Origin of the sequence: Pararhizobium sp. O133 (assembly GCF_051669845.1) — a bacterium.
Taxonomy (GTDB): Bacteria; Pseudomonadota; Alphaproteobacteria; order Rhizobiales; family Rhizobiaceae; genus Pararhizobium.
This window is the reverse complement of record NZ_CP196427.1, coordinates 344,151-459,493: the sequence shown is the minus strand read 5'-3', so window position 1 is coordinate 459,493 and position 115,343 is coordinate 344,151. Positions and strand designations below refer to the sequence as shown.

General features: G+C 61.3%; 98 protein-coding genes and 4 pseudogenes (2 of these 102 cut by a window edge). 52 read left to right on the top strand and 50 right to left on the bottom strand.

From position 1 onward, the window contains the following. The 5 genes from ACST81_RS24525 to ACST81_RS24505 all read left to right on the top strand — a co-directional run. A protein-coding gene (locus ACST81_RS24525; protein ID WP_438754081.1) for an ABC transporter substrate-binding protein crosses the window boundary here: on the top strand, positions 1-1,026 show its 3' portion. Its footprint begins 213 nt before the window's first position; only the last 1,026 of its 1,239 coding nucleotides appear in the window; its start codon lies off the left edge, out of view; the stop codon is at positions 1,024-1,026. Positions 1,027-1,102: 76 nt separating this feature from the next. Beyond that, a complete protein-coding gene (locus tag ACST81_RS24520; RefSeq protein ID WP_438754079.1) occupies positions 1,103-2,020 on the top strand; it encodes a carbohydrate ABC transporter permease in 918 nt (305 codons plus the stop codon). Between the two features lie 11 nt (positions 2,021-2,031). Further along, positions 2,032-2,895: a carbohydrate ABC transporter permease gene (locus tag ACST81_RS24515; protein ID WP_438754630.1), complete on the top strand. Its 864-nt coding sequence runs from the start codon at positions 2,032-2,034 to the stop codon at positions 2,893-2,895. Positions 2,896-2,918: 23 nt separating this feature from the next. Continuing rightward, positions 2,919-4,847, top strand: a complete 1,929-nt coding sequence (locus ACST81_RS24510) for a glycoside hydrolase family 127 protein (protein ID WP_438754078.1) — start codon at positions 2,919-2,921, stop codon at positions 4,845-4,847. Between the two features lie 4 nt (positions 4,848-4,851). Continuing rightward, positions 4,852-5,925, top strand: coding sequence for an ABC transporter ATP-binding protein (locus ACST81_RS24505; protein WP_438754076.1), 1,074 nt, complete (start codon positions 4,852-4,854; stop codon positions 5,923-5,925). 13 nt (positions 5,926-5,938) lie between these two features. Here ACST81_RS24505 and ACST81_RS24500 read toward each other — a convergent pair whose 3' ends face one another. The 4 genes from ACST81_RS24500 to ACST81_RS24485 all read right to left on the bottom strand — a co-directional run bounded on the left by ACST81_RS24500 (position 5,939) and on the right by ACST81_RS24485 (position 11,922). Then, on the bottom strand, positions 5,939-9,082 hold the full coding sequence (locus tag ACST81_RS24500; protein ID WP_438754074.1) for an efflux RND transporter permease subunit: 3,144 nt from the start codon (positions 9,080-9,082) through the stop codon (positions 5,939-5,941). A 31-nt stretch (positions 9,083-9,113) separates the two neighbouring features. After that, on the bottom strand, positions 9,114-10,265 hold the full coding sequence (locus tag ACST81_RS24495; RefSeq protein ID WP_438754072.1) for an efflux RND transporter periplasmic adaptor subunit: 1,152 nt from the start codon (positions 10,263-10,265) through the stop codon (positions 9,114-9,116). 49 nt (positions 10,266-10,314) lie between these two features. Then, entirely contained in the window at positions 10,315-10,917 is a 603-nt protein-coding gene (locus ACST81_RS24490) for a TetR family transcriptional regulator (protein ID WP_438754070.1), read from the bottom strand. Between the two features lie 99 nt (positions 10,918-11,016). Further along, entirely contained in the window at positions 11,017-11,922 is a 906-nt protein-coding gene (locus ACST81_RS24485; protein WP_438754068.1) for a LysR family transcriptional regulator, read from the bottom strand. A gap of 120 nt (positions 11,923-12,042) precedes the next feature. Here ACST81_RS24485 and ACST81_RS24480 point away from each other — a divergent pair, with 120 nt between their 5' ends. From ACST81_RS24480 to ACST81_RS24470, 3 genes are all read left to right on the top strand, one after another. Further along, entirely contained in the window at positions 12,043-12,660 is a 618-nt protein-coding gene (locus ACST81_RS24480; RefSeq protein WP_438754066.1) for a glutathione S-transferase family protein, read from the top strand. Between the two features lie 53 nt (positions 12,661-12,713). Further along, complete coding sequence (locus tag ACST81_RS24475) at positions 12,714-14,783, top strand: 2Fe-2S iron-sulfur cluster-binding protein (RefSeq protein ID WP_438754064.1); 2,070 nt, start codon at positions 12,714-12,716, stop codon at positions 14,781-14,783. 98 nt (positions 14,784-14,881) lie between these two features. Further along, a complete protein-coding gene (locus ACST81_RS24470; protein WP_438754062.1) occupies positions 14,882-15,319 on the top strand; it encodes a low affinity iron permease family protein in 438 nt (145 codons plus the stop codon). Positions 15,320-15,345: 26 nt separating this feature from the next. Here ACST81_RS24470 and ACST81_RS24465 read toward each other — a convergent pair whose 3' ends face one another. After that, complete coding sequence (locus tag ACST81_RS24465; protein ID WP_438754060.1) at positions 15,346-15,756, bottom strand: DUF4112 domain-containing protein; 411 nt, start codon at positions 15,754-15,756, stop codon at positions 15,346-15,348. A 171-nt stretch (positions 15,757-15,927) separates the two neighbouring features. Between ACST81_RS24465 and ACST81_RS24460 the strand changes: the two genes are divergently transcribed. Continuing rightward, on the top strand, positions 15,928-16,674 hold the full coding sequence (locus ACST81_RS24460) for a DUF2161 domain-containing phosphodiesterase (RefSeq protein ID WP_438754058.1): 747 nt from the start codon (positions 15,928-15,930) through the stop codon (positions 16,672-16,674). Here the strand turns inward: ACST81_RS24460 and ACST81_RS24455 are convergent. The 9 genes from ACST81_RS24455 to ACST81_RS24415 all read right to left on the bottom strand — a co-directional run bounded on the left by ACST81_RS24455 (position 16,634) and on the right by ACST81_RS24415 (position 27,875). After that, positions 16,634-17,779: a serine hydrolase domain-containing protein gene (locus ACST81_RS24455; protein ID WP_438754055.1), complete on the bottom strand. Its 1,146-nt coding sequence runs from the start codon at positions 17,777-17,779 to the stop codon at positions 16,634-16,636. The two genes, ACST81_RS24460 and ACST81_RS24455, sit on opposite strands and share 41 nt — an antisense overlap. Positions 17,780-17,781: 2 nt before the next feature. Beyond that, the gene (locus tag ACST81_RS24450) at positions 17,782-17,931 is read right to left on the bottom strand and encodes a hypothetical protein (protein ID WP_438754054.1); all 150 of its coding nucleotides are present in this window, start codon (positions 17,929-17,931) and stop codon (positions 17,782-17,784) included. 2 nt (positions 17,932-17,933) lie between these two features. Beyond that, the gene (locus ACST81_RS24445; RefSeq protein WP_438754052.1) at positions 17,934-18,965 is read right to left on the bottom strand and encodes a histone deacetylase family protein; all 1,032 of its coding nucleotides are present in this window, start codon (positions 18,963-18,965) and stop codon (positions 17,934-17,936) included. A 56-nt stretch (positions 18,966-19,021) separates the two neighbouring features. Continuing rightward, a complete protein-coding gene (locus ACST81_RS24440) occupies positions 19,022-20,056 on the bottom strand; it encodes an ABC transporter substrate-binding protein (protein WP_438754050.1) in 1,035 nt (344 codons plus the stop codon). Between the two features lie 22 nt (positions 20,057-20,078). Further along, positions 20,079-20,879 (bottom strand): ABC transporter permease, encoded by an 801-nt coding sequence (locus ACST81_RS24435; protein WP_438754048.1) that lies wholly within the window; start codon positions 20,877-20,879, stop codon positions 20,079-20,081. Further along, entirely contained in the window at positions 20,872-21,792 is a 921-nt protein-coding gene (locus ACST81_RS24430) for an ABC transporter permease (protein WP_438754046.1), read from the bottom strand. Before ACST81_RS24430 ends, ACST81_RS24435 begins: the two co-directional genes overlap by 8 nt. 1 nt (position 21,793) lies before the next feature. Further along, on the bottom strand, positions 21,794-22,903 hold the full coding sequence (locus tag ACST81_RS24425; RefSeq protein ID WP_438754044.1) for an ABC transporter ATP-binding protein: 1,110 nt from the start codon (positions 22,901-22,903) through the stop codon (positions 21,794-21,796). A 106-nt stretch (positions 22,904-23,009) separates the two neighbouring features. Continuing rightward, positions 23,010-24,680, bottom strand: a complete 1,671-nt coding sequence (locus tag ACST81_RS24420) for an amidohydrolase (RefSeq protein ID WP_438754043.1) — start codon at positions 24,678-24,680, stop codon at positions 23,010-23,012. An 81-nt stretch (positions 24,681-24,761) separates the two neighbouring features. Continuing rightward, the gene (locus ACST81_RS24415; protein ID WP_438754041.1) at positions 24,762-27,875 is read right to left on the bottom strand and encodes an aminotransferase family protein; all 3,114 of its coding nucleotides are present in this window, start codon (positions 27,873-27,875) and stop codon (positions 24,762-24,764) included. Positions 27,876-28,118: 243 nt separating this feature from the next. Between ACST81_RS24415 and ACST81_RS24410 the strand changes: the two genes are divergently transcribed. The 5 genes from ACST81_RS24410 to ACST81_RS24390 all read left to right on the top strand — a co-directional run bounded on the left by ACST81_RS24410 (position 28,119) and on the right by ACST81_RS24390 (position 34,111). After that, positions 28,119-29,177 carry a LacI family DNA-binding transcriptional regulator gene (locus ACST81_RS24410; protein WP_438754039.1) on the top strand — a complete coding sequence of 353 codons (1,059 nt, stop codon included), beginning with the start codon at positions 28,119-28,121 and terminating at the stop codon, positions 29,175-29,177. Positions 29,178-29,397: 220 nt separating this feature from the next. Beyond that, the gene (locus ACST81_RS24405; protein WP_438754037.1) at positions 29,398-30,522 is read left to right on the top strand and encodes a sugar ABC transporter substrate-binding protein; all 1,125 of its coding nucleotides are present in this window, start codon (positions 29,398-29,400) and stop codon (positions 30,520-30,522) included. Between the two features lie 81 nt (positions 30,523-30,603). Further along, positions 30,604-32,154, top strand: coding sequence for a sugar ABC transporter ATP-binding protein (locus tag ACST81_RS24400; RefSeq protein WP_438754035.1), 1,551 nt, complete (start codon positions 30,604-30,606; stop codon positions 32,152-32,154). Continuing rightward, entirely contained in the window at positions 32,151-33,131 is a 981-nt protein-coding gene (locus ACST81_RS24395; protein WP_438754033.1) for an ABC transporter permease, read from the top strand. The genes ACST81_RS24400 and ACST81_RS24395 overlap by 4 nt, the downstream gene beginning before the upstream one ends. Then, positions 33,128-34,111 (top strand): ABC transporter permease, encoded by a 984-nt coding sequence (locus ACST81_RS24390; protein ID WP_438754032.1) that lies wholly within the window; start codon positions 33,128-33,130, stop codon positions 34,109-34,111. The genes ACST81_RS24395 and ACST81_RS24390 overlap by 4 nt, the downstream gene beginning before the upstream one ends. A 15-nt stretch (positions 34,112-34,126) precedes the next feature. Here the strand turns inward: ACST81_RS24390 and ACST81_RS24385 are convergent, their stop codons facing one another. After that, a complete protein-coding gene (locus ACST81_RS24385) occupies positions 34,127-35,131 on the bottom strand; it encodes a LacI family DNA-binding transcriptional regulator (protein WP_438754030.1) in 1,005 nt (334 codons plus the stop codon). Between the two features lie 194 nt (positions 35,132-35,325). Here ACST81_RS24385 and ACST81_RS24380 point away from each other — a divergent pair, with 194 nt between their 5' ends. From ACST81_RS24380 to ACST81_RS24365, 4 genes are all read left to right on the top strand, one after another. Beyond that, a complete protein-coding gene (locus tag ACST81_RS24380) occupies positions 35,326-36,354 on the top strand; it encodes an ABC transporter substrate-binding protein (protein ID WP_438754028.1) in 1,029 nt (342 codons plus the stop codon). A gap of 155 nt (positions 36,355-36,509) precedes the next feature. Next, positions 36,510-38,741 carry an ABC transporter permease gene (locus tag ACST81_RS24375; protein WP_438754026.1) on the top strand — a complete coding sequence of 744 codons (2,232 nt, stop codon included), beginning with the start codon at positions 36,510-36,512 and terminating at the stop codon, positions 38,739-38,741. After that, complete coding sequence (locus tag ACST81_RS24370) at positions 38,738-39,799, top strand: ABC transporter ATP-binding protein (RefSeq protein ID WP_438754024.1); 1,062 nt, start codon at positions 38,738-38,740, stop codon at positions 39,797-39,799. The genes ACST81_RS24375 and ACST81_RS24370 overlap by 4 nt, the downstream gene beginning before the upstream one ends. A 31-nt stretch (positions 39,800-39,830) precedes the next feature. Beyond that, positions 39,831-40,640, top strand: coding sequence for an inositol monophosphatase family protein (locus tag ACST81_RS24365; protein ID WP_438754022.1), 810 nt, complete (start codon positions 39,831-39,833; stop codon positions 40,638-40,640). Between the two features lie 181 nt (positions 40,641-40,821). On the opposite strand, the gene ACST81_RS24360 is transcribed toward ACST81_RS24365, so the two are convergent. Further along, positions 40,822-41,448 carry a DUF922 domain-containing Zn-dependent protease gene (locus ACST81_RS24360; protein WP_438754021.1) on the bottom strand — a complete coding sequence of 209 codons (627 nt, stop codon included), beginning with the start codon at positions 41,446-41,448 and terminating at the stop codon, positions 40,822-40,824. Positions 41,449-41,943: 495 nt separating this feature from the next. On the opposite strand from ACST81_RS24360, the gene ACST81_RS24355 reads away from it, so the two are divergent. Continuing rightward, on the top strand, positions 41,944-44,973 hold the full coding sequence (locus tag ACST81_RS24355) for a calcium-binding protein (protein ID WP_438754020.1): 3,030 nt from the start codon (positions 41,944-41,946) through the stop codon (positions 44,971-44,973). Between the two features lie 65 nt (positions 44,974-45,038). Here ACST81_RS24355 and ACST81_RS24350 read toward each other — a convergent pair whose 3' ends face one another. Then, positions 45,039-45,929 carry a LysR family transcriptional regulator gene (locus ACST81_RS24350; RefSeq protein ID WP_438754018.1) on the bottom strand — a complete coding sequence of 297 codons (891 nt, stop codon included), beginning with the start codon at positions 45,927-45,929 and terminating at the stop codon, positions 45,039-45,041. A gap of 162 nt (positions 45,930-46,091) precedes the next feature. Between ACST81_RS24350 and ACST81_RS24345 the strand changes: the two genes are divergently transcribed. Then, positions 46,092-46,985 carry a DMT family transporter gene (locus tag ACST81_RS24345; protein ID WP_438754017.1) on the top strand — a complete coding sequence of 298 codons (894 nt, stop codon included), beginning with the start codon at positions 46,092-46,094 and terminating at the stop codon, positions 46,983-46,985. Between the two features lie 106 nt (positions 46,986-47,091). Further along, complete coding sequence (locus tag ACST81_RS24340; RefSeq protein WP_438754015.1) at positions 47,092-47,607, top strand: acyl-CoA thioesterase; 516 nt, start codon at positions 47,092-47,094, stop codon at positions 47,605-47,607. A gap of 272 nt (positions 47,608-47,879) precedes the next feature. Here ACST81_RS24340 and ACST81_RS24335 read toward each other — a convergent pair whose 3' ends face one another. Beyond that, positions 47,880-50,369 (bottom strand): DNA translocase FtsK, encoded by a 2,490-nt coding sequence (locus ACST81_RS24335; protein ID WP_438754014.1) that lies wholly within the window; start codon positions 50,367-50,369, stop codon positions 47,880-47,882. A gap of 309 nt (positions 50,370-50,678) precedes the next feature. Further along, a complete protein-coding gene (locus ACST81_RS24330; RefSeq protein ID WP_438754013.1) occupies positions 50,679-50,945 on the bottom strand; it encodes a WGR domain-containing protein in 267 nt (88 codons plus the stop codon). A gap of 452 nt (positions 50,946-51,397) precedes the next feature. Between ACST81_RS24330 and repA the strand changes: the two genes are divergently transcribed. The 5 genes from repA (at position 51,398) to ACST81_RS24305 (ending at position 57,150) form a co-directional block, all read left to right on the top strand. Further along, entirely contained in the window at positions 51,398-52,609 is a 1,212-nt protein-coding gene (repA, locus tag ACST81_RS24325; protein WP_438754011.1) for a plasmid partitioning protein RepA, read from the top strand. Further along, positions 52,609-53,655, top strand: coding sequence for a plasmid partitioning protein RepB (gene repB / locus ACST81_RS24320; RefSeq protein ID WP_438754010.1), 1,047 nt, complete (start codon positions 52,609-52,611; stop codon positions 53,653-53,655). The genes repA and repB overlap by 1 nt, the downstream gene beginning before the upstream one ends. A gap of 236 nt (positions 53,656-53,891) precedes the next feature. Then, positions 53,892-55,154, top strand: coding sequence for a plasmid replication protein RepC (repC, locus tag ACST81_RS24315; protein WP_438754008.1), 1,263 nt, complete (start codon positions 53,892-53,894; stop codon positions 55,152-55,154). A 770-nt stretch (positions 55,155-55,924) separates the two neighbouring features. Further along, positions 55,925-56,269 carry a hypothetical protein gene (locus ACST81_RS24310; RefSeq protein ID WP_438754006.1) on the top strand — a complete coding sequence of 115 codons (345 nt, stop codon included), beginning with the start codon at positions 55,925-55,927 and terminating at the stop codon, positions 56,267-56,269. Between the two features lie 383 nt (positions 56,270-56,652). After that, positions 56,653-57,150 (top strand): NUDIX hydrolase, encoded by a 498-nt coding sequence (locus ACST81_RS24305; protein ID WP_438754004.1) that lies wholly within the window; start codon positions 56,653-56,655, stop codon positions 57,148-57,150. A 359-nt stretch (positions 57,151-57,509) separates the two neighbouring features. On the opposite strand, the pseudogene ACST81_RS24300 reads toward ACST81_RS24305, so the two are convergent. Next, positions 57,510-58,536: pseudogene (locus tag ACST81_RS24300) on the bottom strand (tyrosine-type recombinase/integrase). Positions 58,537-58,582: 46 nt separating this feature from the next. Next, positions 58,583-58,783: pseudogene (locus ACST81_RS24295) on the bottom strand (PIN domain-containing protein); the annotation flags it as partial. 260 nt (positions 58,784-59,043) lie between these two features. On the opposite strand from ACST81_RS24295, the gene ACST81_RS24290 reads away from it, so the two are divergent. The 3 genes and pseudogenes from ACST81_RS24290 to ACST81_RS24280 all read left to right on the top strand — a co-directional run. After that, a complete protein-coding gene (locus ACST81_RS24290; protein ID WP_438754002.1) occupies positions 59,044-60,003 on the top strand; it encodes a DUF1403 family protein in 960 nt (319 codons plus the stop codon). Positions 60,004-60,005: 2 nt separating this feature from the next. Then, a complete protein-coding gene (gene scpB / locus ACST81_RS24285; protein ID WP_438754000.1) occupies positions 60,006-60,695 on the top strand; it encodes an SMC-Scp complex subunit ScpB in 690 nt (229 codons plus the stop codon). 30 nt (positions 60,696-60,725) lie between these two features. After that, a pseudogene (locus tag ACST81_RS24280) lies at positions 60,726-60,830 on the top strand (IS5/IS1182 family transposase); the annotation flags it as partial. 14 nt (positions 60,831-60,844) lie between these two features. Here the strand turns inward: ACST81_RS24280 and ACST81_RS24275 are convergent. Together ACST81_RS24275 and ACST81_RS24270 are read right to left on the bottom strand one after the other, a co-directional pair. Continuing rightward, entirely contained in the window at positions 60,845-62,119 is a 1,275-nt protein-coding gene (locus ACST81_RS24275; protein WP_438753998.1) for a glycerate kinase type-2 family protein, read from the bottom strand. Between the two features lie 14 nt (positions 62,120-62,133). Continuing rightward, a complete protein-coding gene (locus ACST81_RS24270) occupies positions 62,134-63,723 on the bottom strand; it encodes a GMC family oxidoreductase (RefSeq protein ID WP_438753996.1) in 1,590 nt (529 codons plus the stop codon). A 226-nt stretch (positions 63,724-63,949) separates the two neighbouring features. On the opposite strand from ACST81_RS24270, the gene ACST81_RS24265 reads away from it, so the two are divergent. From ACST81_RS24265 to ACST81_RS24250, 4 genes are all read left to right on the top strand, one after another. Continuing rightward, positions 63,950-65,032, top strand: coding sequence for a sugar ABC transporter substrate-binding protein (locus tag ACST81_RS24265; RefSeq protein WP_438753995.1), 1,083 nt, complete (start codon positions 63,950-63,952; stop codon positions 65,030-65,032). Between the two features lie 159 nt (positions 65,033-65,191). Next, positions 65,192-66,175 carry an ABC transporter permease gene (locus ACST81_RS24260; protein ID WP_438754628.1) on the top strand — a complete coding sequence of 328 codons (984 nt, stop codon included), beginning with the start codon at positions 65,192-65,194 and terminating at the stop codon, positions 66,173-66,175. Positions 66,176-66,181: 6 nt separating this feature from the next. Beyond that, positions 66,182-67,684, top strand: coding sequence for a sugar ABC transporter ATP-binding protein (locus ACST81_RS24255; RefSeq protein ID WP_438753993.1), 1,503 nt, complete (start codon positions 66,182-66,184; stop codon positions 67,682-67,684). Between the two features lie 10 nt (positions 67,685-67,694). Then, the gene (locus tag ACST81_RS24250) at positions 67,695-68,654 is read left to right on the top strand and encodes an ABC transporter permease (RefSeq protein ID WP_438753992.1); all 960 of its coding nucleotides are present in this window, start codon (positions 67,695-67,697) and stop codon (positions 68,652-68,654) included. Positions 68,655-68,734: 80 nt separating this feature from the next. Here ACST81_RS24250 and gloA (ACST81_RS24245) read toward each other — a convergent pair whose 3' ends face one another. Beyond that, positions 68,735-69,148, bottom strand: coding sequence for a lactoylglutathione lyase (gene gloA / locus ACST81_RS24245; RefSeq protein WP_438753990.1), 414 nt, complete (start codon positions 69,146-69,148; stop codon positions 68,735-68,737). Positions 69,149-69,309: 161 nt separating this feature from the next. On the opposite strand from gloA (ACST81_RS24245), the gene ACST81_RS24240 reads away from it, so the two are divergent. The 4 genes from ACST81_RS24240 to ACST81_RS24225 are packed head-to-tail and all read left to right on the top strand — an operon-like array spanning position 69,310 to position 73,162. After that, positions 69,310-70,764, top strand: coding sequence for an FAD-binding oxidoreductase (locus ACST81_RS24240; RefSeq protein WP_438753988.1), 1,455 nt, complete (start codon positions 69,310-69,312; stop codon positions 70,762-70,764). Further along, positions 70,761-71,543, top strand: coding sequence for a FadR/GntR family transcriptional regulator (locus tag ACST81_RS24235; RefSeq protein WP_438753986.1), 783 nt, complete (start codon positions 70,761-70,763; stop codon positions 71,541-71,543). The genes ACST81_RS24240 and ACST81_RS24235 overlap by 4 nt, the downstream gene beginning before the upstream one ends. Then, positions 71,540-72,283 (top strand): SDR family oxidoreductase, encoded by a 744-nt coding sequence (locus tag ACST81_RS24230; protein ID WP_438753984.1) that lies wholly within the window; start codon positions 71,540-71,542, stop codon positions 72,281-72,283. The genes ACST81_RS24235 and ACST81_RS24230 overlap by 4 nt, the downstream gene beginning before the upstream one ends. A gap of 30 nt (positions 72,284-72,313) precedes the next feature. After that, positions 72,314-73,162: a fumarylacetoacetate hydrolase family protein gene (locus tag ACST81_RS24225; protein WP_438753982.1), complete on the top strand. Its 849-nt coding sequence runs from the start codon at positions 72,314-72,316 to the stop codon at positions 73,160-73,162. Between the two features lie 161 nt (positions 73,163-73,323). Here the strand turns inward: ACST81_RS24225 and larB are convergent, their stop codons facing one another. The 4 genes from larB to ACST81_RS24205 are packed head-to-tail and all read right to left on the bottom strand — an operon-like array spanning position 73,324 to position 77,060. After that, entirely contained in the window at positions 73,324-74,001 is a 678-nt protein-coding gene (larB, locus tag ACST81_RS24220) for a nickel pincer cofactor biosynthesis protein LarB (protein WP_438753981.1), read from the bottom strand. Further along, positions 73,998-74,795 (bottom strand): adenine nucleotide alpha hydrolase, encoded by a 798-nt coding sequence (locus ACST81_RS24215; protein WP_438753979.1) that lies wholly within the window; start codon positions 74,793-74,795, stop codon positions 73,998-74,000. The genes larB and ACST81_RS24215 overlap by 4 nt, the downstream gene beginning before the upstream one ends. Continuing rightward, positions 74,792-76,066 carry a LarC family nickel insertion protein gene (locus tag ACST81_RS24210; protein WP_438753977.1) on the bottom strand — a complete coding sequence of 425 codons (1,275 nt, stop codon included), beginning with the start codon at positions 76,064-76,066 and terminating at the stop codon, positions 74,792-74,794. The genes ACST81_RS24215 and ACST81_RS24210 overlap by 4 nt, the downstream gene beginning before the upstream one ends. 16 nt (positions 76,067-76,082) lie before the next feature. Further along, positions 76,083-77,060 carry an NAD(P)-dependent oxidoreductase gene (locus ACST81_RS24205; RefSeq protein ID WP_438754626.1) on the bottom strand — a complete coding sequence of 326 codons (978 nt, stop codon included), beginning with the start codon at positions 77,058-77,060 and terminating at the stop codon, positions 76,083-76,085. A 56-nt stretch (positions 77,061-77,116) separates the two neighbouring features. Between ACST81_RS24205 and ACST81_RS24200 the strand changes: the two genes are divergently transcribed. Then, positions 77,117-77,869, top strand: a complete 753-nt coding sequence (locus ACST81_RS24200) for a FadR/GntR family transcriptional regulator (protein ID WP_438753976.1) — start codon at positions 77,117-77,119, stop codon at positions 77,867-77,869. 4 nt (positions 77,870-77,873) lie between these two features. Here the strand turns inward: ACST81_RS24200 and larA are convergent, their stop codons facing one another. The 6 genes from larA to ACST81_RS24170 all read right to left on the bottom strand — a co-directional run bounded on the left by larA (position 77,874) and on the right by ACST81_RS24170 (position 83,872). After that, on the bottom strand, positions 77,874-79,166 hold the full coding sequence (gene larA, locus ACST81_RS24195) for a nickel-dependent lactate racemase (protein WP_438753975.1): 1,293 nt from the start codon (positions 79,164-79,166) through the stop codon (positions 77,874-77,876). After that, positions 79,166-79,894: an ABC transporter ATP-binding protein gene (locus tag ACST81_RS24190; protein ID WP_438753973.1), complete on the bottom strand. Its 729-nt coding sequence runs from the start codon at positions 79,892-79,894 to the stop codon at positions 79,166-79,168. Before ACST81_RS24190 ends, larA begins: the two co-directional genes overlap by 1 nt. Further along, on the bottom strand, positions 79,891-80,616 hold the full coding sequence (locus ACST81_RS24185; protein WP_438753972.1) for an ABC transporter ATP-binding protein: 726 nt from the start codon (positions 80,614-80,616) through the stop codon (positions 79,891-79,893). Before ACST81_RS24185 ends, ACST81_RS24190 begins: the two co-directional genes overlap by 4 nt. After that, positions 80,613-81,614, bottom strand: coding sequence for a branched-chain amino acid ABC transporter permease (locus ACST81_RS24180; protein WP_438753971.1), 1,002 nt, complete (start codon positions 81,612-81,614; stop codon positions 80,613-80,615). The genes ACST81_RS24185 and ACST81_RS24180 overlap by 4 nt, the downstream gene beginning before the upstream one ends. 33 nt (positions 81,615-81,647) lie before the next feature. Beyond that, entirely contained in the window at positions 81,648-82,517 is an 870-nt protein-coding gene (locus ACST81_RS24175) for a branched-chain amino acid ABC transporter permease (RefSeq protein WP_438753969.1), read from the bottom strand. 137 nt (positions 82,518-82,654) lie between these two features. After that, a complete protein-coding gene (locus tag ACST81_RS24170) occupies positions 82,655-83,872 on the bottom strand; it encodes an ABC transporter substrate-binding protein (RefSeq protein WP_438753967.1) in 1,218 nt (405 codons plus the stop codon). A 149-nt stretch (positions 83,873-84,021) separates the two neighbouring features. On the opposite strand from ACST81_RS24170, the gene ACST81_RS24165 reads away from it, so the two are divergent. The 3 genes from ACST81_RS24165 to ACST81_RS24155 are packed head-to-tail and all read left to right on the top strand — an operon-like array spanning position 84,022 to position 86,902. Then, on the top strand, positions 84,022-85,008 hold the full coding sequence (locus ACST81_RS24165; RefSeq protein WP_438753965.1) for an aldo/keto reductase: 987 nt from the start codon (positions 84,022-84,024) through the stop codon (positions 85,006-85,008). A gap of 39 nt (positions 85,009-85,047) precedes the next feature. Next, positions 85,048-85,920 carry an amidohydrolase family protein gene (locus ACST81_RS24160; protein ID WP_438753963.1) on the top strand — a complete coding sequence of 291 codons (873 nt, stop codon included), beginning with the start codon at positions 85,048-85,050 and terminating at the stop codon, positions 85,918-85,920. A 4-nt stretch (positions 85,921-85,924) separates the two neighbouring features. Then, complete coding sequence (locus ACST81_RS24155) at positions 85,925-86,902, top strand: aldo/keto reductase (RefSeq protein WP_438753961.1); 978 nt, start codon at positions 85,925-85,927, stop codon at positions 86,900-86,902. A 58-nt stretch (positions 86,903-86,960) separates the two neighbouring features. On the opposite strand, the gene ACST81_RS24150 is transcribed toward ACST81_RS24155, so the two are convergent. Next, positions 86,961-88,001, bottom strand: a complete 1,041-nt coding sequence (locus ACST81_RS24150) for an aldo/keto reductase (protein WP_438753959.1) — start codon at positions 87,999-88,001, stop codon at positions 86,961-86,963. Positions 88,002-88,230: 229 nt separating this feature from the next. Here ACST81_RS24150 and kduI point away from each other — a divergent pair, with 229 nt between their 5' ends. The 3 genes and pseudogenes from kduI to denD all read left to right on the top strand — a co-directional run bounded on the left by kduI (position 88,231) and on the right by denD (position 90,895). After that, complete coding sequence (gene kduI, locus ACST81_RS24145; RefSeq protein ID WP_438753957.1) at positions 88,231-89,067, top strand: 5-dehydro-4-deoxy-D-glucuronate isomerase; 837 nt, start codon at positions 88,231-88,233, stop codon at positions 89,065-89,067. 5 nt (positions 89,068-89,072) lie between these two features. Beyond that, positions 89,073-89,827, top strand: a pseudogene (gene kduD, locus ACST81_RS24140) (2-dehydro-3-deoxy-D-gluconate 5-dehydrogenase KduD). 81 nt (positions 89,828-89,908) lie between these two features. Next, on the top strand, positions 89,909-90,895 hold the full coding sequence (gene denD, locus ACST81_RS24135; protein ID WP_438753955.1) for a D-erythronate dehydrogenase: 987 nt from the start codon (positions 89,909-89,911) through the stop codon (positions 90,893-90,895). 246 nt (positions 90,896-91,141) lie between these two features. Here the strand turns inward: denD and ACST81_RS24130 are convergent, their stop codons facing one another. The 8 genes from ACST81_RS24130 to ACST81_RS24095 all read right to left on the bottom strand — a co-directional run bounded on the left by ACST81_RS24130 (position 91,142) and on the right by ACST81_RS24095 (position 99,975). Then, positions 91,142-92,440, bottom strand: coding sequence for a glycerate kinase type-2 family protein (locus tag ACST81_RS24130; RefSeq protein WP_438753954.1), 1,299 nt, complete (start codon positions 92,438-92,440; stop codon positions 91,142-91,144). Beyond that, positions 92,412-93,494, bottom strand: a complete 1,083-nt coding sequence (locus ACST81_RS24125) for an ABC transporter ATP-binding protein (protein WP_438753952.1) — start codon at positions 93,492-93,494, stop codon at positions 92,412-92,414. Before ACST81_RS24125 ends, ACST81_RS24130 begins: the two co-directional genes overlap by 29 nt. A 29-nt stretch (positions 93,495-93,523) precedes the next feature. Next, on the bottom strand, positions 93,524-94,351 hold the full coding sequence (locus ACST81_RS24120) for a carbohydrate ABC transporter permease (RefSeq protein ID WP_438753950.1): 828 nt from the start codon (positions 94,349-94,351) through the stop codon (positions 93,524-93,526). A gap of 3 nt (positions 94,352-94,354) precedes the next feature. Further along, positions 94,355-95,215: a carbohydrate ABC transporter permease gene (locus ACST81_RS24115; RefSeq protein WP_438753948.1), complete on the bottom strand. Its 861-nt coding sequence runs from the start codon at positions 95,213-95,215 to the stop codon at positions 94,355-94,357. A 79-nt stretch (positions 95,216-95,294) separates the two neighbouring features. Next, on the bottom strand, positions 95,295-96,545 hold the full coding sequence (locus tag ACST81_RS24110; protein ID WP_438753946.1) for an ABC transporter substrate-binding protein: 1,251 nt from the start codon (positions 96,543-96,545) through the stop codon (positions 95,295-95,297). Positions 96,546-96,585: 40 nt separating this feature from the next. Then, entirely contained in the window at positions 96,586-97,734 is a 1,149-nt protein-coding gene (locus tag ACST81_RS24105) for a mannonate dehydratase (protein ID WP_438753944.1), read from the bottom strand. A gap of 220 nt (positions 97,735-97,954) precedes the next feature. Then, positions 97,955-99,151 carry a mandelate racemase/muconate lactonizing enzyme family protein gene (locus ACST81_RS24100; protein WP_438753942.1) on the bottom strand — a complete coding sequence of 399 codons (1,197 nt, stop codon included), beginning with the start codon at positions 99,149-99,151 and terminating at the stop codon, positions 97,955-97,957. A gap of 35 nt (positions 99,152-99,186) precedes the next feature. Further along, entirely contained in the window at positions 99,187-99,975 is a 789-nt protein-coding gene (locus tag ACST81_RS24095) for an IclR family transcriptional regulator (RefSeq protein ID WP_438753941.1), read from the bottom strand. A 310-nt stretch (positions 99,976-100,285) separates the two neighbouring features. Between ACST81_RS24095 and ACST81_RS24090 the strand changes: the two genes are divergently transcribed. From ACST81_RS24090 to ACST81_RS24080, 3 genes are all read left to right on the top strand, one after another. After that, positions 100,286-101,026, top strand: coding sequence for a ribonuclease activity regulator RraA (locus ACST81_RS24090; RefSeq protein WP_438753939.1), 741 nt, complete (start codon positions 100,286-100,288; stop codon positions 101,024-101,026). Positions 101,027-101,036: 10 nt separating this feature from the next. Then, positions 101,037-101,933 carry an SMP-30/gluconolactonase/LRE family protein gene (locus tag ACST81_RS24085; RefSeq protein ID WP_438753937.1) on the top strand — a complete coding sequence of 299 codons (897 nt, stop codon included), beginning with the start codon at positions 101,037-101,039 and terminating at the stop codon, positions 101,931-101,933. A gap of 84 nt (positions 101,934-102,017) precedes the next feature. Continuing rightward, complete coding sequence (locus ACST81_RS24080; protein ID WP_438751402.1) at positions 102,018-103,388, top strand: IS1182 family transposase; 1,371 nt, start codon at positions 102,018-102,020, stop codon at positions 103,386-103,388. Between the two features lie 215 nt (positions 103,389-103,603). Here ACST81_RS24080 and ACST81_RS24075 read toward each other — a convergent pair whose 3' ends face one another. Then, complete coding sequence (locus tag ACST81_RS24075; protein ID WP_438753935.1) at positions 103,604-104,584, bottom strand: aldo/keto reductase; 981 nt, start codon at positions 104,582-104,584, stop codon at positions 103,604-103,606. A gap of 15 nt (positions 104,585-104,599) precedes the next feature. Further along, positions 104,600-105,016 carry a lactoylglutathione lyase gene (gloA, locus tag ACST81_RS24070; RefSeq protein WP_438753933.1) on the bottom strand — a complete coding sequence of 139 codons (417 nt, stop codon included), beginning with the start codon at positions 105,014-105,016 and terminating at the stop codon, positions 104,600-104,602. A gap of 166 nt (positions 105,017-105,182) precedes the next feature. On the opposite strand from gloA (ACST81_RS24070), the gene ACST81_RS24065 reads away from it, so the two are divergent. Next, positions 105,183-105,965, top strand: a complete 783-nt coding sequence (locus ACST81_RS24065) for an SDR family oxidoreductase (protein WP_438753931.1) — start codon at positions 105,183-105,185, stop codon at positions 105,963-105,965. 26 nt (positions 105,966-105,991) lie between these two features. Here ACST81_RS24065 and ACST81_RS24060 read toward each other — a convergent pair whose 3' ends face one another. From ACST81_RS24060 to ACST81_RS24040, 5 genes are all read right to left on the bottom strand, one after another. Beyond that, positions 105,992-107,077 (bottom strand): ABC transporter ATP-binding protein, encoded by a 1,086-nt coding sequence (locus ACST81_RS24060; protein WP_438753929.1) that lies wholly within the window; start codon positions 107,075-107,077, stop codon positions 105,992-105,994. Between the two features lie 6 nt (positions 107,078-107,083). After that, positions 107,084-108,043: a carbohydrate ABC transporter permease gene (locus ACST81_RS24055; protein WP_438753928.1), complete on the bottom strand. Its 960-nt coding sequence runs from the start codon at positions 108,041-108,043 to the stop codon at positions 107,084-107,086. Then, positions 108,006-108,887: a carbohydrate ABC transporter permease gene (locus tag ACST81_RS24050; RefSeq protein WP_438753926.1), complete on the bottom strand. Its 882-nt coding sequence runs from the start codon at positions 108,885-108,887 to the stop codon at positions 108,006-108,008. Before ACST81_RS24050 ends, ACST81_RS24055 begins: the two co-directional genes overlap by 38 nt. Positions 108,888-108,961: 74 nt before the next feature. After that, a complete protein-coding gene (locus ACST81_RS24045; protein WP_438753924.1) occupies positions 108,962-110,203 on the bottom strand; it encodes an ABC transporter substrate-binding protein in 1,242 nt (413 codons plus the stop codon). 371 nt (positions 110,204-110,574) lie between these two features. Then, positions 110,575-111,603 (bottom strand): LacI family DNA-binding transcriptional regulator, encoded by a 1,029-nt coding sequence (locus tag ACST81_RS24040; RefSeq protein WP_438753922.1) that lies wholly within the window; start codon positions 111,601-111,603, stop codon positions 110,575-110,577. Between the two features lie 184 nt (positions 111,604-111,787). On the opposite strand from ACST81_RS24040, the gene ACST81_RS24035 reads away from it, so the two are divergent. The 4 genes in view from ACST81_RS24035 to ACST81_RS24020 are tightly spaced (at most 57 nt apart) and all read left to right on the top strand, a layout consistent with a single transcriptional unit that may run on beyond the window. Continuing rightward, positions 111,788-112,201, top strand: a complete 414-nt coding sequence (locus ACST81_RS24035; protein WP_438753921.1) for a Rieske (2Fe-2S) protein — start codon at positions 111,788-111,790, stop codon at positions 112,199-112,201. A gap of 57 nt (positions 112,202-112,258) precedes the next feature. Then, entirely contained in the window at positions 112,259-113,323 is a 1,065-nt protein-coding gene (locus ACST81_RS24030) for an amidohydrolase family protein (RefSeq protein WP_438753919.1), read from the top strand. Continuing rightward, entirely contained in the window at positions 113,320-114,432 is a 1,113-nt protein-coding gene (locus ACST81_RS24025) for an amidohydrolase family protein (RefSeq protein WP_438753917.1), read from the top strand. Before ACST81_RS24030 ends, ACST81_RS24025 begins: the two co-directional genes overlap by 4 nt. 13 nt (positions 114,433-114,445) lie before the next feature. After that, positions 114,446-115,343: the 5' portion of a dihydroxyacetone kinase subunit DhaK gene (locus ACST81_RS24020; protein ID WP_438753915.1), read on the top strand. It continues 101 nt past the right edge of the window; 898 of the gene's 999 nt are visible here — the first part of the coding sequence; it begins with the start codon at positions 114,446-114,448; its stop codon lies off the right edge, out of view.

Sequence of the window (115,343 nt, the reverse complement as noted above, 5' to 3'; positions counted from 1 at the left end):
GCCGGTGGACAGGCGCCCGACGCGCTGTCGATGGACCTGATCTACAATCCGGCCTTCGCAGCGGCCGGCCAGCTCGAGGATCTGACGGACTGGGCAAAGTCCCTGCCCTATTTCAATTCGCTGTCGCCATCGCATGTGAAGCTCGGCACCTATCAGGACCGCATCTACGGCCTGCCGCTCTCGGTCGAGACATCCGTCTTCGCCTGGAACAAGGACCTCTACAAAAAAGCTGGCATCGATCCGGAAAAGGCCCCCACGACCTGGGATGAAATCACCGCCAATGCAGAGAAGATCCGCGCGCTCGGTGACGACAATTACGGATTTTACTTTTCCGGCGGCGGTTGCGGCGGCTGCATGATCTTCACCTTCACCCCGCTCGTCTGGGGTTCAGGTGCAGACATCCTGTCGGCCGACAGCAAGACGGCGACACTCGATACGCCGGAAATGCGCAAGGCGATCGATATCTATCGCAACATGGTCAAGAAGGACCTCGTTCCTGCCAGCGCCGCCAGCGACAATGGTGCGAACTTCCTGTCCTTCACCAATGGCAAGATCGGCCAGCAGAGCCTCGGCGCCTTTGCCATCGGCTCGTTGGTGACGGAACATCCGGACATCAACTTCGGCGTGACGCTCATTCCCGGCGCGACAGGCGGAACATCCTCCTTTGCCGGCGGCGACAATTTCGTCATCACCAAGGGCACGCCGAAAATGGCTGCCGTGAAGGAATTCCTCGAATATATCTATTCCGAGGACGGCCAGAAGATCATGGCGAAATACGGTAGCCTGCCGACCCGCGGCGACATCGCCGACAAGGTGCTGGAAGGTCTCGATCCACGCCTGCAGGTTGGCATTCAGGCCATCGCGGTCGCCAAGACGCCCTATACGCTGCAGTTCAATGATCTGATCAACAGCGCCAATGGCCCCTGGGCGAGCTTCACCAATGCCGCGATCTTCGGCGATGACGTCGATGGCGCATTCTCGAATGCCCAGGGCGAAATGCAGTCGATCATCGACAGCGGCCAGTAATCTCCCCCGGCTGCTGTGGCCGGGAGGAAAAGCCGCCTCCCGGTCAAGTTCCTGAATTTCATGCGGAGCATTCCTGATGACCGGTTCCGGTTCGGAGACCCTGTCGCCTCGGCGTAAAAGACGGCGCAGATCGGGTTGGCGCGGCCTTGTCTATATCGCGCCGGCGATGGCACTCGTCATCCTGTTCTTCGTCATGCCGGTGATCTTCACCGGCTGGATGAGCCTGCACAACTGGCCGCTGATGGGTGGCACGCGCTGGATCGGCTTCAAGAACTATGTCCGCATGTTCCATGATGCCCGCTTCGTCTCGGCCCTGCAGTTCACCGCTTATTATACCGTGATCGTCACGATCGCGATCTTCGCCGTCGCCTTTCCGCTGGCGATCTTCGTCGAGAAACAGCGGCGCTTCGTCAGCGCCTACCGCACCATCATCTTCCTGCCCGTCGTCGTCGGCCTTGCCACGGCCTCGCTGCTCTGGGTCTGGCTTGCCAATGTCGACAGCGGCTTCATCGGTCCGGCGCTGAAAGCGCTCGGATGGGTGGACAAGAGCCCGAACCTGCTGGCCACATTCGACAGCGCCTTTCTCACCATCATCGTCATGGTCGTCTGGAAAATCGCCGGCTTCACGATGATCATCCTGCTGACCGGATTGCAGGCCATCCCCTCGGAACTGACGGAGGCCGCCCGCATCGATGGCGCCGGACGCTGGCAGCGCTTTCGCCACCTGACGCTGCCGCTGATGCGCAAGACGATCGCGCTGGCGCTGATCATTTCCGTCACCGGTTCGATCCTCGCCTTCGACCAGTTCTACATCATGACCTCGGGCGGGCCGCAGAACCGGATGATCTCGGTGGTCTACTACATCTTCAACCAGTCCTTCGTGTCCTTCAACCTCGGTTATGGCGCCGCCCTTTCGATTGCCCTTCTCGCGATCCTGGTCGTGATCAGCGTCGTCCAGCTCTGGCTGCTGCGTGTCGGGGAGGAACGGCCATGAACGCCGCCACCATGAGCCTTTCGAAAAAGCGTCGTGCCGCCAGAGCTTTCCGGGCCAACAGTGCCTATCATGCGACGGGCATCGCCATCTGCCTATTCTTCCTGGCGCCCTTCGTCATCACCTTTCTGGCCTCATTCCGACATGGGACGGAAGCCCGCCTGCCGCCGCTGCCACCCTGGCCGACCTCGGGCATCAGCGTCGATTCCTACCTGTCACTCAATACGTTCGGCTCGGGCATCTGGCAGCACACGATCAATTCGCTGCTGGTATCTCTCGCGACGGTCGTGTTGACCGTCGCCGTCAGCCTGCTCGCCGGTTATGGCTTCTCGCGTTACCGGTTTCCGCTGAAGAACGTGCTGTTCGTGCTTGTTATCGCCACGCTGATGATCCCGTTCCAGTCGATTCTGACGCCGCTGTTCATCATTCTGGCCAAGCTGGGGCTCAACAATTCGCTGCTCGGGCTGACGCTGGTCTATGTGACGCTGCAGCTGCCATTCTCGGTCTTCATGATGCGCAACGCCTTCGACGCCGTGCCGAAGGAGATCGAGGAAGCGGCCCGCATAGACGGTGCGCGGGACCTCCGGTTGCTGGTGCGCGTGCTCTTGCCGCTGGTGCTGCCGGGCGTCGCGACCGTGGCGATCTTTGCCTTCCTCAACGCCTGGAACGAGTTTCTTGCCGCCCTGATCCTGTTGTCCAGCAACGACAAATACACGCTGCCCGTCCTGATGATGGCGGTGCGCGCCGGTCGTCTCGGCGCGGTCAACTGGGGGGCGGTGCAGGCCGGCGTCGCCGTCATGACGGTGCCCTGCCTGATCGTCTTCCTGCTGCTGCAACGCTACTACATGCGCGGGCTGATGGCCGGCGCGGTGAAATGATCTCAAAGAAAACGGATGAAGCCATGAACACGATGAAAAGAGACCGCCAGTTCCGCCCCCTGCCCGTGCCGAGCGTCGATATCCAAGGCCTGTTCGGTGATCGGCAGGAAGCGATCTGCGACACCACGGCTGAAACGCTGCTCGACCGCTGCGTCGAGGCCGGCATGGTCGATGCGATCGACGTGAGCAAGCCCGGCCCCGGCATCGTCATCCCGATCCAGCCTTGGGGCGGCACGACGCAGATGTTCTGGGATTCGGATCTCGGCAAGTCGATCGAGACGGTGGCCTATTCGCTCTATCGTCGGGCCAATCCGAAGCTTGAAGCACGCGTCGATGAAATCATCGACATGTACGAGAAGATGCAGGACGCGGACGGCTATCTCAATGCCTGGTTCCAGCGCGTGCAGCCGGAGCGGCGCTGGACCAACCTGCGCGACCATCACGAACTCTATTGCGCCGGCCATCTGATCGAGGGCGCCGTCGCCTATTTCCAGGCAACCGGAAAGCGCAAGCTGCTCGATATCATGTGCCGCTATTCCGACTATCTGATCAAGGTATTCGGCCGTGGTGAAGGCCAGCTTCGCGGCTATTGCGGTCACGAGGAGGTCGAACTGGCGCTGGTGCGTCTCGCCCGCGTCACCGGCCAGAAGAAATATCTCGATCTCGCCAAATTCTTCATCGACGAGCGCGGCACCGAGCCGCACTTCTTCACCGGTGAAGCGATCCGCGATCATCGTTCGGCTGAGGATTTCCACCAGAAGACCTATGAATATGGCCAGGCTCATGAGCCAGTGCGCGATCAGAAAAAGGTCGTCGGCCACGCCGTGCGCGCCATGTATCTCTATTCCGGCATGGCCGACATCGCCACCGAGTACAATGATGACAGCCTGACGCAGGCGCTGGAAACGCTGTGGGACGACCTGACGACCAAGCAGATGTATGTGACCGGCGGCATCGGCCCGGCGGCTTCGAACGAGGGTTTCACCGATTACTACGACCTGCCGAACGAAAGCGCCTATGCCGAGACCTGCGCATCCGTCGGCCTGGTCTTCTGGGCCAATCGCATGCTCGGGCGCGGCCCTAACCGCCGCTATGCCGACATCATGGAGCAGGCGCTCTATAACGGCGCCATGTCGGGCCTGTCGCTCGATGGCAAGACGTTCTTCTACGAGAACCCGCTGGAAAGCGGCGGCAAGCATCATCGCTGGGTCTGGCATCATTGCCCCTGCTGCCCGCCCAACATCGCCCGTCTTCTCGCCTCCATCGGCTCCTACATGTATGCCGTGTCCGAGGATGAGATTGCCGTGCATCTCTACGGCGAGAGCAAGGCGCGCTTCGATATCGGCGGCACGGCAATCGAGTTGCAGCAGAAGACCGACTATCCGTGGAACGGTGCGATCCGTTTCGATGTGCAGACCGACAAGACAGGCCGCTTCGCCATCTCGCTGCGCATTCCCGAATGGGCCGATGGCTCGACCTTGAAGGTCAACCGAAAGGCGGTTGATTTAGCCTCGGTGACGATCGATGGCTATGCCCGGATCGAGCGGGACTGGGCGAGCGGCGATCATATCGACCTCGATATTCCGCTTAGCCCCCGCGCGCTATTCGCCAACCCGCTGGTACGACAGGATGCCGGTCGCGCGGCCCTGATGCGCGGCCCGCTCGTCTACTGTGTCGAGGCGACCGACAATGGCAAGCAATTGAACGCGATCGAATTGACTGGTAACCTTGCTGCGGCAAAGACGACCGAGATCGCCGAGCTGCGCGGCGCAGTGGCGATCGATATCCCGGTCAAGCGCGATGAACCCGACTGGGGCACCGCATTGTATCGCACGACACCGCCAAGCACGAAAAAGGGAACGGCGCGTTTCGTACCCTATCCTTTTTGGGACAACCGGGAGCCCGGCGAAATGCTCGTCTGGGTCAGAGCGGGTGAACTGAACGGTGAATAAGACCATGTCCGATACCGGTGTTGTTCTCACCGACATCCGCAAGAACTTCGGCAGTCTCGAGGTAATCCACGGCATCGACCTGAAGATCACGGAGGGTTCCTTCGTGGTTTTTGTCGGACCGTCCGGCTGCGGCAAGTCGACTCTGCTTCGGATGATCGCCGGACTGGAAGAGGTGACCGACGGCGAAATCGAGATCAAGGGCCGCAATGTCACCGATCTCGATCCGTCGGATCGCGGCATCGCCATGGTCTTCCAGTCCTATGCGCTCTATCCGCATATGAGCGTGCGGGAAAACCTGGCGTTCGGGCTGAAGATGGCGCGCACACCGGAGACGGAGATCGAGGCCCGCGTGAAAGCGGCCTCGGCGATCCTGAAGATTGATCCGTTGCTCGAGCGCCGGCCCGGCCAGCTCTCGGGCGGCCAGCGCCAGCGCGTGGCGATCGGGCGGGCCATCGTGCGCAAGCCGGATGTCTTCCTGTTCGATGAGCCGCTATCGAACCTTGACGCGGAACTGCGCGTCTCCATGCGCATCGAGATCGCACGGCTCCACCGCGAGCTCGGCAATACGATGATTTACGTCACCCATGACCAGACGGAAGCGATGACGCTGGCCGACATGATCGTCGTGCTGCGCGACGGCCGCATCGAACAGACGGGCAGTCCGCGCGAAATCTATGAAAATCCCGCCAATCTGTTCGTCGCCGGCTTCATCGGCTCGCCGCGCATGAACCTGCTCAACGCGCAGTGGAGCGGCAACGGCAAGGTGCGGCTCGGCGAGACCGAAATGAGCGTTCCGGTTACGGCAGAGACCCTACATCCAGGCGAAGCCGTCAGCTTCGGTATCCGCCCGGAGCATCTGGTCGTCAGCGGAAGCGCCGCCGAAGGGCTGGATGCCAAGGTGGATTTCTTCGAATATCTCGGCGGCACGCAATACCTGTACTGCCAGTTGGCCGATGGTCAGCCAATCACGGCGGAACATCGCGGCGCCGAGCCGATCGAGGCCGGCAGCACGGTGCGGCTGTCCTCCGAGATAGCCAAACGGCGCCTCTTCGATCACGAAGGGCGCCGCGTCACCTGATATATGGTGCCTTCTATTCGGCGGCGATTGCCGTCGGATAGTGGGGTTCGTCTTCCACCTCCTCCGAGGCTTCTTCCGGCGCACGGTCGGTCTTCTTTGGCTCCTTGCCGAAGAACAGGGCGTAGCCTGCCGGCAGCACGACGATGGTCAGCACCGTGGCGACGACAATGCCACCCATCATCGCGTAGGCGAGCGGACCCCAGAAGACGCCGCGCGAGATCGGGATCAGCGCCAGGACCGCCGTCAGCGCGGTGAGAACGATCGGCCGGAAACGGCGCACGGCCGAGCCGACGATCGCCTCCGTCCGGTCCATGCCGGCGGCGATATCCTGGTCGATCTGGTCGACGAGGATGATCGAGTTTCGCATGATGATGCCCAGCAGCGCGATGACGCCGAGGATCGCCACGAAGCCGAACGGCGCGCCGCTGATGAGAAGGGCTGCGGCGGCACCTATAATCCCGAGCGGGCCGGTTGCCAGCACCAGCATGGCCTTGCCGAAATGCTGCAACTGGATCATCAGCAGCACAACGATGACGGCGAGCATGATCGGCGCCTTGTCGGCGATCGACTGCTGGCTTTCGGCCGCATCCTCGGCGCCGCCCTGGATCTCGACCTTGTAGCCGGGAGCGAGGCTGTCGCGCAGCGGCTGCATGTCCGCATACATCTTCATCGCCACATCGTTCGGCTGGACGCCATCCGGCAACGTGCCGCGCACGGTGATCGTCGGCAGGCGGTCGCGGCGCCATTCGACGCCCTGCTCAAGAACCGGAACCACCTTGGCAACCTGCGACAGCGGCACCGAAGCGCCGAAATCCGTCGGTACATAGATCGAATCCACCGAGGACAGCAGGTGACGGCTTGCATCCGGCTCGCGGGCGACGATCGAAACCGTTTCCTCGCCATCGCGGAAATCGTCGAGCGGCGCACCGGACATAGAGGCTTGCAGGATCTGGCGGATACGCTGGGACGAGACGCCGAGCGCGCGGGCGCGGTCCTGATCGATGACCAGCTTCATGGCGGTCACCGGCTCCAGCCAGTCGTCGTGCAGCGCACCGATCTCAGAGTTCTCGGCGAATTTCGCCTTCACCTGGTCGGCGATGCGGCGGACCTCGGTGCGATCCGGTCCCATGATGCGCATCTGCACGGGCCAGCCGGTCGGGGGCCCAAGGAACAGACGATCGACCTTGCCGCGAACGGTCGGGAAATCCTGGGCAAGGATCGTGCGCAGCTTGACGATCAGCCGCTCCCGGGCTGGTTCGTCATTGGCCATGACCAGAAGCTGGGCGAAGTTCGGATTGCGCAGCTGCTGGTCGAGCGGCAGGAAAAAGCGAGGCGCGCCCTCGCCGATATAGGTGGCGATGAACTTCTTGTCCTTGTCGTCCATCATCTTCGCTTCCAGCGCCTTGGCTTGGCTCTCGACCTCCTTGATGCTGGTGCCTTCCGGCAGCCAGAGATCGACAAGGATTTCCGGACGCGAGGACTGCGGGAAGAAGTTCTTCGGGATGAACTGGAATGCCCACAGGCTGGCTCCGAAGACCGCAAACGTCATGGTGAGCACGATAATGCGGTGGCGCACCGCCCAGCTGACCGTGCTGCGCAGGCGGCGGTAGAAACGGGTGTCGAAGACGTCGTGGTGCTCGCCGGCATGCTTGCGCTGCTTCAGGATCATGTAGCCGAGCCAGGGCGTGAAATAGACGGCGACGAACCAGGAGACGACCAGCGCGATGCCGACGACGTAGAACAACGAGCGCACATATTCGCCGGCGGTCGAGGCGGCAAAGCCGACGGGAATGAAGCCGGCCGTGGTGATCAGCGTGCCGGTCAGCATGGGGAACGCCGTCGATTTGTAGGCAAAACTGGCCGCGTCGAGTTTGACCAGCCCCTCCTCCAGCTTTCGTTCCATCAGCTCGACGACGATCATCGCATCATCGACGAGCAGTCCGAGCGCGATGATCAGCGCGCCGAGCGAGATGCGCTGCAGGTCGATGCCGAGTTCGTACATGATGGCGAAAGTGGCGGCCAGCACGAGCGGGATAGCGATCGCGATCACCAGGCCCGAACGCCAGCCGATCGACAGGAAGGAAACGACGAGCACGATGACCAGCGCTTCGCCGAGCGCATGCATGAACTCGCTGACGGCGTCGGTGACGACTTCCGGCTGGTTAGCGATCTGGTCGACCGCGACACCGTAGGGCAGCGCCGCTTCAAAACGTTGATAGGTCTCTTCCACAGCGGCACCGACATCGGTGACCTTGAAGCCCTTGGCCATGACGACACCGAGCTGGACGCTGTCATGTCCGTTGTAGCGGTATTTCCGCTGGAATGGGTCTTCGAGACCCGACGAGACGGTGGCGATGTCACCTAGTCGCGTCACCTGGCCACCGGCGCGCAGCCGCAGCTCGCGGATGTCCTCCGCCTTGGTCACGCTGCCCTCGACGGAAATGCGCACCGAGCGCAGGCCGGTATCGACCGAGCCGGCGGGATCGACATTGTTCTGGCCCTTCAGCGCGTTCTGGACGTCGACGAGGGTCAGGTTACGTTCCGACAGCGCCTTGGAGGAGATGTCGATATAGATCTTTTCCGGCTGGTCGCCGATGATCACGGCCTTCTCGACACCGGGCGTGGTCAAGAGCATGTCGCGTGCCTGGATGGCGAAGCGCTTCAGTTCCGGATAGCTGTAACCGTTGCCGCTCAGCGAATGCAGTGTGATGAAGGTGTCACCGAATTCATCGTTGAAATAGGGGGCGAGCAGGCCCTGCGGCAGTTCGTTGGCGATATCGCCGACTTTTTTGCGCACCTGGTAGAAGGCATCGGCAACCTCTTCCGCATTGGTGTCGCCCTTGACCTGCAAAGTGATGATGGCACTGCCGGCGCGGGTGTAGGAGCGGACGAAATCCAGGTGCGGCGTTTCCTGCAGCTTGCGCTCGATCTTGTTGACGACCTGGTCTTCCATCTCCTGGATCGAGGCGCCGGGCCAGATCGCCTGCACGACCATGACGCGGAAGGTGAAATCCGGGTCTTCCTTCTGGCCCATGCGCATCAGGCCGAGCACGCCGGTGATGAGGATCAGCCCGAAGAGGAAGCGCGCGATGCTCGGATGCGCGATCGCCCAGCGCGACAGGTTGAAGGATTGTTTTTGATCGGTGGTGGAGGTCATCGGCGTGGTTCCGCGTTCGATGGATTTGGGTTCAGCGCAGGCGTTGGTCGCTGCCCTGCATATCGTCGGCCGATGCCGACTGCTGCTCGGCCGCTGCATCGAGCTTGACCTCGAGGCCTTCGGTCATGAACTGCGTCCCGGCGGACACGACGAGATCGCCGGGCTTGAGGCCATCTGAAATCCGAACACCATCACCGGTGAAGTCGCCGACCGTGACCGGGCGGGCGTGAACCGTTGCGGCGGAGCGATCGACCGTCCAGACGATCGGTTGCTTGTCCTTTTGCGTGAGCGCGGTCAGCGGAATGGAGACGGCCTGCTCGGCGTTGAGGGCGGTGGCCTCGATCGTGGCGGTCATGCCGAGCAGAACGTTCGGATCGTTCGGCAGGCTGACACGCACGGCAAATGTGCGCGATTGCGGATCGGCGCTGCCGGCGACCTCGCGCACCTTGCCCTGCAGCATCAGCGCGTCGTCGGACCAGAAGCCGGCCTTGACCGTCTTGCCCGGCTTGAACTGGGCGATGTCCGTTTCCGGCACCGCGATCAGCACTTCCTTTTCGCCATCGACCGCCACCGTCACGACCGGGGTTCCGGAGCCGACGACCTGTCCGACATCGGCGCTGACGGCGGTGACGATGCCATTCTGGTCCGATCTCAAGTCGGCATAGCTGACCTGGTTCTTGGCCTGATCCAGTGTCGACTTGGCGGAATCGCGGGTGGCGATGGCCTGGTTGTAGCTCAATACGGCCTGTTCCAGCTGTGATTTCGGCGCAACCTGCTTGGCATAGAGCTGTTCGGCGCGATTGCGGGCCAGTTCGGCCGTCTCGACCTGCCGTTCGGCTGCATCGAGGCTGGCTTGGGCGCTGCGCACGGAAAGCAGATAATCGGCGGGATCGACGCGGGCGAGCAGATCGCCGGCCTTGACCCGCTGGCCGATATCCACCAGCCGCTCGATGATCTTGCCGTTGATGCGGAAGCCAAGGTTCATCTCGGTGCGGGCGCGCACCGAACCGGAATAGTCGAGCGTGCGCGTCTCGTCCGCCTTGGCGATCTCTACCGTCTTGACGGGACGGATGACCTCGACGGTTTCGACCTTTTCCTCGGAGCATCCGCTGAGCACCAGAGCGGCGGCGGTCAGAAGGACGGCGGGGGAAAAGCGGACAAGGGTATGGCTGGGCGAAGGCATTTCGCGCTCCTGGCAATGACTGAAGAATGTGGGTGAGGCCTTGGCGGCGTTATCCGAGGGCCTTGAGGGCGAACGCGATGAGTTCTTCCGGCGTGGCCCTGTTCGGTTTGGAGAGACATTGCGCCACCATCTGCGGGTGGCACATGTTCACCGTCGCGGCACAGAAACATCGGGCGGCGACGGCGGAATCCTGCTGAGCGAATTCGCCGGCGGCGATGCCCTGCTTGATGATCGTCTCGACCACGTCGTTCATGCGATCGATGTGCTTCTCGATGACATGCCAATCACGTTCGATGGCGACGATGACCATTTCATGCACCTTTTCATGATCGAGCATGGCGGTCACGATTAGTTGGTGCTGGGCATGCAGGTATTGGCTCAGGCGATCGGCGGCGCTGATCGGCAGGCGGGATATTTCCAGAGCCTGTTGATAGCTGGTGGCAAGCATGCGGTCGCAGATAGCCTGGTGGATCTCGGTCTTGGAGGCGAAAAAGCGATAGATATTGGCCGGCGACATGCCGAGGTCGCGGGCAATGTCGGCGACATTGGTTTTCGAATAGCCGTAGTGTCGAAACAGCGCCTCGGCGGCGTCGAGGATCCGCGTGATGTTTTCCTGACGCGTCGCATCAAGGATTTCTGCATTTTCGACCATGACACCAGCCTTTCGATTTACGACTGACGATTTTTGAATTTCGTCATTCGTAAATCGAAAGGCCTGTCCTGTCAACTGCGGCAGTGTGGCTTTGTTCCATCATGCGGCAGCTTGAACGTGTCGGTCGGCCCGCAAGTGCTCCACGAGATGATCGACGAAAGCGCGGGTCTTGGCCGAAATATGCCGGCCTTCGGCATGCATGACATGGATCGGGATGGCCGTTTCCTCGTGGTCGGCAAGGACGATCTGCAGCCGGCCTTCGCTGATGGCCGGCGCCACCTGGTAGGACAGCGCGCTGGCCACGCCCCAACCGCTGACTGCTGCCGAAATGGCCGCCTCGCCTGTATTGCAGAACAGGCGAGGTTGGAGGGAAAAGCCGGCTCTCGGGTTCTGGCCGAACCGCCAGTCGATCGGCGCGGACGATCCGGTGCTGGCGATGACGGTGTGATCGATCAGATCCGCCGGGACTTTCGGGATGGAATGTCGTTCGAAATAGGACGGTGCGCCGCAGATCACCCGCCGGACACTGCCGACGCGGATGGCGCTATAACCGGAATCCGGCAGGTGGCCGATGCGCAGGGCAACATCAATGCCTTCATCCAGCAGGTTCACCACCCGGTCGAGCAGGAGGGCGCGGCCAGTGACGGCGGGATACTGCGTCAGGAACGATGTCAGGATCGGCATGACGTACATTTGTCCGAAGAGCACCGGCGCGGTTACCGTCAGCAGACCGGAGGGTTTGGCATGCGAGCCGCCGGCGGAGGCTTCCGCCTCGCTGATATCGGTCAGGATGCGGCGGCAGTCCTCGATATAGCGGCTACCCGGCGCCGTTGGTTTTACCGATCGGGTCGAGCGCAGGAACAGACGGGCGCCCGTCAGGTCCTCCAGATAGGCGATCGCCCGGGTCACGGCCGGCGGACTCATGTTCAGGTCGCGGGCGGCACGGGCGAAATTGCCGCTGTCGGCGACTTTCACCAGAACCCGCATGGCTTGAAGACGGTCCATCGGCGTTTCCTCGATTATTCCTCAAAACGGAATGATGTCTTGTCTTTTATCATGCTTCAGTTCGAGCAGGGAAAGAAAGATAGTTGCCCTCGACAACCTGCAACCTTCGGAGACCATGCCATGAAGCTCTACCATCATCCCCTGTCCGGCCACGCCCATCGTGCCCGGCTGTTTCTGTCGCTGCTCGGCGTTGACGCCGAACTCGTCGAGGTGAACCTGGCTGCCGGCGCGCACAAGGCGCCGGATTTCCTCAAGCTCAATCCGTTCGGCCAGGTTCCGGTGCTCGATGACGACGGCACGATCATCAACGATTCCAATGCCATCCTCGTCTATCTCGCCAAGAAGCAAGGCGTGACGAACTGGCTGCCGGAGGACGCGAAGGGTGCTGCCGCCGTGCAGCGCTGGCTCTCCGTCGCCGCCGGCGAGATCGCCTATGGACCCTGCGCAGCCCGGCTGATCACAGTCTTCAATGCGCCATTCAATGCGAACGAAGTGATCGCCCGCGCCCATGTCATCCTCGGACGCATCGAAAAGGCGCTCGCCGAGCGCCAGTGGATTGCCGCCGACCACCCGACCATCGCCGATGTCGCGCTCTACAGCTACATCGCCCGCGCGCCGGAAGGAAATGTCGACCGGGCGGCCTATTCCAACGTGACCGTCTGGCTGCGGCGTGTCGAGGCACTGCCCGGCTTCGTTGCCTTCCAGAAGACCGAAATTGGTATTCCCGAAGTTGCCTGACCCATCCGGGGGCGGCGACCGGCCGCTCTCCTTCTCCCGAAAGGATCCTCGTCATGTTGACCGTCAGCACTGCAAATGCTTCCTCTTCCCCTTGGCATGCCGGGGAAATCGAGCTTCAGCGCAAGGTTGGCGTCGCAGAGCGGATGGACGAGATCGGCCGGCGCGTGCTGCGCGATCACCTGATCGACCAGCACCGTGCCTTCTATCCGCAGCTTCCCTTCGTCGTGCTCGGTTCGGTCGATACGGAAGGCAATGCCTGGGCGACGTTGCGCGCGGCAAAGCCCGGCTTTCTCGCCAGCCCCGATCCCTACACGCTGAGCGTCGGCCTTGAACGTGAAACAGCCGACCCCGCCGATGCCGGCATGGATGACGGTCAGCCGGTCGGCATGCTCGGTATCGAGCTGCACACGCGTCGGCGCAATCGCCTGAACGGCACGATCATCCGCACAGACTCCGGCTCCTTCGATGTTCGTGTCGGCCAATCCTACGGCAATTGCCCGCAATATATCCGGCTGCGCGATTTCGAGTTTGCCCGCAATCCGTCGATCCAGACGGATGTGAAGCCGATTGTTGGCGGTAACCTCGATGAACGCGCCCGCCAGATGATCGCGGCTGCCGACACGGCCTTCGTCGCTTCCTATGTCGATCGCGAAACGGGTGAACGGCAGGTCGATGCGTCGCATCGCGGCGGCAAGCCGGGCTTCATCCGGGTGGACGAAAACGGCGTGCTCACCATCCCCGATTTTGCCGGCAATCTCTTTTTCAACACGCTGGGAAACATCCTTGCCAACGGCAAGGCGGGACTGGTCTTTGCCGATTTCGAGACCGGCGAACTGCTGCAGCTTTCCGGCGATGCGGAAGTCGTGCTGGATTCGCCGGAGATCGCCGCTTTCCAAGGTGCCGAACGGTTCTGGCGTTTTACGCCACGGCATGTCGTGCGCCGTCCCGAGGCCCTTGCTTTGCGCTGGGCATCGCGCCGTGATGGACAATCGCCCAATTCACTGATGACCGGCAGCTGGGATGACGCGGCCACCCGCATCAAGGCGCAGGAAACCGCCGCTGCCTGGAGGCCGTTCCGCGTGGCGCGGATCGTCCAGGAAAGTGCGACGGTCCGCTCGTTCCATCTCGACCCGGCCGATGGCCTCGGCCTGCTGCCGCACGTTGCAGGGCAGCACCTGCCGATCCGGGTGACGCCGGCGGGAAGCGACACCCCGGTCACGCGCACCTATACGCTGTCGGCTGCGCCTTCGGACGGCATCTACCGGATCAGCGTCAAGCGTGAAGGGCTGGTGTCCCAGCACCTGCATGATACTTTGAAGAAGGGCGATATCATCGAGGCTCGCAAGCCTGCCGGCCTTTTCACCATCGATCCGACCGAGGCCCGGCCGGCCGTCCTGCTTGCCGCCGGCATCGGTGTGACTCCTATATTGTCGATGCTGCGTCACATCGTCTACGAGGGCCTGCGGAAGCGGCGGATGCGCCCGACCTGGCTGTTCGTGTCGGCACGGACCAAGCAAGACCGCGCCTTCGATCGGGAGATCGCCGATCTGGTGTCTGCCGCCGGCGGCGTTGTGCGATTGATCCGCGTGCTGAGCGATGTCACCGGCGCTTCGGCCGGTGAACACTATGATGTCCAAGGTCGGATCGATACGGCGTTGCTCGGCAAGGTCCTGCCGTTCAACGATTATGATTTTTATCTCTGCGGCCCGCCGCCCTTCATGCAGTCGCTCTACGACGGCCTGCGTGGCCTCAATATCGCCGATGGACGCCTCCATGCGGAAACCTTCGGACCGGCCTCGCTGACCCGGACGCCGGACGCGGCGAAGGCAGCCGAACCGCTGGCAAGCGCTTCGGCAATCCCGGTCGCCGTCCAGTTCGTGCAATCGGCCAAGGAGGCTCGCTGGAATCCGGGGTCCGGCAGCTTGCTGGAACTGGCGGAGGCACGCGGGCTTGCGCCGGAATTCAGCTGTCGTCTGGGAACGTGCGGTAGTTGCCGCACCAAGGTCGTCTCGGGCTCCGTCACCTATGCCAAGCGTCCGTCCGCCCCGATCGCGGAAGGCGAAGCGCTGATCTGCTGTGCCGTTCCGGCCAAAGGGACGGGCAGTCTCCAGCTTGATCTCTGACGACCCGGCCCGACTTTCTTTTTCTAATGCGTGCCGACATCGGAACTTCCCGGTCACCGGAAGATTTTCCAGACCGTAGATACGTTGGAGAAAGTGCCATGTCCGCGGAACCCAGTTTCTTCTCGAAATTTTCCGGCGCTGTTGCGGATATTGCCGGGAAGCCGGCGACGTTCGTAGTGGCCGTCGCCGGGATCGTGACATGGGCGGTGACCGGCCCGCTCTTCGGCTTTTCGGAAACCTGGCAACTCGTGGTCAACACCGGGACGACGATCATCACGTTCCTGATGGTCTTCGTGCTACAAAACTCCCAGAACCGCGACGGCAAGGCCGTGCAGGCGAAACTCGACGAATTGATTCTGACAAGCCATGCGGAAAACCGCTTCATGGGCATCGAGCATCTCGATGAACAGGAGTTGAAGCGTCTAACGCGACTTTTGAAGGAGGCGGCCGAAGGCGAGCCGGAACATGGACCGGAGGGCAAGGTGGATCACCTCATTGGCGATCGGCAGGCGAAACTCGAGGAAAAGCCTGATTGATTATGGAAAAGGCGATCCGAAAACCGTCAGCCCAGATCCGTGCGGTCCATCTCGAAGTGGTCGAGGATCAGTTGGATGTTTCGTTTGTGCGACTTGAAATAGACGTCGAAAACGTCACCCGCCACCGGGATCGCGCCAACGACGGCATCCAGGCCGAGATTGTAGACCATGCGGATCAGCTTGTGGCGCGGCACGCCTAGCCTGCGGGCTTCGTTGACGATGACGAGGCCGATCAGGGCGCCACTTGCATCGCCGACCACCGGCAGGAGCCCGAGCACGGAATCGGCGCCGAAGCGAATATTCGTGCCGGGAACCCTGAGCGCCGTATCCATCAGCCGCGCCGCCACGTTCAGCCGGCGCAACCGCCTCAACCGCTCCGCCTTGCCAAGCGTCTCGGGTTCAGTCCTGAAACTCGATGTGCGCGCGCCGCTGATCATTCACTGTCCTTTCCAGTCCGCTCGATATCCGGGACAACGATGAGGCGGTGCGACGGGTTCCAGTCCACATGACGGCGGCTGTTTTCGCTTGGTTCCAAAATTCGCGAGACTTCGTTGATCTCGGCGGCAAATCGCGGCAAGACCGTAACCGACGTGTGATGAGGACATGATTTGGAGACCACGCTCTATCAGCCGATCAAGGCCTTTCTCGAAGCGGCCGGCTATGCTGTCAAGGGCGAGATTGCCGGCTGCGATCTCGTTGGCCTGAGCCCGGACGAGCCGCCGGTCGTGGTGATCTGCGAGTTGAAGCTCAGTTTCAATCTCGAACTCATCCTGCAGGCGGTCGACCGGGCAGCCGCGAGCGACGAGGTGTGGATTGCTGCCCGGGTGTCGGCAAAGGGCAAGGGCCGCGAGAGCGACCGCCGTTACCGCGATCTCTGCCGGCGGCTCGGTTTTGGCATGCTCTCGGTTTCCGACAATGGCACGGTCGACGTTCTGGTCAGTCCGATTGCCTTGATGCCCCGCAAGAACAACCGAAAGCGCTCGCGCCTCGTCACCGAGCACAAGCGTCGCAAGGGGGATCCGACGGCGGGTGGCAGCACACGTTCGCCGATCATGACGGCCTATCGCCAGCAGGCGCTCGCCTGCGCGGCGGCACTCCAGGCGGGACCACTGCGGCCGCGCGACCTGAAGGCCATCGCGCCGGCGGCGGCGACCATCCTGCGCGGTAATGTCTATGGCTGGTTCGAGAACATTGAGCGCGGCATCTATGGCCTGACGGCAACGGGGATCGAGGCGCTGGTCCGCTGGCCGATCGCGCCGCCAGAAGCCAGCCCCGAGGATGCCGCCGGAGCGGGCACCATTGCATCCGAACCGGTTAAAGGTCGGCGCTCGAAATCCGCCGCAGCACACCGATGATCGCCTGGTCGAGGACGGCGTCGATGGGCACGGCCTGTGACGACAGCTTGACGATGACGGTCCGGCTTGCCGGGTCGACCCAGACCCACTGGCCGTGAATACCGATCGCAGCCAGTTCCCCTTGCCCGGTCTCATACCAGTAATTGCGGTAACTGCCGTTTTCGAAGAGGGCCGACTGGTCGCCGATCTTCCAGGCATCACGATTGCCGCCGGTCCACAGGTCGGCGATCCAGGATGGAGGGATGAGGCCTGCCCCCTCCTTTCGCACCAGTTCGCCGGTCAATGCCAGATCACGTGCCGTCACTGACATGCCGCCGGCGGCGCGCGCATTGCCGATGCGATCGACCGTGATCATCGCGTCGGATTTCGCGCCGATAGGCCTCCAGAGATACTCGCTGAACAACGCCGCGAGGCGTTTGCCGGCCGCCTGTTCCAACACCATGCCGGCGAGATCGGTGTTGGGGGAGCGATAGGCATGCTTCTCGCCATGCGTCCCTGTCCCCTTGCCGATGCCGCAGACGAAGGTCTTGAGGTCGGGTGCAGGATTGTGTGGTTTCGGCGGGTTCCAGCCCGTCGCGCGCCTATAGCGGTCGAAGGCGCCGGATGTATCGAGATAGTCCTCGACGAAATCGACACTGATTTCCATGTCGAACAGTTGCTGCACGGTTGCGTCCGCGTAAGCCGATCCGGCGATCTCCGGCACATAATCGCCGACCAGTTTATCGAAGGACAAGAGCCCCTTGCCGGCGAGAATGCCGGCCAGCAAGGCCGTGAGCGATTTCGAGATCGAGAAGATGATGTGGGCCTGCGCCGGATCGGAATGTTTGGCCGACCATTCAGCGACGATCGCTCCGTCGCGCATCACGACCAGTTCGTCGGTTTCGCTTGCCGTCAGGAAATCCGCAAGCGACATCGACGCCCCGTCGGCGCCGGTGACTTCGAGCCCGGCCAACGAGCCAAGCGCCAAGGCCGGCGGTTCAGTCTGCGGGTGTGCCCGGATGACGGCCGATGGCACGATCTCGCTGACATTCTGGAAGGCCCAACGGGAAAAGGGCGACAGGCGCCAGTTGGCAAGCGTCACGTCGGCGCGGGTAAAATCCGTCATGCTCATTCTCCCCTGTCCGCCGTAGCCACTATGACATTGGCGCCCAGCGCCGCCCGCCGGATCAGGCGGGACGCAGTCGCGAGATTGTCGTCGAGGTTATCCGTGCAGGAGAACTGGACGACGTCGAGCGTCATGGTTGGAGCCGCGGCCACGATCACGCGCCCTCGAAGCCGGTGAGCACGCTGACTGCATTCACCCCGATCTCCGCCACTGCGTAACCGCCTTCCATGACGAACAGCGTCGGCAGGTTCAATTGCGCGATGCGTTCGCCAATCTTCGGGAAATCCTCGGTCTTCAGCTTGAACTTGCTGATCGGATCCTTCTCGAACGTATCGACGCCGAGCGAGACGACGACGACATCGGGATTGTAGGCGACGAGCTTGCCGCAGGCATCTTCCAGCGACTGGCTCCAGCGCTCCCATTCGGTGCCGAAGCGCATGGGATAGTTGAGATTGTAGCCGGTACCCTCCCCCGTGCCGCGTTCGTCGGCATGGCCGAGGAAATAGGGGTATTCCTGCATCGGATCGGCATGCAGGTTGATGACCTGAACATCGGCACGGGAATAGAAGATCTCCTGCGTACCGTTGCCGTGATGATAATCGACGTCGAGGATTGAGACGCGCTTGGCGCCGTTGTCGCGCAGCCATTGTGCGGCGACGGCGGCGTTGTTGATATAACAATAGCCGCCCATGAAGCCGGCGCCGGCATGGTGACCCGGCGGACGGCAGAGCGCGAAGGCGGCATGCTCGCCGCCCTGCACGAGGGCTGCCGCCGTCAGTGCCACATCATGCGAGGACTTGATCGCATCCCAGGAGCCTTCGACGATGCCGCAGCCAGCATCGAAGGAATAATAGCCGAGCAATCCGTCGATGAATTCCGGCGGCACGTCACCGCGCAGGCCCCGCGTCGGCCAGGTGAAAGGCAGCGCCGTGCTCGAGCGTCCCTCGGCGGTCCAGCGCGACCAGATGGTCGGCAGGAAATCGAGGTAATCCTGGCGGTGGACGCGGGCTGCGGTGCCGAGGTCATAGTCCTGCGGCGCAAGGATCGGCCCGAGGCCGACTGTCTTGATCCGCCCGGAGACATATTCGGCGCGCGAGGTGAGTTCATAACCTGGAACGATGGCTCCGGCGACAAGCTCAAGCTGGTTGGCATGGCCCAGATGGCGGGGTGAAAAGACTGTTTTCATGAAAATATCCGTCGGCGGGAACGCACCCCGCCGGATGGCGGGGTGCGAAAAGAGGGTTACTTCTGCAGTTCGGTCCAGATCTTGGTGTAGAGTTCCTGGACTTCCGGCGGGCAGGTCATTGAGGGAACACCCTTCGAGGCGAACTCGACCGGCACCTTGATTTCCGGCGCGTCCTTCATGTCGGCGGGCATGAAGGCGTCGGAGCCGGCAATGCCGTTGGCATAGCGGTGGAAGCCGGAATTCATTCCGGCGTTTTCAGGATCCATCATGAAGTTCTGGAAGAGCTTGGCGTTCTCGACGTTCTTGGCGTCTTTCAGGACGGCCAGATTGTCGCTCCAATCGACGAAGCCTTCTTTCGGATAGCCATACTTGATTGCCGGATTGGCAAGTCGCTGGCGGAAGGCCGAGCCGTTCCAGTCGCTGGACGCGGCGAAGTCGCCCGAGCCCATCTTCTCGATCGTGCCATATTCCATCGCCACCCAGTTCGGCTTGGCGTTGACCAGCGTGTCGCGCACCTTCTTCAGGATCGTCAGGTCGCCGGTGCATTTCGTGCCGCCATTATAGAGCACGGCGGCATCGATGACGTCGTTCATTTCCGGAACGACGTTGACCTTGCCCTTCAGTTCATCCGGCGTATCGAAGATGATGCCCCAGGTGTTGATGTCGCCCTTGTAGACATCGGTGTTGACGACCGTTCCGACCGTGCCCATCGCCCACGGAACTGTATATTTGCGGTCGGGGTCGAATTCCGGATTGGCCCATTCCGGCGCGATGTTCTTGAAGTTCTCCATCTTGGACGGATCGGTTTCCAGGAGCAGGCCTTCCGAGATCCAGATCGGGATATAGTTCTGCGACGGCACGACCATATCGAAGCCGGAGCCACCCTGACGGGCCTTGGCGAGCGCCGTGTCGTTGGAATCGTAATCGGTGATCGTCACCTTGACCTTGTACTTGTCCTCGAACTTCTTGATCATGTCGGGGCTGGTATAGTTGCCCCAGTTGTAGATGTTGAGTTCGCCCTCGGCATGGGCGAGACCGGTCGATGCGAGCAGTGCTGCCGTTACGGCCAGAGCCGCTGTGATGCGCTTCATTGTTCTGTTCCCTTCCTTCTTGTTAGACACGTTTTCTGTTGACGACGAAGAAGACGGTGACGACGCAGATCGACAGCAGCAGGAAGAGTGTCGAGATCGCGTTCATTTCCGGTGTAATGGCGCGCCGAAGCTGGCCGAGCATGTAGGTCGGCAGGGTGTCCTGACCGGCCGATTTCACGAATTCCGTGATGACGACATCATCAAGCGAGATCACGAAGGCGAGCATGAATCCTGCGAGGATGCCCGGCCAGAGCAGTGGCAGGGTGACATAGCGGAAGGCCTTCCATGGCGTGGCGTAGAGGTCGGCGGCCGCTTTTTCCAGCGTCAGGTCCATGTTTTCAAGACGCGCCCGGATCGGCAGGTAAGCGAAGGGAATGCAGAAGGCCGTATGGGCGGCAATGAGATAACCAAGGCCGGAATAGCCGGTCCAGGTCTTGATCCTGGCAAAGAAGATCAGGAGCGCCACGGCGGTGACGATTTCCGGGATCATCAAGGGCTGGTTGATGAAGGCGTATTTCAGCGTCAGCCCGCGGTACGGCTCGGTGCGGGTGGTCGCCAGCGCCGCCATGGTGGCCGCGATCGTCGCGATGACCGCCGCGGTCATGGCGATCTGCAGGGACCGCAAGGATGCGTCGATGACGTGCTGGTTCTCGAACGCTTTTTCGAACCAGCGCAACGAAACGCCGTCGAACGAGGCAAGGGATTGCCCTGCGTTGAACGAGTAGAAGACGAGGACGCCGATCGGCAGGTAGAGCGCGAAGAAACAGATCATCGCGATTGCCGTGAAGCCGCGCTGGCGCCGGATGGAGAATGTCCTAGCCATGACGGCTCCCTTGCGATCCGGCATTGCGGACATAAGCGAGCAGCGCGACCATCACGATCAGCATCAGCGTGATCGACAGCGCCGAGCCGAGCGGCCAGTTTCGCCCCTGCCCGAACTGCAGTTCAATCAGGTTGCCCAGCATCATGTTCTTGCCGCCGCCCAGTATGCTCGGCGTGACATAGGCGCCGAGCGCCGGAATGAAGACGAGGATCGAGCCGGCGATGATGCCGGGCTTGACCAGCGGGATGATGATCTTGCGAAGCACCCGGAACGGCGTGGCATAGAGATCGTAGCCGGCTTCGACGAGGCGGAAATCCAGCTTTTCCATGCTGGCATAAAGCGGCAGAACCATCAGCGGCAGGTAGACATAGACCATGCCGGTCAGGATTGCGCCGTCGGTGAACAGCATCTGGATCGGCCGTGCGATCAGGCCGGCTTTCAAGAGCAGGCCGTTGATCAGGCCTTCGTTGCGGATGACCTCGAGAATGGCGAAGGTACGGATCAGAAGGTTGGTCCAGAACGGAATGGTGATCAGGAACAGCCAGAGTTCGCGTGTCCGCTCCGGCCGCGTCGCGATGAAATAGGCTGTCGGGAAACCGACGATCAGCGTCAGGATGGTGGTAACCAGCGACAGCATGGCGGAGCGCGTGAAGATCGTGACATGCGCGTCGGCGAGCGAGAGCGTGCCGTCGAAAATATCCTTTTCCAGCACGACGCTGATCCATCCATCCAGCGAAGGCAGCCATTGCACGTCGCCATAGGGACCGGGCGTGAGGAAGGAATAGACCAGAACGATCAGAAGTGGGCCGGTGGCGGCAAGAAGGATGATCAGCAGGGCGGGAAGCGAAAGCAGCCACCGTTTCCGGATATCCCTGCTCTTCTCCGCCTCGATCGTGCCCGCCGCATCGCTCATCTCAGTTCCTCAACACCCGGGCGGCATTGGCTTCGATGGTGATGCCGACCCTGTCACCCTCGGCGAACCGCGCTCTCTGCAGCGGCTTGTTCTGCTCGCGCAGCGTGAACGTGGTCTCGTTGTCGGACAGGCGCACATGGTAATGGGTATCGGTGCCGAAATAGACGATGGTTACCAGCGTGCCGTTCATTTGGCAGACGCCCGATTGGTCGGGTGGGCAGAGGCTTGCATGTTCCGGCCGGAGTACTACCGTCACCTCGCCATCGGCCTTGAAATCCTTTGGCATGGTGGCGGAGATGGTGCCGGCCATCGGCGTTTCGACCGAAGCGATGCCGTCGGTGACCGATGTGACCCGGCCCTTGAGGAAATTGGTTTCGCCGATGAAATCGGCAACGAAGCGATCGGCAGGCGCATCGTAGATTTCGCGCGGATTGCCGACCTGCAGGATTTTGCCGGACGACATGACGGCGATGCGATCAGACATGGTCAGCGCTTCCTCCTGGTCATGAGTGACGAAGATGAAGGTGATGCCGGTTTCCGCCTGCAGGCGCTTCAGCTCGATCTGCATATCCTTGCGCAGCTTGTAGTCGAGCGCGGACAGCGGTTCGTCGAGCAGCAGCACCTTCGGCTGGGGCGCCAGGGCGCGAGCGAGCGCCACGCGCTGCTGCTGGCCGCCGGAAATCTGGCTGGTGCGGCGGCCGGCAAGAGCTTCCATGCGCACCAGCTTCAGCATGGCCGCGACACGATCCCTGACCTCCTGCTTCGGGCGGCCGAGCATGGTCAGTCCGAAACCGATATTTTCCGCGACCGTCATGTGCGGAAACAGCGCATAGCTCTGGAACACCGTGTTGACCGGCCGCTTGAACGGTGGCATGGCGGCAATGTTTTCGCCGTTCAGCATGATATCGCCTGTGGTCGGAAATTCGAAGCCGGCGATCAGCCTGAGCAGCGTGGTCTTGCCGCATCCCGACGGCCCGAGCAGCGTGAAGAACTCATTCTGCCGGATGGAAACGGACGTGTTGTCGACGGCGGCGAAGGCAAATTCGCCGAAACCGAATACTTTGGAAACATTGCGAATTTCGACCGCGTTCAATTCCGCCATATGCGGCATACCCGACCCTGATGAAGCTGCTGTTCCCGCCTTTTGGCTTTGTTCTAGGTGAACACAGCGCCCGAGTGTTGACAATACGATTCCGTTTTTCTGGGCAAAATATTTATCAGGAGGAAAAACTTATCCGTCCTCCGCAGATCGTCGTGACCGCCTTTAGCGTGCTCAACTCATCCGCCGGTACGGCCTCGATATCCCCGTTTAGGATGACGATATCGGCGAGATAGCCGCTCTTGATCCGCCCCTTCCGATCCTCCTTGAACTCGGCATAGGCGCCTTCCACGCAATAGGCGTAAAGTGCCTCGCCGATCGAGAAGGATTGGTCGGGATCGCTGTCCGCCCAGCGCTTGCGCGTCACCGCCGCCTCGATGCCAACAAGCGGATCGATCGGCGAGACCGGCCAGTCGGAAGCAAAGCAAATCCGCGCGCCGGCGTTCTTCAGCGTGCGCCAGGCATAGCTCAGCGGCCAACGGTTGCGGCCGATGCGAGAAACGGTCGGTTCCAGCGGCACGCCGGCGCAGCCTGGCGGATGCGGCGGCTGCATCGAGGCGATGACGCCGAGTTCGGAGAAGCGCGGAATGTCGTCGGGATGGACGACCTCGATATGTTCGATCCGGTGGCGGCTGTCGCGAGCGCCGTTGATCTCCCGCGCCGCCTGATAACCGTCGAGCACAGCCCGCACGGCGCCATCGCCTATGGCGTGGACGGCGACCTGCAGGCCGCGCCGGTCGGCCTCGACCGCCACGGCTTTAAAACTTTCCGGCGTGAACAGGCCTTCACCGCAATCGCCCGGCTTGTCCGCATAGGGTTCGACCATGACGGCAGTCCAGCTGTCGAGCACGCCGTCGTAGAAGACCTTGACGACGCCGGAGGACAGCCAGTCGCTGTCATAGCGGCGGGCAAGGTCGGAGGCCTTTTCGAGCATGTCGAGCGACATGAAATTCTTGAAATGGAAGGGGATGACGACGCGGCATGGCAAGCATCCGTCCTCCTTCTCGATCGCCGCCAACAGTTGCAATTGGTAGAGATTGCCATCCATGTTCTGGATGGTGGTGATGCCGTGCGAGGCGCAATAGGCAAGGCCGCGCCGCATCACCGCGATATCCTGCGCCCATTCGGCTTCCGTCGGGTATGGATCGGGCTCGCCGCCGGTGGCTAGTCCCAGCCGGTAGCGATCGAAACCGCCGGCCGCCTGGAGCGGCGTGAAAGCCTCCATTTCCCGCAACTCCCCGGTCGCCAGGCCATCCTCGTCCATCACCACCTCGTTGCCCGGTCCGAGCGTGGCACCGTGCAGCATGCCGACCAGATCGAGCGCGGCGGTATTGGCCCAGGCGGTGTGATGATCGGGGGCGAAGAGAACCAGAGGCTGATGCGCCAGGATCGCATCGAGGTGATGACGCGTCAGGCGATCGGCGTCTCCGAGGATTGTATAGTCGGCGCCTTGCGCGAAGAGAACCTTTTCACCGGACCGCGTCTCCGCATAAGCCTGCACGGCTTCGGTCAGCGCCGCAAGCCCGCTCACCCCGGCCAGTTGCAGATGGACGAGTTCGGCGGCGCCGGAAAACAGGTGCATGTGGTTTTCGGAAAAGCCGGGAAGAACCGTTCCGCCCGCCGCATCGAGCACCTGCGTCTCCGGCCCGGAAAATTGCTGGAGTTCTGCGCTGCTGCCCACAGCGATAATTCGGCCGCCAGCGAGCGCCACGGCCTCCGCGGTCGGATTGTTCTCGTCCAGCGTTAGAACCCGGGCGTTGGTGATGATGATATCGGCCGTCTGCGTCATGCGGTTATCCATTCATTGCCGGGTGGGTGGCGGTCGAGAGGTCAACGTTGGAGCATTTCCGTAATCGAAGCAGTCGTTTGGCTACCAGCCGTCCGAAAGCACCCGCTCCAGCATGTCGGCGAAGAAGTCTGCACTCTCCCGCGACAGGCAGAGCGGCGGCTTGATCTTCAGCACGTTCAGGGAATCGCCGGTCGGTTGCATGATGACGCCGAGTTCGAGCAGACGGTCGCAAATGGCGGCGGTTTCCTCGGTCGCCGGCGCCAGCGTCTCGCGGTCGCGCACGAACTCCAGGCCGAGATAGAGCCCCATACCGTGTACTGCGCCAACCAGCGGAAAACGCTGGCCGAGTGCTTCCAGCCGGCGCTTCAAATGATCGCCGACGACGCGGGCGTTCTCCTGAAGTCCCTCGTCGCGCATGATGTCGAGCACGGTCATGCCGACCACCGAACTCACCGGACTGCCGCCGGCCGAGGAGAAGAAATATCCTTCCTTCTCCAGCGCATCGGCGATCGCCCTGGTGGTGATGACGGCGCCGAGCGGATGGCCGTTGCCCATGCCCTTGGCGATGGTGATGATATCGGGAACCACGCCCTGTTGCTCAAAACCCCAGAAATGATGACCGAGGCGGCCATAGCCGACCTGCACCTCATCGGCGATGCAGACGCCGCCACGGGCGCGAACCATCGCATAGATTTCCTGGAGATAACCGGGCGGCAGCGGAATGCCGCCCGCATTGCCGTAGACGCATTCGCAGATGAAGCCGGCGAGCCCTTGCCCTTGCCCATCCAACTCGTCCAGTGTCGGCAAGGCGGCCGCAATATAATCGGCTGTCGAGTCCTCGCCGCGAAATGGGCCGCGATAGATGTTTGGCGACATGACCGGATGCACCCAATTCGGTCGCGTGGTCAGTGCTTGCGGGTTATCGGCAATGGATGTCGACACCGCATCGCTGGCGACCGACCAGCCGTGGTAGCCTTCGAGCAGGCAGAGCATGTTGCGCGCACCGCTTGCCGCCCAGGCGAGCCGCAAGGCCAAGTCGTTGGCTTCCGATCCGCTGTTGACCAGAAATACTGTGTCCAGCCCTTCCGGCGCAAGGTTCGCCAGCCGCTCGGAAAAGGCCGCGACAGAGGCATAGTGAAAGCGGGAATTGGTGTTCAGCCGCTGCCATTGCCGGTGGACGGCGTCGGCGAGACGCGGATCGGCATGGCCGAGAATGGTGACGTTGTTGACCATATCGAGATAGCTGCGCCCCTCGACATCGACCATATGCTCGCGAAAGCCGCGCTCGATCTGCGGCGGGGTCTGGTAATAATTCTTCTGCGGCCGGGCGAAATGACGCTGGCGGCGGGCGAGAAGTGCCGAACTCTCCGGGGCCGGAGCGTCGCAATCGAAACCCAGCAAGGCGGCCGGCGACGGGCACAGCACCGTCCAGGCGGCGGCGTGATCCGGCCGCACGAAGGGCGGCGGGGCGATCTCGGCGTCGCGGCAGAGCTGAACCCGCAGGGCTCCGTTGCCGATGGTTTCGGCGATCGTGGCGCCGGTTGCGACGGACTTCCCCTCTTCCGCTGAAGTATGTGGAACAGTCCCCTCCCCAACCTCTCCCCACAAGGGGGAGGGGCTTGACCTGCCGCTCTCTCCGTCCTCTGAAACGAGAGCTGGCGGCTGGGTCTCTCCCCCCTTGTGGGGGAGATGGCCGACAGGCCAGAGGGGGACTATTTCGTCATGCGATAGTCCCGCCTTTTCGACAGAGATTGCCGCACTGCTCAGATGCAACACAGTGTCCGCTCCGACGAGAACGAGGCCATCGGCCGTTCGTTTCACCATGCCGGCGAACGGAGCCGCAATCCTTGTGCCGGCCGGCGGGCGCAGTTCGACATGGAGCGCGCATGTCGGTGCCGGTTTCGGCGATCGCAGGATGGTGCGGGTGAGGCGATATTCGCCGTAGCGGGTTGCCGTGATCGCATTGTCGGCGGCGGCCTGTCGCAGAATCGTCTGTTCCTGCTCCTGCGCCGGCCAAGGCGCACCATCGAAGACGGAGCTCTGGCTATGGAGGGCAACAAGGGCCACGCGAGATGGGTCTACGTCCGGCAGTAGCGGTCCGCATGCGGGCAACGCGTTCTGCTGCAGCGCATGGCTTGTGGCCTGCAGGATGGCGGTCTCCATTAGGGCAAAGGGCACGGATGTGGCTACGTCGAAAATCAGCCGCTCATGGTCGATATTTTCGCTGATATAGCCGTTGTCCGGGTCGAGCGCGAGCTGCTGTTCGCTGCTCGCCACCAGCACCGCCGCCCGCGCCACGATCAGCGGCCAGAGCGCTTGCAATTCCGCGGTGTTCAACGGGAAAATGGCGTCGAACGCGACGACCGCCGGCAGGATGATGAAGGGATCACCGTCGACGTGATGCAGCAGCGACGCACAGGTGACGGCGAGATCCGCCACCAGCCAGCCGTGAAGAATGTCGCCGAAATCGATGACGCCGTCCGGGATCAGCCGGCCACTTGTGTCCGCCCGGCTGACGACATTGTCGTCGGTGACATCATGATGGATCGCCTGCAGCCGCAGAGACGGTTTCAGCGGCTCTATACGCTTCAGCGCCGCCTCCATCGCCTCCCCGATCCGCCCTTTCCTGTCCTCATCCGATATCGAGGACAAGAGATGATCGACGACCGGTCCGGCATGCCGTAGGTCCCATTGGATGGTGCGGGCAAGGCCAGGATGGGTGAAATCGGAGAGCGCCAGCGCAAGCCGGCCACCGATCGCGCCGAGGGCGGCAACCGTTTGGGAAGGCAGATGTTTCCGCCGCGTCAGCGGTTCGCCGTCGATATAGTCAAGCAAACGAATGTGGTAGTCCTGACCGCGCACGGCGGCGAACACGATGTCATCGCCATTGGTGGCTGCGATGACCTTTGGCACGCGGGGGTTTCCGGGCTTTCCGGCAATATGACGCAAGGCGGCGTTCTGGGCTTCGAGTTCGCTTGTTCCGTAGTCCGCCCGACAGATTTTCAGCACGAAACGGCCGTCACTGGACTCGATCCGGTAGTTGCGATCCTGCTGGCTGCCCAGCTCGATGATGGATCCGGCAAGACCGTAATAGGTCGCAAACAGCGCGCGGGCATCCTCGATGGTGACGTCCGGCCGTGACAGTTCGGCCCGCCGCAAAAATCCATTATCCAATCGTTCATCCCCCGGAATCATGCGGGCTGAGATTGGCACACCGGGCCGCGAAGGCGAACCGCAAATCGGCGAAAGCCACCTTCGATTTTTCCGTGGCCTCCAGGCACGGCATTGCGGAAGTGAACCCGGCTATTGAATATTGCTGACAATGCATAGTATGAGCCTGACATGTGCCCGCGCCTCAAACCAGTGGATTTGATAGCGAAACGGGTGGTCCGGGGGCCACGACGATCCCGCGAAGGCGCCCGGCCGGAGTTCAAGATCATGGATACGGCAGACGTAAAGAACAGAGCGCGGCGCAGCAGCGGCCGCCCGACACTTGCCGATGTGGCACGCCGCGCCGGTGTCGGCACGATCACCGTTTCCCGTGCCCTGCGCGCCCCGGAACGGGTTTCCGCCGAGCTTCGCGAACGGATTTTCTCGGCCATCGATGCGCTCGGCTATGTGCTCAACCCCAATGCCAGTGCACTCGCCTCGGCGCGCGCCGATGTCATCGGTGTGCTGGTGCCATCGCTCACAAACAATGTCTTTTCGGAAGTGCTGAGGGGAATTCACGATGGCCTGCGCGACAGCCGGCTGCAGATCCAGTTCGGCAATACGCACTATTCCGTCGTCGAGGAGGAAAGGCTGGTGCGGATGTTCTTGAGCCAGCATCCTTCCGGCCTGATCGTGTCGGGTATCGACCAGGCGCCGGCAACCCGCGCCCTGCTTGAAAAGGCCGGCTGCCCGGTGGTGCAGATCATGGAGGTCGGCCCCGATCCCGTCGACATGATGGTCGGCTTTTCCCATTTCGAGGGCGGCCGGACCGTGACGCAGCATCTGCTGGACGCCGGTTGCCGGCGGATCGGTTTTCTCGGCGCCCGCATGGACCCGCGCTCGCATCGTCGTCTGTCCGGATACCAGTCGGTGATGGAGGCCGCCGGCTGTTTCGACCCGGCGCTTGTCACGACGACGACGATGCCCTCAAGTGTCTCGATGGGTGGCGACCTCTTCCAAACGGCCTTTGCCAAGACCCCGGACCTCGACGCCCTCGTCTGCAACAATGACGATCTGGCGATGGGCGTTCTCTTCGCCTGCCATCGCGCCGGGTTGGACGTGCCGAGGCGCATCAGTCTTGCCGGTTTCAATGATCTGGAAATGATGTCCGTGGCCTTTCCGTCGATCACCAGCGTTCGGACGCCGCGCTACGAAATTGGTCTTCAGGCTATCGGCATGGTGCAGGCCGCAATGGTAGGCGAAAGGCCGGACGAGTCGATCGTCGATCTCGGTTTCGAGCTGAAAATCCGCGAGAGTACGAAACGCGAAGGTGCGCCGAACTCCTAACAAAGCATGTTGTCATATGGCTGCTTTACAATCCCGATTGGTAGCGCTACCATTCTTGGCGTGACGCTCGGGGAGGAGCCCGTTTGACGTCATCGGACTCGTGCATCGACATGCTTGCCGAACCGGCAACCGACTGCAGCCATCCGCCTGCAAAAGGTCGTCGACGTTCCCAACGCCTGTCGCGGCCAGTCCAGAAATGGCAACACGTGGGAGGAATTCGATGTTCAAGACATTTGTCGGCGGCATTCTTGCTGCCGCTACACTTACGCTGTCCTGCGCGACCGCGATGGCCGACCCGGAAACGGTCAGCGGCCCCGCCGCCCAGGCGGACTGCTTCGCCCCCTGGGCGGCCGATACCAAGTTCTTCAAGTTCCCGAAAAAGGATGGTCCGTTCCGGATCGCGCTTGCCAATGGCTATATCGCCAATACCTGGCGCATCCAGATGATCCAGACCGCCAAGGCCTATGCCGCGCAACCGGACGTGGCCGCCAAGCTCAAGGAATTCAAGGTCGTCTCGACGGGGGAAGATGTTCCGGCGCAGATCTCCGCGATCAACAATTTCATCGATTCCGGCTATGACGCCATCGTCGTCAACGCGCAGAACCCGACGGCCTTCGGGCCGGTGATCAAGCGCGCCAAGGAAGCCGGCGTCATCCTCGTCGCCTTCGACAACATTCTTGACACGCAGGATGCGATCAACGTCAATGTCGACCAGAAGGGTCTCGGTGTGCTCTGGGCGAACTGGCTGGCGGGTCATCTGCCGGAGGGCGGCAAGATCCTCGAAGTGCGCGGCGTTGCCGGTACTTCGGTCGATACCGATCGCCACAACGGCATCCACGAAACCTTCGATGCGACCGGTAAGAAGTGGGAGGTCGTCGAAGTTCTCGGCAAGTGGGATGATCCAACGGCGCAGAAGGCGACAGCCGATGCCATCGCCGTCCACAAGAAGTTCGACGGCATCACCGCGCAGGGTGGCGACACCGGCGTCGTGCAGGCAATGATCGATGCCGGCCATGCGTTCGTGCCCTTCGGCGGCGAAACGGAGAACGGGTTCCGCAAGTTCTGCTCCAAGCATGCAGCCGACGGCCTGAAATGCTCGTCGGCAGGCACAGGTCCTGCGCAGGTGGCCGTCGCCATCAAGACGGCGATCGCAGCGCTTGAAGGCGAGGTCGTTCCGCAATCGGTCAAGCTGCCGCTGGCGATCGTCGAGGACCCGAATTTCAAGGAAGGCCAGGATTTCTATCCCGACCAGTCCGACAACTTTTTCGTCGGCAATTCCTTCCCCACCTGCGGCATCAATTTTACCGCGCAGGAAATCATGGGGCAGACGCAGGCGGACAAATAAGATCGGGCCGGAATCCGCATCGCCTGAGAGCGTGTCGCGCACTGAGAGCGCGACACGTGAAAACCCGACCTGAGGACCTTCATGACCATATCAGACCCACAGGCGGCCCAGCCGCTTTTCCGGATGGACGGCGTGTCGAAGCGGTATGGCGGCGTCCGCGCGCTGGAAAATGCCGAACTGACGGTGGAGGCTGGCCGCATTCATGCCATTCTCGGCGAAAACGGCGCCGGCAAATCCACCCTGATCAAGATCATGGCCGGCGTCGTTGCGCCGGATGAAGGCCGCATGCTCTTGGAGGGGCGACCCGTCAGTTTCCGGTCGCCCGCCGAGGCATCGGCCGCCGGGGTCACCTGCGTGTTCCAGGAACTGTCGCTGATCCCCGATCTCAGCGTCGCCGACAATATCAGCATCTCCAACCCGCCGCGCCGCTTCGGCCTGATCGATCGGCCGGCCCAGCGCCGCATCGCCGAGGAAGCACTGGCCCGAGCGGGCGCCGATGACGTGCATCCTCGTGCCCTGGTCAAGGACCTGCCCCTGTCGCGCCGGCAATTGGTCGAGATCGCCAAGGCGCTGGCTTGGAAGCCACGAATCCTGATCCTCGACGAGGGCACGTCCGCCCTCACCGCAGCCGATGTCGCCAAGGTGTTTTCCGTGTTGAAGCGACTGCGTTCCGAAGGCTTGGCGCTGCTCTACATTTCCCATCGCATGCACGAGATCGCCGAACTCGCCGACCAGTGCACCGTGTTCCGCAACGGTCGCAATGTCCTGAGCTTTGCCGCCGGCACGCGCAGCGACGGCGAGATCGTCGAGATGATGATCGGCCGCGAATATTCGAGCGCCTTTCCGGCGAAGCCGGACCGGCGGGTCGATGCAAGGCCACCGGCGCTCGAATGCCGGAACCTCGGCTGGACCGACAGCCTGCGTGATATTTCGTTCACCGTCGGCAAGGGAGAGGTCGTCGGCCTTGGCGGCCTCGACGGGCAGGGACAGCGTGAATTGCTGCTCGCCTTGTTCGGCGTGTTGCGCGGCACGACAGGGTCGGTTCTGGTGGATGGGAAACCTGTTCCGCTGGAGAGCCCGGCAGCGGCGAGCACGGAGGAGGTCGGCATGGCGCTGATTCCCGAGGACCGCAAGACCGAGGGACTGATGCTGCCGATGACAGTGCGGGAGAACCTGTCCTTCGCGGTTCTCGACCGCATTTCCAGCGGCGGTGTCATCGATCGCGATAAAGAAACGCGGCTGATCGACGAGATGGTCAAGCTGCTCGCGATCAAGAGTGATGGCATCAATGTCCCGGTCGGGGCGCTGTCCGGCGGCAACCAGCAGAAGGTGGTCATCGCCAAATGGCTGATGCGCCAGCCGCGGATCATTTTGCTCAACGATCCGACGCGTGGCATCGATGTCGGTACCAAGCATGAGCTTTACCAGTTGCTGCGCCGCCTTGCCGATGCGGGCGCAGCCATCCTGTTCTATTCGACCGATTATGATGAACTGATCGGCTGCTGCGATCGCGTATTGGTCCTTTATGATGGCAGCATCGTGCGGGAACTGGCGGGCGACGGCATCACCCAGCATGCGCTGATCGCCAGCGCGCTCAATGTCGAGAGCAAGACAATGGAGACAGCGGCATGAACGAATGGCGCTACGGACTGAACGAACAGCGCGGCACGCTGATGGCAGTCGGCATTTTCCTGTTCATGTTCGTCATCTATGTCTCCAACCATCCGGCCGGGCTGACGGCCAACGTCGTCCAGACGGCGGCCAACAAGGGCGTTCTGCTTGCCTTCGTCGCCATGGCGCAGACCCTGGTGGTGATCACCGCTGGGATCGATCTTTCGGTCGGCATGATCTTCATCCTGACCAACGCGCTCGCCTCCTGGCTGGTGGTGGGCACGCCGCTCGAAACAGCCTTCGGCGTTGTTGCGGTGCTTGCAACCGGCCTTGCCTGCGGTGCCTTGAACGGGCTGATCGTCATCTACGGCCGGCTGCAGCCGATCGTCGCGACCATCGCCACCGGCGCGGTGTTCTTCGGCATCGCGCTTCTATTGCGACCCTTTCCGGGCGGCTCGGTGAACGAAGATCTCGCCGACATGATGACCGGGCGGATGTTCGGGTTGATCCCGTCGAGCCTCGTTGCACTGGTCGTCGTCGTTCTCGTCATCTGGGTGCCGTTCAGTCGGTCCGTCCTGGGGCGGGCGGCCTATGCGTCGGGCTCCTCGGAGGTCGCCGCCTATATGTCCGGCGTTCCCATCCGCCGCGCCAAATTCATGGCCTATACGCTTTCGGGCCTTCTTGCCTCGATCGGCGGACTGTTTCTCACCTTCTTCACCTATACCGGCGAGGCGGCGCTCGCCAGCGGCAACGCCTATACGCTGTTTTCGATCGCCTCGGTCGTGCTGGGCGGTGTTTCGCTGTTCGGCGGCAGGGGCAGCGCCGTCGGAGCGATCTTCGGCGCGCTGGCGTTTCGCACGATCGGCGACCTGCTGTTCGTCTTCGACTTCGACCCGCTCTGGCAACCTCTGTTCCAGGGCGTGGTATTGCTGGTCGCCGTCAGCCTTGGAGCGTTCGGATTGTTCCGCGTCCGCAATCGCCTGGAGTGGTTCGGATGAGCGACACGACACGGGAACAGCCGATGACCCCACCGAAACTGCTACGACGCCTGGACCCGGCCATAACAACGGCATTTGCCTGCATCATTCTTCTTCTCGTGATCGGCAGCTTCTATTCGACGAGTTTCCTGTCGCCGGAATATCTGCTGCAGCAATTGAAGGTCGCTTCCTTCCTTGGCGTCATCGCCACGGGCATGATGATCGTCATCCTGCTTGGCCAGATCGATCTTTCGGTTCCGTGGTCGGTGGCCGTCGGCGGCATGATGGCCTGTGCGGCTGCGGCCTATGGCCCTGCGGGCGAAATTCTCGCCATTCCCTTCGGCATCCTTTGCGGCATGGCGATCGGGCTCGCAAACGGGATCGGCGTCGCCTATCTGCGCATCCCCTCAATGATCATCACGCTCGCAACCAACGCCGTCGCGCAGGGGCTGATGGTGGTCTATACCGGCGGCTTCTCGCCGCAGGATTCCGCCACGTCGGCCATGCGTTATCTGGCGACCGGTTTTCTCCTGCCGGGCGTGCCTAATGCCGTATTGATCTGGGCGATCGTCGGCGCCGCCGCCGTCTTTGTCCTCACCCGTACGACCTTCGGCCGCTCCGTCTATGGCATCGGCAACCGCGAGCGGGCGGCCTATCTTTCCGGCATCAACACCCGCCGGATCGTGCTGATCGCCTTCGTCGCTTCCGGCGCGCTCAGCGCCTTCGGCGGCGCGCTGCTGGCCGGTTATGCCTCGAAGGCGGCGCAATCGATGGGTGACACCTACCTGCTGCCTTCAATTGCTGCTGTCGTTCTCGGCGGCACGTCGATCCTTGGCGGCCGGGGCTCCTATCTCGGCACCGTCGCCGGCGTCATCCTCATCACGCTGCTCCAGTCGATCCTGTCCGTCATGCAGATGCCGGAAGCCGGGCGGCAGATCATCTACGGCGCCGTCATCATCGCCATGCTGCTGCTCTATGGCCGCAGTCCGGCCAATCGTTGAGAAAGCCGCCACACGTCAGCCGCCCCGGATCGATGTTCGCCAGACGAGGTCGGCATGCAGGCGCAGCGACCGGCTTTCCGGTGCAGCTCCATCCTCGACCAGCCAGGAAACCGCTTCGCGGGCGATCGTATCAACCGGCTGCGCGAACGTCGTCAACTGATAGGATAACCAGGAAGCCTGCTCGATATCGTCGAACCCGGCCACGCAGACCTGGTCTGGGATGGACATGGAAAACTGGTGGCGCGCTGCGTCCATGAAGCCGCAGGCAAGCAGATCGGTGGCGCAGAAGACAGCGTCTGGCCGCTCCTTGCGCGTCAGAAGCTGTTGGGCGACGATCCGGCCGGCTTCGTAGCCGGTATGGCCGAAACGCTCCACCACAACCTCCATGCCGTGTGCCGCGGCGGCCGCGACGAAACCGCGCTCGCGTGCCATCAGGCTGGGCGTTCCGGCTTGAGAATTGGCAAAAGCCAGCCGCTTGCAGCCGGCGCGCACGAAGGCGGTGGCGATGCGCGCTGCCGCTTCCGTGTCGTCGAGGTTGATCCGCAACGGTCCTTCCCGGTCATCGTCGCGGTTGATCAGCACCAGCCGCTGCCCGTTCTTCAGACAGAGGTCGGTGATCGATCTGTCCGGCAGGCCGGAGAGGATGATCGAGGCATCGGCCCGGTAGCGGATCGCCTGCCGCAGCGCCAGATCGACGCTGCCGTCCGAGCGGTCCGTGTTGATCAGCATCGCCACCTTGCCGGAATTCTGCAATTGCTGCGTCAGGGCGCGGATCAGCGACGAGCGGTAGGGCGTGCCAATCTCCGAAACGATGAGGCAGACGATACCGCTCTCGTTGCGCATCAGGCCGCGCGCCAAGTGATTGACGTGATAGCCGAGTGCCTCGGCCGCATCGAGAACCTTTTGGCGCGTCTTCGGTGAAACGCTGGCTCCAGAGGTAAATGTTCGAGAAACGGCGGAACGGGAAACGCCTGCCTTTTCCGCCACTTCCTGCGCGCTGACAAACAATTTCTGGGACACGCTGCTCTCCACTGTCAGCCGGCAATCTGCACAATTTTGCAATGGCGTGCAAGGGGCCATCAATCTGCACGGGTAATCCGATGTGACAGTTTTGTGAAGATTTAGTTTGACAGCCGGTTTCTGCTCATGCAGCATTTGCACACGCTTGCAAAAGCGAGCAGCGTGGAGGCGCTGCTTCAACAGGAGGAAGTTTCATGGGTTCAGCATATATTGCCGCGGCGGCGCTTGCCGCCGGTGTCACGCTCACCGCGTTCGGCGCACAGGCGGCGGGTGATCTCAATCTGATCTGCTCGGCCGACGTCGTCATCTGCGAGCAGATGAAGGGCGATTTCGAGAAAGCCAACGATATCAAGGTCAACATGGTGCGCCTGTCGTCGGGCGAGACCTATGCCAAGATCCGCGCGGAAGCCCGCAATCCGAAGACCGACATCTGGTGGGCGGGCACCGGCGACCCGCATCTGCAGGCCGCATCTGAAGGCCTGACGCTGGAATATAAGTCTCCGCTTCTGGACCAGTTGCAGGATTGGGCGAAGAATCAGGCGGAAAGCGCCGGTTACAAGACCGTCGGCGTTTATGCCGGTGCGCTCGGCTGGGGTTACAACACCGAGATTTTCGCTTCAAAGGGGTTCAAGGAGCCCAAATGCTGGGCCGACCTGCTCGATCCGGCCTTCAAGGGCGAAATCCAGATCGCCAATCCGAACTCCTCCGGAACGGCCTATACGGCGCTTGCCTCTCTCGTCCAGATCATGGGCGAAGACCAGGCGTTCGATTATCTGAAGAAGCTCAACGCCAATATCTCGCAATATACCAAATCCGGTTCGGCGCCGGTGAAAGCGGCGGCGCGTGGCGAAACCGCCATCGGTATCGTCTTCATGCATGATGCGGTCGCCCAGACGGCGGAAGGCTTCCCGGTCAAGTCGGTCGCGCCCTGCGAGGGCACGGGTTACGAGATCGGCTCGATGTCGATCGTCAAGGGCGCCAAGAACCTCGACAATGCGAAGATCTGGTACGATTGGGCGCTGAAGCCGGAGGTACAGTCGCGCATGAAGGATGCCAAGTCGTTCCAGCTTCCCTCCAACAAGTCGGCCGAGATTCCGGAGGAAGCGCCGAAGTTCGAGGACATCAAGCTGATCGACTATGACTTCAAGACCTATGGCGACCCGGCCAAGCGCAAGGAACTGCTTGAGCGCTGGGACCGTGAAGTCGGCGCAAGCGCCAATTAAAGGCCTTTGAGGCGGGACCGGGACGCAGCCGCGATACCCGGTCGATCCGCCAGCCTCTCCCGGCCCGGAAACCGCTCCCATGTTCCTCCACAGGCGGGAAGTGGTTTCCGGCCACCCATTCCAAATCGACGTCATGAAAAGGCGCGGGGATCGTCATGGACAATCGCAACCGCAGACTGGATATTGCCCTTGGGCTCGGCATCGCCGCGTTGCTCATTCTTCCCTGGTACAGGATCGAGGGCGGGTTTCTCGGTTTCGGCTGGCTTGCCGGCTTTCCGGGTGAGGCCGCCGTTGCCCCCGGCATTCTCCAGATCTTCGGGTTTGGCCGTTTGTGGCTTGCGATTGCCGCGATACTTCTTGGCGTCGCCGTCGCCGCGCGGTTTGTCAGCGACCCGATGCGGCGGGGAACGCTGCTCGCCTGGGCAGGCGCCGCGGGTATCCTGTTCCTGACCCTGCAGGGTCTCGCCATCGGCTTTTCCGGCTGGACCTGGACGATCAGCGAGACCCTGTTCGGCGCGCTTGCCGACGGCCAGCCGTCGATGGGTGCAGGGGCGATCCTGCTGTCGCTTGTGTTCGTTCTCCTTTTTTCCTTCGGGCTTGCCGAGCGCGGGGTGATGAAAGGCGATGCCTTCGTCGTCGCCTCGATCGCCGTCCTGGTCTTTCTCGTCGCCATCTTCGTGTTCTATCCGGTCGGCTCGATGCTGATCGGCGCCTTTCAGGATTTCGACGGCTCGTTCAATCCGGACGGTTTTACCCGCAACATCCAGGACAACTCGATCTGGAGCCTCGGATGCGTGATTGGCGGCGAACGGTGCGGCGTCGCCTGGCGCACGCTGTGGCTGGCGCTGATGACGGCCGGCGGATCGACCATCATGGGGCTCGCCTTCGCGCTGGTCGCTACGCGCACCCGCTTCCCGTTCAAGAAAGGCCTGCGGCTCTTGACCGTATTGCCGATCATCACGCCGCCCTTCGTCATCGGCTTGGCCCTTACGCTTCTCTTCGGCCGCGCTGGCGTCATTACCGAAGGGCTTTCCAGCCTGTTCGGCATCGAACCCGGCCGCTGGCTCTATGGCCTGACCGGTATCTGGATCGCGCAGGTCCTGTCTTTCACGCCGATCTCCTTCCTCGTCCTCATCGGCGTCGTCGAAGGCGTCAGCCCGTCGATGGAAGAGGCGTCGCAGACCCTGCGCGCCGATCGCTGGCGTACCTTCTGGCGCGTATCGCTGCCGTTGATGAAGCCGGGCATCGCCAACGCCTTCCTGATCGGCTTCATCGAAAGCATGGCCGATTTCGGCAATCCGCTGGTGCTCGGCGGCAGCCACGGCGTCCTGTCGACGGAAATCTTCTTTGCCGTCGTCGGCTCGCAGAACGATCCGTCGCGTGCAGCCGTGCTCGCCATTATCCTGCTCTGCTTCACGCTGACCGCCTTCCTTGCTCAACGATACTGGCTCGCGGGCAAGAATTTTGCCACCGTTACCGGCAAGGGCGACAGCGGCGCACATATCGCGCTGCCGAAGCCGCTATCCATCGGCGTGCATGCCCTGGTCGTTCCGTGGATGCTGTTCACGATCGTGATCTACGGCATGATCCTGTTCGGCGGCTTCGTGAAGACCTGGGGCCTCGACAATTCGCTGACACTGGACCACTACGAACGGGCCTTCTCGGTCGAGTTCCGCGATGGCGTCATCGCCTGGACCGGCGTTGCCTGGAATTCGTTCTGGACGACGATGGAGATCGCGCTGATTTCCGCGCCGCTGACAGCTGCCGTGGGCTTGCTCACCGCCTACCTGATCGTTCGCCAGAAGTTCGCCGGCCGCAATGTCTTCGAATTCGCGCTGATGATGAGCTTTGCGATCCCCGGCACGGTCATCGGCATCAGTTACATCATGGCCTTCAACCTGCCGCCCTTGGAAATGACCGGCACGGCGCTGATCCTGATTGCCTGCTTCGTCTTCCGCAACATGCCGGTCGGTGTGCGCGGCGGGGTGGCGGCGATGAGCCAGCTCGACAAGAGCCTGGACGAGGCCTCGCTGACGCTGCGCGCCACCTCGTTCCGGACGATCCGCAAGGTCATCCTGCCGCTGCTGCGCCCGGCGATCACGGCGGCGCTGGTCTATTCGTTCGTGCGCGCCATCACCTCGATCAGCGCCGTCATCTTCCTCGTCAGCGCCGAATACAACATGGCGACCTCCTACATTGTCGGTCTCGTCGAGAACGGCGAATACGGTGTGGCGATCGCTTATTCCTCCATGTTGATCGTCGTGATGGTCGCCATCATCACGGGCTTCCAGTTTCTTGTCGGCGAGCGCAGGCTGCGGCGCGAAAACCGCGTCGCCGGCGTGACTGCCGCCCCATCAATTCCTCTCGCCCAGGAGAAAACCGCATGATCAACACACGCGCCGGCTCCGTCGTCTTTCAGAACATCAGGAAGCAGTTCGGCAGTTTTACTGCCATCCACGATCTGTCGCTGACCATCGAGCCCGGCCAACTAGTCACGCTGCTCGGCCCTTCCGGCTGCGGCAAGACGACGACCCTGCGCATGCTGGCCGGCCTCGAACATCCGACAGGCGGCAAGATCCTGATCGGCGGCAAGGACGTCACCATGCTGCCGGCCAACGAGCGCGATGTCTCGATGGTGTTCCAGTCCTACGCGCTGTTTCCGCACATGACCTCGCTCGACAATGTCGCCTATGGGCTGGAATCGTCGGGGCTCAAGAAGAAGGAAGCGCGCGAACGGGCGGAGGAAGGGCTGAAGCTCGTCGGTCTTGCTGGCATGGGCCAAAGACTGCCGGCCGAGCTTTCCGGCGGCCAGCAGCAACGCGTCGCCGTGGCCCGCGCGCTCGTGCTCGAACCGCAAGTGCTGCTGCTCGACGAACCGCTGTCCAATCTCGATGCGCGCCTGCGCCGTCAAGTGCGCACCGAAATCCGCGAGTTGCAGCAGCGGCTCGGCTTTACCGCCGTCTACGTCACCCATGACCAGGACGAGGCGCTCGCCGTTTCCGACCGCATCGTCATCATGAAGGATGGCGCCATCGCCCAGGAAGGATCGCCGCGAGACCTCTATGAGGCACCCGCCTCCGCCTTCATTGCCGACTTCATGGGCGAGGCCAATGTCGTGCCCTGCGATGTCATCGGCATCGAGGGCGCGGACGCCATCATCCGCGTCGGCGCGCTCGAGCACCGCGTCCCGAGCCGCAATGCGAGGCCGGGCCAGGCGGCGCTCGCGGTCCGGCCGAACTCAATCACACTGGAACCGGCTGAGAACGCGGCCTTTCCGGGCAAGATTACCCATGCCGCCTATCTTGGCGACCATGTGGAATACGAGGTAGAGACCAGCACGGGCCGGTTGTTCGTCGTCGATCCCGCTGTCGAGCGCGCACTGGCGCCGGCAACGCCCGTCGCCGTCGGCTTCAAGGGACGCGGCATCGCCATCATCAATGGCTGAAGCCCTAAAGGATCAGAGAAGGACCACATCCATGACATCGCAGATTACCGGGCAGATTTCCGGGCTCGACGCGCGTTTCGCGCTGGCGCAGGCCATCGCCAGGGAAGCGGGCGCCGTTGCGCTCGATTATTTCAACAAGCGTGAAACACTGGTGATCGAAACCAAGCGCGACCCGCAGGACGTCGTCTCCATCGCCGACCGCGAGGTCGAGACGCTGATCCGCGCCCGCGTTGCCGAAGCCGATCCGAGTGACGGATTTCTCGGCGAGGAATACGGCCTGATCGAGGGAACCTCAGGCTATACCTGGGTGGTCGATCCCATCGACGGCACCAGCCCCTTCGTCAACGGCATGCCGAACTGGTGCGTCTCCATCGCCGTGCTTCACAATAGCGAGCCGGTGATCGGCGTGATCCACGCGCCGTGCCATGACGAACTCTATTCCTCCGCTTCCGGAAGGGGAGCGACGCTGAACGGCAAGGTCCTGAGCCTCGACCCCTCGCGCACAATCCGCAACGCCGTCACCGGCATCGGCGCCAACAACTATGTGACGCCGGCTTTCGTGGCGCGCATGGTCGAGAACCTGTTGGAGGCCGGCGGCAATTTCATCCGCAACGGTTCCGGCGCTCTCATGCTCGCCTATGTCGCCGCCGGTCGCCTCGTCGGTTACTACGAACCCTACATGCATGCCTGGGACTGCCTTGCCGGCTATTGCCTCGTGAAGGAAGCCGGCGGCTGGTACCACCCCTTCCCCGTCGATGGCGACCGCCTGACCAAGGGCGCGCCCGTGCTGGCCGCCGCGCCCGGCGCCCGTGACGACCTGGCGAAGATCGCCGGGCTGTAAGGCCCGGTCAGAACAAGACCACCACGACCAAGACGGCGATCCCCGTCGCCGACATGGCGCATTAAGAGCGGCTGACGCACAAGCTGTTCCTTGACCGTGACAATGTCCGGAAATTTCAAGACCTCATCGTCATGGACAATGTCATATCGACCCTGTCGGTGCCGCTCTGAGGCTGCGGGAGTCAACCGCCATTCATCAGATTGAGGATCAACTGGTGAACGTTACCACCATTGCTGAGTTCGACGCTGTCGAAATCCCGGCTCTTCTGCCTTTGTTCCCGCGAGAGGGCGCCGAGCCGCGTCGTCAGTTCGGTCCTGATCTTGCGGCAACCGGGATCGTCGGGCACGTGCAGGCCGACCGACATGACCTCGATCGCCTCGACCATGTCCTTGATGTGATCGCCATGCACGCGCTCATGGGCCTGGACGCCGGCGATGAAGGTCTGCCACTTGGCAGCGGTGGAGGAAGGCAGCTTGCCCGTCGGCTTCGGGAGCGTATAGGTGATGATCAGCTTGGGCTTGTTCGTAACGATCGTGCAACCGCCGCCCTGCGGTTCGTACTTGCGCGTCCAGGTCAGCTTGAAACTGGTGTGCGCGATGGCACGAACAAGTCCGGTCCCCGGCCCGCGTTCACCTATCGAGGTATAGAGTTCGGCACCGGTTTTCCCCTGAATGGAATAGGTCTGCACTTTCTCGACAGCCTGCCACTCGGCATGGGCTGAAAACGGGAGAATCAGGAGGCTGCAGAGCAGGATGGACACTCGGGCGGCAGTTTTCACGCAAACCTCAATCGACAATGTGGGCTTCATCGGTTGAAGGCGGTCTATCACGGTTTCGACGGCGTGCGATATCCCTGATGGAGAAGGCGGCGATACCGTAAGCCCCTTGCAGCCGCCACGCCGGTCTGTCAGGAACTGTTGATCTGTCTGGGAGAATTGAGTGAGCGTCGTTCACGACGCCCTGGCCGACCTCGCAAATCATACTCTGGTCCTGTCTTAATCTTGGATATTACACTTCCTTCGTTGTCGCCTTTGCCATTCCGCATATCACTGGCGCGACCCTGATCTTCGCCTGACTTCTACCGAAATACCGTCTGCCTCCGGCAGCTAAAATGAAACGCGCAGTTACCGTAGAAACAGGATCACGTCTCGCCGTGTGAGCAGATGCGGTCACGACGGGTTGCAATCCGTCACAGAACCGCGGCGGCCTGACCTCCAAGGTTCACACAGCACCTCTTGCGTCGGTTCGCGATGCGGTCGGCACGGGAAGGCTGTTTTCCGAAACACAGGCTATGGGTGAGCAAATTGGCTACAAAATACGGAACACAGGCATCGGAGACGCTGACTGGCACTCTCGATCAGGATTACATTTACGGCTTGGGCGGCAATGACAAGATTTACGGACTTTTCGCCCGCGATTCGCTGTCGGGTGACGAAGGCAACGACACGCTGAGCGGCAGCTTCCAGGACGATACCCTCTCGGGCGGTCTCGGCGCCGATACGCTCTCCGGCGGCCAGGGCGATGACGTTCTCACGGGCGGCGCAGGCGCCGATACCATGCGTGGGGGATCGGGTGATGACACCTTCACCGAGACGGCGCTGGGCAACTGGAAGGGCGACGTCATCGATGGCGGTCTTGGGATCGACACGGTCGAACTGGACCTGCTATCCAACAAGGCTGGCCTCACCTTCACGGTGCAGGACCCGACCAAGACGGTCAATCTATTTGGCTTCACCGTCACAGATATCGAGCAATATACGATCTCGGCGACGAATTTTGCCGACGTCCTGACCGGCGGTCGATGGAGCGACACGTTCAATGGCCACGCCGGCGCCGACAAGCTTTACGGCAACGGCGGCGATGACTTTCTGGACGGCGGCGACGGCAAGGATACATTGTCCGGCGGCCAGGGCGACGACCATCTGCGCGGCGGCGAAGGCGATGACCGGCTCTCCGGCAGCTATGGCGACGACGACCTCCAGGGCGGCACCGGCAACGACAATATCACCGGCGGCAGCGGCGATGACGCGCTTTACGGCGACGACGGCAATGATCTGCTGGATGCACGCACCGGCGACGACTATTTGTGGGCTGGCGACGGTAACGATACTCTGCTCGGCGGCGCGGGCGAGGACTATATCATCACCGGCAGCGGCACCAACAAGGTGGATGCCGGCACGGATGACGACCAGATTCTGATCTCGCTCGGCGACGGCAAGGATACGGTCGATGGGGGCAGCGGCAACGACCTGATCGAAATCCGCAATATCACCGGCAGCTTCACCGCCAAGGCCTCGAACGTCGTCAATACGCTTTCCGACGGCTCCACCATCGTCAATATAGAGAACTACGATCTCTACGGCACCAATGCCAAGAACACGATCGTTACACTCGGCGGCGAGGATCACATCGTCACCTATGACGGCGACGACACGGTGAAGGCCGGTGCCGGCGACGACTACATCGACGGCGGCTCGGGCAACGACAAGCTCTACGGCGAAGCGGGCAACGACACGATCTTTGCCGGTGCGGGCAAGGATTCGATCTATGGCGGCTCGGGTACCGACACTGTCTATATCGATATGTACAGCTACCAGACGGTCAACTACACATTCGATGTCGTCAACGGCAAGGGAACGCTGTCGAACGGTTCCTTCGCCACGGATACGGAAATATTCAACATCTTCACCTCCACCTATGGCGATGACATTCTCAAGGCAGGCAATGCCCAGAGTGTCTGGTTCAAGTCCTATGACGGCAATGATCAACTCTATGGCGGCAATGGCGACGACCTGCTCGACAGCGGTCTCGGCAACGACAAGGTTGTCGGCGGCAAGGGTGACGACCTGATCTACGACCTCGGCGGCAACAACACCATCTCCGCCGGCGACGGCGACGACAGCGTCCATCTGTCGATCTTCGAGGCGCATACGGGTGGCGATACGACGACGCTCGACTTGGGCGCCGGCAACGATACCGTGGAGCTCAATTCCGGCCTTGGATACACCTATGGCAAGCTGGTCGCGGAGGGCGGCAGCGGCACCGACCTTGCCGAAATTGACCGCAATGAAACGACGAAGGCGCTGACCTTCACGCTGAGCGCCAATGCCACCCTCGTCAACGGCGATGTCACGCTGAAGAATTTCGAGCGCATCGACATCACCGGCGGCAGCGGCGCCGACAAGTTCACCGGCGGCAATCTTTCGGATACGCTGGATGGCAACGATGGCAACGACACGCTGACCGGTCTCGGCGGCGACGATTGGATTTACGGTGGCAAGGGTCGCGATACGCTGAAGGGTGGCGACGGCGCGGATGAGATCTGGGGCGCCGGAAGCAGCGGCGATACGGATGCCGACACGATCGATGCCGGCGCCGGCAACGACTTCGTCCATATCAACAGCGGCGACACGGCGATTGGCGGCAGCGGTACGGACCGGGTCTATGTCGATGTTTCGGCGCTGGCGACGGGCGTGAAGTTCACCTTCTCCACCGGCACGGTCAACGTCAATTCGACCACCACCTTCTCCGGGATGGAATCGCTCGATTTCGTCGGCACCAAGGGCAACGATACGGTCACCGGCAGCACCGGCGATGATGTCCTGCGCGGCAATGCAGGCAATGACACGCTGAACGGTGGCGCCGGGAATGACTTCCTCTATGACGATGCCGGCAGCGATACGTTGAACGGTGGTGCGGGCGACGACTGGTTCACCCGCAACGACTTCAAAGGAAAGGACGTTTTCGATGGCGGCGCCGGCATCGATACGTTGGACTTCAACTATTACGGCTATGACAGTTCGGTGAAGCTCGACCTGCTCGACAACACCCAGAACGATGGCCTCGCGCTTGGCCTGACCGCCAAGAATTTCGAGCGTATCTGGGGCACCAGCCAGGATGACGATATCCGCGGTTCGAATGCCAGCGAATGGATCTGGGGCGGCAGCAAGGATGACGTGTTGCAGGGGCGTGGCGGCGACGATACGCTGAACGGTGGCTCGGGTGGTGACCTGTTGACCGGTGGTACTGGCAAGGACACGTTCCAGTTCAACTACCTGACCGATGGCGGCGACCAGATCACCGACTTCAAGCGTGGCGAAGACAAGATCGGTCTCGACGATATCGGCTTCGGTCTCACCAAGGGGACGGCGATCAAGCTTGTCCTTGCCGACGAGGCAAATTTCACAACGACCGGCCCGACCTTCCTGTTCGAGAAAGACGCGCACCGCCTCTGGTTCGATGCCGATGGCAAGGGCGGCGACAAGGAAGCCGTGCTGATCGCCACCTTCGACAATCTGTCGACGCTCGGCACCAGCGATTTCATCCTGGTCTGATCCTCAATGAACGGGCGGCGGCCCCTGCCGATTAGCAGGGGCCGCCGCGCATTTCGATATGGTTTTCAACTTGCCAGCGTCAGGCCGCCAAGCCGGCTGATATCGTTCTCGATCTCGCTGATCAGCGTATCCAGCGCCGGATTTCGCGACCGGCGGGCGCGGCGGACGACATAGGCAAGGGCGGGCGGGGACGGCAGCCGCGTATTGACGATCTGCATGCCGCCGCGCAAGTGGCGGTCGCTCAGCAGCGCCACGCCCATGGCCGCATTGGTGGCCGCGACAATGCCGGCAGCGCTCGAACACTCAAAGACGGTTTCGAGAATCACGTCCCCGTCCTGGCCAATATCGAGCGCCCATTGTCGGTAGAAGCATTCATCGTCGAACGACAGGAACGGGATCGCGCCGCTCTGGGGCAGCGGCAGGTCCGGATGTTTTACCCAGTGAAGGTTTTCCCGAAACAGCACAGTGTCGGTTGGGCGGACTTCATGCGCGAAAACCTGGATGATCGCGGCATTGAGTTCGCCGCGGTCCAGCATGGCGCGCAGGACGAGGCTCATCCGCACCCGAGTGCGGACCGAGACGTTCGGGTGCAAGCGCTTGAACCGGCCGAGGATGCGGGCGAGATCGCTGCATGCTGTGTCCTCCGTCAGCCCGAGGTCGAGACGGCCGGCGAGCGGTGTCTTCGACAGGCTGAGAAGCGCCTCGTCATGCAGGCCGAGGATCCGGCCGGCATAATCGAGCAGGTCCTCGCCCGCCGAGGTGAACATCGGCGCGCCGGCGCGGCGGCCGAGCAGTTCGCAATCCAGATTCTCCTCCAGTCTGCGGATCTTGTGGCTGACGGCGGATTGGGAGAGACCGAGCGCGGTGGCGGCGCGCGTCACCCCGCCGTGTTGGCGGATGGCGCAGAGCGTGCGCAGGGCATCGATTTCCAGCCGCCGGTTTTTCAGGTCTTCCATGATCGATCCGTTCCTTTCCGTTCACGATGCCTAATATCACGGAATATGTGGACGCATGACAGATTTTCTCCACATGTCATGTTGCCATCGAAATTTGTCATGTGCGTCCAGCTGGCAATACCGATATCCGACGATCAGCATTCTCGATCCCAGGCCGCTCCCATGACCGTCCAGTCCCTTGTCCCTGCCCTCCCCCGCAACCGGTTTCTTTGGCCGCTTTTGGCGACCCTGCTGATCATCGGCTGGAGTTCCGGCTTCGTCGGGATTCGCTATGCGAGCCAGGAGGCGAGTGTCGTGCTGGTGTTGTTCTGGCGCACGCTGCTTTCGGGACTGATCCTGTTGCCGTTCGCGCTGGCCATCGGGCCCAGGATCAGCCTGCGGATGGTCGGCGACCAGATGCTGTTCGGGGTCATGGCGGTCTTTCTCTATCTCGGCGGTTTTGCGCTGGCGATCGAACAGCGGGTACCGACCGGACTGGTCGCGCTGATCTCGGACCTCTTGCCACTGGCGATCGCCGGCCTGTCGCAGCCGATGCTCGGCGAGCGCCTGACGCGACGGCAATGGCTGGGAACGGCGATTGCCGTCGCCGGTGTCCTGCTCGTCTCCTTCGATAGTCTGAGCTTCGGTGCCGCTCCGCTCTGGGCCTACGGACTGACCGTTGGATCGATGCTCATCTTCGCGGTCGCGTCCGTTCTCCACAAGAGGCGGCGGGTGCGGCATATGCCGGTTCACCAGAGCCTCTGTATCCAGACACTTACGGGCTCGGCTCTGTTCGGCCTCTGCGCGCTGTGGCAGGGCAATATCACGCCGCCGATGACAGGGGCTTTTGCCATCGGCATGGTCTGGCTGGTGCTGTTCGCGACCTTCCTCGCCTATGCCGTCTATTATACCAGCCTGCGGCTGTTTCCGGTCGCCAAGGTCAGCGCGGCGATCTATCTGAGCCCACCGGTGACGATGATCTGGGCCTGGGCGCTGTTTTCCGAACCGCTGACGGCGGCGATGCTTTTCGGTCTGGCGGTCACTCTTGTCGGTGTGTGGATGACCTCGCGCGGTTGAAAGCCGGGATCAGTGCCGCAGAGGCGTTGAACCTGTGACCCGGGAATGTCAGGTTGGATCGGCGCCGCTTCTGGCGGCTGACATAACGGGGAACGAAAGCAGGCACATGGAAAGCACGGAGTCCAAATCCCGCCATCTCGAAATGACGGTGCTGATGACGCCGGACATGGCGAATTTCAGCGGCAAGGTTCACGGTGGCGCACTGCTCAACCTGCTTGATCGCGTCGCCTTCTCCTGCGCGTCGCGCTATTCCAAGCAATATGCGGTGACGCTGTCCGTCGATCAGGTCGTGTTCAAGGAGCCGATCAATGTCGGCGAACTGGTCACCTTCCGGGCGTCCATCAACCATACCGGCCGGACCTCGATGGAGGTCGGCATCCGGGTAGAGGCGGAAAATATCCGGTCTGGAACGAAGCGCCACACCAATTCCTGCTATTTCACCATGGTCGCTGTCGATGATACCGGCCGCCCGGTCGCCGTTCCCCAACTCGAATGTCTGGATCTCATCGAAGTTCGCCGAAACGAAGCCGCCGAACTGCGGCGCGCATTACGGCGGGAATTTGCCCGGCGCATGGAACATGTCAGTACCACCGGAAAAGATCCGGCCGCGCCGAACGAATAGGTTTACCCCAGCCCATCCAGAGCACTTGGAAACTGTGTAGGAAGACGGGACAACCGCGAAGGTAAGAGATGGAAATTTTGTAAGTGCAAACGTTTGCCTCTGGGCGAAAGCAATAGGCCAAACGCAAATCGGGGCTTTACTGCATAATTCCTTAAACCGGCATCAGTTCAAGGATGAAATTATGCGACGGGTATGAATTACTACAACGCCGTGTGCCACATATGACGCGTAGCGCTGTAAGTCACCGAAATAATTGATGAAATTGGCTGAAATTACTCGTCGTCGCCCACCGGCAGTTCCGCGGTTTCGCGCCCGCCGGACAGGATCGCGCGTTTGCCGACATGGTTGGCGGCTCCGACCAGCCCTTCCCGCTCCATCCGCTCGACCAGCGAGGCGGCTTTGTTGTAGCCGATCGACAGACGGCGCTGGATATAGGAGGTCGAGCACTTCTTGTCGCGCAGCACGACTTTGACGGCCTTGTCGTAGAGGTCGTTGCCATCTTCCTCGGCCATCGCGCCCTTGTCGAACACGGCGCTGTCTTCCTCGACCGCTTCTTCGGCCTCTTCCGCATCTTCGGTGACGGTGCCGAGATATTCCGGCCGGCCTTGCGTCTTCAGGTGGGCGACGACCTTCTCGACTTCCTCATCCGAGACGAAGGGACCATGGACGCGAGCGATGCGGCCGCCGCCGACCATGTGCAGCATGTCCCCCTGCCCCAGCAGGTGCTCGGCACCCTGTTCGCCCAGGATCGTGCGGCTATCGATTTTCGAGGTGACCTGGAAGGAGATGCGGGTCGGGAAGTTGGCCTTGATGGTGCCGGTGATGACATCGACAGACGGACGCTGCGTCGCCATGATCAGATGGATGCCGGCGGCGCGGGCCATCTGGGCCAGCCGCTGGATGGCGCCTTCGATCTCCTTGCCGGCGACCATCATCAGGTCGGCCATCTCGTCGACGATGATGACGATATAGGGCATCGGCGCGAGGTCCATTTCCTCCTGCTCGTAGACGGGCTCGCCTGTCGAGCGGTCGAACCCGGTCTGGACGCTGCAGAGGATCGTCTCACCCTTGTCGCGTGCCATTGCCGCGCGGGCATTGTAACCATCGATATTGCGCACACCGAGACGCGACATCTTGCGGTACCGGTCTTCCATCTCGCGCACGGCCCATTTCAGCGCCATGACCGCCTTCTTCGGATCGGTCACGACGGGCGTCAGCAGGTGCGGAATACCGTCATAAACGGAGAGCTCCAGCATCTTTGGATCGACCATGATCAACCTGCACTCTTCCGGCTTCAGCCGATAAAGCAGCGACAGGATCATCGTGTTGATGGCGACCGATTTGCCGGAACCGGTCGTGCCGGCGACCAGCAGATGCGGCATCTTCGCAAGCTCGGCGACGACGGGCTCGCCGCCGATGGTCTTGCCGAGGCACAGCGCCAGCTTGAAACGGGTCTCGCCGTAGTTTTCCGATTCGATCAGTTCGCGGAAATAGACGGTTTCGCGCACCGGGTTCGGCAGTTCGATACCGATGACGTTGCGGCCGGGAACGACCGCGACACGGGCCGACAGCGCCGACATCGACCGGGCGATATCGTCGGAAAGGCCGATGACGCGGGAAGATTTGACGCCCGGTGCCGGCTCGAACTCATAGAGCGTTACGACCGGGCCGGGGCGGACATCGATGATCTCGCCGCGAATACCAAAATCCTCCAGCACGCTTTCAAGAAGCCCGGCGCTCTGTTCCAGCGCCTCCTGGGTGATGACGGCGGTTTCCTGGACGCATGGCTCCTGTAGCAAGTCGACGGGCGGGAAGACATATGCGCCTTCTCCTGCCATGACAGGCACGTGGACAGGGGTCGCGGGAGCTTCGATCCGGGGAGCCGGGATCGGTACCGGGGCAACTGCTACCACAGGCGTCGGTGTCGGCACGACGGGGGCAACGGGCAGTTTCGGCTGAATGGCGGGCCTGACGGGTGCTACTACGCCCGCGAACGGCTTGATGTCCCGTGCGGGGCGGATTGGCACTCTCAATGCTGGTGTCGGCGGCGCGATCTTCGGCGTCGGCAAGGCTGATGCGCCCGCGGGCCGGATTCCGATTTCGCGATAGAGCGCGGTCACCGAATTGGCCGCGATCCGGACTTCAGGCGCCTTCCAGTTGGAAATCGGAGCGAGAAGCTCCATGTCGGCATCCATGTCCATCGCATCCCAGAAGACGTGATCGGAGACATGGAATGAGAAGGTCGGCTGCGATTCGGCAATCGTTGTGGCGGCGAGAGCGACAGGCACTTCAATGACGGCCTGCTCTACCGGGAAGCATGCGAGATCGACGTCCGCGGTCACTGGTGGTTCATAACCCGGAACGGTCTTTTCCATGCGGGCTGCCGCGGCGGCGCTCATTTCACGCATTAGCCTCAGTGACAGAGCCTGAATGCCATAGGCGGGCATCGCATCGTCGACGGCAGGGACTTCTGCAACTGGTACTGTGTCGATAACTTCAGGCTGCTCGACCGCAGCAACAACCGGAGCCTCAAGCTCTTCCTTGTGATCCACTGCTGGGCGCTTGGAATAGACGCTTTCCGGTGTTCGGGTGAAGCGGACGTTCGGACCCAGCACGAAGGCGCTCTGCCAGACCGGCGCATCATCCCTGCCCTCGATTTCACTGGCAGCCATCGCATCCGTATCGGTGGCGACATGAGATGAAATATCGAGAGGGTTCGCGTTCGGTGCGCCATAGATGCGACGCTGCAGTTCTGCCTTCATCTGCTGGTTTTCCGGATCTGCGGGCTGTTCTCCCGTGTTATCGAAGCTGTTCGAAAAGTTCGTTCGGGAAAGACGCATAGTCACCTGCTCACTCAAAATTCACGGGCAATGGGCACACCTCTCTTCAATAGAAAATAAAGGTTAATCGCCCCTTTCCAGCGACCCCTTTTCGCACACTTCCATGGGCTCGAAGGGAGGTCAGGACGGAGCGCAGAAAGCGAAAAATGCCGCTTTTGGCCTGTTTCGCCCGGATTTTTGCAGTTCAAGGCGTGCTTTTCCTGAAAAAATTCGTCGTTTTGGTTTCTTCACTCAGGTACTTGCCGGGATGGGTGTCGGGCATGGACGATAACCGCGTGCGCGCTTGCTGCGCATGAGGGCGAGGAAGAGGTCCACCGCTTCCTTTTCGCGGGAAAAATGGTGGATCTTGCTCTGCCCACGCTTGCCGATCCGACCCCAGGAGCGAATGAGGCAGACCTCTCCGAAGAGGGTCGCGGAAATCTCCAGGACATAGTAGCGCGCCATGTTTTTCGAGGCGTCGGATCGTTCGATATAGAGGTGATAAGGCTGCGTGATCATGCCGACAGAATCGGAAATTCCGCCGTCGGCGTCCAACGAGACTTATGAATCGATCAGGCCGCGTCGATTCATGTTCGTGATGGAAGTGTCACGATAGGACTGCAATTCTCCATCCTTATGAGCGGGTAGCAAGCGACACGGATACGAATCGCACAATGTTTATTGGGCATGCGGTTACGAGTCGGGGCGAATCGCAATGCGGCCCCCGCAACCGCGGAAGATTTTTGTGGGATGAATCGCCTGCGATGGATAATCGGTACCGATGCCGGAAAGCTATCTAAATATTTGATTTATTAGGTAATTTATGATTTTTTCTGATTCTTATAGGCAGGATGCCGCCGTTAGGGGCAAAAGGCCGTTTACCAAGACCGTTTGACGAAAGTCGGGAATCGGTCAATGGTTCCCTCGACGGAAAACCACTGACGATCACGAAAAATCCGTCGTGAGGGAAAATGAAAGCCAGCAAGCAGCATATCGAACCTGTGGAATCTTCGGCAACGAAGATCAGTCGGCAGTCGCAATTGCTGTCCGCGCAACTCCAGTCGATCCGCGAACGGCTCTACGAGCCCGAGGACGCAAAGTCCCTGAAGACCTTTACGTCGCGCGAAGTCGCAGCGATGCTTGGTATCGCGGAATCGACCTTGCGGCAAATGTCGCTGGATGGCGAGAGCGCCATTCCCGAGCGGCAGGATAACGGCCGGCGCATTTACACGCTGTTGCAGATCAACCAGATTCGCGAGCATCTAGCCCAGAAGCGCCCCGCCGAGGCACTCGATTTCTTCCCGCGCCGTCGGGAAGGCGAAAAACTGCAGGTCATCACCGTCGCCAATTTCAAGGGCGGATCTGCCAAGACGACGACGACGCTGCACTTGGCGCATTATCTCGCAATCCAGGGCCTGCGCGTGCTTGCTATCGACCTCGATCCGCAGGCTTCACTGTCTGCGATGTTCGGCTATCAGCCTGAATTCGACGTTGATGAGAACGAGACCGTTTATGCGGCCATCCGCTACGACGATCGACGCCGGCCTATTCAGGAGGTGATCCGCAAAACCTATTTCGAAGGGATTGATCTTATCCCGGCGAACTTGGAACTGATGGAGTACGAGCACGAGACGCCACAGGCGATCGCGGACGGCTACGGTCGCGGCGACAGGATTTTCTTCCGCCGGCTTTCGGCTGTCATCAGCGAGGTCGAAGCGGATTACGATATCGTACTGATCGATGCGCCGCCGCAGCTTGGTTATCTTACCCTTGGTGCGCTCTGTGCTGCGACCGGTCTTTTGATCACCATTCATCCCGCGATGATCGACGTAGCGAGCATGAACCAGTTTCTTGCGATGATGAGCGATCTGATGGGCGTGATAGAAGAGCGTGGCGGCACGCTCAGCCATGATTTCATCCGCTACGTCATCACCCGACACAATCCGAATGACAGCCCGCAGGTGAATGTCGTCACCTTGCTGCGCTCCCTCTTCAAGGAAGATGTGCTGGCACCGGCCGTCGTCGAAACGACCGCGATCGCCAGCGCTGGTCTCGAGAAGAAGAGTCTCTATGAACTTTCGAGGGGAAGCGTCGGGCGTGATACGCTGAGCCGGGCTCTTGAATCCGTCGACTCGGTCAACCGTGAAATCTTTCTTCACATCAAGGACGTGTGGGGTCGGTAATGGTCAATCCGAAAGAACGAAACCTGCGAATGAAGAGCCTGTTCGGCAATGTCGATCCGGAAGCGCTCAACAAGCAGGCAGCCCCCTCCCCTTCCGAAGCGGAGAAAAGACGCGTTGGTTCGGCGGCGGTCAAGTCGATGGACCGTGCCTTCGTCTCGATCGAGGACGAGAACAAACGGCTGCATGACCAATTGCTGTCGTCAGAATCGATCATCGAACTCGATCCGGAGCGGATCATCCCGTCCTTCGTGAATGACCGCCTGGACATTGAAGGCGATAATGGGTTTCAGGCTTTCGTCGAAAGTATCCGGGAAGCGGGGCAAAAGCTGCCGATCCTGGTGCGTCCGCTGCCCAGCAAGCCCGGTCACTATCAGGCGGCCTATGGGCATCGGCGCCTGCGCGCCTGCCAGATCCTCAAGCGTCCGGTCAAGGCGATCGTCCGCGACCTGAGCGACGAAGAACTTGTCATCTCGCAAGGCATCGAAAATTCCGAACGCCTCAACCTGTCCTTTATCGAGCAGGCGCTTTTTGCCCTGAAGCTGAAGGAGCGCGGCTATTCCCGGGAGACGATCTCCGATGCGCTCGGCCGCAAGGAGGGGCAGCGCCTCGCCTATATTTCGATCCTGACGAATACGGCATCGCTGATCCCCGATGCGCTGATCCGTCAGATCGGCCCCGCCTCCTCCATCGGTCGCCCGAAATGGGAAAAACTGGGCGCTCTGATCCATGACCGGAAACTGAGCGCCCGCCAGTCGGAAACGCTCAAGGACCTGACAGCCTCCGCCGCCTGGTTGGAAAGCGACAGCGACCAGCGCTTCAGTCTTGTGCTCGACGCTTTCGATCAGACGTCAAAACGCAAGCCGGATCTGGTCGAGGTTTCGGTTGCGCACGGTATCATCATTGCCGCCAAGCGGGCGGACAATTCCACCCGCATTTCAATTCCCGATAATCGCCTTCCCGGCCTCTCGGACTGGCTGCTGCAACGGCTGCCCGAACTTGTCGAGGAGTTTCAGCAAAAACAGGGAAAGGATTCTGCGATGACATGATCGCCAGAAATGGAAAAGGGTCTACCGACTGCAATCGGCAAACCCTTAAACCACGAGCCAACGGACCACATGTGAACCGTCAACATCAGCTGTAACGATCTGATTCTAAGACGGACGAGGGTGTTAATCAAGTCTCTGCAATCAACGGGGACCGATTTTTTACGCCCCGCATCCGACGGCTCCCGCGAAATCGAACGATTGGAACTGCGTTTCTTCGGATTCGCAGCGGGATAGCTATGACCCAAGAAGCCTCTGTGGCGTCCTTCAGACGCGTCACCCCCGGAATTGTCGCCAGCGCGCGCCTGGCGATGGCGAACGATGTGCCGGACACGACCAAGTCTGAAATAGCGCTGCTCTTGAAAAAGGCGGCGCCTGTTCTCGGCATCGACGGCACGACCTATCATGTCATGGATATCCTTCTCGGTCTATCGCGGGCCGATGACTGGAAGGGCGCGGCACGCCCCGTGGTGGCGATTTCGAACGCGAAGCTTGCGGAATATACGATGCGTTCTGAGCGCACGGTGATCCGCTGCATCCGCCGGCTCGTGGAAGCCGGCATCGCGGCCTATCGGGACAGTTCCACCGGTCGTCGGTTTGTTTATCGTAATGACATCGGTGAGGTGGTCGCGGGGTTCGGAATTGATTTCACACCGGCACGCGTACGATTGGACGAGTTAAAGCAGGCGGTCGAGCAATATCAGGTACGGTTGAACGCAGAACTCGCCGCCAGACGCGACATTGCCCGCCTGTCGCGGACGATCGAAGATATGTGCACCGCATTTCCGGCAGAAACGGAAGGTGTGAGAACCGAGTTGGCGGCTATTCTGGCCATCGGCCAGCCGAACGTCGTCCGAGCAGAGACTGTCCGTGACCTGCATCAACAGGTGACGCACAAACTCCCCTCGGAACAGGTTCCGTTTAATATGTCAGCCGAGGGTGACATGGATGTCAGCCCTTATATTAATACAACCCAAGATTCCTTTTATGGTGGTAACACAAAACGGACCCGCTCTATCGAGCGGGACAAAATTACATCAAGCGGCCGCTATGCGGCCGAAAAGGCTTTCGAAAAAAAGCCTGCCGAAGCTGAGGGTGCCAGGAAAGGTCTGATGGGGCAGGATGTTCGGGATGTGAATATTATCCAGAGCGAAGTTCTTGGCTCCGTGTCCGTCGGTCTCCTCCAGTCCGCCTGCCCCGAGACACAGGCCATGATTGCGGTTCAATTTGACTCTTGGTCCGCGCTTGGGCGTTCCGGTGAAAACCTCCGCCGGATGATCGGACTATCGGAGGCCGGGTGGGCAGATGGGCAAAAACGTGTCGGCATTTACGCGGCTGCCGCGATCTTGGCGACTGTTCTGGAAAAATCGATCCGGGATCCCGACCAGATTTCGAAACCCGGCGGTTATTTCCGAGCGATGATCGATCGTGCGGTTGAAGGTCAACTGAATCTTGAGCGGAGTTTGTTTGGTCTTGCTGACAGCCGATATGGGAGTTCGTAGCGACACAACGGTTGCCACCTCTTCTTGGAATGGCGTTCGTTCGTGGTGGGATGTCCCCAAACCCGCCTCGAACGGGAGCAACGCCCGGACGGGAGTAAGTTGATACGACGGGCTGAAAAAATCGTGGACACGCCCGCTCCGGCCCGAGGCTTATCTTCTCCTGTAACCGGACGTCCTATGTCGCGCTTTACTGGTCAATGCCGAGGATCTGAAATCGCGCCACAACCAATGATGGCCGCTCGCCGGCATGGAAATGAGAAAGCCCATAGCGCCACCGGTCGGCTGTTCGTCGGCGAGCTTTTGCGAGTTCGTGGTCGAGCTACACCATGCGAACGCTCCACCCGTGAACCTTTTCCCGAGCTCGCTGATTCTCCCATACAGTGGAAGCGGATCTTGTCTGGGGTTATATGATCACGACGTCGATTGCCAGACGTTGCAGGGTAACAGCTGTTACCCCAGCGGGCCGACAAAGAGGCCCGAATTCATTGGCGTGGCTTTCTCATCGTTTCACCGCAAGTTTCGGGACAGATGGGCTTAAAATAGATGAATGCCATACAGCCCCTTCTTCCGCTAAAATCCGCTGGCGGGAGGCATATGAGCATGAGCAAGCACTCGAAAACCCGGGCGCGATCACCGCACCGTAACTTCGAGCCAATACTTGCTGCGTTGAATGCGACGAAGGCACGCAGGGCTGTAGACTATGTGGAGACGGCGCGATTGCGAATGTCGGGAGAAAGTCTCTTGACGGACCCGAAGGATGGAGAAGCCGAATGATAGACTGGAACCCGAACAAGCGCAGAACCTTGTGGTTTCGATCGGTCGCGGCGAAGGAAGCCTTGGGTTTGCCAGTGGAAAATCATCCGCGGTTTCTCGGCTGGGTGGAAGACTGGATTGCCGGCCATATTCCGATGGCTGAAGTTCAGCGTCGCTACGCGCAATTGCGTTCGGAGACGCCCGCCGAACTGGCCGACGCGGTCGATGCCACGACATATGCGGTTATGGACGAGGTGCGGCAGGAGATCCCGAATATTGCTGGTGTTTCGTTAAGCACGGCCGAAGAACGGGCGGAGCAGGCCAAAAAGATCACGGATGCCTGGCAATCTGGTCGTACATAGGTCGCTTGCTTGCACCCGTTGTTTCAGTAGGATCGGGGAGGATCGCGATCTGATTAGAGGTTGGTAGCGCACGGCCGCATACGCGCCAAGTCTGCCGGGGTCGGATCAGCAGTTTGATCGGCAACGCCGCGGTACGAAACCTTGGCGCATTTTCTCCTCCACATCTCTCGGGACCTTGTTGAAAGATCGGTCAGGATCTGATGGGCATGGACCCCAGTCGCCAATACGGTTATGCGACGATATGTGCTCCGGCGGGTTTGACAGCCCGTCGCTCGTTCGGGTCAACAAGGACATATCCGATATAATGACAGTTTCGAAATTCCTGTTTGACATGCACGCGGCCCTCTCTCGGCCTTGGTCGTCGGGACGGTGAGAATATCGCATTGAGGGACATCAAGAAGGAGGGCGGCCGACCCAAGACATTGCTGCAGCAATTGGCAGCGTCTCCGGAAAAATTGTTTTCCGGATCGTTCCGGCAGCAGGTCGCGGCGCTGTGCTTCCGCTTCACACAGAAGCCCGGTGAAATCGAAGTGCTGGTGGTGACGTCGCGCGAAAGCGGCCGCTGGGTTATTCCAAAAGGCTGGCCGATGAAGAACAAGGCGCTTTACGAGGCCGCCGCGATCGAGGCTGAACAGGAAGCCGGCGTTCGTGGTCCCGTGAGGAAGAAGGCGGTCGGCAGCTACACCTATCTGAAAACACTGGAGACCGGCGCCGTCGTACCCTGCATCGTTGACGTCTTCCAGATCGAGGCTCGCGAAACTGCCGACAAGTTCAAGGAGAAGGGCCAGCGACGATCGGCTTGGGTGAGCCCGGATGAAGCCGCGCGGCGTGTCCGGGAAGTGGAACTCAAGTCGCTAATCATCGAGTTTGCACCGCGATAGCGGAGTTGATAGTGCCCCGCCTTCACCGGATCAGACACAGCCGGAATTGATGAATCCGCGTTGGGGCTACAGCACTCCTTCTCTGATACCGTAAGCGGGTTCGGGCGTGGTTCGACGGAGGGCGGGGGCCGCAGCGCCGCCCGAACGTATTGCTATATGCGGATGTCGAATCCTCAACTGGAGTGCGCTCCATTGAGTGGGCGCAATGGTAACAGCTGTTACTTTGAGTAGGGAAATGTGTTTTTCACTTCCATAGCAGACACCTTCGATACGCCCGATTTGGCATCGACTTGCAGGATGCTGACGACGCGTCTTCGACAGTGGAACGTAAACTGGGACCTTTCTTGAATCTCGGGCGGCTATAGACCTGCGGCCTTGGTGAGATTGATCCGAAGGCTGTCACGCCGGCGCCGGTACTCGCGCGCCATCTCAGCTGAAGCGTGGCCGAGTTGTATTTGCACATACCGTTCGTCCGTTTCAGCGGACGATTCCAGGCCTGCCCGCAGCGAATGACCTGAGAACGTGAAAGCTCGCTCCAGTTCGTTTAGGTCGCCCCGAACGCCCGCAGCCATCGCTGCACGCTTGACCCGCCGCGCCATTTGCTTGGCGCTCAATCTGCTCCGACCGTTTTTCGCTGTCCCATGACGCGCCGGAAGACGGGGCCATGGGCAAGCCCGGCAAACTTGATCCAGATTTCAACGGCAATAACCAGGGTGGCATGGGACGAACCATCCTCGACCTCGCGCCAACCGGTCTTGCCGCACAATTTTATCAGCATCCCTTGTCGAGGAACTCGATCCAGCCGCAGCCATCTTCGCCTGCTCGGCATTTATATCGAGACCGACGATCTCCGAACGCCGCAGCCCGCCAGCATAGCCAATCAGCAGCATGGCATGGTCGCGCATTCCACGCAGGGTGCCTCGGTCCAGTGACTCAAGCATGGCGACGATACCTTCCGCCAGAACCGCCTCATTCTGCATTGACGGTCTGGCGTGGCTGTTGCGGATGCCAGCCATGACAGCCGCGATGTGCCGATCCTTCCGGTCGAGGTGGAGACCGCGCTGGTTATAATTCCAGGACAGCGATGAAAGACGACGCTCGATCGTCGAGACAGAGTCTGCCTTCATGCCGCACTCGGTGGCGCCAGAAGCACAGGCGGCTATGTAAAGCCCGACGGTTTGGGGATGCGGAGGAATGGGATAAGCCCGAGCGACGGCACCAGGCTGCGAAATGCTTCCAATCGGATGTACAGGCCTTGCGCGTATTGAGCGAACTCGCCGCCTCGACATAGACGCGAGCACGATCAGTGAGGTTTTTCAGATGGCCAGGGAGGGGAGGGGAGGGGAATCCGGCAAGCCGTTTGCCTGCTGCGCCGTCAGTCGCGATCGTCTCCGAAGGCTGGTGGGGGGCGATCGGTTCTCCAGGGGCCTCGTCAAACCGATGCTGTATCGGTTTGCGAGAAGTCGTTGTTCTTGTAGAGAAGCGGCTCGCCGGTAAACGCTGCAAGCGCGTAGGAACAGCAGTCGGCGTAGATTGCTGGGTAGCGACCCCTGCCATAGCGGCGCCAGGCACGGCGCGTCTGGTCGGCATGTTCTGCCTCGGCGGAGACAATCTCAATGCCGAGCTTGTACAGTCACAGGTCCAACTCATCACCGCCGCACCTCCATCAACGTTCATCTCGTTGGAGCAGGTGATTCATGACAAATGCGATCACGCTAGGCCTTTTCCGACAGCCTGCTAAGCGTGATTATCATCGTTTTGCTCGACGGTTTGGTCCATCTCTCCATAATATCCGATAAGGCAAGATCATCGGATGTGAAGTCGGCTGACATGCTGTGCGTTTTGAACTGAAAATAGTAGCATAAACTGCTCGTCTTGGTTATGCTCAGCGGCATGGATTCGCGCTTCCGTTCCCCTCTCGCCGCCCCGATCGGGCCGGTGGCCATGCTGTTCCTGCCGGCCTGGGCGAGCGCGCGCCAGCACGATTTGGGCGATACAGACGCCGCCTTCGCCGCCGGCATCGCATTGAAATCGCTTGACGATCTGGTTCGCGCCGAGCCAGCTTGGGCGGGCTGCTGGCGTCAGCGTCTGGCGCTCAGGAGCGCACAATCCGCCGTGCAACTGCTTGGCCGCAATGTCGGTGAGGCAGGGCTTCGTGATGGGGTGCTGTTGACCGCGCCCGGCGACGATCCAGGCCCGGCCGGCGCGACGCTTTTGGCCTTCCAAAGACTGGCGGCGAAGAAATGGACGATCGGCAGCAAGGTTTTGCAAGAGTTGGCGGAACTGATCGGCTTGCGCCGCGACGGCATGAGCGAGATTGCCGACTTGTTCGACGCCGCGCTGCAATCCGGCCGTGCGGCACCCTTCGCCGTCGCGGACCTGGTGGCAAAGATCTGCGCCTCCCGGCCCGATGCCGAAATCCTCGCCTGGTGGCTGGCCGATCGGCTGCTGGCGGAAAAGCTCGGCTGGAAGTATGGCATGCCGCTCACGATGGGCGAGCGTTATGGCGCGGCGTTCAAGACGATCGGAGGCCGCGGACGGGTGCGGCCCGGGGAGACCGCTTTCCCGCGGGCGGTGTGCCTGGCGCTCGTGTCCGCCACGGTCGAGGCCTTGCGGCAGGCCAATGACATCGGCCGGCGTGCCGAGAAACTATTGGCGGTGGCGCCGAAGGTGCGAACCAAAGGCGCCAGCGTCGTGATCGAAAAGCTGCTCAACGAGGATGCCGTGCCCGCCTCCGCGCCGGGCAGCCACCTCTCCCGCTGGGCGGCTACGCGATTGTTCGAGCGACTGGAAAGTTTTGGCGCGGTGCGCGAACTCTCCGGCCGCACCTCCTTTCGGATGTTTGGGCTGTGACGATGGCCGGATCAAATGCAGCCAAAGCAGTTCGAGGCCGCAGACCGAAGTCGGAGGATGAAACCCTCTTTGATCGGGAGCTTGAGGATTTACCGCCGGAACTGCGCTGGCGCGAATGGATGCTGCGCGTCGAGGCGGTGATCTTTGCCGCCAGCGAGCCGGTCAGCCGCGGGATTTTGGCGCGCGTGGTCGGAAAGAGCTGCAGCATCGATCTCCTCATCGACGATTTGCGCGAGGAACTGCGGCCCCGTCCCTATGATATCGTCGCGGTGGCCGGCGGCTGGCAGCATCGAAGCCGTTCGGCTTACGCATCTGCGATCCGGGCATCGCAGGCGCCAGCGCGGTCGCCCCCGGCGTCTCTGTCGGAGCATGAGGCTGCAGTGCTGGCAGCGATCGCCTATTTGCAGCCGGTGACCCGCGGCGCGCTGTCCACCATGTTCGGCAAGGAGATAAGCCGCGACACGATTGCCGGCCTGCGCGATGCTGGGTTTCTCGGCTCCGGCCCGCGCAGCCCGACGCCCGGCGCGCCCTACACCTATGTAACGACGAGGCATTTCCTATCGGCGTTCGGACTTGAGACACTGCGTGACCTGCCCGATCTGGAAGGGCTCGAAGACGCCGGGCTGCTCAGTCGGCAGGCGCTCGAGGAAACCGCGATCGGGCTGACGGAGAGCGACGTTCTGGAGAAGTGATGATTTAAGTTTGGAGATTGGCCATGGATTTTCTTCAACGAGCTCAAGCCGTTCCGGCGCGTCGCAACCAGATACGATAAACGCCTTGCCAACTTCATGGGCGTCGTAAAACTTGCCGCTATCGCAATCTGGCTCGGATCGTTAAATCATCACCACGCTCTAGTAACGAGAATAGCTCGGAAATCGTTCACATTTGTGAAGGTTGGACCTGTGACAAGTAGATCATTAACGGCGTGAAAGGCCGTCCAGGCGTTGTTCTGCATCAACATCGACTTGGCATCGACGCCGGCTTTGCGCAGGCGCTCGACGGTATGACCATCGGCAAAGGCGCCGGCATTGTCCTCGGATCCATCAATGCCATCCGTATCGGCTGCAAGTGCATGAATGCCGGCGATGCCGTTTATGCCGAGTGCGAAGGATAGGAGGAACTCGCTGTTGCGGCCGCCCTTGCCCTTCGCGCGCAGCGTCACGGTCGTCTCGCCGCCGGAAAGCAGCAGGACAGGTTTGGTGAAGGGCCTGTCACGTGTTGCGATCTCGCGGGCGATGGCTGCATGCATGCTCGCCACGTCACGGGATTCTCCTTCGACCGAATCCGAGAGAATCCGGGCTTCGATGCCGTGCCTGCGCGCTTCTTTGGCAGCGGCTTCAAGCGAGACCGCGGCCGAGGCGACGACATGGACTTCGTTGCGAGCAAACCGCGAATCGTCAGGCCCCAGCCCGTCTGCTGCCGAAGATTCAAGATGCGCCAGGACGGTTTCGGGAAGGTTCATGCGATAGGCATCGATCAAGGCGAGCGCATCCTGCCGAGTTCCTGCATCGGGAACGGTCGGACCGGAGGCGACCAGCGCGGGATTATCGCCGGGAATATCGGAGACGATGAAGGAGACGACCTTGGCCGGATGGGCGGCGGCTGCAAGGCGTCCACCCTTGATGGTGGAGATATGCTTGCGGATGATATTCATCGCCGAGATTGGGGCGCCGGACGCCAGAAGGACTTCGTTGACGGCAATCTCGTCGGCAAGCGTCAGGCCATGCGCGGGAGAGGGCAGAAGGGCGGAGCCGCCGCCGGAGATGAGCGCGATGACGAGATCGTCTTTGGTCATCCCTTCCACGGCCCGGAGCAGGCGGCCGGATGCGGCGAGGCCGGCCTCGTCCGGAACGGGGTGAGACGCCTCGATGATTTCGATCTGCTTACAGGGCGCCGAAAAACCGTAGCGGGTAACGACGAGGCCTTCGATCGGCCCGTCCCAGAGGGTCTCGAGCGCTGCCGCCATTTGTGCCGACGCCTTGCCGGCACCGATGACGATGGTGCGGCCCTTCGGTTTTTCAGGCAGGTGCTGGCGAATGCCGTGGATCGGGTCGGCGGCCCTGACGGCCGCATCGAAGGTCGCGCGCAGGAAGCGGCGTGGATCGAGGAGTTGCATAGGAAGTCCTTGGTTCAATGCCCGGCCCGGATGAGATCGGCCGCTTTTTCGGCAATCATGACCGTTGCCGCATTGGTATTGGAAGAGATCAGGCGCGGCATGACGGAGCTGTCGCACACCCGCAGGCCCCCGATGCCGCGGACGCGCAATTGCGGATCGACGACGGCGTCGGCATTATCGGCCGGGCCCATGCGGCAGGTGCCGACGGGGTGGTAGGCCGAACGGCCATGCTCGCGGGCAAAGGCCATGGCCTGTTGCCGGTTGGTGACCTGCGTACCGGGAAGATGTTCGCGCTTGATGTATGGTTTGAAGGCTTCTTGGGCTAGGATGTCCCGGCTGATGAGAATGCCGTCGGCAGCGCGTTCGAGATCGTAGGGCTCGGCATAGGGGTTCGGGTCGATGATCGGAGCATCCGTCGCATTTGCGGTGCGCAGTGTCACGCTGCCGCGCGAGCGCGGGCGTACGGGATAGGAATTGAGCGTGCAGCCGTTGCCGCCGGGAACAGATCCGATCCCCTCCTCGACGCCGGCGCCGGGGAGAAAGTGAAATTGGATATCGGGCGTCCTTTCCGTCTTGTCACCCCACCAGAAGGCGCCCGCTTCGACGATGTTGGAGGCAACCGGTCCCTTACCGAACAACATATATTCAAGCCCGGCCATCGCCTGCCAATGCAACTTCTTGTAGCGGTCAATACCGTGGGAGCCCGACAGTTCGGCGAGAACATCGACATCCATATGGTCCTGCAGGTTCTGGCCGACGCCGCTGAGATCATGAAGCGCGTCAATGCCGACGGACCGCAGATGTTCGGCCGGACCAATGCCTGAGAGCATCAGCAGTTTCGGCGAGCCGATGGCGCCTGATGTGACGATGACTTCACGGTCCGCCCGTAGAGTCACGGGCCGTCCGTTCTCGATGATTTCGACGCCGATGGCCTTGCCGTTCTCGATGACGATCCGGTTGACCATGACGTCGGTGCGCAGCGTCAGGTTCTTGCGAGAAAGGGCCGGTTTCAGATAGCCGGTAGCGGTGCTGCTGCGCTTGCCGTTCTTCGTCGTCGCCTGATAGAAGCCGGTACCCTGCTGGCTGCCGCTGTTGAAATCGCCATTGTAGGGAAGGCCTGCTTCCTGCGCTGCGCGGACAAAAACGCGGGTGAGCGGATGCGGTGTCGTCGAGGTGACACCAAGCGGGCCTTGGGTGCCGTGATGCGGGCCGCCGAGCGAGTCGTTGCCTTCGGAGCGCCGGAAATAGGGCAGCACATCCGTGTAGGACCAGCCGTCGCAACCTTCCTCATGCGCCCAGGCGTCGTAATCCTCCGGGCAGCCACGGGTGAAGACCTGCGCATTGATGGAACTGCCGCCGCCGAGCACGCGCGCCTGCGGATAGACCATCCGACGTCCGCCGATTTCGCGACCGGGCGCGGTTTCATAGCCCCAGATCAGCGGGCCTGCCGTCATCTTGAAGAAACCCACAGGGAGATGGATGTAGAAGTTCGTGTCGCGCGGACCCGCCTCGAGCAGGGTGACGGTAACGGCCGGATCCTCGGTCAGTCGCGCCGCGAGAACGCATCCCGCAGAACCGCCGCCGATGATGATATAGTCGGGCATTCATTCCTCCGCTTGAGATTTTCTGCCGGTTTTTCATCAGCTTTGCATCTCTTCGGCGCGCACCATCTCAAGTCTCTTGTGCGACGTCAAGAGAAAGGGTATGGTTATCGTGTTGAAGGGTTGTCGTACAAATATTGGAGGGCACGACAGGCTTTCGGACCAGTTTAAAGCATCCGCACAAAGCTGCTGAACCGCAGTTTGCAGAATTCCAACGGGAGGATTGAGAATGAAAGATGGGAAGACTTTGATGAATTTCGGCGAGATCAACCGCCGAACGCTGATGATCGGCGCGGCGACAGGTCTCGCTGTTTCGGCCATGCCGAAGCGCCTGTTCGCGCAGGGAGCGCCGACATTGGTGACCTCGATCCGGTCACTGTCCAATCCGTATCATGCCGTGTGGAAAACCGGCGCCGAAGCCTTCGCCAAGTTTGCCGGGCTGGAGCATGTGACGCTGGTATCCGAAGGCAACAGCGAAAAGGGCATTGCCGATATCAAGGCGATGCTGGCCAAGACCGGCGGCAACATGGTTCTCAATTCGGATCCGAACGATACCCCCGATGCGCGTCCGATCGTCGAGGCCTGCAAGGCGGCTGGCGCCTATGTTGTCACCCAGTGGAACAAGCCGGCCGATCTTCATCCGGTGGACTTCAATCCGAACTATGTTTCGCATATCGAGTTCGACGGGATTTCCAGCGGCAAGGAGATCGCCGAAATCCTGTTCAAGGCGATCGGCGGCTCGGGCGGCATCATCGCGCTCGGTGGCCAGATTTCGAACACCGCGGCCATCGAACGCAAGAAGGGCCTTGAAGCGGCCCTTGCTGCCAACCCGAATATCAAGCTGCTCGATTTTCAGGTCGCCAACTGGAAGTCCACCGAAGCCTTCGACCTGACCGGCAATCTGCTCACCCGTTTTGGCGACGAAATCAAGGGTATTTGGGCTGCCAATGACGACATGGGCACCGGCGCGCTCGAAGCGCTTCGTGCGGAAGGCCTCGCCGGCAAGGTTCCGGTCGTCGGTATCGATGGCATCAAGGCCGCAGTCGATGCCGTACGCACGGGCGAATTCGCTGCCACGATCACATCCGATCCGTTCTGGCAGGGCGGTATCGGCCTGGCGCTCGGCTACAATGCCCTGATGAAGAAGTTCGACCCGGCCGCCGAGCCGGCGGAGCACCGCGAGTTCTACGGCAAGGTGGTTTCGATCACCAAGGACAATGTCGAGGAATATTACAAGACCAATGTCGAGGCCCAGCCGAACCTCGATTGGACGGATCTGTGGGGCCGTGTCGTCGGCCAGATCAGAACGTAAGCATCTCAAAACAGATGCCCGGCGCGCCATGGGCCGTCGTGTATAGCCGGCAGCGGAACGTTTCCGTTGCCGGCGTTTCAGCCCGGATGCGGAGTATATCTTTTGACGATCAATTCTGAAACCATGAAGCCCGTCACCAACCTGGAGCGGACATCAGCCATGGATGCTGTTTTTGCGCGTTTCTTTCGTGGCCAGGGCGCCCGCCGCCTGCGCACTTTCGCACCGCTGATCGTGCTTGTCGTGCTATGCGTGCTGATCACCATCGCAAATCCGAATTTCATCGAAATACGCAATCTCGTGCGCATCGCCAATTCGTCGGCGGTGCCACTCACGCTCGCCATGGGCATGACATTCATCATCCTGATGGGCAGCATCGACCTGTCCGTGGAAGGCGCGCTTTCCGTCGCGGCCATGGTGCTGGTGCTGCTTGCAAGCAATGACGCCAACGGCAATGACTACGGCTGGCTTGCCGTTGTCGCGGCAATCGCAGCCAGCACGGCGATGGGCCTGCTGAACGGTATCATCCAGACGGTTTTGCGCATTCCATCTTTCATGGCAACGCTCGGCATCTGGTTCATCGGCCTTGGCCTTTCGGTTTTCATGCTCGGCGGCTCAGCCATCCGGCTGATGGACAATTCCATCCGCTCGCTGGCGCTGGAACGCTTTCTCGGCTTGCCGCTGGCCGTATGGGTCGCCGCGGCCGCTTTTGCCCTGGCCATTATTATCCAATATCACACGCGCCTCGGCCGGCACATCCTGGCGATCGGTGGTGGCGAGGACGTGGCCGAACTGTCCGGCGTCAATCTCAAGCGTGTCCGCATTACCGCTTTCGGTGTCGCCGGTTTCTTCTTCGGCATTGCCGGGGTTTTGGCTGCCGCACAGCTTGGCCAGTCGAATGCCGTGATCGCCGACGGCCGCCTGTTTGCAGCCGTCACGGCCGTCGTCGTCGGTGGAACGGCGCTGACCGGTGGCGAGGGCGGCGTGCTCAATACGCTGGTTGGCGTGCTGATTGTTACCGTGCTTGCCAATGGCATGGTGCTTCTGGGCATCTCCCCATATGTGCAGCAGACCGTGCAAGGCCTGATGATCATCGCCGCCGTCGCGCTGTCGCTCGATCGTCTCCGTCTCAAGATCGTGAAGTGAACGGCTATGTTGTCAGTCAACGGAATCTCGAAATCCTTCATGGGCGTCAAGGCGCTGAAGAACGTCTCGCTGGAAATCCGGCCCAATGAAGTCATCGGCCTGATCGGTGAAAATGGCGCCGGTAAATCGACGCTGATGCGCACGCTCGCGGGCACGCTGCAGCCAGACTCAGGCACGATGTTACTGGATGGCGAGCGACTGCGTTTGCGCAGCACGCGTGACGCCGCTGTTCATGGCATCGGCATGGTGTTTCAGGAGCAATCGCTGCTTCTCAACATGTCGGTCGCCGAGAATATCTACCTTGGCCAGGAACATCAGTTCACCCGCCTCGGCATCGTCAACTGGAGGGCGATGCGGGAAGCGGCGCGACGCCAGCTCGGCAAGATCGGCGTCGATATCGATGTGACGACGCGCACCTCGGAACTGTCCTTCGCCGCCCGCCAGATGGTCGAGCTCGCCAAGGCACTGACGCTGGAGGAAAGCGTGTCGCGGCCGCTGGTCATCCTGCTCGACGAGCCGACGTCGGTTCTGACATCGTCCGACATCGACGTGCTGTTCGAGCGCATCCGCACCCTGAAGAAGCGGGCGAGTTTCGTGTTCGTGTCGCACCGCCTCGATGAAGTCCTGCGCATTTCCGATCGGGTCTACACGATGAAGGATGGCGAAGTCGTCGCCGAGCATCAGGCAAGCCAGGTGACCGGCCCGGAACTGCACGAGATCATGGTTGGCCGCGGCCTGCAGACCGAATACTACAAGGAGCCGCGCCAGATGGCGCCCGGTCCTGAAGTGATTCTCGAAGCCAATGGGCTCGGCGTCAAAGGTGCGTTTCACGGAGTAGACTTCAAGATTCACGCCGGTGAAATCGTCGGCATAGCCGGCGTCGTCGGCTCCGGCCGCGAGGAGATCACCCGGACGCTTGGCGGTTTCCTCCCGCAGACGGAAGGCTCGCTGAAAGTGAAGGGTGAGGCTGTGCGCTTTACCTCGCCGGAGCAGGCGGTGCGCAAGAGCATCGGTTACATTCCGCGCGAACGCCGGATCGAGGGGCTAGTGATGTTCCTGTCGATCGCCGAAAACATCACGCTTGCCGATCTTTCCAGCGTCATGAAGAACGGCAAGATCAATTATGCGATGGAACGCAGTCTTGCCACCGACTGGATCCGCAAGCTGCGCATCAAGGCACCTGGCCCGGACATTGCGTGTCGCAAGCTTTCAGGCGGCAACCAGCAAAAGGTGGTTCTCGCCCGCTGGATGACGGCCGGTTCGCGTGTTTTGATCCTCGATCATCCGACCCGCGGTCTGGATGTCGGCGCCAAGGAGGAGGTCTACGAACTCGTCCGCGATCTCTCCGCACAGGGCATCGCCATCCTGCTTCTTTCGGACACGCTGGAGGAAACCATCGGGCTTTCCCACAGGGTTCTCGTCATGCGGGACGGCGAAGTCACGGCGCGTTTCGATGCTGCTGCCGGCAACAAGCCCGACCAGGTCGATCTCGTCCGGGAAATGGTGTGAGGAAACAGCCATGAAGAAACTATCCGACTTTTTTGCCGCCAGTTGGGTGCAGGGCGCCATTCCTCCGGCGCTGCTGGTGCTGCTGATCGCCATCGTCGAGATCGGCTCGCCGGGCTTCCTGACGGGCGAAACTCTAGGGCTTCTGCTTGGTAACACCGCTGTGCTCTTCATCCTCGCGACCGGCGTCACCTTCGTTATCCTCATCGGCGGCATTGATCTGTCGATCCAGGCCGTGGCGTCGCTTGCAAGCGTCATTCTCGCGCAGTTGCTGCCGTCCATGGGCGCATTGGCTTTCCCGGTCGCAATTGGGTCCGGGCTTATCTTCGGCATCCTCAGCGGCATTGTCCATGTGCGCCTGCGCGTTCCGTCCTTCGTCGCGACGCTTGCGACCGGCGGCGTCGTTGCCGGCATAGCGCTCTGGTTTGCGCAGGGGCGGGCGATCACCATCGAGGAGGGTGGCCGCCTCAGCACCACCTGGATCAACGGAACCGTTGCCGGCATTCCGGTCGTCGCCATGCTCGCCGCCATCGTCGGCATCATCAGCTTCATGGTGCTGCGCTACACGCGCTTTGGCCGCTACAGCCTGGCGGTTGGTGCTGGTGAACCGGCAGCCCTTGCCGCCGGCGTCAATGTCGATCGTACCAAGATCATTGCCTTTGCCATTTCCGGCACGCTGGCGGCGATCGCCGGCGTCATTCTGGCTGCAAGGCTTTCCAGCGGTTCGCCGAGCCTTGCCAACCAGTTGCTACTGCCCGCCATCGCCGCGGTTATCGTCGGCGGTACTGCCATTACCGGGGGGCTCGGCGGTGTGGCGCGCACGGCGGTCGGCGCGCTGATCATCTCGATCGTCCGCATCGGCATGACCTTCATCGGTGTCAACATCTTCGCGGAAAACGTGGTTTTCGGGGCTGTGCTGATCATCGCTGTGGCCATCACCATCGACCGCTCGAAAATTCCGGTCATCAAATGAGAACGCAATTTCCTCCCAGGAAAGCGTCCCACGGTCGGGAAAGGAACCGCGCCATCAGGCGCGGTTCCGAAAACGCCCGCTCAGGACATCGTATCGAGGTCGATCAGCTCGATCTTGTAGCCGTCCGGATCTTCGATGAAGGCGATATGCGTCGTGCCGTGCAGCATCGGGCCTGGCGGTCGCGGTATGCGCGCGCCCTGCTTTTCCAGCTCGGCGCACACGGCGTAGATATCGCGAACGCCAAGCGCCAGATGGCCGAATGCCGTGCCGAGGTCGTAGCCTTCCTCGCGACCCCAGTTAAAGGTGAGTTCGATGACCGTATCGGTTTCCTCCGGGCCATAGCCGACGAAAGCGTTGGTGAATTTTCCGCCCGGATAGTCGTCGCGGCGCAGAAGCGTCATGCCGAGAAGCTCGGTGTAGAATTTGATCGAGGCATCCAGGTCGAAAACCCGGATCATCGTGTGCATATTGCGAAAGCCGCTTGCAGCGCTCATCGTCTTCTTCCTCCAATAAGATATGGTTTTCATTCTGATTTTCGACATAAGAGCAGTGCGAAAATGCACGGCGCCCTTGATGTTCATTATCAGTGTTGTATGATAACCATGCAACTGGCGTCGTTGTCCAGTTGTTTTCGACCTGACGTGGAGGCCGCTTGATGGACGCCGTTACGATACCGCGCGAAAAGCTGCTGGCGACGCTCAAGGCGGCACTTCCCGACGGCATTCTGTTCAGTGCCAAGGATGATATCGAGCGCTATACACGCGACTGGTCCGGCGATCATTTTGGCATGCCACTTGCCGTCGCGCGTCCCCGCTCGGTCGATGAAGTCTCCCAGCTGATGCGCTGCTGCAGCACCAACAACATCCCGGTCGTGCCGCAGGGTGGACTGACGGGGCTCGTCGGCGCCGCTGTTGCTGCCCCGGGCGGCGGCGAAGTAGTGATATCGTTGGAACGGTTGAACAAGCTGCGCTCCATCAGCGCCATCGATTTCGCCATGGTGGTCGAGGCCGGCTGTATTCTGGAAGAGGCCAAGCGCCATGCGGAAGCCGAGGACTGCATCCTGCCGATCACCTTCGGCGCGCAGGGCAGCTGCCGCGTCGGCGGCAATGTCGCCACCAATGCCGGCGGCTTCAATGTGCTGCGTTATGGCATGACCCGCGATCTCGTACTCGGGCTCGAGGTGGTGCTTGCCGACGGGCGGGTCTGGAACGGCCTGAAGCTTCTGCGCAAGGACAATCGCGGCTACGACCTGAAGCAACTCTTCATCGGCAGCGAAGGAACGCTCGGTATCGTCACCGCCGTATCGCTGAAGCTGTTTCCGAAGCCGACGCAGGTGGAGACGGCGCTGGTCGGCCTTCGCTCGGTCGAGGACGCGATGGCGCTCTATGCCCGCGCGCGGCGCGAATGCAGCGATCTTCTGACGGCCTTCGAGCTGATCCTGCGCGGCGGCATCGATATTGCGCTCGGCGCGCGCCCCGGCCTACGGGACCCGCTGTCTGAAGTCTGCCCCGTCTATGTGCTGATCGAGGCCTCCGCCGGCGGCCGTGTCGATCTGCGCGCCATCCTGCAGGACTTTCTCATCAGTGCCGACGATCTCATGATTGATGGCGTGGTTGCGGCCAGCCGGGCGCAGGGTGACCAGCTCTGGCTTCTGCGCGAACTGATGGTGGAAGCCCAGGGGCGCGGCGGCCGTTACCTGCGCACCGACGTGTCCGTACCGATCTCGATGCTCGCCGGTTTCGTGGGGGACACGCTGGCCGCGCTCGAAAAAAGCCATCCACATGCGCTGGCGGTGACCTATGGCCACGTCGGCGACGGCAATATTCACCTCAACGTTGTGCCGCCGGTCGGGATGGAGGCCGACGCGATCGAAACGCTCTTCCACGAAACCGAGGAAGTGATTTTTGATGTTGTGGATCGCTATGGTGGTTCACTGAGTGCGGAACATGGCATCGGCAAGGTCAAGCAGGAGGCTTTCCTGAAGCGCATCGATGAAGTTTCACTTGATGTTGCAAGCCGGATCAAGGATGCGCTGGATCCAACGGGAATCATGAGCCGGGGAAGAATTTTTCTGCCGCGTGCACATAGTAAGGAAGTAGGTGAGCGATGACGCTGAAACTGGACAAGGTCAATCGCGGCCCGCACCTCTCCACGCTCGTCGCCAGCTCCATCTCGCGCGAGATCGCCCAGGGACGGCTGAGCCCGGGCGATCAACTGCCGACCGAACAGGCTCTGGCGCAGACCTTCGGTGTCAGCCGCAACGTGGTGCGAGAAGCGATCGCGCGCCTTCGCTCGGAAGGGCGCATCTGGTCGCAGCAGGGCCGGGGGGCTTTCGTCGCCGATGTGCCGAATTCCACCGTTCTCACCATCGATCACGATTCCCTTCAGCAGGCCGACGCCTTCCGGAATCTCTTTGAAATTCGTGGCATCCTCGAAGTCCAGGTGGCTGCATTGGCAGCCAAGCGCCGCACGGAAGCCGATCTTGCCGCCATGCGCGAGGCGTTAGCGACGATGGCGGCAGCGCCCTATGGCAGCGTGACATGGCTGAAGACCGATCTGGAATTCCACAAGACGGTCGCTGCGGCAACGCAGAACACCTACATGGTGCCGTTCCTGATGTTTGCCTCCGAGCGGGTGCGCGACAGCATTCTAGCCTCCGGCAACCAGCAGCGTTCCGACGATCTGGCCAGCATCACGCTCGGCGAACACCAGCAGATCCTCGATGCCATCGAGGCCGGTGATCCGGAGGCTGCGCAGCGGGCCATGCATCTGCATCTGGCGGGTGCCGCACAGCGTGTCGGACTGTCTCTGGCAGCCGATCCGGCAGATATCAAACCGGGCTCGCTGAGCGCGGCCATTCAGGAAACGTCCAAGGATACCCAGAAATGACAGGCAGACTTGAAGGAAAGACAGCGGTCGTCACGGCCGCTGGCCAAGGCATGGGCCGTGCGGCCGTTCTGGCTTTTTCACGCGAAGGGGCAACGGTGATCGCCACCGATATCGACGCTTCGAAACTGCAGTCACTCGAGGGACTGCCCGGCGTCACGACGCAGGCGCTCGATGTGCTGAACCCGAAGGCGATCAACGAGTTCGCTGGTAATATCAAGGCGCCTGATATCCTCTTCAATTGTGCGGGCTACGTCCATAACGGCTCCATCCTGGAGTGCGACGAAGATGCGTTCGATTTCTCGGTGAACCTCAATGTGCGGGCCATGTACCGCATGATTCGCGCGTTCCTGCCCGGCATGATCGACAATGGCGGTGCATCCATCGTCAACATGGCCTCTGTCGCCTCGACGGTGATCGCCGCCCCCAATCGTTTCATCTACGGCACCACCAAGGCCGCCGTCATCGGCATGACCAAGTCGGTGGCACTCGATTATGTCGGCAAGGGCATCCGCGCCAATGCGATCTGCCCCGGTACGGTCGAAAGCCCGTCGCTGCAGGACCGTATGCGGGCGACCGGCGATTACGATGCCGCGCGTGCCGCCTTCATCGGCCGCCAGCCGATGGGCCGGCTGGGCACCGCGGAGGAAGTTGCCGAACTTGTCGTCTTCCTCGCCAGCAATGAATCGGCCTTCATGACCGGCAATGCCATCGTTGTCGATGGCGGCTGGTCGAACGCCTGAATACCGTTTTCATCTTCACAGGACATCATCATGAAACTTCTTCGTTATGGCCAGCCGGGCGCCGAAAAGCCCGCACTTCTCGATGCCGACGGACATGTCCGCGATCTCTCCGGACATATCGGCGATATCGCCGGCGCGGCTCTGACGAACGAAGGCATTGCCGCGATCGCCGCGATTGATCCGAAAAGCCTGCCGCTGGTCGAGAACCCCGGCCGCCTTGGCCCTTGCGTGTCGCGCGTCGGCAAGTTCATCTGCGTCGGCCTGAACTATGCCGATCATGCGGCCGAGACCGGCGCCAAGATCCCGGAAGAGCCGATCCTGTTCATGAAGGCGACGAGCGCGATCACCGGCCCGAACGACAATGTCATCATCCCGCGCAACTCGAAGAAAACCGATTGGGAAGTCGAGCTTGGCGTCGTCATCGGCGACGAGGCGCGCTACGTGACCGAAGCCGATGCGATGAACCATGTTGCCGGCTATTGCCTGATCAACGACGTTTCGGAGCGCGAATTCCAGGCTGAGCGCGGCGGTCAGTGGACGAAGGGCAAATCGGCCGACAGTTTCGGGCCGATCGGTCCCTGGGTCGTGACGCGCGACGAGGTCGCCGATCCGCAGAACCTGAAGATGTGGCTGACCGTCGATGGCGTGTCGCGGCAGAACGGATCGACGAAGACGATGATCTTCACCGTGCCATTTCTCGTTCACTACATCTCGCAGTTCATGAGCCTGCAACCTGGCGACATCATCTCCACCGGCACGCCGCCTGGCGTCGGCCTCGGCATCAAGCCGGACCCGATCTTCCTGCATGCCGGCCAGACCATCAGGCTCGGTATCGAAGGGCTCGGGGAGCAGCAGCAGCTGACGGTCGACGCGGCCTGAGCTTCTCGAAAGAGTCTAGGTTCGCACCTCAACTCCGTAGATGGTTGGGCTTGGCCCGACCATCTACGGTTTTGGCGGTCGCCGATGGGTCCTTGGCTTAGGGCCGAGGATGACGGAGTGCGGAAGAACGGTCGCGGCGCAAAACAGGCCGACGACGCCTATCAACCGGGATCGCGCATCCTTGCGGCGCTTGCCAGAATACGCAGGGCGGCGCAGGCGGCGCCATAGCCGTTGTCGATATTGCAGACGGTGATACCCGGCGCGCAGCTTGCAAGCATGGCGTTGAGTGCCGTTCGTCCGCTCTCTGCCGCACCGTAGCCGACCGACGTCGGAACACAGATCATAGCCGAAGAGACAAGACCGCCCAGCACGCTGGCCAACGCGGCATCCATGCCGGCGACGCCGATCACCACCGGATGCCGGCGGATGTCGTTCAGCCGCTCTGTCAGCCGCCAAAGGCCGGCCACACCGACATCGACGATCAACGAGGCTTCAACGCCGGCATGGCGCAGGGTGCGCGCCGCCTCGCGAGCGACCGGCGCGTCGGATGTTCCCGCCGCGACGATGGCGACGGCGCCGCGCGATGCGACAGGCCGCAGCGGGCCGAAAAATGCCGTCTGCGAGACCGGGCAATGGTCGATCCTTTCCCGATGCGCGGGTGAAAGGGCTGCCAGCTTGTCCATGTCGAGACGCGTGAGAAGCAGACCGGCATGTCGTTGCGCCGCGCCGTCCAGAATGGCGTCGATCTGCGCAGGCGATTTCATCTGGCAGAAGACTGCCTCGTCGAGGCCGATCCGGTCGGCACGGGCGAAGTCGAAGACGATGTCGTTGCCGCTCATGGTTTTGCGCCGACGAATGCGCTGCCGTTGCGATAGGCGGCAAAGGCGATGGGTTTATCTGCCAAGGCACCCGGCAGGAGGTTGCCGATCGACGCAGTGAGGGCCGAACGCTTGGACGGGCTTGCGGCATCAAGGCTCAATGCATCGAGTTCGACGACGATTCCGGCTTGCCGGACGCGGCAGCGCACGGTGCGGGGAGAGAGCCGATCCGCAACGAGCAGTTCCACGGCATGGATGGCTTGCAGCGTCTCCGGCTCGATACGGATCAATGTTTCGATCCGGCTTGATAGACAGGGCGAGGCGGGGAGATCGGAGAGGTCACCAAGACCGAGACTGCGGGCAAGCGCACGCACTCCGCTCTTGTCGATCCGGGCCTCGAGGTAGGGATGGCGGACGGAGTATTGGTGGGCGGCGTCCAATCCCGGCCGATATTCACCGAGGTCGTCCGTGTTGGCGCCGGACAAAATTTGCCGGTCGGTCAGGTCGGCGATCGTACCGTAAAGATTGCCCTTGCAGAAAAAGCAGCGGTTGAGCGGATTGCTGCGATATTTCTCGTCCGCCAGTTCGCCGGCGTCGATCACGCGCAGATCCCACCCTTCGATCGTAGCCCGATGCCTGACGCGCTGCGTCGCCTCGGGCGGAACGGCGGCGGACGCGGCATGCATCATCGTCACCCGATCGCGGCCAAGGGTGCGGTTTGCGAGAACTGCGAGCGTCATCGAGTCGACGCCACCGCTGACGGCAACCGTTGCCGGACCGATGTCACGGAGAATGTCGCGCAATGCGTCGGTCATCCCGCGTCCTCCGTCTTGGCCACCATTTCGCCCGTCCTGCGGATCGTATCACGCGCGCTCTTGCCGGCAATGTCGGCGAGATCATCGGCTTCGATTTTCATGGTCGAACCGCCGGGCCGGATCGCGGTTTTGGTGCGGAATGACTTGCCGTCTCTTTGAATTTCGCCTGCCTCGCGGGGCAGCATCAGGCGCTGGACCAGTGAATGCCGGATGCCGATCGTGCCGGTTTCCTCGAAAACCCGCCGCGCAACGGCCTGCAACGCATTCGCTCGCGCAAGAACACGCACATGCGCCATCATTCGCCCCTTCTTGCCGAACACCGGCGCCTGCACGACGTCGAGCACGCCGTCCTGCGACCGCAGGTGATCGATCGCATGGGCAAGATCCTCACCGGTCTGGTCGTCGGTCTCGAACTCGATCACGGCGACGGTATCCGTTGTGGCGGCGTCGCGTGTTTCGAAGCAGAGAATGCGCAGGCAATTGCTGATGCCCGGCAACGTGCGCATCCCAAAGCCGTGGCCGGACGTGACGAGGGTGCGGGGCGAGGGTGGAGTGGGTTCCCTGCACAGATAGCGAAGGATCGCCGCACCCGTCGGGGTGACCCGCTCGCCGCCGATGCCGTCGTCGATGGTCGAAAAGCCTTGCATCAGCAGAGCTGTCGCGGGAGCAGGGACCGGCAGCAGGCCATGTGCGGTCCGCACCCGACCGGAGCCGAGCGGCAGGGGACCCACCGTCCATGTTGCAGCATCCAGCTGTGCGATCAGATAGGCCGCGCCAACAATATCGGCGATCGAATCCCAGGCGCCGACCTCGTGGAAGCTGATCTTGTCTGGCGTGGTTCCATGCACCTTCGCCTCCGCCTCGGCCAGCAGTGCGAAAATGCCGATTGCGTGCTTGAAGACGGCGGGACCGAGCTGCGCGTTCTCCAATGCCGATCGGATATCTCGCCAGGCGACATGCGCGTGTCCATGGTGATGATCATGGCCTTCGCCGTGATCATGGCGATCGTTGTCGCCATGATGGTGGTGCTCGTGGAAATGATTATGCGTCGCAGTTGGCTGCTGATCATCGTTATGATCGACCAGAAACCGCCGTCCCGTCAGAACTCCGTCATTGTGCTCGACGATGGCGACGGAAACGTCGTCGATCAGTGGGCACCGCGCCAGCGTTTCACGCAGGCCGGCTTCGAGGTCCGGCCGCACGTCGAGGATCGCGGCAACAAACATGTCGCCGGCAATTCCGCCGACAGGATCGAGGTGAAACGACTTCATTCGTCTTCTACCTGTCTCAACGTGTTGAACGCGGATTTGTCAGCGACACGCCGTTTAGTCCGGCGATGACGTCCGAAAGTGCCGGAACGAAAGCTTCACCATGACCGGTTGCGACGGCGGTGGCAAAGCTGTTGCGTACGGCTGCGCCGATCGGGTTGGCGACATCAGCGGATTGAGCGAAGGAGGCCAGATAGGACATGTCCTTCAAGGCGTTGACCATAGCGAAACGCTGGGCGTTCTCGTTGCGGTTCAGCACGAAATCGAAGAAGGCCTGATAGAAGGAGCAGTCCATGCGACTGCCGCGAATGACGCTGTCGAAGACCTGTGGCGTCAGTCCCGCCTTGACACCGAGTGTGAGCGCCTCGGAATAGATCGCCGAATAGCCCATGGAAATGAAGTTGTTGAGGAGCTTCATCGTGTGGCCACTGCCGGTCGGCCCGGTATGGATGACGCGTGCCGCAAAGGCATCGAGAACCGGTTTCGCCCGCGCGAAAACCTCCGGCGCACCACCCGACATCACGTCGAGCTTGCCTTCCGCCGCCTCCTTCGGCGTACGGGCAAGGGGTGCGTCGATCAGGGTGATGCCGCTTGCATCCAGATCGGCGGCGAGCGCAACGGTCGTCGAGGGATTGGAGGTTGAACAATCGATGATCAGCAGCGGCTTGCCGGCGGAGGCAAGGCCATCCGGCCCCTTGATTGCCTGTTCCACCTGCGGCGACCCGGTAACGCAAAGCACGACGATATCGCTTGTCAGCGCGAGTTCCCGGCCGGTCGTTGCTTCTGTGGCACCGTTGGCGACCAGAGCGTCGATTGCTTCTCGTCGGCGATGGGCAAGCACGGTTAGTGGAAATCCCTTTCTCAGCAAGTTAGCAGCCATTCCGGAACCCATGGCGCCGAGGCCGATAAATCCGATCCGTTCGTTCATGATGTCTTCTCCCGGTTGGTTCGGCCCTGTTTTTGCGAGCCTGTTTTGCTTTTTTTGCTGCCATCGGATAGCAGGAGTGAAATGGATTTCGCGGAAAGGGCTCGCGTGGAGGGGTCACTGAGACGATGACGGAAAAGGAAGGGGCGTTTTTCAACGCCATCCAGCATACGCCGAACCTGCGCAGCGGCCTGGTCGATACGCTGATCGCGCAGATCGAGTCCGGCGATCTTGCGCCCGGTCAGCGCTTGCCGACCGAACAGGCGATCATGACGGCGACGGGCGTCAGCCGTACGGTGGTGCGCGAGGCGCTGGCGTCGCTGCGGGCCAAGGGACTGATCACGACGCGTCAGGGCCTTGGTGCCTTCGTCTCCAACGATCCCAACCCGCGATCCTTCTCCATCGTTCCCAACGATCTCGAATCGATCGAGGAAGTCATCAGCGTGCTGGAACTGCGTATCGGCATCGAGGTCGAGGCGGCCGGGTTCGCAGCGCTCAGGCGCACGGATGAAGATCTCGAACGCATGCAGGCGAGGCTCGATGCACTCGATGCCTCCATTCTTGCCGGCGGTTCGGGGGCTGCCGAGGATTTTGCCTTCCACCGGGCGATCCTGGTGGCGACGCAGAATTCCTACTACGCCCGGCTGTTCGATACCTTCGGCAACCTGATGATCCCGCGCCAGTGGGCAAGGTTCGACACGATGGGACCGGCCGAGCGGCAAAAGCACATGGCCCGGATGCGTCGCGAACACGGCGCAATCTTCGCGGCAATCCGCGACCGTGATGAGAACGCAGCTCGAAAGACGCTTCGCAGCCATCTGACGCGAAGCGCTGCCCGGTTCGCGGAACTTCGCGATCATACCGGCCAGTCGATGGCCTGACTGTTCACGCCGAGAATTGAGGAATGACATACGGCCCCTCCGGGATGACGGCCACCTGGCGGTCGCCGCTACGCTCCATGCTCTTTGCTATCGCCTCGGTGAGGTCGCCGATCATGGTCACGCCGGTCAGTTCCCGGTCTTCTCCGGCAAGGCCCGTCGTGTAGAGTTCGATCCGGCCGACCCGCATCGGCTTCAGCTGCATCTCCGTCTGCCATTCGTCGATCTCGGCGAGTGATTTTGCGGTCAATGTTGCCAGGAATCGTTCAGGTCCAAGTTCGACCAGGCGCGCCTGCGCCTCGCGAAATTCATGCGAGCCGAACCCTTCCGAACACTCGGAAACCATGATCAGCGTGCCGCCAGGCTCGAGAATATCGAGCGGTGTCACCATGCCCTTGATCGTCTGGTAGTAGGTCTTGTCGAGAGGATAACCGGCCGACGAGGTGACGACGGTGCCGTATTTTCTGGGCAGGCCGATACGCGTCGCATCGCTGACGAAATCGACGGCCGCAGCATGGCTGTCGATGATTTCGCCGAAGGTGACACAGACGAGGTCGCGCTCCTCGTCGAGAACGGTGTTCAGCGCGTAGACCTCGCCCAGGAGCTTGACGATTTCGAGCTGTTCCTCGTGCAGCGGATTGCCGATGAGATTGCACTGGACGGCGAGCGGGTCTTCCATGAAGCGGGCGGAATGGAAGGTGCGGATGGTTTCGTGATGGGCGACGCCCGGCGCGATGACTTTGCGGCCACCGGACCAGCCGGCCATGAAATGCGGCTCGACCAGCCCGGTGGCAATGCGAAGATCAGCTTCGACGAACAGCTTGTCGAGCTTGACCGGCGTCTGCCGTGTCGGCGTGAAGCCGAGGTCGATATGGTCCTCTTCGTTGCGGGCATAGTGGTTTTCGACACGCACGGTTTCGAGAACCCACGGGTCGCCGACCAGTTCGGCCAGTTCTTCGCCGAGATTGGGGCGATGCAGGCCGGTCGCGATCAGGACGGAGATGTTTTCGCGCGGAATGCCGCCGGAAAGCATGGTCTCGATCATCGGGCGCAGGAACAGATGATTGGGAACCGGCCGGGTGATGTCGCAGATCAGGATGCAGGCGCTGTTGCGACCCTTGACAAGCTGCGACAGAGGCGCGGCAGCGATCGGGTTTTCGAGCGCCTCGATTACGGCCTGCTTCGGATCGCCGATCTTCGGCAGCGGTTGCTTGCGGATGACCGTCGGCTCGGCATCCCCGGGCATGCGCACGCTCAGGTGGCCACGTCCATAGGAAATCGCAATCGTCTCGTCCCGCATCAGGCCGTCTCCTTGATCCCGCCGAGATAGAGTTCGCGCATCAGCGACATATCCCTCAGCTCTTCGATTGGCCCGGAGATGGCGATCCGGCCATTTTGCATCAGATACCCGCGCGCAGCGACGGAAAGGGCAAGCCCCGCATTCTGTTCGACCAGCAGCACCGACGCGCCAAAGCGTTCGCCGATGTTGAGGATGATAGCCTTGATTTCCTTGACGAGAAGTGGCGAGAGGCCAAGCGAAGGCTCGTCCAGCAGGAGCACCTTTGGCCTTGCCATCAGGCCGCGGGCGATCGCCAGCATCTGCTGCTGGCCGCCGCTCAGCGATCCGCCCTTGTCGTTGCGTTTCGCGGCAAGGATCGGAAAGAAGGATTCCATCGTCTTCACATCGGCATCGATGCCGCTGGCATCGCGGCGGGTATAGGCGCCGAGACGCAGGTTTTCCTCGACAGTCATGTCGGCAAAGATGCGCCGGCCTTCCGGAACGAGTACGACGCCGCGCTTGGCCATCACGTCCGGCGGCTGGCCGGTGACAGTCTCACCGTCGAAGGTGATCTGCCCGGCACGGGGTTTTACCAGCCCCGCGATGGTGCGCAGCAATGTCGATTTGCCGGCGCCGTTAGGCCCGAGAATGGTGATGATTTCGTTCTTGCCAAGGGTCAGCGACGCGTCGCGGTTGACGATCGTCGGGCCATAGCCGGTGGTGACGCTGGAGACGGAGAGCAGGGTCACAGTTCACCTCCAAGATAGACTTCGAGAACCTTCGGGTCGTGCAGCACGTCCACCGTCGGCCCGTCGGCGATCTTCGAACCGAAATCGAGCACGGCGAGCCGCTTGCAGAGCATCTGCATCAGCTTCATGTCGTGATCGATGACGCAGACGCTGATGCCGTGCGCTGGAAACTGTTGGACGAGACCCACCAGTGCCGAAGTTTCGCGATCGTTGAGACCAGCCGCAGGTTCGTCGAGCAAAAGCAGCGAAGGCCGTGTTGCGAGCGCCAGCGCCAGGCCAAGCAGGCGCAGGCTGCCGAAGGGCAGGATGCCGGCTTTCTCGCCAGCAAGGCCGGGTATGCCGACGAAGTCCAGAAGCGAGGCGGGTGTTGGCCAGGCGAAGTCCGTGCGGGCGGATGCGGCGGAATGCTCGGTGGCGATCTGGACATTTTCAAGTACGGTCAGACCCGGAAAGGCCATGGCCTGCTGGAAGGTGTAGCCGATGCCGTTGCGCGAGATCTGATTGGCGGGAATGCCGGTAATGTCCTTGCCCTTCCAGGTCACGGTACCGGCGGTTGGCTTGTGAACGCCGGTGACGACGTTGAACAGCGTCGTCTTGCCGGAACCGTTCGGGCCGACCACGCCCAGGATCTCGCCTTCGTTGATCGTGAGATCGACGCCGGACAGCGCGGTGACCCCGCCGAACTGCTTGCGCAGTCCCCTGATGTCGAGAATGGCGTTCATCGGCCGACCTCCGAAACATTGCCCGCTGCCGGCGTGCGCTTCGACATCTTGACGAGCCAGGTCCAGCCGTCGGCGACGCCGGCGATCAGGCCATTCGGCAGGAACAGGATGACCGCGATCAGGCAGGCACCATAAAGGATGCGTGACTGGACGGGATCGAGGTTCAGGACCTCCGGCAGAAAGGAGACGAGAATGCCGCCGGCGAACGGTCCGAGCAGCAGGCGCGCGCCGCCGATCATGACCATCAGCGCCAGATAGATGCTCGGGAAAGAGGCGAACTGGCCGGGCGAGATATGACGCAGGAAATAGGCGAGCAGCACGCCGGAGACGCCGGCGAATACGCCGCTGACGATGAAGGCGCCGATCTTGTGGCGGCCGACATTGATGCCGAGCGCCGCCGCCAGTTTCTCGTTTTCACGGATGGCGCGCAAGGTCCGGCCATAGGACGAATTGATAATCGCCCAGCTGGCCACGGCACTGATCGTCACGAAGGCGACAACGAGCAGGTAGAAGCGCGGCAGGGCATCGAGGTCGGCGCCGAACATCGTCACGGGCTGCCCCATGTCGAGGCCGCTGGCCGCACCTGTATATTCGCCGCCATTGGTAAGAATGATCGTCAGCAATTGTCCGAAGGCGAAGGTCATGATGACGAAGTGGTGGCCGCTGACGCGCAGCGACGGAATGCCGATGATCGCCGCGACAATGGCCGCCATGATGCCGGCGACCGGAATGGACACCCAGAAGCCGATGTCGAAATCGCGGGCAAGAAGGGCCGCCGTATAGGCGCCGACGCCGACCAGCGCCGCATGGCCCATTGACAGGATGCCGGTCTGGCCGAACAGCACGGAAAGGCCATAGAGCGCGATGATGTTGATGCCGGCCGAGATGGCGAGCGACAGAAAGCGGTTGCTCGGCGAGAACAGCGGAACCAGCGCCAGCAGCAACAGGACGATAAGGACCGGTGCGAGCGAGCGCAGGGAGGAGACGGATTTGATCATTGTGTCTGACCGATCATGTTGATTAGCCCTCCATCAGGCCATTTTCGGGCCGCTAGTCCCGCCGAAGAGACCATGCGGGCGGAACAGCAGGACGAGGATCATCAGGCCGAAGGAATAGGCATCGGTCCATTCGGAAAAGCCGTAGCCGGCGCTCAGGCCCTCGACGATGCCGAGGATCAGCCCGGCAGCGACAGCGCCCGACAGATTGCCGAGACCGCCGATCAACGCCACGGCAAAACCCTTCATCACCATGGTGCCGCCGGTAAACGGCGTGATCGGGAAAAGCGCAATCAGCAGGCCGCCGCCAAGGCCGGCCAGCGCGCTGCCAAGCACGAAGACGCCGGTAATGTAGCGGCGCACGGGAATACCCATCAGGGCCGCGGTATCGCGATCCTCGACGCTGGCGCGCAGCGCCCGGCCGTAGCGGCTGCGGGTGATCATGACATAGGTCATGGCAACGACCGCGATCGTCATCAGGATGACCATCACCCGGACGGAGGCGATGCGCACGCCGCCGATTTCCCACACGGTGGTCAGCGGACGCGGAATGCTCTTCTGGTTGGCATTCCAGAACAGGATGACGACGTGTTGGAGGACGACGATCAGGCCGAGCGAAACGATGAAACCGTTGGTTGGCCGTTCCAGCGTGAAACGGAAGATGGCGCGCTCCAGCAGGAAGCCCATCAGGGCAACGGCAATCACACCAAGAAAAAGAGCTGCCGGGAAGGGCAAGCCGGCGCTGACGGCAAGCCAGGTGACGATGCTGCCGACCATCAGGAATTCGCCATGGGCAAAGTTGATGATGCCGGTCAGGCCGAAGATGAGGGTGACGCCGACCGCGATCAGCGTGATGACGCTGGCAATCGACAAGCCGTTGAGGATCTGCTGAAGGAGAATATCCACGGTTGCTGTTCCGTCATGTTCCATGCCGCCCCCTGAAGGCTGCATGGCCTTTGTTTCAGGCGATTGTCTGCCGGACACGGATGTCCGGCAGACGGAAGGTGACGCTCAAGGAGTGTCGTCGCCTTCTGGGAGAGACGTTATTGCGGAGCCTTTTCCGGAGGCTGCTGCATCGAGCAGGTGATATCGCCGCCAGGAGCCGCCGCGCAGACTTCCGTTGCATGGGTGACCTGGTGCGTCTCGTTGAAGGCAAGGCTGTCCGACACGACGCCGGAATATTTCATCGCCATCAGAGCTTCCACCGTCTTGTCAGGATCGAAGGACCCAGCCTTTTCCCAAGCCTTTGCGAGGAAGTGGACGTAGTCATGGTAGAGCAGCGAGACCGACGAGGTGACGCCATGCGGCGCGCCGGCAGCGAAATAGGCGTCGAAATACGGCTTCGAACCAGGGTTGGAAGATGCCCCCCAGCAGATCGGTACGCAGCTCATCGCCACCGGAACGTCGGCGGTCAGGCCGCGTTCCTTCCAGATGCCGGGATCCACGCCGAACATGAAGTAGCTCTTCGCCGCGCCAAGCTCGAGGGCCTGCGGCAGCGCCGTCAGCGTCGAGTCGCCATTGTACCAGAAGTGGATGACGTCTGGATCGTAGCTCTTGGCCTTGGTCAGGAAGGGCGAGAAATCCGTCGTTTCCGGCGGATAGAAGATGATGTCCGGAACGTCCTGGCCTTCGGCCTTCAGCGCCGTGATATAGAAGGACGATAGAAACTGGCCGGTCGCATCGTTGCCGGCAATGACGACCGACTTCTTCGGCTTGGCGCCGAGCAGGGGCTCAAGCAGGTTGAGAACGCCGCGTGCCGTGGATCCGGAACGTTGGAATTCCTGCGGTTCGGACTGGAAGAGATAGTGATTTTCACCGCCGGCCTTGACGGCGTCCGGGGTCAGAACCTTGCCGAGCGTCGAATTGCCGGCGAAATGCATGATCTTGGCGGGCTGGGTGATCTTCGCCATGGCCAGTGTAAAATCGTGGGATTCCGATCCGAAGATCGCCGCAACCTTTTCGTCGCGAACCAGTTCCTGCGTTGCCGCGATCGCTGTCGCGATATCCGTTCGGTCGTCGCGCTTGACCATTTCGAGCTTGTAGTTCTTGCCGCCGACATTGATGCCGCCGGCGTCGTTGATCTGCTTGACGGCCAAGCCTACGCCGGCCGGAAGGGTGTGGCCGGCGGAAACGAAGGCGCCGGATTCAGCGGCGACGACGCCGATCTTGACGGTATCTCCTGCGTCCTGCGCGAATGCCGGAAATGCCGACACGCCAAGACCCAGCGCCAGTGCGGCGCTCCTCAATAGATTGCTTTTCACTGTTTCATCCTCCCGATGAAAGTTTTGCAGTCTTACCGGGTTGTCGTACAACCCTGTTTTCTGATAATACCGGAAATAGAGGATGTCAAGCGACTGCGGCTTGCGTCCCGCCCGGCAGAGCGCCGGCTAAAGCAGCGAGGGAGAACACCATGCGATCCAGACCATTTGGCCGTACAGGCCGCAACGTCAGCGAAATCGGCTTCGGCGCCTGGGCGATCGGTGCCGCCTGGGGCGAAGTCAATGACGACGACGCCATCAAGGCGCTGCATGCCGCGCTGGACAGCGGCGTCACCTTCATCGACACGGCCGATGTCTATGGCGACGGCCATTCCGAGCGGCTGATCGCCAAGGCCATGAAGGAGCGTGGCGGCGAGCGGCCATTCATCGCGACCAAGGCTGGACGCCGCCTGCCGGAGCAGACCGTTGCCGGCTACAGCGCGGAAAATCTCACCGCCTATGTCGAGCGCAGCCTGAAGAATCTCGAGACCGATACGCTCGATCTGGTGCAGCTGCATTGCCCGCTCACCGACCTCTATTATCATCCGGAAGTGTTCGAGCGGCTCGACCGGTTCGTCGAGCAGGGCAAAATCCGCAATTACGGCGTCAGCGTCGAACGCGTGGAGGAAGCGCTGAAGGCGATCGAATATCCCGGTGTCGTCAGCGTGCAGATCATCTTCAACGCCTTTCGTCAGCGTCCCGCCGAGCGGTTCTTCGCACTGGCGCAGGAAAAGAACGTCGCGATCATCGCCCGGGTGCCGCTGGCCAGCGGACTGCTCTCCGGCAAGTTCAAGCGTGACACCAAGTTCGAAACGACGGACCACCGTCTGTTCAACCGCAATGGCGAAGCCTTCGATGTCGGCGAGACCTTCTCCGGCGTGCCCTATGAAGTTGGCCTCGATGCAGTTGAGCGTATCCGTCCCCTCGTATCGGGCGATACGACCATGGCGAAATTCGCGCTACGCTGGATCCTGATGTTCGATGCCGTCACCGTCGCCATTCCCGGTGCCCGCAATCCGGCCCAGGCCCAGTCTAACGCCGAAGCGGCAGCCCTGCCGGCGCTGTCGAAGCATGTTATGGATAAGATCGTTCAGATCTATGACGAGGAAATCCGGAAATACGTTCACCAAAAATGGTGAGACGGCCCGGCCATCAACACGAGATCAACGGACATCATCATGCCTATCATCGATTCACATCATCACTTCTGGGACCCCAAGAGCGGCGGAGATTATGGCTGGCTTAGTGGTCCCTTCGAGCCGATCAACCGCGTTTTCGAGCCGGCCGACCTTCGCCCGTCGCTTGAGGCCAACACGGTTTCCGGCACGGTCCTCGTGCAGACCTGGAACGACCTGGGTGAGACATGGGACTTCATTCGCACGGCGGCAGAGACGGATTTCGTCGCCGGCGTCGTCGGTTGGGTCGATCTGACTGACCCGGATGTCGGTCAGACGCTGGCCGAATTGAAGGCAAGCCCGAACGGCAAATGGCTTGTCGGCGTCCGCCATCTCATCCAGACGGAAAGCGATCCCAATTGGCTTTTGCGCAACGACGTGTTGCACGGGTTGCGCGCCGTCGAAAATGCCGGGCTGGTTTATGATCTCGTTCCCAACCTGCCGCAGCTCGGCTCCTGCGTGCGCACCGTCGAAGCTTTTCCGAACATGCGCTTCGTGCTCGACCACATTTCCAAGCCGAATATCCGCGAGCGCGAGTTCGACGATTGGTCACGACTGATGCGTGGTTTCCGCGCCGAACGGGAGCACGTCTGGTGCAAGCTCTCCGGCATGGTGACCGAAGCGGACTGGCAGAACTGGACGACGGAAGACCTCAAGCCCTATATCCACGAGGTACTGGATATTTTCGGCATCGACCGCTGCATGTTTGGCACCGATTGGCCGGTCTGCCTCGTCGCCGCAAGCTATGACCGCGTTGTCGATGCCCTGCGGGAGTGCCTGAAGGACCTCAGCGAAAGTGATCTCGATAAGATCTTCGGGGCAAATGCCATCGAGGCCTATCGGCTGCCGGGCTTCACGTCCCGGCAGGACGGGTGATCGTATGACCAACGATGACCATTGCCGCATCGGCTTTGCATCCCGGCTCGGTTTCGGCGCCAGCGGCATCGGCACGCTCTACCGGGACGTCTCGGAGGAAGCAGCGCGGGAAGTTCTGGCGACGGCCTACGACGCGGGCTTGCGCTATTTCGATACTGCACCGCTCTATGGCCACGGCTTGAGCGAACTGAGGCTCGGCCAGTATTTGCGCACCGTGCCGCGCGACAGCATCACCGTCTCGACGAAGGTCGGCCGGTACATGCTGCCGCCGCGCGGGGAGGCGGTTGATTATGGGCTCTGGGCCTCTCCATTGCGGCTGAAACCTGTGTTCGATTATAGCTATGACGGGACGATGCGGTCACTGGAGCAATCGGCCAACCGCCTTGGTTTTCCGGATTTCGATCTCGTCTATATCCACGACGTCGACCGCTTTACCCATGGCGATGCCTATGATCGCCGTTTCGGCGAAGCCATGGAAGGCTCTTACCGGGCACTCGACGATCTGCGCAAGGCGGGTCATGTCAGGGCGATCGGTGTCGGCGTCAACGAGGGCGACGTTGCAACGCGCTTCGTCGAGGCCGGGCAGTTCGATGCGGTGATGATCGCCGGGCGTTATACCTTGCTGGATCACAGCGCCGCCGATGATCTCTTTCCAGCAGCCGAAAAGGCCGGCACGGAAATCGTCGTGGCCGGCGTGTTCAACTCCGGCATCCTGGCAACGGGATCGGACAAGAGTGCTGCAACCTACGACTACGGTGCACCGCCGGCGGAGATCACGGCACGGGCGCAACGGATCGAGCGGATCTGCGAAAAGCACGGCGTGCCGCTGCAGGCCGCCGCCATACAGTTTCCATTCCGCAACAAACTGGTATCGGCGGCAGTGCTCGGGATGAGCAGGCCGGAGCGGATCGCGCAGAACCTGGAATGGTCGAAATACGCGATACCGGACGCATTCTGGACCGACATCGACGGTCTTCGCTAAATCCAGCCTGCCTTTAATGATACCCCGCCGGATTTCCGTCCGGCGGGGTATCATCGCTTCAGGCCGCAGCACCTAACGGCAGCGGCGAGCCGGACTGCACGAGGCCTTCGGCCATCAGGTCGTCCCAAAGGGCAGCCGGGATGTTCACCCGCATGTAATCCAGATTCTGGGTCAGTTCGGCGACCGATCGAGCACCCGGAATGACGCTGACGACGGCGGGGTGCCCGAGCGGAAACTGCAGGGCCGCCGCAGGCAGGGGAATGCCGTGGCGGTCGCACACAGCCTCGATTCGCCGGACACGGTCGAGCACATGGGCAGGCGCCGCGCGTGTGTTGAAGGTGGCGCCGTCTCTGGCGCCGGTGGCAAGAATCCCGGAATTATAAGGGCCGCCGATGACGATCCTGGTGCCGCGTTCTTCGCAGACAGGGAAGAGAACCGACAGTGGTTCCTGTTCCAGCAGGGTGTAACGCCCGGCCAACAGGAAATAGTCGAAATGGCCGGCAACGACGAAATCCGACAGCATCTGCCACTGGTTGATGCCGACGCCGACCGCCTTGATCACGCCTTGCGACCGAAGCTCGTCAAGCACCATATAAGCGCCGTCCATGGCTTCTCGAAACCGACTGCGGGCATAGGGGTCTTCGCCGGGTGCGAAATGAATGGCCTCGTCGGGATCGTGGATTGCCAGCATATCGACATAGTCGGTGCCGAGCCGTTTCAGCGTGTTTTCGATCGAACGCAGCACGCCGTCGCGGGAATAATCGAAATCCGCTCGGAACGGCGGCGCGTCATCCCAGAGTTGTGGCGTCACCTCGGATGGCGCAATGGGCACGAGATCGTAACCGACCTTCGACGAGATGACGATCTCGTCGCGCGGCAGCGACTTGATCGCGTCGCCCAGGCGGGTTTCCGCGAGGCCAAAACCATAGACCGGAGCCGTGTCGAAATAGCGGATGCCGTTCTCATAGGCCGCATGCACCGTCGCATGCGCATCCCGCGGATCGGTGGATCGATACATGTTGCCGAGCCCGGTTCCACCCAGCCCCATTGTGGTGACGCTCAAGCCATCCGTCACGGCTCTCGACAGAATTTTCTTCATCTCAACTCCTTGTATTCCCGTTCCTGCGAACAGCCATAGTCGTTCAATGTCTTTGTGCGGCCCGACGCCAAACCGCACAAAGACATTGACACAGAACTTGTCGTACAACAAGGTAAGAGGATGATAGAGTGCAGTGGCAATCCGCTTGTAATGCTTCCGCCCCCCGCTCCTATCGAACGGGCGACCAGAATCTCCAAGCGAATCGCCTTGATAAAAATGGATGGAAACGATGAAAATTGACATACGGCACGCCTCGCATCCGGAGGCGGTCCGGGCCTTCGATACCGAAAAGCTCAGGGAACAGTTTCTCGTCGAAACGATCTTCGAGCCGGGTGAAATCGTCCTCACCTATTCCCACTATGATCGCATGGTGCTCGGCGGCGCGACACCGCTTGCCACGCCTCTCGCCCTGTCCGCGCCAAAGCCCATCGGTCAGGAAACATTCCTTGCCGAACGGGAACTCGGCGCGCTCAATGTTGGCGGACCGGGCCGCATCCGGCTTGATGGAACGGCCCATGATCTGGCCCGGCTGGATTGCCTTTATATCGGCAAGGGCATCGTCGAGGTCCTGTTCGAAAGTGTCGACCCGGAAAATCCGGCGAAGTTCTACCTTGTCTCGGCGCCCGCCCATGCGGTCCATCCGACCGTGCATTTGACGCCCGAGAAGGCGCGCCAGATGAAGGTCGGGGCCTTGGAGACGGCCAACAAGCGTTCGATCTTCCAGTTCATCCATCCGGAAGTCTGCCAGTCCTGCCAGTTGAGCATGGGATTCACGATGCTGGAACCAGGCAGCGTCTGGAACACCATGCCCTCCCATACGCATGACCGTCGCATGGAAGCCTATCTCTATTTCGACGTGCCTGCGGATCAGCGGATTTTCCATTACATGGGTGAACCGACGCAGACGCGGCATCTGCTGGTGGGCAACGAGCAGGCGGTCATCTCGCCGCCCTGGTCGATCCATTCCGGTGCCGGCACCAGCAATTACAGCTTCATCTGGGCGATGGCCGGCGACAACAAGAATTTCACCGACATGGATCACGTCGCAATCGGCGAGTTGAGGTAACCGGCATGGCAAATCCTTTCGATCTCTCCGGCCGCATAGCCATCGTGACCGGGGCGAATACCGGAATCGGCCAGGGAATTGCCGTGGCACTGGCACAGGCGGGCGCCTCCATCGTCGCCGTTGGTCGCTCGCCGATGGACGAAACCGGAACGCTGGTCCGCCAGATCGGCGCCGGGTTCCATGCGATCACTGCCGATCTCGGCTCCATCGATCCGGTCAAGTCGATCGTCGCTGAAACCCTCAAGACATTTGGAAGCATCGATATCCTGGTCAACAATGCCGGTATCGTCCGTCGCGCTGACGCGATCGATTTTACCGAGGAAGACTGGGACGCTGTGATGAACATCAACCTGAAGACTGCGTTCTTCCTGACCCAGGCCGCCGCGCACCACATGCTTGAAAAGGGCAGGGGCAAGGTTATCAACATCGCCTCGATGCTATCCTTCCAGGGCGGCATCCGGATTCCATCCTACACGGCCTCGAAAAGCGGTATCGCCGGGCTGACCAAGCTTCTGGCCTGCGAATGGGCGGGAAAAGGTGTCAACGTCAATGCCATCGCCCCCGGCTATTCGTCACCAACAACACGACGGCGTTGCGGGAAGATCCGGATCGCAGCAGCAGCATCCTTGCCCGTATCCCGGCCGGCCGCTGGGGAAATCCGGCCGATATCGGTGGTGCAGCGGTCTTCCTGGCATCTTCCGCATCGGATTACGTGCATGGTACCGTGCTGCCGGTGGATGGCGGCTGGCTGGCGCGGTGAGCAAGGCCTTCCGGTGGTACGGGCCAGCATTCCGCTACGGACCCGGCATCGGTCGTGCTTTCGAAACGAAAGGTGAATAGGATGCATGTGCTGATCATTGGGGCGGCCGGCATGATCGGCCGCAAGCTCTCCGCCCGCATTGCCGTAGACGGTGTGCTGTCGGGCCAAGCCGTCGACAAGCTGACCCTAGTCGATATCTTTCCGCCAAGCCCTCCCGAAGGATTTTCCGGTGAGGTCATGACCGAGGTCGTTGACCTTTCCGAGGCTGGACGCGCCAAAAATCTGATCGCTCAGCGGCCTGATGTCATTTTCCACCTTGCGGCCATCGTTTCAGGCGAAGCGGAGGTTGATTTTGCCAAGGGCTACCGGATCAACCTCGACGGGAGCCGGCTGCTGTTTGAAGCCATCCGTGCCGAGAGCGAAGCGAACGGCTATTTTCCTCGACTGGTCTTCTGTTCGTCGCTTGCCGTTTTCGGCCCGCCCTTCGCCTCGCCGATCACCGACGATTTCCTGACGGCGCCGACCACAAGCTATGGGACGCAGAAGGCCATCACCGAGATGCTGCTTGCCGACTACAGCCGCCGCGGCATCTTCGACGGCGTCGGCATCCGCCTGCCGACGATCTGCATCCGGCCCGGAAAGCCCAATGCGGCGGCATCCGGGTTCTTCTCCAATATCCTGCGCGAACCCCTGGTCGGGCAGGAGGCCATCCTGCCGGTCGAGGATACGGTTCGCCACTGGTTCGCCAGCCCACGCTCCGCCATCGGCTTCCTTCTGCACGGGGCATCCATCGATCTGTCCAGGCTCGGCGCGCGGCGTAACCTGATCATGCCGGGTCTTTCCGCAACAGTTGCGGATCAGATTGAAGCGCTTCGCGACGTGGCGGGCGAAAATGCCGTCACGCTCATCCGCCGCGTGCCGGACGAACGCATCAAGACGATCGTCGATGGCTGGGCTTTCGACTACGCGCCGGCGCTGGCGCTATCACTCGGCTTTCGAGCGGAAAGCACCATGGCGGATATCATTCGCATTTATGTGGAGGACGAACTTGGTGGTCGGATCGGATAACGTCTCTGCGCCCTCCATTTCGGTGGATTGCTGCGGGTGACCATTTTTTATCAGAGATCATCAAAGCGATCGTCATTCACGGTGCGAAAGATTTAAAAATTAAGGAGTGTCCCGTCGAAGCTGAACCGGCCTCCGACCGCGGTCAACCGATCGATCTCGTGAAGGGCAATTTCCGACTTCGTGCAAGATGCCAACTTGGCATCGGAAATTCCGGCCTTCGCCAATCCAACTTTCCGGCAAAACATTTCAAGCCGAGTGACAGCCGTCGCTGATCAGAATTGCTCTGAAATCGTTGACATTGGTGCCTGTGGGGCCGGTGACGAACAGGTCTCCGATCGCCTCGAAGCCTTTGTAAGAGGCATGTTGCGCCAGCAGAGCACCACCATCCAGGCTCGCGGATTGCAATCGCCGGACCGAGGATCCGTCGAAAAAGGCGCCGGCATTGTTTTCGGTGCCATCGATTCCATCGGTGTCGGCTGCAAGGCCTGTTACATTCAGACCGTCGATTGCCATGGCCATCGCGAGCGCAAACTCCCCATTTCGTCCACCGCGCCCGCCCGCGCCCCGGAGTGTTACCGTCGTCTCGCCCCCTGACAGAAGCAGCGCCGGTTTGCGGAAGGGCCGGTCGCGCGCCGCAGTCTCCCGGGCGATCGCCGCATGAACCAGTGCGGCGTCACGAGCCTCGCCCTCGATTGCATCGGAGAGAATATAAGGCGTCACGCCGCTGTCGAGGGCCAGCGCCGCGGCGGCTTCCAGAGATATCCGCGCAGATACGACGACATGATGTTCGTTCAAGGTGAAGGCAGCGTCCGTCGGGTCCGGTGCCGCTGCGACCGGCGCCTTGAAGTGGTTCAACATGGAGGTCGGAAGATCCAGCCGGTACCGCGCGATGACGTCGAGGGCATCATGCCGGTTGGTGCCATCGGGGACGGTCGGCCCGGAGGCGACGAAGGCCGGATTGTCGCCGGGAATGTCGGAAACGATCAGACTAACCACCCGCGCCCGCGTCAGAGCGGCCAGCCGGCCACCCTTGATGGTGGAAAAATGCTTGCGGACCGCGTTCATTGCCGAGATGGGGGCGCCCGAGGCCAGTAGCCGTTCGTTCAGCAGGATTTCGTGCTGCAGATCAAATCCCTCTGGCGGGGCCGGCAGAAGCGAGGATCCGCCGCCGCAGATCAGCGCAATCACCAGATCCTGCTCGGTGAGGCCGGCGATGATCTGCTTGAGCCGGGCCGCCGCCCGCATGCCCGCCATGTCCGGAACCGGATGCGCCGCTTCGACAACCTCGATGGTGCGCGTAGGGCAGCCATAGCCGTATCGGCTGACGACCAGTCCGGACAGTGGCCCCTCCCATAAAGCCTCAAGTGCCGCCGCCATCTGGGCGACGCCTTTTCCAGCGCCGATGACAACGGTCCGGCCTCCCAAGGGCGGGGCCGGCAGGTGTCGCCGTATGCCTTCGCGAGGGTTTGCCGCCCTTACGGCCGCGTCGAACAGCGATGCCAGAAAGCGCCGGGTGTCACGTGACAATGCGCTGGCCACGGTCATCGCTCTCGAAAAAATGCAGCTTTGCCGGATTCGCCCGCAGCAGCACCGCCTCGCCGATCCTGAGGCTGGCGCGTTCCCGCAGGACAAGGGAGACACGCGTGCCGCAGGTCTCCACGAGGATCACGCTCTCGGGGCCGGTGGTCTCGACGCCGACGACTGTGGCGGCAAAGGCGTCGGGCGTTCCGTCGCCGACCACCGCAAGATCCTCCGGCCGGATCGCAAGGATCACCCGCCGACCATCAAGGGCTGCCGATCGGGCAGGGAGGGCGATCCTGGTGCCGTCCTTCGCGACAAAGGATTGAGGCGATGCGGCGGAGGTCTCGCCCTCGATGAAATTCATGGCCGGGGAGCCAATGAAGCCTGCCACGAACAGATTGGCCGGGCGGTCATAGAGTTCCAGGGGATGGCCTATCTGCTCGATATAACCCTGGCGCATGACGACGATCTTGTCCGCCATGGTCATGGCTTCGATCTGGTCGTGGGTGACATAGACGGTGGTCGCTCCCAGCCGCTGATGCAGCTCGCGGATCTCGGCGCGCATCTGCACCCTCAGTTTCGCGTCCAGGTTCGACAGCGGTTCGTCGAAAAGGAAGACCTGCGGATTTCGAACGATCGCACGGCCCATGGCCACGCGTTGGCGCTGTCCTCCGGACAGTTGCTTCGGCCTGCGGTCGAGAAGCTCCCCCAGGCCCAGAATGGAGGCGGCTCTTTCGACGGCCGCATCGATCTCCGGCTGCGGCACGCTGGCGAGCTTGAGCGCGAAGCTCATGTTCTTGCGCACGGTCATGTGCGGATAGAGCGCATAGGACTGGAACACCATGGCGATGTCCCGCTCCTTGGGCCTGATGTCGTTGACCACGCGTCCGCCGATGCTGATCGCGCCGCTGGAAATGGCTTCCAGGCCGGCGATCATGCGCAGCAGGGTGGACTTGCCGCAGCCTGACGGGCCGACAAGCACGACGAACTCACCGTTTTCAACCCGCATGTCGACTTCGTGCAGTGCCTCGTAAGCCCCATATTTCTTCACTACCTTGTTCAATTCAACCTGAGCCAAAGCTGGTCCTCCCTTTTCCCTTGCGTCCGTCAGCCCTTCGTGGCGCCGGACATGAGACCGCTGACGAACATGCGCTGCATCACCAGAAAGATGAGCGCGATCGGCAGGGTCATGACGAATGAGGCGGCCATGACCGCGCCCCAGTCGGTATCGAATTCAGTCGAAAACTCGGCCAGCCCGATCGGCAGTGTCTTCATTTGCTTTTCGGTCGCGAAGGAAAGGGCAAAGACGAACTCGTTCCACGTCGCGACGAAGGAATAGAGAGCCACGGCGATAATGCCGGGGGACACCAGCGGCAACGATATGCGGAACAGCACGCCGAGATGGGACGCACCATCGATGATGGCGGCATCCTCGAGTTCCTTCGGGATGCCGCGGAAGTAGCCCGTGAGCATCCAGACGCTGAGTGGCAGCGTGAGGATCAGATAGACCAGGATCAAGCCAAGATAGGTGTTGATCAGTCCGAAATAGTTGAGAACGATATAGAGTGGCACGATGACGGTTGCGGTGGGCAGCAACTGCCCGATCAGCACGAAGGCAAGCGCGGCCGAGCGACCGCGGAAATCAAAGCGCGCGAAACCATAGGCCGCGAAGATGGCGAAGATCAGCGCCAGCGAAGTAGAGCCGATCGAGATGATGAGGCTATTGACGAAGTAGCGCGGAATGTTGCTCTCGAAGAGCACGGTCTTGAAGTTGATGAGGGTCGGCGGATCCGGTAGCCAGCGCGGCGGTATGGTGTAGAGCTGGGCGAGCGGCTTGAAGGCGGAGACCGCCATCCAGAGAAACGGGAAGACCGCGACGAGAACCAGCAGGGCGACCGGCAGCGAAATGACAAGGGTGCGGCGTCTGTCTTGCATGGATCAGTCCTTATCCTGCGCCGCAAACATGCGCATGTAGAGTACAATGATCACCGCGATGAACAGGAAGTAGAGAACCGCCATCGCGGCTGCGCGGTTGAACTCGAAATATTCGAAGGCCTGTACATAGATCTGGATCGGGAAGATCATCGAGCGGTTGGCGGGGCCGCCGCCGGTGATCGAGTAGATGATGGTGATACCGTCGAGCGCCCAGATGGTCAGGAGCAGTGTCACGGAAACCAGGACGGGCTGGAGCTGGGGCAACATGATGTGCCAGATCTCGTGCCAGAAGCTGGCGCCGTCCACCCGCACCGCCTCATACAATTCGTCGGGTACCGATTGCAGGCCGGCCAGCACCATCACGGCGACGAAGGGAAACATTTTCCAGGCATTGACGGCGATCAGGGCCGGCATGACGGTATCGGGATTGGTCAGCCAGCCGACGGGCTGGGAGATAATGCCGAGCTGCATCAGCATGTAATTGATGATGCCGTAGTCGGTGTGAAACATCCACGCCCAGGTCATGGCGGCGACGATGCCCGGCACGACCCACGGGATCAGCATCAGCGAGCGAACCACCGATCGTCCGGCGAACTGCTGATTGAGCAGGATGCCCGCGAGAATGCCGAGCACGAGCTGAAAGACCACCGAGCCGACGACGTAGTAGGCCGTGTTGAACAGTATCAGCCTGGTCGAGGGCGCGCTGATGGCCACATTGAAGTTGCGCATGCCGGCAAAGGCGCCGCTGGAATCGGTAAGGCTGAGCTCCACGGTCGAGAGCATCGGGTAGATGATCAGTGTCGCCAGCAGCAGCATGGTCGGTAGGATGAACCAGAGGCCGGGACTGATGTTTCGCGATGTCATGTGAATTCCCGTCGTTGGGCGCCCGACCGTTCTCGCCGGGCGCGTTCAACCTGTTCTTGCAAAGAGGCGGTCGATCAGTTCACTGGGACAGAACGGATTTGATCTCCTCGGCCGCCGCGTCCATCGCCTCCTGAACTGTGCTGCCTTCAAGCAGGGCCTCCTGAAGATAGTTGTAGTAGATCTGTCCGATCTGCCCCCATTGCGGGATAGCCGGCTGGGGCCGGGCGTGCTGGAGCATGGTTTTGTGCGCGTCCATCAGCGGATCGTTGAAACGTTGCGCCTGCAGTCCGGACATTGCGGCAGGGAAGGTCGTGGTGTAGGCCGCCTGGCGCCCCGCGTTCGACATGAAGGCGGCCAGCTTGATCGCGGCTTCCTTGTTGGGCGCGTCCTTGGGGATGATGAAGTTCCATCCGCCCAGAATGACAGCCGTCTCCTTGCCGTCAGGGTGGGGCAGCGGAGCGACGCCCAGTTCGATCTCGGGGGCAGCTTCGCGAATGCGCTCGATATCGGAGGTCGCTCCGGGGATCATGGCGACATTGCCCACCTGGAACAGGCGGCGGAGTGCATTGGAGTCGTTTTCCAGAGTGGAGGGCGGAGAGACCTTCAACGTGGTAAAGAGGTCCACATAAAACTTGACGGCTTCCACCGACTCCGGAGAATTGATGGTCACGTCCTTGTTGTCGGGGCCGAGAATGCCGCCCCCATTCATCCACATGAAAGGCAGCGAGCGAAACAGGGCATTGCCAGGCTGGTCGGCTCCGCCGCCCGATACGCCGTAACCATAGACCTTTTGACCGGCGCTGTTGGTGCGGGTGAGGGCCTTGGCGTAATCAAGGAATTCGGTCCAGGTTTGCGGTGGCCTGTCGGGATCGAGACCTGCCTCCTTGTAGGCTCCCCTGTTGTAGATCAGGGCGTGGGCTTCGGCCTGGAAGGGCAGGCCGTAGAGCTCGCCGTTGAAGGTGGCGGTATCGAGGCTTGCGGGAAGCACGTCGTCGAAGTTTACGCCCGCCGCCGTCAGATGGTCACGCAGGGGCTCCAGCTTGCCGGTCTCTGCCAACGGTATGTTGACGCCGTTCTGGACATCGATCAGGTCCGGCGTGCTGCCCGATTGGAGAGCAACCAGAATGCGGCTCTGCAGGCCGCCGGCGACATTCGCCTCGACGCGAACGTTTGTCCCGGGATTTTCCTTCATGAACTCGGCTGCGAAATCCTTTGCCTTCTGTTCGTTCCAGTTCATCGTCCACCACACCAGATCGGCGGCGGATGCGCAGGTCGCGTGGGACAACATCAGCGCCAGTCCTGCGGCGAGTATTCTGGTTTTGCGTTTCATTGGTTTCTCCTCCCTGGTCGTTTTCGAATACCGACGACGCTCACACTGCCTGCGAGATGGCCGCGTCGTCGCTTGAAGCATATGTCGCGGGGCCAAGCAGGTCGGCATGTCCGACGAGGGCCCGCATGTAGCCGATGGCCCGCATGTAGCCGATGGTGTAGGCCATCCCGGCGTGCCATGGCGCATTGCTGTGAACATCCGGCACGTGGTCCGGCACCATCACGCCATCGAAGGATTCGTCCCGCAGAATGCGGACGATTTCGGCCATGTCCACGTCGCCATTATCGACGAATGTCTCTTCATAGCGGGGTACCTTGCCCTTCACGTTGCGGAAGTGGACATAGGCAATCCGGCCGGAGCGGGCGAACCGCCGGGTCGTGTCGTAGATATTGCCGGTGGTCATTTCCTGCAGCGAGCCGATGCAGTATTCCAAGGCGTTGGACGGGCTGTCGATGACCGAGAGCAGGCGGTCGTATTTGGCGGGCTGGTTGACCAGCCGTGCTGTGCCGCGCAACGTTTCCATCGGTGGGTCGTCTGGATGGGCGGCCAGTTTCACTCCGGCCGCTTCGGCGACCGGTACGAGTTCCTTCAGGAACCACTCGAGGCGTTGCCAGAGTTCGCCTTCCGAGACGCTGACGGGGGCGGCGCCGGGCACGGCAGGACGGTAACGCATGTTCCACACCATCCCGTCGGGAATTGGTGCCTGAGCATCGAAGCTCGCGGTATCGAATACCGATGTGACGGCTCCGCCGCGCCCCACCGGAAGTCGCCGCCAACCCCAGACGCCCGCGATCGAGAAATTGTAGCCGATGACCTTGATGCCGGCGCGACCCGCATCTTCCACAAGTCGCTTCAACCCATCCATCTGTTGCCGCTTGTTCGGACCGTCCAGCAGGATGTCAGACCAGAAGTTCGGCGCGAAATTTTCCATCGCCGCAACCGTCAGCCCATGTTCGCCAAGCATGTCGACGACGTCCTTCATGTCGTCGTAGGTCCAGCGCGCGTGGCGGCTGCAGTCGCCGAGGATGGGACCCGGTTGTCCGCCGCTCAGATACGGCTCCGGATCCTCGACGCGCGGATAGCGGCCGAGATGCACCACGACATCCTTGATGCCGAGTTGTTGTGCGAACCGCGCATTGTCGCGATTAAGCCGCTCTCCGGACAGTGTCATTCCAACTCGGATGGGCAAGCATCTCTCCTCCTCGCCTCACATCATCAAGTCAAATATGAACTGATGATGTTCGCATTAGAATGAGTATGGTTTTCTCATCTGTCAAGCGGGTTCTTGCGGAAAACGGGTTTCCTTCAAAAGCGTGGGAAACACGTCGTTTCAAAACGTCAGCCAAGCGACATCGGTGCGAGGAGGCTCAGCCACCTCGCTTATCGAACACATGTCCGAGCTTCTGTCGTCAGTCGAAGAAGCCGCGATCTTCTTCCGTGAGATAGGCGATCGCCTTGTCGATGATGAAATCGACCCCCATGCCGGGGCGATCCCAGACGTCGACGAAGCCGTCCCTGACGATCGGATTGGGTAACCCTTCGACGATGTCGTACCACCAGTCCGGCTCCCCGACCGGGATTTCGAAGGCGATGTAGTTCTGGGGCAGGGTGGCTGAGACCTGGACAAGGGCGGCAAGGCCGAGCAGGCCGTTGGCCGTGCCGTGCGGCGCAAACAGCAGCCCGTGAATCTCGGCATATTCGGCGACCCGTTTCAATTCGGCGATCCCGCCGACGTCGCAGGGGTCGGGGCCAAGGATATTGACCGCTCGGGTTTCGATCAGTTCGCGGAAGTTCTGCCGCAGGTAGATCTGCTCTCCGGTATGGATCGGGGTGGTCGTGCTTGTGGTCAGGTCGCGGTAGGCGGGAGCGTTGACATAGGGCGTTTGATCGCCCGTCAGCATATCCTCGATCCACATCAGGTTCAGCGGCTCCATCGCCTTGGCGAATTTCTTGGCATCGGGCAGGGTCCATCCGGGGCCGCAGTCAAGCGCCAGCCCCACCGTGTCGCCACAGACCTCCTTCATCGCCTCCACGCACTGGACGACATGATTGAAGCCTCTTTCGGTAAGGTATCCAGTATCCCGCAGGCCCGGCATTGGCGTCGTCGTGACCTCGCCGTAGTGGAAATCCGCCACCTGTCGCGCCATGGGACTGTGGAAGGCGATGGGCTGCTTGATGATGGTGAACCCTTCGGGGGACGCCATCATCTTGCGGACGTCTTTGGCATAATCTTCCGGGCCCCAGCCGGTCATTGGAAAGCGCAAGCCGCCATTGTAGACGCGGACGCGATCACGGACCTTTCCCCCGAGCAGTTTGTAGACCGGAACGCCCGCCGCTTTGCCGGCGAGATCCCAGCAGGCCATCTCGATGGCGCTGATCGCACTACCCCAGGGTTTGAAGGCGCCGCGGTGACGGATGCGCAGCATCACGCGCTCGACATTGGTCGGGTCCATGCCAAGGATCATGTCGCGGAGCAGCAGGATATGCTCCTTCGCGTAGGGCTTCCAGAATTCCACCTGGCCGTAGCCCGAAAGTCCCTCGTCGGTGACAAGGCGCACGACAGGGTGGCGCCCGAACAGAGCGCATTTCACGTCAACGATTTTCATGGTTTCCTCCCGCTGCCGCCGGCGAGGCGGCTCGATCAAATATCCGGAATCCGGCTCGATATGTCCGCTGCCGCCTCGATCACCAGGTCGAGCAGTCGGTCCCGTTCCTCAGTCTCCTTGTCGGCCGCCAGAAAGGGTATGCTCAGCGCCGCAATCATCTGGCCGGACGGCGCGGTCACGGGTGCTGCAACGGCCCAGACGCTACCGCCATGTTCGCCCCTGTCGCTTGCCCATCCCTGCTTGCGGATCTTGCTCAACTCGCTGGACAGTTTGGCCGGATCAATGATGGTGCGAGGCGTGTATTTCGGCAGGGGGCCGGCCAGGAACCTGTCGATCGCGCCTGCTTCCAAATGCGCTAGAAGCATCTTGCTGGCGGCGCCGGCATGAAGGGGAAAGGACTGCCCGACCGCCGGATTGAGAGCATACTGTCCCTGTCCGGCGAAGGAGGCGACCACGACCACGGCCTGATTGTCCAGCACGGACAGCTTGTTTGCCTCACCTGTCGCCTCTGCCAGCCTCTTCATGATCGGCTGGGCGAGGGCCACCAGGTCGAAGGTGGCTTCCGAGCGCACTTTCGATGCCAGGCTAAGCAGTCTCGGCCCCAGTACATAGGTGCCGTCGAGCCGTCGTTGCACCACGTTGTGCGCGTGCAAGGTATTAAGGATGCGATAGACCGTACTCCGGGGCACGGACAACTGGTCGGAAAGGCTTCGGATGGTTTCTCCCGCCGGCTGAAGCTCCAGCGATGACAGGATTTCCATCATCCGCTCCAGCACCGGAACGCCATACTTGTCCTTGTTGTCTTGATGGATGTCGTCGCTCATCACAGGCCCCCGGCGGTCATTCAGCTACGAATGACGTAAATTCCCATTTGCAGCAACCTTTGATTTTTTCTGGTCTGTTCCATTCCCTCATTGACACCGGCTTTGTCAAGCTTCATTCTTAAATGAATGTCATTAGTTTATATATGAACTGATGCCGTTGGTGACAGCCAACATGAGAGGATCGATACCGACAGCGAGACGGCCGCATTGCCGACCGGGCCGCCGGAAAGGCAGTGCCATTCCACCAGAAATCAACAGCCTCGGTTGCGCGCTTCGATTGAACGCGACGGGCAAGAGACAGGACATTTTCATGATCGAGACACACGACATCAAACGGCCGCCGCGCGAATGGGTGGATGCCATCAGGAACATCGGCGCGGCAACCTCATCGAGCCAGCTCAGCAAGATGGGCATTCGCAACACCCATATCTACGGTCCGGTCACCAAAAAGGAAGGCACCGTCATGTGTGGCCCGGCCCTGACCCTGCAATTCGTGCCGAAGCGCGAAGACCTTCAGGACGCGGATGAGTATGCGCAACCGGAAAAGCAGGTACACCGGCATGTGCTGTATCACACCCAGCCCGGAGACGTGGTTGTCGTGGATGCACGCGGGGACATGAAGAGCGGCATTTTCGGCGAGATGATGCTGACCTATTTCCAGGGCAAGGGCGGCGCCGGCGTGGTGATCGATGGCTGCCTCCGGGATTATCCCAATGCCAAGCATCTCGATCTCGGCATGTGGGTTCGCGGCCTGACGCCGAACTTCCACACTCAGACGGATCTGATGCCCTGGGGTGTCAATGTGCCGATTGCCTGCGGCGGCGTATTCGTCATGCCCGGTGACATCATCGTCGCCGATGATGACGGTGCGGTGGTCGTTCCGGTCGGCCATGCCGAGGAACTGATCAAGCGGGCATCGACGCATCACGACTGGGAGGAATTCTCCAAGGAGCGTCTGCTGGCTGGTGGCGAACTCAAGCGCTACTACCCGCTTCACGACGATGCCCGGCCGGAATACGAGGAGTGGCTGCGCAACAAGGTTGTCAAGTAGGGAGCTGCCAATGGAGAATCAAACTCTGGAGGAGGGCATGTTTCGTCTGGTGGCAGACAGTCGCTCGCAGCTCGGAGAAAGTCCGGTCTGGAGCGCGGCGGAGCAGGTTCTGTATTTTGTCGATATCCGCGGCCCTTCGATCAACCGGTTTGATCCGGTGACCGGCAAGCTCCAGGAGTTCATGCTGGAGGAGGAGATAGGCTGCATCGGCCTTTGCCGCGGTGGCGGCTTCATCGCCGGTCTGAGGTCGGGCATCTGGCGGCTGGACGGGCAGGGCCGTAAACTTGCAAAGCTCGCCGACAATCCCGAGGGAACCGAGTTCAGCCGGTTCAATGATGGCCGCGTCGGACCGGACGGCCGTCTGTATGTGGGCACCGTCGATGAATCACGCCAATACAGGGCGAAGCTCTATCGCTATGATCGTGGTGGGCTTGCTCCGCTGATGGATGGGTTGATGACATCAAATGGCCTGGCGTTCTCGCCGGATGGCGCAACGATGTATCATGTGGACTCGCCTGCCTCGAAAGTGACCGTGCAGGATTTCGACCGATCGACCGGAAGCATAGCGGGTAATCGCGTGCTGATCGACATACCCGACAATCCTGCCGCTCGGCCGGACGGTGCAACGATGGATGTCGAAGGCTGCTACTGGCTGGCGATCTTCGGGGCGGCGGTCGTCCGGCGGTTTTCGCCACGAGGCGAATTGATGGCTGAATATCCGGTTCCGGTTAAATGCCCCACCATGCCGGCATTTGGTGGTATCGATATGCGAACCCTCTATGTCACGACGGCCGGAAGCCGCAGGCCGGCCGAGGAGATGGCACAGTTCCCGCATTCAGGCAGCTTGTTTGCGATGAGGGCGCCGGTGGCCGGCGTGCCCGAGCCGCTATTCGACGAGGAGATTTGAGGAAACAGAAGCCGGCCTCCGAGGGCCGGCTCAGACTGCTGACAAACCTCTGGCCACAGCCAGGGGTTTGTGATTCAGTGGGACATGTTGAAGAAACCTGCTCCCGAACAGACGGCTCTCGAGATGGTGACGCTCGATGGGCTGGTTCCAAAGGATCATCTGCTTCGCAAGATCGATGCGGTGATCGACTTCTCCTTCATCCATGACCGCGTTGCCGGGCACTACTGCGCCGACAACGGCCGGCCGGCCCTCGATCCGACCTGCATGTTCAAGGCGCTGTTCATCGGCTACCTGTTCGGGATACGCTCGGAGCGGCAGTTGGTGCGCGAGATCGAAGTCAACGTCGCCTATCGGTGGTTCTTGCGGATGAAGCTGACCGACCCGGTCTTTGATGCCTCGACGCTGTCGCAGAACCGCCGCCGTCGCTTCAAGGATACCGACGTGGCGCAGGATATCTTCGATGCGATCGTCGAGCAGGCGATCCGGCACGGCCTGGTCGATGGCACGGTGCTGTACACGGATTCGACGCATCTGAAGGCCAATGCCAACAAGGGCAAGTACGACTTGGAGATGATTGCCAAGTCACGCGCCGACTACTGGACCGATCTCGACCGGGCAATCGAGGCGGAGCGCGCCGCCCATGGCCAGAAGCCGTTGAAGGAAAAAGAGCGCGAGCCTATGGTGAAGGAAACCAAGGTCAGCCGCACCGACTCGGACAGCGGCTATATGGTGCGCGACGGCAAGCCCAAGGGCTTCTTTTACTTGGATCATCGCACGGTGGATGGCCGCCATGCCATCATCACCGACACCCATGTGACACCTGCCAATGTGCATGACAGCATCGTCTACCTCGAACGCCTCGACCGGCAGCGCGCGCGCTTCGACTTCAACGTCGGTGCGGTGGGGCTCGACGCGGGCTATGCCACGTCGGGCATCGCCAAGGGACTGGAGGACAGAGACATCCTCGGAGTGACCGGCTATCGCAACCCGACACCGCCCAAGGCCGGGATGATGCGCAAGTCGAAGTTCGTCTACGAGCCCGAGACGGACGGCTATCGCTGCCCTCAGGGCCAGTTGCTGACCTATGCCACCACCGACCGCACCGGCTACAAGCATTACGGCTCCGACCCCGCCCTCTGCCGTGACTGCCCGCTGCTTGCCTCCTGCACCTCTAACGCCAAAGCAGAGCGCACCATCACCCGCCATGTCTGGCAAGATGCCCGCGAGCGAACAGACGCTCATCGCAAGACGCCTTGGGGCAAGGCGATTTACAAGCGGCGAAAGGAGACGGTCGAGCGCTCCTTTGCCGACGCCAAACAGCTTCACGGCCATCGTTATGCACGCTTCCGCGGCCTGATCAAAGTCAGATGGCAATGCCTTCTCGCCGCCGCCGCGCAGAACATCAAAAAGATCGCAACCGCAATGACCAAGGCTTCAAAGCCCGCCTGGGGATAAGGCCATGGCCCGCTTCGGATAACACTACCCGGCCGCACAAACACTACCTGAGCGCGCACTCCACAAACAAGAAAACCCGCCGAGAAAAATCGACGGGTTTGTCAGCAGTCTGAGAGCGGCCGCATGGGCCGCTCTTGTCCGCAGTCAGCTTGCGACACATGCCATCTTGAGACACATGGAAGGGGCGGCCGGATCATCCGGCCGCCCCTTGTTGGTTATTCGAAGCCCATGATCTTGTGGGGCACGTAGTGCTCGGTCAGTTCCGCCAGGTCTTCCGGCGTCAGCCGGATGGACACGGCCTCGGCGGCATCGACGATCTGGCTTTCGCGGCTGACGCCGACGATCGGCGCGGCAACCGCCGGGTTGGACAGCAGCCAGGCGATGGCGATGCGGGCACGCGGCACGCCGTGACGCTTGGCAACATTGGCAACCGCGTTGATGACCCGGCCGTCCGCATCTTCCGTGTCGCCGTAAAGCACCGGACGCAGAAGGTCCGTACCCTTGCGAAGCGATTCATGTCCGTCTTCACGTGCGAGCAATCCGCGGGCAAGAGGGCTCCAGGGAATGAGGCCCACGCCTTCGGCTGCGCAGAGCGGCACCATCTCCCGCTCTTCCTCCCGGTTCAGCAGGTTGTAGTGGTTCTGCATGGAGATGAAGCGCGCCCATCCCTTGTAATCCGACAAGTAGAGCGCCTTGGCGAATTTCCAGGCATGCATTGAGGATGCGCCGATATAGCGAACCTTGCCGACCTTCACGAGATCGGAAAGCGCTTCGAGGGTTTCCTCGATCGGCGTCACCGGGTCCCAGCGGTGGATCTGATAGAGATCCACATAATCGGTGCCGAGCCGGCGCAGGCTGTGATCGATTTCCTGCATGATCGCCTTTCGCGACAGGCCCTTGGCATTGGGGCCGTCACGCAGCGGCGAGTTGATCTTGGTCGCGAGCACGATCTCGTCGCGCTTGGCATAATCCTTCAATGCACGCCCGACGATCTCTTCGCTCGTACCGTTGGAGTAGATATTGGCGGTATCGAAGAAGTTGACGCCAAGTTCGATCGCCTTCTTGATCAGCGGGCGGCTGTCCTCTTCCGTGAGAGTCCATTTGGGATTGCCGCGGTCCGGTTCACCGAAGGTCATACATCCCAAGCAGATGCGCGAGACCTCCAGCCCCGACTTGCCCAATTTCGTATATTCCATCGTCATAACTCCGATTTACTTGCTTTCCTGGATGAGTTCGATGCGGTAACCGTCCGAATCATCGACAAAGGCGATGACGGTGGTTCCGAATTTCACAGGCCCGGGCTCCCGGATGATCTTGACGCCTTCCTTGCGCATGCTTTCGCAGGCCGCGTAGATATCCGGCACGCCGATGGCGAGATGCCCGAATCCATTGCCTTGTTCATAGGTTTCGACGCCGTAATTGTAGGTAAGCTCAATCATCGGATCGGTTTTTTCTTCGCCATAGCCAATGAATACATTGGTGTATTTACCTTCCGGCACGTCGATCGTGCGGATAACAGTCATGCCGAAATGCGTCTGATAGAAATCGATCGAGCGCTTGAGGTCGCCGACGCGGATCATGGTGTGCATGATCCTCGCGGCCTTGGCGGGTGAGGCTACTGCAGTCATGTTTTGTCTCCTTCCATGTGATAATCGCCAATGGTGGCGATCGTGAAAAAAAATCCATCGAAAACAAAAACTTAGACTAGAAATCCAAGTTTTGTTATGTAAATTCATCCAAATGTTGCGCATGAATATAACCGAATTTGGCGCACGTCTCGTGATGGAGGATCGAATGGATTTGACAGGCAAAGTGGTGTTTGTGACGGGGGCGGGTTCCGGCATCGGAAAGGCGACTGCCATGATGATGGCGGCCAGCGGCGCGAAGGTTGCCGTCCTGAGCAGGACGCAGAGCGAAATACTCAAGGCGCAGGAGGAAATCGAAGGTGGTGGCGGCCAGGCGATGGCGCTGACCGGCGATGTCAGCCAGGACGCCGACATGAAAAGGGCTGTCGAACAGGTGATCGCGCGGTGGGGACGGCTCGACTGCGTCATTGCCAATGCCGGCATCAACGGGGTATGGGCACCGATCGACGATCTTCAGCCCGACGAGTGGGACAAGACCATCGCCGTCAACCTGCGCGGGACCTATCTGACGATCCATCACACGGTTCCTCATCTCAAGGCTGCGGGCGGCGGTTCGATCGTGGTGGTATCGTCGATCAACGGTACCCGCACATTCACCACGGCCGGCGCGACGGCCTATTCGGCGACCAAGGCGGCCCAGCTCGCCATGGTGCAGCAGCTTGCCCTGGAACTCGGTAAATCCGGCATTCGCATCAATGCCGTCTGCCCGGGTTTGATCGCGACGAACATTCCCGACAGCACCATCAAGCGCAATCAGGATGCAGCTCGCATTCCCGTCGTCTGGCCGGAGGGCGATATCCCGATCACCGGCGGTCGTCCGGGCGCCAGCGAGGATGTGGCATCGGCGATCGCTTTCCTGTCGTCCGATCTGGCGCGGCACATCACCGGCACGCCGGTGTGGATCGATGGTGGGCAGAGCCTGCTGCGCTAGTCGCAGGCCCGGGTCGGGGAGCGCGCTCACAGCCGCTCTCCCGCCTCGTTGAACAGCGAGGTATGGGCGATATTGACATGAACCTGGCATTCTTCTCCGATGACGGCCATCTGATCGGCGGAGATGCGGATCGAAAAGGTCTCTCCCGCGACGGTGCCCCAAAGAAGGGTATCCGGTCCCATCGGTTCCTCGATGGTGAACAGCGCCTTCAGCGGAGCGGCGTGCTTAGACGATGGCTGCAACTGCGCCTGCTCGGGGCGAATGCCGAGGGTGGCGGGTTGCCGATCTTCCACCGGCCGGCGGAACTGATAGCCCGTGAGATCGATTTCCGTACCGTCCGTCAGTTTGAAAAGAGAGACCTCATCCCGGCGATGGATGGTTCCGGTCAGAAAATTCATCTGCGGAGAGCCGACGAAGCTGGCGACAAATCGATTGATCGGGCGCTGGTAGATTTCCTTTGGGGTCGCGAACTGCTGGATGACCCCGTTGTGCATGACGGCGACCCGATCGGCGAGCGTCAGCGCCTCGACCTGGTCATGGGTGACGAAGATCATCGTCGAGCCGAGGCTCTTGTGAAGCCGCTTGATTTCTACCCGCAGCTCCGTGCGCAACTTGGCGTCGAGGTTGGACAGTGGCTCGTCGAACAGCAGGACATTGGCGTCGCGCACCAGTGCCCGGCCGATCGCGACGCGTTGTCTCTGCCCACCGGACAGCTGGGCCGGCTGTCGCTTCAACAGCGGTTCGAGTTGCAGGATGCGGGCGGCGTCCGCGACGCGCCGGGCGATCTCCGCCTTCGGTGTCCCGGCCATCTTCAGCCCGAAGGACAGATTGCCTTCGACCGTCAGCCGCGGATATAGCGCATAGGACTGAAATACCATGCCGATGCCGCGATCATGCGGTTCGGACCACGTGACGTTGCGGCCGTTGATCCAGATCTGGCCATCGGTGATGTCGAGCAAACCGGCAATGGCATTGAGGAGTGTGGATTTGCCGCAGCCGGAGGGTCCGAGGAGTACGATGAATTCGCCCTCCGCAATCTCCAGATTGAGGGTTTCGAGCACGTTCAACGCACCGAAGGTGATTTTCAGGTTTCGTATGGAAACGCTGGACATGAAGACTTACCCTTTGACTGCACCTGCGGCGATGCCCCGAACGAACCAGCGGCCGGAAATGAAGTAGACGACCAGGGGAACGGCCGCGGTCATGATGGTGGCGGCCATGTTGACGTTGTAGGCAATCTCGCCCTCGGTCGGCGCCACGAGATTGGTGAGTTGCACCGTCATCGGCCGGTTGGCGAGACCGCCGAAGGTCAGGCCCATGATGAAATCGTTCCAGATGCCGGTGACCTGGAGGATGACGGCCACGACCAGCATGGGCACGGACATCGGCAGCATCAGCCGGAAGAAGATCGAGAAGAATCGCCCGCCATCGACGCGCGCAGCCTTGAAGAGGTCGATCGGTATGCCGGCATAATAGTTGCGGAATAACAGCGTCATCACCGGCAATCCGAAGATGACATGGGTCAGCACCAGCGCGTAGATGGTGCTGAACATGCCTGTGGCGGAATAGATGCGCACCAGCGGATAGATGAACACCTGGTAGGGCAGAAAGGCACCCATCAGCAACACTGCAAACAACAGGTTCGCGCCGCGGACCCGCCAGAAGGAAAGGGCATAGCCTGTCAGCGCGCCAACGAAGATGGAGAGGAAGACAGAGGGTATGAGGATCTGGACGGAATTCCAGAACCCAGGGCTGATGCCCCGGCAATCGAGACCGGTGCAGGCGCTCGACCACGCTTTCACCCAGGGTTCAAAGGTCATGTCCATCGGCAGGGCAAAGAGCCCGCCCGCCCGGATCTCGGCCATCGGCTTTACCGAGGTCACGGCCATCACATAAAGCGGCAGCAGGAAAAACAGCGCCGATATCACCAGGAAGGCATAGATGCCCAGACGTGCGGGACCGAACCTTTTCGGCGCGCTGCCTGTCGGTCCCTCGCCGATCGGCGTGCTTGCAATGCTATGGATCGGAGCGGTCACGGGACTAATCCTTCGGCCGTTCTGCACGAAAATACTCGGCATAAAGCCATGGCGTCAGCACGCAGAGCACCGTGATAAGCAGCGTGGTGGCGGCAGCCGTGGCCAATCCGATATTCTGCCGCTGGAAAAGGTAGTCCATGACGAACTTGGCCGGCACGTCCGACGAGAAGCCGGGACCGCCGCCGGTCAGCACCAGGACGAGGTCGTAGAGCTTTACAACGCCAAGCGAGAGCAGAACGGTGGCACTGATGAAGCTCGGCCGCAGCATTGGTATGACAATGTGAAGATAGAAGCGCCAGGGCTTGATGCCGTCGATGCGCGATGCCTTCCAGAGGTCCTGGTCTATGCCGCGCAAGCCGGCCAGCATGATCGCCATCACAAGGCCGGCTGCATGCCAGATACCGGCGAGGACCACGCAATAGATTGCGGTTTCCTTCTGCACGATCCAGTCGAAGCGGAAATTTTCAAAGCCCCATCCGCGCACGGTCTCCTGGATGCCGAGCGTCGGAGCGAGAATCCACTGCCAGACGAGGCCGGTGACGATGAAGCTCATGGCATAGGGATAAAGAATGACGGTCCGCAGAAAGCCCTCGGCGCGCACGCGCTGGTCCAGCGCGACCGCGAGCAGAAAGCCGAGCGCCAGGGAAATGCCGATCATCATGACTCCGAACAATACCATGTTCTGAAGCGAGGTGAGCCAGCGGTCGGAACCGAACAGCCTGACATACTGCGAAATCCCGGCAAAGCGGGCGACCGGCAGCATCCGGCTGTCGGTGAAGGAAATGCCGATTGTCCAGATCATCGTGCCGACATAGGCAAAGACCACGATCAGGATGGCGGGTGTCAGCCCTGCATATACACTCCAGCGAATGGAACCCTGTTTCATCGAGACTTTCCGGTGCCTGTCTGGAAAAAAGAGCGGCAGTCGCCTGCCGCCCGAGTTGGTCGTCTGGGAGGTTGTTATTCCTGGAATTCCGCGAGCACGGCCGCATATTTTTCCGCGAACTGCTCGGGTGTTTCGGATGGTGTCGCCCAATATTCCACGACCACGTCGGCCAGTGAATTCAGCATGTCTGCACCCGCGAGCCAGTCCGGCCCAGCCAATTGCTTGCCGGGATCTTTCAGGGCTTCAAGCCCGATCTTGGAGCAGGCATCGAGGCCGGACGTGTCGACATCGTTGCGGACCGGTATGGATCCCTTGAGATTGTTGAATTCCACCTGGACATCTTTGTCCAGCATCACCCTGGCCATCAGGTCCTGCGCCTTGGCTCCGCTTTCGGACCCGGTTTCAGGCATGATGAAGACGTTGGAATCCATCAGGAAGTTTTGCTCGCCAAGACCGAGCACACAGCCGTAGTCCTTTCCCGCGACCCAACCGGCGGAAGTGAATTCGCCTTTCTCCCAATCACCCATGATATGCATGGCGGCCTTGCCGGTAATCACCATCGAGGCGGCCTCGTTGAAGGAGCGGTTCGGCGAGCCGGGATCCGTATAGCTGCGCAGCTTGGCATATACCTCCGCCACGCGCTTGAATTCGGCCCCCTTGACGGCTTCCGGGTTCTTGTCGCGGAAGACCGACATATACAGGTCCCTGCCGCCGGCGCCGGCGAGAACGCCATTGAAGAGCTGGTGCTGTTGCCAGGCCTGCGCGCCGAAAGCCAAGGGGATGATGCCACCCTGCTGGAACTTGTCGGCGACCGCGAAGAAGTCCTCCCAGGTCTTCGGCTCTTCCACGCCAAATTTCTCGAACAACGCCTTGTTGTACCACAGCCAGTTGGGTGTCTGCAGGTTGACCGGGACGGCATAGATGTGGCCGTCGCGGCTGACGGCGGCCAGAACGTCTGCGGGAAGAGATGCCTGCCAGCCTTCCGCGGCGGCAACATCGTCGAGGTTGCGCAACAGGCCCTGATCGGCGAGCTCGCCAAACTGCTTGCCCGCATTCATCATCATCACGGTCGGGGGATTGCCTCCGACGATACGGTTGATGCCGGTCGGCTTCGCGACGTCGCCATTGACGATGGCGTTGTCTACCCACTCACCGCCGGCGGCCGAGAAGGCGTCCGCAAAGACTTTTACGGCCTTCGACTGCGACTGCGTCGTCCACCAATGAAGCACCTCCGCCTTTTCGGCCGCTCCCGCCGGCTGGATGGCGGCCACGGCCAACATGCTGGCCCCCAAGAGCGCGCGATATCTGCTCATCATCTGAAACTCCTCCCGATTGAAAGCCGTTCGCGGCGCCTTACCGCGCGCCAGCCTCCGAACAACGATTGCAGACAAGGCTTCCTCCCCCTGTCTGTGTGCGACCATAATCTCCACGCAGATTCTAAGTCAACAATAAGCGCAACAAAATTGCGGTAATGACAACTTTTTGTTATGCGGACCACTTCTCCCTGTTCTGGCCGGGAACCCTGCGAACGTTGCGAAGCAACAATTCAAATATGAATTTCTCATGTTCCAATAAGAATTGCAGTTGATGCTCTGCTTGTCAAGCGCGCAGGCGCGCCCGCGCACTTGCGCATCTCCGCCTGCGATTGTGGGGTGAAAGGTGAGGCGGCCGAATTTCGGCGCGGTGGTCAGCTGGCTGCGGCCAGCATCCTCGTGCGCCAGTCTGTTGAACCGGCGCGGGCCGTGGATTCCCGTTCGATGATTTCGGACACCAGTGCCAGTCTGACCGGCGGACGCTTGCGTGCGTCCGCACTGGCCAGCCGATCGGCAATACAACGAACCATGGCGGCGCCCATTTCGACCTGGGGCGTTCGAACTGTCGTCAGTCGCGGTGAGACATGGATTGCGGACGCAAAATCGTTGAAGCCGACCACAGAGATTTCTTCCGGTACGCGAACGCCGAGGCGCAGCAGTTCGGAAACGACGGTGATTGCGATGCCGTCATGGGCGCAGAACAGCGCGGTCGGGGATTTTCCCGATCGTAGATAGGCCAGCAAGGCACCACGGAAGCCTGCCGATTCGTCAAACACGATATCATCGACATGGGCGTCGGCTGCGCTCAAAGCGCCGTCGCGGAAGCCGCGGAAGCGTTCCGCCCGGCCCATGGGGGTTTCGTTCCCGTGAACGAAGGCCATTTGACGGTGTCCGAGCCGCAGCAGCATTTGCGCCACGCCAAAACCCGACTCCCAGTCGGCCCCGACCACCTGATCGACCTGTTCCATAGGGCCGGCATAGCTGGCGCAGACGACCGGAAGGCCGGTTTTTGTTGCGACCGCAGTCCAGTCGGACGGCTTGGGTACAGCCAGTATCATGCCGACAACGGACGATTCCATCTGTGCGACGTCGCTCAGATAACGCGCCTGCCGCGGCACGATCACGAAGCCCAGCTTCTCTCCCTCGCGTTCGGCGCCATGCATGATGTTCAGCCAAAGCTCGCTGCTGACGGGGTCGATTTCCTGGCGGATGAAAAGAATATGGCCGGCCGTGTAGCTTACATCCTGCTGGACCCGGTAACCCATGGCGTGCGCGGCGCGGATGACCCGGCTTCTCGTGCTTTCGCCCACTCCCGGTTTCCCCGAGAGCGCGCGCGAAACAGAGAATTTTGAAAGCCCCAGCTGGTCTGCAAGATCTTGAATTGTTACCCGGTTGGAGGCCATCGGCGTTCTTTCTAATGATAGGCTTTTGTTGTGGCGTATGAAACGTTTAACGTCAAGTCGAGCGAAAAATCGCCAAATAAAGTTGCGCTGCCGAATTTTTTCTGTTAGCTTTTACCTAACAAAACCAAACATGATTGCGAGGCGTCGGGGAGGAGATTCCGGCGTCCGTTCTGGGATGGATATCGTGGGAAAATTTGTAGTTGCGCCTCTGGCTGATATTCCGCCGGGCACGCAGAAGCGCGTCCATGTGGCGGGGCGCGACATTGCCGTTTTCAACGTGGGTGGCGAGTTGTTCGGGATCTCGGATGCCTGCCCGCATCAGGGAGGCAGTCTGTCCACGGGCGCAACGGTTGGTTTGACGACGTCTTCGGAGCCGGGAAAGTTCTGCCATTCCCGGCCTGGCGAGTTCGTACGCTGCCCCTGGCACAGCTGGGAATTCGATCTGCGGACCGGTCAGTCGTGGTGCGACCCTCGCCGGTTTCGCACGAAGGCCTACGATCTGAGCGTCGAGCCGGGCGAGGCGCTGGTTGCAGGGCCCTATGTCGCGGAAACATTCGGCGTGTCGGTCGAGGACCATTATGTGGTGATCGAATTCTAGGCACGCCCGAAGGCGAGCGGTTGCTGGGATCAGAATAACGAAGCGGGAGTGTCACAGGTGTCCGTTGCCAATGCCATCGATTGCGATATCCATCCCGGCGTTCCGACCATCAAGGCGCTTTTGCCTTACATGAGCGACTATTGGCGCGAGGCATTCATCGCCCGCGGACAGGATGGGTTCCAGCCCGCCAGCTACCTGCCGAATTCGCCCCTCGCCTGTCGCCCGGATTGGCGTGAGGGCGATGCCGTCGGCGCCAGCCGGCTTGAATTGCTGCAACGGCATGCCCTCGATGGGCTCGGCGCCGGTCTCGCCATCTGCAATGTCCTCTATGGCGGTTCTTTCGCGATCAGCGAAACCATGGCAGCGGCGATCTGCTCGGCGGTCAATGATTGGCTGCGCGCGGAGTGGCTGGACCGTGACCCGCGGCTTCGCGCGTCTATCGTCGTGCCGACCCAGAATCCGCGCCTCGCCGTGGAAGAGATCGAGCGCATCGCTGGTGACCGACGCTTCGTCCAGATCCTGATGCCGGTGGCGCTGGACATGATGCTCGGCAAGGAACACTACTGGCCGATTTTCGAGGCGGCGGAGCGCCATGCTCTGCCGATCGGCCTTCATGCCGGAAGCCTCTACCGCTATGCGCCGACGACGAACGGCTGGCCCACGCATTTCCTGCAGGATTATGTGGGAAACAACCACGCCTTCGAGAGCCAGTTGTTGAGCCTGATTGCGCAAGGGGTCTTCCTGCGCTTTCCGGATCTGAAGGTGGTGTTGCTGGAGAGCGGCGTGACCTGGCTTCCGGGTTTTCTCTGGCGCGCCCGCAAGACCTGGCGCGCGGTGCGGCCGGAGGTGCCGTGGATCAATGAGTCGCCGATCGACATCGTCCGGCGCCATGTCAGGCTCACGGCGCAGCCGATCGACGGTCCTGCCGATTCGGAGGTCCTGGAACGGGTCCTCAACCAGATCGGTTCGGACGACATGCTGCTCTATGCCTCGGATTATCCGCACTGGCAGTTCGACGGGGACCGGGTTGTCCCGGACGGCGTGCCGGCGCGTCTCATCGAGAAGATGGCTCGCGACAATCCGCTGGCGACCTATCCCCGACTGAGGGAGACGATTCAATGAGCATGACGGACGATATCACGCTGGAGCCTTCCGAAAAGGCGACCAAGCTCAGGATGGTGGATTGCGACATTCATCCCGCGCTGAAACACAAGAAGGCGCTTCATCCCTATCTCGAACAGCGTTGGCGCCAGCACCTCGACGAGTTCGGTGCGCTTGCCCATTGCGTCTACGCGACCCGTGGCGGTCCCTATCCGCGTTTCACCCCAGAAACGGCACGCCGGGATGCCTGGCCGCCCAATGGCAATCCTCCGGGGTCCGATCTCGAATTCATGCAGACCCAGCATCTCGATGCCCATGACATCGAATACGGCATCTTGCAGCCGATCGTCGGCGCCAACAATGCACGCAATACCGACCTGTCGGCCGCGCTCTGCACGGCGACGAACCGATGGCAGGTGGATGAGTTCACTTCCAGGGACCGAAGGCTGAAGGCTTCCATCCATATCGGCGCCGAAGACGCCGAACTGGCTGTGACCGAGATCGAGCGCTGGGCGGGTGATCGCAACTTCGCGCAGATCCAGTTGGGCTCCCGCTCCGTGGAGCCGATCGGACGAAAGCGTTACTGGCCGATCTTCGAAGCGGCGGTGCGCAACGACATGCCGATAGGCTTCCATGTCGGTGGACCGTCGCCCTATGCGCCGTCGCCGAGCGGCTGGCCGGATTATTACCTCGAGGACCACCATGTCCTGACCCACAGTGCCCATGCGCAAGTTTCCAGCATGATCCTGGAGGGTGTGTTCGAGCTGTTCCCGCGCCTTCGTGTGGTGATGATCGAGGCAGGGTTTGCCTGGGTGCCGTCGCTTGGCTGGCGGCTTGACAACCACTGGCGCAAGCTGCGGACCGAAACGCCGCTCTGCAAGCGGCCGCCATCCGAATATCTGCGTCAGAATCTGTGGTTCACGACACAGCCTGCCGACGAGCCCGAGCGGCGCGAAGACCTGCGCTTCCTGTTCGAGCAGATCGGTTTCGACCGGATGATGTTTGCAACGGACTATCCCCACTGGGACTTCGACGATCCCGCGCGCGCCCTGGTCATGCCCATGAGCAAGGACGAACGGCAGATGCTGTTCCGCGACAATGCCATGAAATTCTACGCGAATCTTGACTGAAGGACGACTGCAGATGAAGAAGTTGATCAACGATCCCGCGCACTATGTCGACGAGGCACTTGACGGGCTGACGCTCGCCTTTCCCTTGCTTGTCCGGGACGGAGCGGCGGGACGCGTCATTCGCCGGACGCACCCCGCGACCAGGGGCAAGGTGGGAATCGCGACCGGTGGGGGCTTCGGCCACTTGCCGTTGTTTGCCGGTTACGTCGGCTCCGGATTGGTCGATACCTGCTCGGTCGGCAACGTCTTCGAGGGGCCGAATGTCGACAGCTGCATCGAGGCGATACGCCTCGCCGATGGCGGTCGCGGTGTTCTCCGGCTTTACGGCAACTACGGTGGAGACCGGATGAATTTCGACATGGCGGGCGAAATGCTGGAGGACGAAGGCATTGCCTGCACCACCGTCCTCGGCACGGATGATATTGCCAGCGGCGGGCCGGATCAGCTCGCCCGCCGTCGCGGCGTGGCGGGCCTCATCTATGCGTACAAGGCGGCCGGAGCTGCGGCCAGGTCAGGTTCCGATCTCGACGAGGTGACGCGGATCGCGGCAAAAGCGGTGGCAGCCACGCGCACCATCGGCGTCGGTCTTGCCGCCTGCCGCCTGCCGTCCGCCGCCATGCCCAGCTTCGATCTTGCCGACGACGAAATCGAGATGGGAATCGGTATTCACGGGGAGCCGGGAATCTGGCGTGACAAACTGCGCCCGGCGGATGCGATCGCAGACGAAATGGTCGAGCGGCTGCTGGCCGATCTTCCGCCGGCGGCTGGTGGCGAGGTTTCGGTGCTGATGAACGGCCTGGGCGCAACCCCGATGGAAGAATTGCTGATCCTTTATCGCCGGGTCCACGCCCAGTTGCAGGTGGCCGGGCTGACGATCGTGGCGCCTCTGGTCGGCAACTATGTGACCTCGA

Coding starts and splice junctions, on each gene's coding strand:
- ACST81_RS24095 (WP_438753941.1), bottom strand. CDS start 99,975: ATGAGCGACGACATCCATCAAGACAACAAGGACAAGTATGGCGTTCCG.
- ACST81_RS24255 (WP_438753993.1), top strand. CDS start 66,182: ATGTTGTCAGTCAACGGAATCTCGAAATCCTTCATGGGCGTCAAGGCG.
- gloA (WP_438753990.1), bottom strand. CDS start 69,148: ATGAGCGCTGCAAGCGGCTTTCGCAATATGCACACGATGATCCGGGTT.
- ACST81_RS24050 (WP_438753926.1), bottom strand. CDS start 108,887: ATGAAACAGGGTTCCATTCGCTGGAGTGTATATGCAGGGCTGACACCC.
- ACST81_RS24100 (WP_438753942.1), bottom strand. CDS start 99,151: ATGAAAATCGTTGACGTGAAATGCGCTCTGTTCGGGCGCCACCCTGTC.
- ACST81_RS24415 (WP_438754041.1), bottom strand. CDS start 27,875: ATGATTCCGGGGGATGAACGATTGGATAATGGATTTTTGCGGCGGGCC.
- ACST81_RS24310 (WP_438754006.1), top strand. CDS start 55,925: ATGATAGACTGGAACCCGAACAAGCGCAGAACCTTGTGGTTTCGATCG.
- ACST81_RS24260 (WP_438754628.1), top strand. CDS start 65,192: ATGGATGCTGTTTTTGCGCGTTTCTTTCGTGGCCAGGGCGCCCGCCGC.
- ACST81_RS24440 (WP_438754050.1), bottom strand. CDS start 20,056: ATGAAGCGCATCACAGCGGCTCTGGCCGTAACGGCAGCACTGCTCGCA.
- ACST81_RS24225 (WP_438753982.1), top strand. CDS start 72,314: ATGAAACTTCTTCGTTATGGCCAGCCGGGCGCCGAAAAGCCCGCACTT.
- repA (WP_438754011.1), top strand. CDS start 51,398: ATGAAAGCCAGCAAGCAGCATATCGAACCTGTGGAATCTTCGGCAACG.
- ACST81_RS24380 (WP_438754028.1), top strand. CDS start 35,326: ATGGGTTCAGCATATATTGCCGCGGCGGCGCTTGCCGCCGGTGTCACG.
- denD (WP_438753955.1), top strand. CDS start 89,909: ATGCATGTGCTGATCATTGGGGCGGCCGGCATGATCGGCCGCAAGCTC.
- scpB (WP_438754000.1), top strand. CDS start 60,006: ATGGCCGGATCAAATGCAGCCAAAGCAGTTCGAGGCCGCAGACCGAAG.
- ACST81_RS24165 (WP_438753965.1), top strand. CDS start 84,022: ATGCGATCCAGACCATTTGGCCGTACAGGCCGCAACGTCAGCGAAATC.
- ACST81_RS24500 (WP_438754074.1), bottom strand. CDS start 9,082: ATGACCTCCACCACCGATCAAAAACAATCCTTCAACCTGTCGCGCTGG.
- ACST81_RS24505 (WP_438754076.1), top strand. CDS start 4,852: ATGTCCGATACCGGTGTTGTTCTCACCGACATCCGCAAGAACTTCGGC.
- ACST81_RS24485 (WP_438754068.1), bottom strand. CDS start 11,922: ATGGACCGTCTTCAAGCCATGCGGGTTCTGGTGAAAGTCGCCGACAGC.
- ACST81_RS24390 (WP_438754032.1), top strand. CDS start 33,128: ATGAGCGACACGACACGGGAACAGCCGATGACCCCACCGAAACTGCTA.
- ACST81_RS24395 (WP_438754033.1), top strand. CDS start 32,151: ATGAACGAATGGCGCTACGGACTGAACGAACAGCGCGGCACGCTGATG.
- ACST81_RS24230 (WP_438753984.1), top strand. CDS start 71,540: ATGACAGGCAGACTTGAAGGAAAGACAGCGGTCGTCACGGCCGCTGGC.
- ACST81_RS24420 (WP_438754043.1), bottom strand. CDS start 24,680: ATGACGCAGACGGCCGATATCATCATCACCAACGCCCGGGTTCTAACG.
- ACST81_RS24025 (WP_438753917.1), top strand. CDS start 113,320: ATGAGCATGACGGACGATATCACGCTGGAGCCTTCCGAAAAGGCGACC.
- ACST81_RS24365 (WP_438754022.1), top strand. CDS start 39,831: ATGACATCGCAGATTACCGGGCAGATTTCCGGGCTCGACGCGCGTTTC.
- ACST81_RS24200 (WP_438753976.1), top strand. CDS start 77,117: ATGACGGAAAAGGAAGGGGCGTTTTTCAACGCCATCCAGCATACGCCG.
- ACST81_RS24120 (WP_438753950.1), bottom strand. CDS start 94,351: ATGCAAGACAGACGCCGCACCCTTGTCATTTCGCTGCCGGTCGCCCTG.
- ACST81_RS24110 (WP_438753946.1), bottom strand. CDS start 96,545: ATGAAACGCAAAACCAGAATACTCGCCGCAGGACTGGCGCTGATGTTG.
- ACST81_RS24360 (WP_438754021.1), bottom strand. CDS start 41,448: ATGAAGCCCACATTGTCGATTGAGGTTTGCGTGAAAACTGCCGCCCGA.
- ACST81_RS24150 (WP_438753959.1), bottom strand. CDS start 88,001: ATGAAGAAAATTCTGTCGAGAGCCGTGACGGATGGCTTGAGCGTCACC.
- ACST81_RS24085 (WP_438753937.1), top strand. CDS start 101,037: ATGGAGAATCAAACTCTGGAGGAGGGCATGTTTCGTCTGGTGGCAGAC.
- ACST81_RS24240 (WP_438753988.1), top strand. CDS start 69,310: ATGGACGCCGTTACGATACCGCGCGAAAAGCTGCTGGCGACGCTCAAG.
- ACST81_RS24040 (WP_438753922.1), bottom strand. CDS start 111,603: ATGGCCTCCAACCGGGTAACAATTCAAGATCTTGCAGACCAGCTGGGG.
- ACST81_RS24235 (WP_438753986.1), top strand. CDS start 70,761: ATGACGCTGAAACTGGACAAGGTCAATCGCGGCCCGCACCTCTCCACG.
- ACST81_RS24405 (WP_438754037.1), top strand. CDS start 29,398: ATGTTCAAGACATTTGTCGGCGGCATTCTTGCTGCCGCTACACTTACG.
- ACST81_RS24340 (WP_438754015.1), top strand. CDS start 47,092: ATGGAAAGCACGGAGTCCAAATCCCGCCATCTCGAAATGACGGTGCTG.
- ACST81_RS24520 (WP_438754079.1), top strand. CDS start 1,103: ATGACCGGTTCCGGTTCGGAGACCCTGTCGCCTCGGCGTAAAAGACGG.
- ACST81_RS24375 (WP_438754026.1), top strand. CDS start 36,510: ATGGACAATCGCAACCGCAGACTGGATATTGCCCTTGGGCTCGGCATC.
- ACST81_RS24455 (WP_438754055.1), bottom strand. CDS start 17,779: ATGACGGATTTTACCCGCGCCGACGTGACGCTTGCCAACTGGCGCCTG.
- repC (WP_438754008.1), top strand. CDS start 53,892: ATGACCCAAGAAGCCTCTGTGGCGTCCTTCAGACGCGTCACCCCCGGA.
- ACST81_RS24130 (WP_438753954.1), bottom strand. CDS start 92,440: ATGACCGTGGCCAGCGCATTGTCACGTGACACCCGGCGCTTTCTGGCA.
- ACST81_RS24445 (WP_438754052.1), bottom strand. CDS start 18,965: ATGAAAACAGTCTTTTCACCCCGCCATCTGGGCCATGCCAACCAGCTT.
- ACST81_RS24055 (WP_438753928.1), bottom strand. CDS start 108,043: ATGCCGAGTATTTTCGTGCAGAACGGCCGAAGGATTAGTCCCGTGACC.
- ACST81_RS24065 (WP_438753931.1), top strand. CDS start 105,183: ATGGATTTGACAGGCAAAGTGGTGTTTGTGACGGGGGCGGGTTCCGGC.
- ACST81_RS24475 (WP_438754064.1), top strand. CDS start 12,714: ATGTTGACCGTCAGCACTGCAAATGCTTCCTCTTCCCCTTGGCATGCC.
- ACST81_RS24155 (WP_438753961.1), top strand. CDS start 85,925: ATGACCAACGATGACCATTGCCGCATCGGCTTTGCATCCCGGCTCGGT.
- ACST81_RS24430 (WP_438754046.1), bottom strand. CDS start 21,792: ATGAGCGATGCGGCGGGCACGATCGAGGCGGAGAAGAGCAGGGATATC.
- ACST81_RS24180 (WP_438753971.1), bottom strand. CDS start 81,614: ATGATCAAATCCGTCTCCTCCCTGCGCTCGCTCGCACCGGTCCTTATC.
- ACST81_RS24215 (WP_438753979.1), bottom strand. CDS start 74,795: ATGACCGACGCATTGCGCGACATTCTCCGTGACATCGGTCCGGCAACG.
- ACST81_RS24270 (WP_438753996.1), bottom strand. CDS start 63,723: ATGCCCGACTATATCATCATCGGCGGCGGTTCTGCGGGATGCGTTCTC.
- larB (WP_438753981.1), bottom strand. CDS start 74,001: ATGAGCGGCAACGACATCGTCTTCGACTTCGCCCGTGCCGACCGGATC.
- ACST81_RS24330 (WP_438754013.1), bottom strand. CDS start 50,945: ATGATCACGCAGCCTTATCACCTCTATATCGAACGATCCGACGCCTCG.
- ACST81_RS24060 (WP_438753929.1), bottom strand. CDS start 107,077: ATGTCCAGCGTTTCCATACGAAACCTGAAAATCACCTTCGGTGCGTTG.
- ACST81_RS24410 (WP_438754039.1), top strand. CDS start 28,119: ATGGATACGGCAGACGTAAAGAACAGAGCGCGGCGCAGCAGCGGCCGC.
- ACST81_RS24350 (WP_438754018.1), bottom strand. CDS start 45,929: ATGGAAGACCTGAAAAACCGGCGGCTGGAAATCGATGCCCTGCGCACG.
- ACST81_RS24370 (WP_438754024.1), top strand. CDS start 38,738: ATGATCAACACACGCGCCGGCTCCGTCGTCTTTCAGAACATCAGGAAG.
- ACST81_RS24045 (WP_438753924.1), bottom strand. CDS start 110,203: ATGATGAGCAGATATCGCGCGCTCTTGGGGGCCAGCATGTTGGCCGTG.
- ACST81_RS24160 (WP_438753963.1), top strand. CDS start 85,048: ATGCCTATCATCGATTCACATCATCACTTCTGGGACCCCAAGAGCGGC.
- ACST81_RS24400 (WP_438754035.1), top strand. CDS start 30,604: ATGACCATATCAGACCCACAGGCGGCCCAGCCGCTTTTCCGGATGGAC.
- ACST81_RS24335 (WP_438754014.1), bottom strand. CDS start 50,369: ATGAAGGCAGAACTGCAGCGTCGCATCTATGGCGCACCGAACGCGAAC.
- ACST81_RS24265 (WP_438753995.1), top strand. CDS start 63,950: ATGAAAGATGGGAAGACTTTGATGAATTTCGGCGAGATCAACCGCCGA.
- ACST81_RS24465 (WP_438754060.1), bottom strand. CDS start 15,756: ATGATCAGCGGCGCGCGCACATCGAGTTTCAGGACTGAACCCGAGACG.
- kduI (WP_438753957.1), top strand. CDS start 88,231: ATGAAAATTGACATACGGCACGCCTCGCATCCGGAGGCGGTCCGGGCC.
- ACST81_RS24495 (WP_438754072.1), bottom strand. CDS start 10,265: ATGCCTTCGCCCAGCCATACCCTTGTCCGCTTTTCCCCCGCCGTCCTT.
- ACST81_RS24090 (WP_438753939.1), top strand. CDS start 100,286: ATGATCGAGACACACGACATCAAACGGCCGCCGCGCGAATGGGTGGAT.
- ACST81_RS24185 (WP_438753972.1), bottom strand. CDS start 80,616: ATGAACGCCATTCTCGACATCAGGGGACTGCGCAAGCAGTTCGGCGGG.
- ACST81_RS24345 (WP_438754017.1), top strand. CDS start 46,092: ATGACCGTCCAGTCCCTTGTCCCTGCCCTCCCCCGCAACCGGTTTCTT.
- ACST81_RS24515 (WP_438754630.1), top strand. CDS start 2,032: ATGAGCCTTTCGAAAAAGCGTCGTGCCGCCAGAGCTTTCCGGGCCAAC.
- ACST81_RS24210 (WP_438753977.1), bottom strand. CDS start 76,066: ATGAAGTCGTTTCACCTCGATCCTGTCGGCGGAATTGCCGGCGACATG.
- larA (WP_438753975.1), bottom strand. CDS start 79,166: ATGCGGGACGAGACGATTGCGATTTCCTATGGACGTGGCCACCTGAGC.
- ACST81_RS24290 (WP_438754002.1), top strand. CDS start 59,044: ATGGATTCGCGCTTCCGTTCCCCTCTCGCCGCCCCGATCGGGCCGGTG.
- ACST81_RS24115 (WP_438753948.1), bottom strand. CDS start 95,215: ATGACATCGCGAAACATCAGTCCCGGCCTCTGGTTCATCCTACCGACC.
- ACST81_RS24080 (WP_438751402.1), top strand. CDS start 102,018: ATGTTGAAGAAACCTGCTCCCGAACAGACGGCTCTCGAGATGGTGACG.
- ACST81_RS24490 (WP_438754070.1), bottom strand. CDS start 10,917: ATGGTCGAAAATGCAGAAATCCTTGATGCGACGCGTCAGGAAAACATC.
- gloA (WP_438753933.1), bottom strand. CDS start 105,016: ATGACTGCAGTAGCCTCACCCGCCAAGGCCGCGAGGATCATGCACACC.
- ACST81_RS24480 (WP_438754066.1), top strand. CDS start 12,043: ATGAAGCTCTACCATCATCCCCTGTCCGGCCACGCCCATCGTGCCCGG.
- ACST81_RS24275 (WP_438753998.1), bottom strand. CDS start 62,119: ATGCAACTCCTCGATCCACGCCGCTTCCTGCGCGCGACCTTCGATGCG.
- ACST81_RS24510 (WP_438754078.1), top strand. CDS start 2,919: ATGAACACGATGAAAAGAGACCGCCAGTTCCGCCCCCTGCCCGTGCCG.
- ACST81_RS24435 (WP_438754048.1), bottom strand. CDS start 20,879: ATGGCTAGGACATTCTCCATCCGGCGCCAGCGCGGCTTCACGGCAATC.
- ACST81_RS24470 (WP_438754062.1), top strand. CDS start 14,882: ATGTCCGCGGAACCCAGTTTCTTCTCGAAATTTTCCGGCGCTGTTGCG.
- ACST81_RS24075 (WP_438753935.1), bottom strand. CDS start 104,584: ATGGAATATACGAAATTGGGCAAGTCGGGGCTGGAGGTCTCGCGCATC.
- ACST81_RS24425 (WP_438754044.1), bottom strand. CDS start 22,903: ATGCCGCATATGGCGGAATTGAACGCGGTCGAAATTCGCAATGTTTCC.
- ACST81_RS24250 (WP_438753992.1), top strand. CDS start 67,695: ATGAAGAAACTATCCGACTTTTTTGCCGCCAGTTGGGTGCAGGGCGCC.
- repB (WP_438754010.1), top strand. CDS start 52,609: ATGGTCAATCCGAAAGAACGAAACCTGCGAATGAAGAGCCTGTTCGGC.